This is a genomic window from Bacillus sp. AR13-1 (assembly GCF_008042285.1).
Classification (GTDB): Bacteria; Bacillota; Bacilli; order Bacillales; family Bacillaceae_G; genus Bacillus_A; species Bacillus_A mycoides.
Map to the genome: position 1 here is coordinate 170311 of NZ_QNUA01000006.1, position 115343 is coordinate 285653.

113 protein-coding genes, 8 pseudogenes and 1 other annotated feature (1 of these 122 running past the window's edge) are annotated in these 115343 nt (G+C 36.4%); of the genes and pseudogenes, 80 read left to right on the top strand and 41 right to left on the bottom strand.

Features of this window, described 5'->3' with window-relative positions:
* The first annotated feature begins 9 nt into the window (after nt 1-9).
* From hemH to DN408_RS03650, 4 genes are all read left to right on the top strand, one after another.
* Entirely contained in the window at nt 10-945 is a 936-nt protein-coding gene (gene hemH, locus DN408_RS03635) for a ferrochelatase (protein WP_016119775.1), read from the top strand.
* Nucleotides 946-964: 19 nt separating this feature from the next.
* Nucleotides 965-2386 carry a protoporphyrinogen oxidase gene (gene hemY, locus DN408_RS03640; RefSeq protein ID WP_002193290.1) on the top strand — a complete coding sequence of 474 codons (1422 nt, stop codon included), beginning with the start codon at nt 965-967 and terminating at the stop codon, nt 2384-2386.
* A gap of 217 nt (nt 2387-2603) precedes the next feature.
* The gene (locus DN408_RS03645) at nt 2604-4970 is read left to right on the top strand and encodes a DUF6359 domain-containing protein (RefSeq protein ID WP_078178126.1); all 2367 of its coding nucleotides are present in this window, start codon (nt 2604-2606) and stop codon (nt 4968-4970) included.
* Between the two features lie 112 nt (nt 4971-5082).
* A complete protein-coding gene (locus tag DN408_RS03650) occupies nt 5083-5382 on the top strand; it encodes a hypothetical protein (RefSeq protein WP_078178125.1) in 300 nt (99 codons plus the stop codon).
* 113 nt (nt 5383-5495) lie between these two features.
* On the opposite strand, the gene DN408_RS03655 is transcribed toward DN408_RS03650, so the two are convergent.
* Nucleotides 5496-6350 (bottom strand): hypothetical protein, encoded by an 855-nt coding sequence (locus tag DN408_RS03655; RefSeq protein WP_002168943.1) that lies wholly within the window; start codon nt 6348-6350, stop codon nt 5496-5498.
* Between the two features lie 327 nt (nt 6351-6677).
* Between DN408_RS03655 and DN408_RS03660 the strand changes: the two genes are divergently transcribed.
* Complete coding sequence (locus DN408_RS03660; protein ID WP_002168940.1) at nt 6678-7250, top strand: TetR/AcrR family transcriptional regulator; 573 nt, start codon at nt 6678-6680, stop codon at nt 7248-7250.
* A 207-nt stretch (nt 7251-7457) separates the two neighbouring features.
* On the top strand, nt 7458-10088 hold the full coding sequence (locus DN408_RS03665) for a YhgE/Pip domain-containing protein (RefSeq protein ID WP_147739960.1): 2631 nt from the start codon (nt 7458-7460) through the stop codon (nt 10086-10088).
* 83 nt (nt 10089-10171) lie between these two features.
* Here DN408_RS03665 and DN408_RS03670 read toward each other — a convergent pair whose 3' ends face one another.
* Complete coding sequence (locus DN408_RS03670; protein WP_078178123.1) at nt 10172-10891, bottom strand: hypothetical protein; 720 nt, start codon at nt 10889-10891, stop codon at nt 10172-10174.
* 343 nt (nt 10892-11234) lie between these two features.
* On the opposite strand from DN408_RS03670, the pseudogene DN408_RS03675 reads away from it, so the two are divergent.
* The 4 genes and pseudogenes from DN408_RS03675 to DN408_RS03690 form a co-directional block, all read left to right on the top strand.
* Nucleotides 11235-11449 (top strand): annotated as a pseudogene (locus DN408_RS03675) (hypothetical protein).
* A gap of 39 nt (nt 11450-11488) precedes the next feature.
* Nucleotides 11489-11791 (top strand): DUF2087 domain-containing protein, encoded by a 303-nt coding sequence (locus DN408_RS03680; protein WP_078176973.1) that lies wholly within the window; start codon nt 11489-11491, stop codon nt 11789-11791.
* A gap of 24 nt (nt 11792-11815) precedes the next feature.
* Complete coding sequence (gene yknW, locus DN408_RS03685) at nt 11816-12493, top strand: YknW family membrane protein (RefSeq protein ID WP_078178122.1); 678 nt, start codon at nt 11816-11818, stop codon at nt 12491-12493.
* 40 nt (nt 12494-12533) lie between these two features.
* Nucleotides 12534-12620, top strand: a pseudogene (locus tag DN408_RS03690) (DUF2087 domain-containing protein); the annotation flags it as partial.
* Between the two features lie 26 nt (nt 12621-12646).
* On the opposite strand, the gene DN408_RS03695 reads toward DN408_RS03690, so the two are convergent.
* Nucleotides 12647-13000, bottom strand: a complete 354-nt coding sequence (locus DN408_RS03695; protein ID WP_078178121.1) for a PH domain-containing protein — start codon at nt 12998-13000, stop codon at nt 12647-12649.
* 149 nt (nt 13001-13149) lie between these two features.
* Here DN408_RS03695 and DN408_RS03700 point away from each other — a divergent pair, with 149 nt between their 5' ends.
* Nucleotides 13150-13659 carry a GNAT family N-acetyltransferase gene (locus tag DN408_RS03700; protein ID WP_078178120.1) on the top strand — a complete coding sequence of 170 codons (510 nt, stop codon included), beginning with the start codon at nt 13150-13152 and terminating at the stop codon, nt 13657-13659.
* Nucleotides 13660-13883: 224 nt separating this feature from the next.
* Entirely contained in the window at nt 13884-14897 is a 1014-nt protein-coding gene (locus tag DN408_RS03705; RefSeq protein WP_002087115.1) for a LacI family DNA-binding transcriptional regulator, read from the top strand.
* Nucleotides 14898-14936: 39 nt separating this feature from the next.
* On the opposite strand, the gene yhfH is transcribed toward DN408_RS03705, so the two are convergent.
* On the bottom strand, nt 14937-15065 hold the full coding sequence (gene yhfH, locus DN408_RS03710) for a protein YhfH (RefSeq protein ID WP_000567010.1): 129 nt from the start codon (nt 15063-15065) through the stop codon (nt 14937-14939).
* 203 nt (nt 15066-15268) lie between these two features.
* Between yhfH and DN408_RS03715 the strand changes: the two genes are divergently transcribed.
* The 10 genes from DN408_RS03715 (at nt 15269) to DN408_RS03760 (ending at nt 24936) form a co-directional block, all read left to right on the top strand.
* Nucleotides 15269-16003 carry an MBL fold metallo-hydrolase gene (locus DN408_RS03715; RefSeq protein ID WP_078178119.1) on the top strand — a complete coding sequence of 245 codons (735 nt, stop codon included), beginning with the start codon at nt 15269-15271 and terminating at the stop codon, nt 16001-16003.
* Nucleotides 16004-16012: 9 nt separating this feature from the next.
* A complete protein-coding gene (locus tag DN408_RS03720) occupies nt 16013-17002 on the top strand; it encodes a lipoate--protein ligase (RefSeq protein ID WP_002030357.1) in 990 nt (329 codons plus the stop codon).
* 146 nt (nt 17003-17148) lie between these two features.
* Entirely contained in the window at nt 17149-17574 is a 426-nt protein-coding gene (locus tag DN408_RS03725) for a hypothetical protein (RefSeq protein WP_078178118.1), read from the top strand.
* Nucleotides 17575-17751: 177 nt separating this feature from the next.
* Nucleotides 17752-19284: a fatty acid--CoA ligase family protein gene (locus DN408_RS03730; protein WP_147739961.1), complete on the top strand. Its 1533-nt coding sequence runs from the start codon at nt 17752-17754 to the stop codon at nt 19282-19284.
* Between the two features lie 184 nt (nt 19285-19468).
* Complete coding sequence (locus DN408_RS03735) at nt 19469-19720, top strand: hypothetical protein (protein WP_000435463.1); 252 nt, start codon at nt 19469-19471, stop codon at nt 19718-19720.
* Nucleotides 19721-19817: 97 nt separating this feature from the next.
* On the top strand, nt 19818-20843 hold the full coding sequence (locus DN408_RS03740) for an S-layer homology domain-containing protein (protein ID WP_147739962.1): 1026 nt from the start codon (nt 19818-19820) through the stop codon (nt 20841-20843).
* 233 nt (nt 20844-21076) lie between these two features.
* The gene (locus DN408_RS03745; protein WP_078178115.1) at nt 21077-22132 is read left to right on the top strand and encodes a sulfate ABC transporter substrate-binding protein; all 1056 of its coding nucleotides are present in this window, start codon (nt 21077-21079) and stop codon (nt 22130-22132) included.
* A 21-nt stretch (nt 22133-22153) separates the two neighbouring features.
* Nucleotides 22154-22981 (top strand): sulfate ABC transporter permease subunit CysT, encoded by an 828-nt coding sequence (cysT, locus tag DN408_RS03750; RefSeq protein ID WP_002168928.1) that lies wholly within the window; start codon nt 22154-22156, stop codon nt 22979-22981.
* An 11-nt stretch (nt 22982-22992) separates the two neighbouring features.
* Nucleotides 22993-23850 carry a sulfate ABC transporter permease subunit CysW gene (gene cysW / locus DN408_RS03755; protein ID WP_078178114.1) on the top strand — a complete coding sequence of 286 codons (858 nt, stop codon included), beginning with the start codon at nt 22993-22995 and terminating at the stop codon, nt 23848-23850.
* Nucleotides 23851-23862: 12 nt separating this feature from the next.
* Nucleotides 23863-24936 carry a sulfate/molybdate ABC transporter ATP-binding protein gene (locus tag DN408_RS03760; RefSeq protein ID WP_147739963.1) on the top strand — a complete coding sequence of 358 codons (1074 nt, stop codon included), beginning with the start codon at nt 23863-23865 and terminating at the stop codon, nt 24934-24936.
* Between the two features lie 70 nt (nt 24937-25006).
* Here the strand turns inward: DN408_RS03760 and DN408_RS03765 are convergent, their stop codons facing one another.
* Complete coding sequence (locus DN408_RS03765) at nt 25007-25198, bottom strand: hypothetical protein (RefSeq protein WP_044741124.1); 192 nt, start codon at nt 25196-25198, stop codon at nt 25007-25009.
* Nucleotides 25199-25232: 34 nt separating this feature from the next.
* Between DN408_RS03765 and DN408_RS03770 the strand changes: the two genes are divergently transcribed.
* Together DN408_RS03770 and DN408_RS03775 are read left to right on the top strand one after the other, a co-directional pair.
* Entirely contained in the window at nt 25233-26339 is a 1107-nt protein-coding gene (locus tag DN408_RS03770) for a metallophosphoesterase (RefSeq protein WP_078178112.1), read from the top strand.
* Nucleotides 26340-26471: 132 nt separating this feature from the next.
* Nucleotides 26472-27449, top strand: a complete 978-nt coding sequence (locus DN408_RS03775; RefSeq protein WP_078178111.1) for an HD domain-containing protein — start codon at nt 26472-26474, stop codon at nt 27447-27449.
* Between the two features lie 42 nt (nt 27450-27491).
* On the opposite strand, the gene DN408_RS03780 is transcribed toward DN408_RS03775, so the two are convergent.
* The gene (locus DN408_RS03780) at nt 27492-28616 is read right to left on the bottom strand and encodes an anti-sigma factor (RefSeq protein ID WP_078178110.1); all 1125 of its coding nucleotides are present in this window, start codon (nt 28614-28616) and stop codon (nt 27492-27494) included.
* A 5-nt stretch (nt 28617-28621) separates the two neighbouring features.
* Nucleotides 28622-29107 carry an RNA polymerase sigma factor gene (locus tag DN408_RS03785; protein ID WP_078178109.1) on the bottom strand — a complete coding sequence of 162 codons (486 nt, stop codon included), beginning with the start codon at nt 29105-29107 and terminating at the stop codon, nt 28622-28624.
* A gap of 136 nt (nt 29108-29243) precedes the next feature.
* Between DN408_RS03785 and DN408_RS03795 the strand changes: the two genes are divergently transcribed.
* Nucleotides 29244-30146, top strand: a complete 903-nt coding sequence (locus DN408_RS03795) for an AraC family transcriptional regulator (RefSeq protein ID WP_003187871.1) — start codon at nt 29244-29246, stop codon at nt 30144-30146.
* A 153-nt stretch (nt 30147-30299) separates the two neighbouring features.
* On the opposite strand, the gene DN408_RS03800 is transcribed toward DN408_RS03795, so the two are convergent.
* Together DN408_RS03800 and DN408_RS03805 are read right to left on the bottom strand one after the other, a co-directional pair.
* Nucleotides 30300-32042 carry an ATP-binding response regulator gene (locus DN408_RS03800; RefSeq protein WP_147739964.1) on the bottom strand — a complete coding sequence of 581 codons (1743 nt, stop codon included), beginning with the start codon at nt 32040-32042 and terminating at the stop codon, nt 30300-30302.
* A 9-nt stretch (nt 32043-32051) separates the two neighbouring features.
* Nucleotides 32052-32753: a response regulator transcription factor gene (locus tag DN408_RS03805; protein ID WP_002011226.1), complete on the bottom strand. Its 702-nt coding sequence runs from the start codon at nt 32751-32753 to the stop codon at nt 32052-32054.
* A gap of 139 nt (nt 32754-32892) precedes the next feature.
* Between DN408_RS03805 and DN408_RS03810 the strand changes: the two genes are divergently transcribed.
* The 11 genes and pseudogenes from DN408_RS03810 to aceA all read left to right on the top strand — a co-directional run bounded on the left by DN408_RS03810 (nt 32893) and on the right by aceA (nt 43168).
* Nucleotides 32893-33741, top strand: coding sequence for a CPBP family intramembrane glutamic endopeptidase (locus tag DN408_RS03810; RefSeq protein ID WP_002125860.1), 849 nt, complete (start codon nt 32893-32895; stop codon nt 33739-33741).
* Between the two features lie 10 nt (nt 33742-33751).
* Nucleotides 33752-33997 carry a hypothetical protein gene (locus DN408_RS32400; RefSeq protein WP_002125861.1) on the top strand — a complete coding sequence of 82 codons (246 nt, stop codon included), beginning with the start codon at nt 33752-33754 and terminating at the stop codon, nt 33995-33997.
* A gap of 49 nt (nt 33998-34046) precedes the next feature.
* Nucleotides 34047-34346: a hypothetical protein gene (locus DN408_RS03820; protein ID WP_001006056.1), complete on the top strand. Its 300-nt coding sequence runs from the start codon at nt 34047-34049 to the stop codon at nt 34344-34346.
* Nucleotides 34347-34565: 219 nt separating this feature from the next.
* Nucleotides 34566-35831, top strand: coding sequence for a M48 family metallopeptidase (locus tag DN408_RS03825; RefSeq protein ID WP_078179101.1), 1266 nt, complete (start codon nt 34566-34568; stop codon nt 35829-35831).
* Nucleotides 35832-35927: 96 nt separating this feature from the next.
* The gene (locus tag DN408_RS03830) at nt 35928-36836 is read left to right on the top strand and encodes a DMT family transporter (protein ID WP_078179102.1); all 909 of its coding nucleotides are present in this window, start codon (nt 35928-35930) and stop codon (nt 36834-36836) included.
* A gap of 77 nt (nt 36837-36913) precedes the next feature.
* A complete protein-coding gene (locus DN408_RS03835; protein ID WP_002011235.1) occupies nt 36914-37591 on the top strand; it encodes an S-layer homology domain-containing protein in 678 nt (225 codons plus the stop codon).
* 84 nt (nt 37592-37675) lie between these two features.
* Nucleotides 37676-37780: pseudogene (locus DN408_RS31880) on the top strand (S-layer homology domain-containing protein); the annotation flags it as partial.
* A gap of 629 nt (nt 37781-38409) precedes the next feature.
* Nucleotides 38410-39060, top strand: coding sequence for an S-layer homology domain-containing protein (locus DN408_RS03850; RefSeq protein WP_002168914.1), 651 nt, complete (start codon nt 38410-38412; stop codon nt 39058-39060).
* A 363-nt stretch (nt 39061-39423) separates the two neighbouring features.
* Nucleotides 39424-40086 (top strand): S-layer homology domain-containing protein, encoded by a 663-nt coding sequence (locus DN408_RS03855; RefSeq protein ID WP_002168913.1) that lies wholly within the window; start codon nt 39424-39426, stop codon nt 40084-40086.
* 189 nt (nt 40087-40275) lie between these two features.
* On the top strand, nt 40276-41865 hold the full coding sequence (gene aceB, locus DN408_RS03860; protein ID WP_078179197.1) for a malate synthase A: 1590 nt from the start codon (nt 40276-40278) through the stop codon (nt 41863-41865).
* A 25-nt stretch (nt 41866-41890) separates the two neighbouring features.
* The gene (gene aceA / locus DN408_RS03865; RefSeq protein WP_002125874.1) at nt 41891-43168 is read left to right on the top strand and encodes an isocitrate lyase; all 1278 of its coding nucleotides are present in this window, start codon (nt 41891-41893) and stop codon (nt 43166-43168) included.
* 136 nt (nt 43169-43304) lie between these two features.
* Here aceA and DN408_RS03870 read toward each other — a convergent pair whose 3' ends face one another.
* Complete coding sequence (locus DN408_RS03870) at nt 43305-43799, bottom strand: DUF6584 family protein (RefSeq protein WP_002011284.1); 495 nt, start codon at nt 43797-43799, stop codon at nt 43305-43307.
* A 276-nt stretch (nt 43800-44075) separates the two neighbouring features.
* On the opposite strand from DN408_RS03870, the gene cspA reads away from it, so the two are divergent.
* Nucleotides 44076-44279, top strand: coding sequence for an RNA chaperone/antiterminator CspA (gene cspA, locus DN408_RS03875; RefSeq protein WP_002011282.1), 204 nt, complete (start codon nt 44076-44078; stop codon nt 44277-44279).
* 58 nt (nt 44280-44337) lie between these two features.
* Nucleotides 44338-44555, top strand: a pseudogene (locus DN408_RS31885) (hypothetical protein).
* A 49-nt stretch (nt 44556-44604) separates the two neighbouring features.
* Here the strand turns inward: DN408_RS31885 and DN408_RS03885 are convergent.
* Nucleotides 44605-44790 carry a hypothetical protein gene (locus DN408_RS03885; RefSeq protein WP_002011281.1) on the bottom strand — a complete coding sequence of 62 codons (186 nt, stop codon included), beginning with the start codon at nt 44788-44790 and terminating at the stop codon, nt 44605-44607.
* 298 nt (nt 44791-45088) lie between these two features.
* Here DN408_RS03885 and DN408_RS03890 point away from each other — a divergent pair.
* The 8 genes and pseudogenes from DN408_RS03890 to DN408_RS03925 all read left to right on the top strand — a co-directional run.
* Nucleotides 45089-45169, top strand: a pseudogene (locus tag DN408_RS03890) (RNA-guided endonuclease TnpB family protein); the annotation flags it as partial.
* Nucleotides 45170-45218: 49 nt separating this feature from the next.
* Entirely contained in the window at nt 45219-45800 is a 582-nt protein-coding gene (locus DN408_RS03895; RefSeq protein WP_002011279.1) for a competence protein ComK, read from the top strand.
* Between the two features lie 334 nt (nt 45801-46134).
* The gene (locus tag DN408_RS03900) at nt 46135-46728 is read left to right on the top strand and encodes a TVP38/TMEM64 family protein (protein ID WP_002011278.1); all 594 of its coding nucleotides are present in this window, start codon (nt 46135-46137) and stop codon (nt 46726-46728) included.
* 210 nt (nt 46729-46938) lie between these two features.
* Nucleotides 46939-47502: a signal peptidase I gene (gene lepB / locus DN408_RS03905; RefSeq protein WP_002011277.1), complete on the top strand. Its 564-nt coding sequence runs from the start codon at nt 46939-46941 to the stop codon at nt 47500-47502.
* Nucleotides 47503-47619: 117 nt separating this feature from the next.
* Nucleotides 47620-51135 (top strand): helicase-exonuclease AddAB subunit AddB, encoded by a 3516-nt coding sequence (addB, locus tag DN408_RS03910; protein WP_002186441.1) that lies wholly within the window; start codon nt 47620-47622, stop codon nt 51133-51135.
* A complete protein-coding gene (gene addA / locus DN408_RS03915) occupies nt 51132-54857 on the top strand; it encodes a helicase-exonuclease AddAB subunit AddA (protein WP_002186439.1) in 3726 nt (1241 codons plus the stop codon). The genes addB and addA overlap by 4 nt, the downstream gene beginning before the upstream one ends.
* A gap of 23 nt (nt 54858-54880) precedes the next feature.
* A complete protein-coding gene (locus DN408_RS03920) occupies nt 54881-55159 on the top strand; it encodes an RNA polymerase alpha subunit C-terminal domain-containing protein (protein WP_002011271.1) in 279 nt (92 codons plus the stop codon).
* Nucleotides 55160-55351: 192 nt separating this feature from the next.
* A pseudogene (locus tag DN408_RS03925) lies at nt 55352-56059 on the top strand (DNA alkylation repair protein).
* Between the two features lie 55 nt (nt 56060-56114).
* Here the strand turns inward: DN408_RS03925 and gerPF are convergent.
* The 7 genes from gerPF to DN408_RS03960 all read right to left on the bottom strand — a co-directional run bounded on the left by gerPF (nt 56115) and on the right by DN408_RS03960 (nt 58375).
* A complete protein-coding gene (gene gerPF, locus DN408_RS03930; RefSeq protein WP_001141570.1) occupies nt 56115-56330 on the bottom strand; it encodes a spore germination protein GerPF in 216 nt (71 codons plus the stop codon).
* Nucleotides 56331-56372: 42 nt separating this feature from the next.
* Nucleotides 56373-56759, bottom strand: a complete 387-nt coding sequence (locus DN408_RS03935) for a spore germination protein GerPE (RefSeq protein WP_002125894.1) — start codon at nt 56757-56759, stop codon at nt 56373-56375.
* A gap of 14 nt (nt 56760-56773) precedes the next feature.
* A complete protein-coding gene (gene gerPD / locus DN408_RS03940; protein WP_001052805.1) occupies nt 56774-56968 on the bottom strand; it encodes a spore germination protein GerPD in 195 nt (64 codons plus the stop codon).
* 6 nt (nt 56969-56974) lie between these two features.
* The gene (gene gerPC, locus DN408_RS03945) at nt 56975-57589 is read right to left on the bottom strand and encodes a spore germination protein GerPC (RefSeq protein ID WP_001070757.1); all 615 of its coding nucleotides are present in this window, start codon (nt 57587-57589) and stop codon (nt 56975-56977) included.
* Nucleotides 57590-57656: 67 nt separating this feature from the next.
* On the bottom strand, nt 57657-57863 hold the full coding sequence (gene gerPB, locus DN408_RS03950) for a spore germination protein GerPB (protein ID WP_001012505.1): 207 nt from the start codon (nt 57861-57863) through the stop codon (nt 57657-57659).
* A gap of 14 nt (nt 57864-57877) precedes the next feature.
* Complete coding sequence (gerPA, locus tag DN408_RS03955) at nt 57878-58099, bottom strand: spore germination protein GerPA (protein ID WP_001111190.1); 222 nt, start codon at nt 58097-58099, stop codon at nt 57878-57880.
* Nucleotides 58100-58195: 96 nt separating this feature from the next.
* A complete protein-coding gene (locus tag DN408_RS03960) occupies nt 58196-58375 on the bottom strand; it encodes an aspartyl-phosphate phosphatase Spo0E family protein (protein ID WP_002087032.1) in 180 nt (59 codons plus the stop codon).
* 243 nt (nt 58376-58618) lie between these two features.
* On the opposite strand from DN408_RS03960, the gene DN408_RS03965 reads away from it, so the two are divergent.
* Complete coding sequence (locus DN408_RS03965; RefSeq protein WP_002125896.1) at nt 58619-59521, top strand: fumarylacetoacetate hydrolase family protein; 903 nt, start codon at nt 58619-58621, stop codon at nt 59519-59521.
* Between the two features lie 34 nt (nt 59522-59555).
* Here DN408_RS03965 and DN408_RS03970 read toward each other — a convergent pair whose 3' ends face one another.
* Nucleotides 59556-59840, bottom strand: coding sequence for a hypothetical protein (locus DN408_RS03970; RefSeq protein WP_000925332.1), 285 nt, complete (start codon nt 59838-59840; stop codon nt 59556-59558).
* A gap of 105 nt (nt 59841-59945) precedes the next feature.
* Nucleotides 59946-61136 carry an ornithine aminotransferase gene (gene rocD / locus DN408_RS03975; protein WP_000616665.1) on the bottom strand — a complete coding sequence of 397 codons (1191 nt, stop codon included), beginning with the start codon at nt 61134-61136 and terminating at the stop codon, nt 59946-59948.
* Between the two features lie 150 nt (nt 61137-61286).
* On the opposite strand from rocD, the gene DN408_RS03980 reads away from it, so the two are divergent.
* Nucleotides 61287-61655 (top strand): YisL family protein, encoded by a 369-nt coding sequence (locus DN408_RS03980; RefSeq protein ID WP_002011256.1) that lies wholly within the window; start codon nt 61287-61289, stop codon nt 61653-61655.
* A gap of 53 nt (nt 61656-61708) precedes the next feature.
* Here the strand turns inward: DN408_RS03980 and DN408_RS03985 are convergent, their stop codons facing one another.
* Nucleotides 61709-62263, bottom strand: coding sequence for a DUF2777 domain-containing protein (locus tag DN408_RS03985; RefSeq protein ID WP_002030292.1), 555 nt, complete (start codon nt 62261-62263; stop codon nt 61709-61711).
* Between the two features lie 242 nt (nt 62264-62505).
* Between DN408_RS03985 and asnB the strand changes: the two genes are divergently transcribed.
* The 3 genes and pseudogenes from asnB (at nt 62506) to katB (ending at nt 66523) form a co-directional block, all read left to right on the top strand.
* Complete coding sequence (gene asnB, locus DN408_RS03990; protein WP_016126693.1) at nt 62506-64353, top strand: asparagine synthase (glutamine-hydrolyzing); 1848 nt, start codon at nt 62506-62508, stop codon at nt 64351-64353.
* 189 nt (nt 64354-64542) lie between these two features.
* Nucleotides 64543-64998, top strand: a pseudogene (locus DN408_RS03995) (ferrochelatase).
* Nucleotides 64999-65056: 58 nt separating this feature from the next.
* On the top strand, nt 65057-66523 hold the full coding sequence (gene katB / locus DN408_RS04000; protein WP_002125906.1) for a catalase KatB: 1467 nt from the start codon (nt 65057-65059) through the stop codon (nt 66521-66523).
* Nucleotides 66524-66729: 206 nt separating this feature from the next.
* On the opposite strand, the gene DN408_RS04005 is transcribed toward katB, so the two are convergent.
* A complete protein-coding gene (locus DN408_RS04005; RefSeq protein WP_003187921.1) occupies nt 66730-67962 on the bottom strand; it encodes an ammonium transporter in 1233 nt (410 codons plus the stop codon).
* 157 nt (nt 67963-68119) lie between these two features.
* Between DN408_RS04005 and DN408_RS04010 the strand changes: the two genes are divergently transcribed.
* Nucleotides 68120-69481, top strand: coding sequence for an alpha-amylase family glycosyl hydrolase (locus DN408_RS04010; RefSeq protein WP_078178434.1), 1362 nt, complete (start codon nt 68120-68122; stop codon nt 69479-69481).
* An 18-nt stretch (nt 69482-69499) separates the two neighbouring features.
* Here the strand turns inward: DN408_RS04010 and DN408_RS04015 are convergent, their stop codons facing one another.
* Nucleotides 69500-69991, bottom strand: coding sequence for a YajQ family cyclic di-GMP-binding protein (locus DN408_RS04015; protein WP_002030284.1), 492 nt, complete (start codon nt 69989-69991; stop codon nt 69500-69502).
* Nucleotides 69992-70275: 284 nt separating this feature from the next.
* Between DN408_RS04015 and DN408_RS04020 the strand changes: the two genes are divergently transcribed.
* Together DN408_RS04020 and DN408_RS04025 are read left to right on the top strand one after the other, a co-directional pair.
* Complete coding sequence (locus DN408_RS04020; RefSeq protein WP_002011240.1) at nt 70276-71130, top strand: CvfB family protein; 855 nt, start codon at nt 70276-70278, stop codon at nt 71128-71130.
* Between the two features lie 200 nt (nt 71131-71330).
* Entirely contained in the window at nt 71331-72026 is a 696-nt protein-coding gene (locus tag DN408_RS04025) for a hypothetical protein (protein ID WP_078178435.1), read from the top strand.
* Between the two features lie 154 nt (nt 72027-72180).
* Here the strand turns inward: DN408_RS04025 and prsA are convergent, their stop codons facing one another.
* On the bottom strand, nt 72181-73038 hold the full coding sequence (gene prsA, locus DN408_RS04030) for a peptidylprolyl isomerase PrsA (RefSeq protein ID WP_002125911.1): 858 nt from the start codon (nt 73036-73038) through the stop codon (nt 72181-72183).
* A 130-nt stretch (nt 73039-73168) separates the two neighbouring features.
* Nucleotides 73169-73300, bottom strand: a complete 132-nt coding sequence (locus tag DN408_RS04035; RefSeq protein ID WP_001120851.1) for a DUF3941 domain-containing protein — start codon at nt 73298-73300, stop codon at nt 73169-73171.
* Nucleotides 73301-73400: 100 nt separating this feature from the next.
* Between DN408_RS04035 and DN408_RS04040 the strand changes: the two genes are divergently transcribed.
* Complete coding sequence (locus DN408_RS04040; RefSeq protein ID WP_002125914.1) at nt 73401-74258, top strand: YitT family protein; 858 nt, start codon at nt 73401-73403, stop codon at nt 74256-74258.
* 26 nt (nt 74259-74284) lie between these two features.
* Here DN408_RS04040 and DN408_RS04045 read toward each other — a convergent pair whose 3' ends face one another.
* From DN408_RS04045 to DN408_RS04055, 3 genes are all read right to left on the bottom strand, one after another.
* Nucleotides 74285-74482, bottom strand: coding sequence for a DUF3813 domain-containing protein (locus DN408_RS04045; RefSeq protein ID WP_002011309.1), 198 nt, complete (start codon nt 74480-74482; stop codon nt 74285-74287).
* Entirely contained in the window at nt 74483-74623 is a 141-nt protein-coding gene (locus DN408_RS04050) for a hypothetical protein (RefSeq protein ID WP_000516816.1), read from the bottom strand.
* 105 nt (nt 74624-74728) lie between these two features.
* Complete coding sequence (locus tag DN408_RS04055) at nt 74729-75538, bottom strand: Cof-type HAD-IIB family hydrolase (protein ID WP_002030271.1); 810 nt, start codon at nt 75536-75538, stop codon at nt 74729-74731.
* 490 nt (nt 75539-76028) lie between these two features.
* Between DN408_RS04055 and DN408_RS04060 the strand changes: the two genes are divergently transcribed.
* Together DN408_RS04060 and clpB are read left to right on the top strand one after the other, a co-directional pair.
* Nucleotides 76029-76208: a YjzC family protein gene (locus DN408_RS04060; RefSeq protein WP_000531422.1), complete on the top strand. Its 180-nt coding sequence runs from the start codon at nt 76029-76031 to the stop codon at nt 76206-76208.
* A gap of 172 nt (nt 76209-76380) precedes the next feature.
* Complete coding sequence (gene clpB / locus DN408_RS04065; RefSeq protein WP_003187936.1) at nt 76381-78981, top strand: ATP-dependent chaperone ClpB; 2601 nt, start codon at nt 76381-76383, stop codon at nt 78979-78981.
* Between the two features lie 33 nt (nt 78982-79014).
* Here clpB and DN408_RS04070 read toward each other — a convergent pair whose 3' ends face one another.
* Nucleotides 79015-79197 (bottom strand): YjzD family protein, encoded by a 183-nt coding sequence (locus tag DN408_RS04070; RefSeq protein WP_001211111.1) that lies wholly within the window; start codon nt 79195-79197, stop codon nt 79015-79017.
* A 156-nt stretch (nt 79198-79353) separates the two neighbouring features.
* Here DN408_RS04070 and DN408_RS04075 point away from each other — a divergent pair, with 156 nt between their 5' ends.
* The 8 genes from DN408_RS04075 to DN408_RS04110 all read left to right on the top strand — a co-directional run bounded on the left by DN408_RS04075 (nt 79354) and on the right by DN408_RS04110 (nt 85826).
* Nucleotides 79354-80088, top strand: coding sequence for a lipase family protein (locus tag DN408_RS04075; RefSeq protein ID WP_002030268.1), 735 nt, complete (start codon nt 79354-79356; stop codon nt 80086-80088).
* A 29-nt stretch (nt 80089-80117) separates the two neighbouring features.
* Nucleotides 80118-80990: an NAD-dependent epimerase/dehydratase family protein gene (locus tag DN408_RS04080; protein WP_002086991.1), complete on the top strand. Its 873-nt coding sequence runs from the start codon at nt 80118-80120 to the stop codon at nt 80988-80990.
* Nucleotides 80991-81054: 64 nt separating this feature from the next.
* Nucleotides 81055-81231: a ComZ family protein gene (locus DN408_RS04085; RefSeq protein WP_002011319.1), complete on the top strand. Its 177-nt coding sequence runs from the start codon at nt 81055-81057 to the stop codon at nt 81229-81231.
* Nucleotides 81232-81413: 182 nt separating this feature from the next.
* Nucleotides 81414-81746, top strand: a complete 333-nt coding sequence (locus tag DN408_RS04090; protein ID WP_078422203.1) for a hypothetical protein — start codon at nt 81414-81416, stop codon at nt 81744-81746.
* An 82-nt stretch (nt 81747-81828) separates the two neighbouring features.
* A complete protein-coding gene (fabH, locus tag DN408_RS04095) occupies nt 81829-82761 on the top strand; it encodes a beta-ketoacyl-ACP synthase III (protein ID WP_001100550.1) in 933 nt (310 codons plus the stop codon).
* A gap of 31 nt (nt 82762-82792) precedes the next feature.
* Nucleotides 82793-84031 (top strand): beta-ketoacyl-ACP synthase II, encoded by a 1239-nt coding sequence (gene fabF, locus DN408_RS04100; RefSeq protein WP_002030364.1) that lies wholly within the window; start codon nt 82793-82795, stop codon nt 84029-84031.
* A 115-nt stretch (nt 84032-84146) separates the two neighbouring features.
* Entirely contained in the window at nt 84147-84938 is a 792-nt protein-coding gene (locus DN408_RS04105; protein WP_002030365.1) for a DUF2268 domain-containing putative Zn-dependent protease, read from the top strand.
* 141 nt (nt 84939-85079) lie between these two features.
* On the top strand, nt 85080-85826 hold the full coding sequence (locus DN408_RS04110) for a YjbA family protein (RefSeq protein ID WP_002030367.1): 747 nt from the start codon (nt 85080-85082) through the stop codon (nt 85824-85826).
* 268 nt (nt 85827-86094) lie between these two features.
* On the opposite strand, the gene trpS is transcribed toward DN408_RS04110, so the two are convergent.
* Together trpS and DN408_RS04125 are read right to left on the bottom strand one after the other, a co-directional pair.
* Nucleotides 86095-87084, bottom strand: coding sequence for a tryptophan--tRNA ligase (gene trpS, locus DN408_RS04120; RefSeq protein WP_000110999.1), 990 nt, complete (start codon nt 87082-87084; stop codon nt 86095-86097).
* A gap of 74 nt (nt 87085-87158) precedes the next feature.
* Nucleotides 87159-87376, bottom strand: a binding site (T-box leader).
* A 105-nt stretch (nt 87377-87481) separates the two neighbouring features.
* On the bottom strand, nt 87482-87862 hold the full coding sequence (locus DN408_RS04125) for a DUF3899 domain-containing protein (protein ID WP_002125921.1): 381 nt from the start codon (nt 87860-87862) through the stop codon (nt 87482-87484).
* Nucleotides 87863-88181: 319 nt separating this feature from the next.
* Here DN408_RS04125 and DN408_RS04135 point away from each other — a divergent pair, with 319 nt between their 5' ends.
* The 5 genes from DN408_RS04135 to DN408_RS04155 all read left to right on the top strand — a co-directional run bounded on the left by DN408_RS04135 (nt 88182) and on the right by DN408_RS04155 (nt 93895).
* Nucleotides 88182-89837, top strand: coding sequence for a peptide ABC transporter substrate-binding protein (locus DN408_RS04135; protein WP_078178438.1), 1656 nt, complete (start codon nt 88182-88184; stop codon nt 89835-89837).
* A gap of 125 nt (nt 89838-89962) precedes the next feature.
* Nucleotides 89963-90892: an oligopeptide ABC transporter permease gene (opp3b, locus tag DN408_RS04140; RefSeq protein ID WP_000534165.1), complete on the top strand. Its 930-nt coding sequence runs from the start codon at nt 89963-89965 to the stop codon at nt 90890-90892.
* The gene (gene opp3C, locus DN408_RS04145) at nt 90889-91905 is read left to right on the top strand and encodes an oligopeptide ABC transporter permease (protein WP_002086981.1); all 1017 of its coding nucleotides are present in this window, start codon (nt 90889-90891) and stop codon (nt 91903-91905) included. Before opp3b ends, opp3C begins: the two co-directional genes overlap by 4 nt.
* Nucleotides 91906-91923: 18 nt before the next feature.
* Nucleotides 91924-92967, top strand: a complete 1044-nt coding sequence (locus tag DN408_RS04150; protein WP_002011337.1) for an ABC transporter ATP-binding protein — start codon at nt 91924-91926, stop codon at nt 92965-92967.
* Nucleotides 92960-93895, top strand: a complete 936-nt coding sequence (locus tag DN408_RS04155) for an ABC transporter ATP-binding protein (RefSeq protein WP_002086978.1) — start codon at nt 92960-92962, stop codon at nt 93893-93895. Before DN408_RS04150 ends, DN408_RS04155 begins: the two co-directional genes overlap by 8 nt.
* 191 nt (nt 93896-94086) lie before the next feature.
* Here DN408_RS04155 and DN408_RS04160 read toward each other — a convergent pair whose 3' ends face one another.
* Complete coding sequence (locus DN408_RS04160) at nt 94087-95532, bottom strand: MATE family efflux transporter (protein WP_002166144.1); 1446 nt, start codon at nt 95530-95532, stop codon at nt 94087-94089.
* Between the two features lie 353 nt (nt 95533-95885).
* Here DN408_RS04160 and DN408_RS04165 point away from each other — a divergent pair, with 353 nt between their 5' ends.
* Complete coding sequence (locus DN408_RS04165; protein ID WP_002125935.1) at nt 95886-97532, top strand: peptide ABC transporter substrate-binding protein; 1647 nt, start codon at nt 95886-95888, stop codon at nt 97530-97532.
* A gap of 29 nt (nt 97533-97561) precedes the next feature.
* Here the strand turns inward: DN408_RS04165 and DN408_RS04170 are convergent, their stop codons facing one another.
* Nucleotides 97562-97765, bottom strand: a complete 204-nt coding sequence (locus DN408_RS04170) for a hypothetical protein (protein WP_000559981.1) — start codon at nt 97763-97765, stop codon at nt 97562-97564.
* Nucleotides 97766-98345: 580 nt separating this feature from the next.
* Here DN408_RS04170 and spx point away from each other — a divergent pair.
* Complete coding sequence (spx, locus tag DN408_RS04180) at nt 98346-98741, top strand: transcriptional regulator Spx (RefSeq protein WP_002011348.1); 396 nt, start codon at nt 98346-98348, stop codon at nt 98739-98741.
* A 50-nt stretch (nt 98742-98791) separates the two neighbouring features.
* On the opposite strand, the gene DN408_RS04185 is transcribed toward spx, so the two are convergent.
* Nucleotides 98792-99466 (bottom strand): TerC family protein, encoded by a 675-nt coding sequence (locus DN408_RS04185; RefSeq protein WP_002030376.1) that lies wholly within the window; start codon nt 99464-99466, stop codon nt 98792-98794.
* A 437-nt stretch (nt 99467-99903) separates the two neighbouring features.
* Between DN408_RS04185 and mecA the strand changes: the two genes are divergently transcribed.
* The 4 genes and pseudogenes from mecA (at nt 99904) to pepF (ending at nt 105407) form a co-directional block, all read left to right on the top strand.
* Nucleotides 99904-100587, top strand: coding sequence for an adaptor protein MecA (gene mecA, locus DN408_RS04190; protein WP_002011351.1), 684 nt, complete (start codon nt 99904-99906; stop codon nt 100585-100587).
* A gap of 72 nt (nt 100588-100659) precedes the next feature.
* Entirely contained in the window at nt 100660-102204 is a 1545-nt protein-coding gene (locus DN408_RS04195; RefSeq protein ID WP_002064255.1) for a cardiolipin synthase, read from the top strand.
* 91 nt (nt 102205-102295) lie between these two features.
* Nucleotides 102296-103530: pseudogene (locus tag DN408_RS04200) on the top strand (competence protein CoiA).
* Nucleotides 103531-103580: 50 nt separating this feature from the next.
* The gene (pepF, locus tag DN408_RS04205) at nt 103581-105407 is read left to right on the top strand and encodes an oligoendopeptidase F (RefSeq protein WP_002134970.1); all 1827 of its coding nucleotides are present in this window, start codon (nt 103581-103583) and stop codon (nt 105405-105407) included.
* A 535-nt stretch (nt 105408-105942) separates the two neighbouring features.
* Here pepF and DN408_RS04210 read toward each other — a convergent pair.
* The 3 genes from DN408_RS04210 to DN408_RS04220 form a co-directional block, all read right to left on the bottom strand.
* Entirely contained in the window at nt 105943-106836 is an 894-nt protein-coding gene (locus DN408_RS04210; protein WP_002125944.1) for a ClpXP adapter SpxH family protein, read from the bottom strand.
* Nucleotides 106836-107234 carry a globin domain-containing protein gene (locus DN408_RS04215; protein WP_000043388.1) on the bottom strand — a complete coding sequence of 133 codons (399 nt, stop codon included), beginning with the start codon at nt 107232-107234 and terminating at the stop codon, nt 106836-106838. Before DN408_RS04215 ends, DN408_RS04210 begins: the two co-directional genes overlap by 1 nt.
* Nucleotides 107235-107419: 185 nt before the next feature.
* Nucleotides 107420-107998, bottom strand: coding sequence for a CYTH domain-containing protein (locus tag DN408_RS04220; RefSeq protein WP_002011360.1), 579 nt, complete (start codon nt 107996-107998; stop codon nt 107420-107422).
* Nucleotides 107999-108142: 144 nt separating this feature from the next.
* Here DN408_RS04220 and DN408_RS04225 point away from each other — a divergent pair, with 144 nt between their 5' ends.
* Genes DN408_RS04225 through DN408_RS04240 form a run of 4 tightly spaced genes read left to right on the top strand, consistent with a single transcriptional unit; the run spans nt 108143 to nt 110908 of the window.
* A complete protein-coding gene (locus DN408_RS04225) occupies nt 108143-108514 on the top strand; it encodes a UPF0738 family protein (protein WP_002011362.1) in 372 nt (123 codons plus the stop codon).
* 30 nt (nt 108515-108544) lie between these two features.
* Nucleotides 108545-109183: a GTP diphosphokinase gene (yjbM, locus tag DN408_RS04230; RefSeq protein WP_002125951.1), complete on the top strand. Its 639-nt coding sequence runs from the start codon at nt 108545-108547 to the stop codon at nt 109181-109183.
* A gap of 18 nt (nt 109184-109201) precedes the next feature.
* A complete protein-coding gene (locus tag DN408_RS04235; RefSeq protein WP_002011365.1) occupies nt 109202-109999 on the top strand; it encodes an NAD kinase in 798 nt (265 codons plus the stop codon).
* A gap of 15 nt (nt 110000-110014) precedes the next feature.
* Complete coding sequence (locus DN408_RS04240; RefSeq protein WP_078178315.1) at nt 110015-110908, top strand: RluA family pseudouridine synthase; 894 nt, start codon at nt 110015-110017, stop codon at nt 110906-110908.
* A gap of 45 nt (nt 110909-110953) precedes the next feature.
* Here the strand turns inward: DN408_RS04240 and DN408_RS04245 are convergent, their stop codons facing one another.
* The 4 genes from DN408_RS04245 to DN408_RS04260 all read right to left on the bottom strand — a co-directional run.
* Nucleotides 110954-112348 (bottom strand): peptidase G2 autoproteolytic cleavage domain-containing protein, encoded by a 1395-nt coding sequence (locus tag DN408_RS04245; protein WP_078178314.1) that lies wholly within the window; start codon nt 112346-112348, stop codon nt 110954-110956.
* A 223-nt stretch (nt 112349-112571) separates the two neighbouring features.
* Nucleotides 112572-113312 carry a bis(5'-nucleosyl)-tetraphosphatase PrpE gene (gene prpE, locus DN408_RS04250; RefSeq protein ID WP_078178313.1) on the bottom strand — a complete coding sequence of 247 codons (741 nt, stop codon included), beginning with the start codon at nt 113310-113312 and terminating at the stop codon, nt 112572-112574.
* A gap of 79 nt (nt 113313-113391) precedes the next feature.
* Nucleotides 113392-114552, bottom strand: coding sequence for an FtsW/RodA/SpoVE family cell cycle protein (locus DN408_RS04255; protein WP_002030401.1), 1161 nt, complete (start codon nt 114550-114552; stop codon nt 113392-113394).
* 130 nt (nt 114553-114682) lie between these two features.
* Nucleotides 114683-115343, bottom strand: the 3' portion of a protein-coding gene (locus DN408_RS04260; protein ID WP_078178312.1) for a glycosyltransferase family 2 protein. Its footprint extends 266 nt past the window's final position; 661 of the gene's 927 nt are visible here — the last part of the coding sequence; its start codon lies off the right edge, out of view; the stop codon is at nt 114683-114685.

A 115343-nucleotide genomic window follows, 5' to 3' on the forward strand; every position in this document is an offset into this window, starting at 1 on the left:
ATTGTCTGTATGAAAAAGAAAATTGGTTTGCTTGTAATGGCATACGGAACGCCATATAAAGAAGAAGATATTGAACGTTACTATACACATATTCGCAGAGGAAGAAAGCCAAGTCCTGAAATGCTAGAAGATTTAACAGAGCGTTACCGTGCAATTGGTGGTATTTCTCCTTTAGCTACTATTACATTAGAGCAAGCTAAAAAGTTAGAAACGCGTTTAAATGAAATACAAGATGAAGTAGAGTACCACATGTATCTTGGTTTAAAACATATTGAACCGTTCATTGAAGATGCAGTACAAGCTATGCATGAAGATGGAATAGAAGATGCAATTGCACTCGTTCTTGCCCCTCACTATTCTACTTTTAGCGTGAAGTCTTATGTAGGACGAGCGCAAGAAGAAGCAGAAAAACTTGGAAACTTAACAATTCACGGCGTCGATAGCTGGTATAAAGAACCGAAATTTATTCAGTATTGGGTCGATGCAGTGAAAGGTATATATAACGGTATGTCAGAAGCAGAACGTGAAAAAGCAGTGTTAATCGTATCTGCACATAGCTTACCAGAAAAAATTATCGCACTCGGCGATCCATACCCGGATCAATTAAACGAAACAGCTGACTATATTGCACGTGGTGCTGAAGTAGCAAATTATGCAGTTGGCTGGCAAAGTGCCGGAAATACACCAGATCCTTGGATTGGTCCAGATGTACAAGATTTAACGAGAGAATTAAATGAAAAGTACGGCTACAATTCATTCGTATATGCACCAGTTGGATTTGTTGCGGAACATTTAGAAGTTTTATATGACAATGACTTTGAGTGTAAAGTTGTAACGGATGAAATTGGCGCGAAATATTATCGTCCAGAAATGCCTAATGCGTCGGACGCATTTATCGACTGTTTAGCAGATGTAGTATTAAAGAAAAAAGAATCTGTAATGTAAGTAGAAAGGGGGAGCTTACTTGAGGAAAAAAGTTGTGATCATCGGCGGTGGCATCACAGGATTAACAACAATGTATAACTTACAAAAAGAAATTCGTGAAAAAAACTTGCCGATAGATGCATTGCTTATAGAAGCGTCTGGTAAACTTGGCGGGAAAATTCAAACCGTTCAAAAAGATGGATTTACAATTGAACGCGGTCCTGATTCTTTCTTAGCAAGAAAAGAGAGCGCAGCTAAATTAGTGAAAGAATTAGGACTTGATGCTGAACTTGTAAATAATAAGGCTGGTCAATCGTTCGTTCTCGTAAACAATCGGTTACATAAAATGCCGAGCGGTTCAATGATGGGAATTCCAACGCAAATTACGCCGTTTCTATTTTCCGGATTGTTCTCCCCAATTGGTAAACTAAGAGCTGGTTTTGACTTATTAATGCCTAGATCAAAACCAGTTTCTGATCAATCACTCGGGCAGTTTTTCAGGCATCGCCTTGGAAATGAAGTCGTTGAAAATTTAATTGAGCCATTATTATCTGGTATTTATGCAGGGGATATTGATGAAATGAGTTTAATGTCAACATTCCCTCAAATTTATCAAATTGAACAGGAGCACCGTAGTATTTCACTCGGTATGCGTACGCTCGCTCCAAAGCAAGAGAAGGCTGAATTGAAAAAAGGAATATTTAAAACTGTGAAAACCGGTTTAGAATCTATAGTAGAATCTCTTGAAACGAAGATTCCTAATGATATGATAATGAAGGGAACTCGTATCGAAAAGGTTGCAAAACTTGGTGATAGTTATACGATTACGCTTAGTAACGGAAAAGAAATGGAAGCAGACGCGATTGTAGTTGCGACGCCGCATAAAGTATTGCCATCTATGTTTGCGCAGTATAAGCAGTTTCGTTTCTTCCGTAACATTCCGTCTACATCAGTTGCAAACGTGGCACTTGCTTTCCCAAAGTCTGCAATTCAACGTGATATTGATGGTACCGGATTTGTCGTATCAAGAAATAGTGATTATACAATTACAGCGTGTACGTGGACACACAAAAAATGGCCACATACAACGCCAGAAGGAAAAACGCTTCTTCGCTGTTACGTCGGACGCCCAGGTGATGAAGCGATTGTCGAACAAACTGACGAAGAAATTGTGCAGCTCGTACTCGAAGACTTACAAAAGACAATGGATATTACAGAGGATCCAGAGTTTACAATTGTAAGCCGCTGGAAAGAAGCGATGCCTCAATATACAGTAGGCCATAAAGAGCGAATGAAGAAGCTCACAACATTTATGGAGGAAGAATTGCCAGGTGTGTATTTGGCAGGTAGTTCTTACGCTGGTTCTGGTCTTCCGGCTTGTATTGAGCAAGGTGAGTTAGCGGCGAAACGTGTGTTATTTCATTTAGAGAAAGTAATGGAGACTAAATTAGTCGCACATTAAAATATTTCAAACAAAACGCCTTCAATTATATTGAAGGCGTTTTGTTTATTGGATAAAATACCTTTAGTCAATAAACCTATATAAGTTATTTTGTATTATAGTTTGAAAACTTGTAAATTAAATAAATTTTGTGTAAAACTTGTCGAAATATAGTTCTATATAACGAATCATTTGATATGATAGAAATGTTGAGAAAATATGAAATAGGGAGAGGGAAATGGCTGTGAAGAAATTATTAAGTGTCTTTTTATCATTGATGTTATTGCTTTCATTTACTGGAACTTTAGCGCAGGCGGAAGAAACTACTTCTATGTCAGTAGAAAAAGCAATTCAAGTATTTAAGCAGCAAGGGAAAACGAAGGGGATAGTGGAAGGATATATCGTTGGGTATACGCAAAGTCCTTCTAAATACACGAAAGATCCGGCTAAGTTTGACGACACAAACGTGGCAATTGCCGATTCGCCAAACGAAACGAATCCAGACAAAATCATGCCTGTTCAATTGCCAAAAGGCGATGTGAGATTGGCAGTAAATGTGAAAGACCATCCTGAAAATATCGGGAAGAAAGTTAGGTTGACAGGGACGCTTGAGTTATATTTCGGTAGCCCAGGTTTAAAATCAGTAACAGCTCATAAGTTTCAAGGAGAAGAACAAAACCGCGTTAGCGATGTAGTGGCATCACCAAATGGTGGGGAAGTTGCAAAAGGAACAGCAGTAACATTAACAACGAATACAGAAGGAGCAACAATCTACTATACGTTAGATGGCTCTAACCCTACAAACAAGAGTGTTCGTTATAACGGACAAATTGTAGTGAATGAAAATAGTGTAGTGAAAGCAATCGCTGAAAAAGAAGGGCTTACTTCTTCAGCAGTTTCGACATTTTCATTTATAATCGTAACAAATGAACCAGTTCGTATTCATGATATTCAAGGGAAATCACATATTTCTCCTTACAATGGGAAGAAAGTAAACAATGTGGAGGGCGTTGTCACAGCGCTTGATAAAAATGGTTTTTATATAGAAGATAATCAGCCGGATAATGATCCAGCTACTTCTGAAGGTATTTACGTATACAAAAAAGATGCGAATGTAGCAGTAGGAGATCTTGTCCAAGTTGATGGAGAAGTAGAAGAATATGTTGGACCTGGATATGCAGAAAGGTTTGACACAGATTTAACGACGACGGAAATTAAAGCGAGCCGCGTTGCTGTCATCGCAAAAGATCAACCTTTACTAGCGCCGATTGTACTTGGAGAAAACGGTGTGAAAATTCCTGATCAAATTATCGATAATGATGCATTCGGTTTATTTGATCCAAATGAAGATGCAATCGACTTTTATGAAAGTGTAGAAGGTATGCGCGTTACGATGCCAACGCCAAAAATTATTGCCCCTCAGAAAAACGGGAATTTATATGTAACAGTAGAAAATGGCGGGAATAAAGTCGTAACGAAATATGGCACACCTGTATTAGATGAAAATCAATTAAACCCAGAACGTCTTTCTGTAAAAGTACCTCGTGATTATGTAGCAAAAGTAGGAGATACTTTTACTGGAGATATAACAGGGGTAGTCGGATATGATTACGGTTCGTTCCGCATTGCGCCAATAACGGAATTACCATCTGTAGTGGACGGCGGATTTAAGCAAGTAGGGGCAAATATTCAGCCTCGTCTTGATAAGTTAACAGTTGCTACATATAACATTGAAAATTTCTCGGCGAATAAAAAAGAAACAACAGATGAAAAAGTAAAAGCGTTAGCGTATTCTATTAAATACAATTTAAAAATGCCAGATATTATTGGTGTAGAGGAAATGCAAGATAACAATGGATCAATTAATGACGGTACAACAGATGCTTCATTAAGTGCAAAACGTATCATTGATGCAGTTCTAGAAATTCGTGGACCAAAGTATGAGTATGTAGAAATTGCTCCGAACAATAATCTAGACGGAGGAGCACCAGGAGCTAATATTCGCGTCGGTTTCTTCTACAACCCATCACGCGTGAAATTAGCAGCAGTACCGAAGTTACTTGATAAAAATGTTGTTCGCATTGGAGACGAAAGTTCATTATTTGAAAGTACACGTAAACCGCTTGCAGCAGAATTTACGTTCCAAGGACAAAACGTTGTTGTCGTTGCAAATCACTTAAACTCAAAAATAGGAGATGCAACGCCATTTGGAAAAGTGCAGCCGCTCGTATTAAAGAGTGAAGAAAAACGAATTCAGTTAGCGCAAGAAGTAAATCACTTCGTACAAGGAATTCAGAAAAAGAACACGAATGCACCAGTTGTTGTGTTAGGGGATATGAACGATTTTGAGTTCGCTAAACCACTAAAAGCACTAGAAGGAACAATCTTGAAAAATATGTTAAACACAGTGCCGAAAGAGAACCGCTACACGTACATTCATGAAGGAAATGCACAAGTGTTAGATCATATTTTAGTAACAAACAACATCGCACCATACACAATTGTAGATCCAGTGCACTTAAACTCAAACATTATGAAAGAGCATGGACGTGTAAGTGACCACGATCCAGTACTTGTTCAAATTGATTTGAAGAAGGCTTCTTAAATAGTCGAGAAAGAACGCTTAGAAATATACTAAGCGTTCTTTTACATTATTAGGGATTTTTATGATAAAATAGATTGAATATTCATTCTTTAATGCAGGGAGGTGTAGACATATGGTAGCCCGAATAAACGGGAAATTAATGAATCAGCTTGCAATTTTTTTTAGTACGATCGTCATGCTTCAGTTTGTAGCTGATATAACAGGGCTTACACAGACTCTAGATAGTATGTATTATTTAATAAATACCGCAACTTCCTATATAACGTTTAGTTTGGCGGTTATTTTTACTTTAATCGGTGCAAGAAGAGAATTAAGTAAATATGCAATTATTGCATTATGTTTAGTGGTAGCTATTAAAGCGATTTATTTTGCGGCGATCGTTATTTTATGGGGATTGGCACGTACGCCGTAAAGGGGAGAGGATTATATGAGTATTGAAAATATAAGATTGATAAATGTAAATGATAATAAGAGCGTAATTCTCTAAGCTAACTTAGGGAATTACGCTCTTATTCGTTCAATTATTTAGTCCGAAATTGCTTGAAACGCTTTTCTACACCGATCTCTTTTTTGCAGTCTTCTTCTATATTTTTTTCTATCCCGCTTTACTCCTTGTATATACATAAATAAGCTAACGAGAAGGAAGAAAGCACATTGCATCGTTAAAATGTACGGTGACATGCCTTGCAATGGTTGTTTCGGATCATATAAATGAATAGGTGCTCCGCCTATTGAAGGAAATATTGTATTTAGCAGGACGTAAGGAATGGAGGCAACTGCAAATGGAAAGAGAATTGCCATATAGTCCTTTTGTGACCATACAGATGCAGCAAGTCCTAAAAGAGCCATTAAACCTGCAAATAAAAAATTAATTCCGATATATACAGTAATGTAAGTGAGAGGCGCATCGAAATATAGGTTTGCGAACATTCCATCAGCATTTATGATGCCTGAACCAATCGTAGGTGTTCCGTCTGGAATGGTTAATTTGCAAAATAATAACGATAAGATGAATGGAAATGTATAAAGTAATCCTCCGCAAAAAAACGTAACGATATATTTCATTAATGAATAAGGAAATAAAGAAATCCCCTTACTCACAAACGGTTTAAAACCATCTGACTTATCCGAATTGTAACTTGTACTAAAGGGGAAACTCGCAATAACTGGCATTAATAATAAATAAACATCCATTTCATTGTCGCGAAATCCGATCCATTTTATATCTGTTGAAATAGGTCCACTCGCTGCGTCTCCTAAATAACGAATTACATAGTAATAGTGATAAATACAAATAAGAACGAATCCACTAAACATAATAATTAAAGAAATACGACTACAAAAAGCTTGCTTTATATTTAAACGAAGCGCACGCATCATGACTGAAAAAGCCTCCACTATTTTGATAAACTTGTCTATTTTCTATATTACTATTAAATGTAAAGATTTTCTTGTTTTTTTATTTGATTATTTGAAAAAAGGGAAATTTGTTGTCGTTAAGTAAGGTTTAATCATATATCTTAAGAACACCTTTTCTTTTTCTCTTTCCTTCTGATACACTATGACAGTATTATATGAATGGACTGGAATTTTTTTAAACTGGGAATAACTAAAAAAGAGAACTTGTATAGAATGTAAGCGTGTGGTAATATCAAATATGTACTGATTGACTATATTATCCAATTGGTCATTTTTGGAGGTGACGATGTGGCGATAGATCGAAAACGTTCTATTATTGAAGCTGCAACAAAGTCTTTTTCAGCATTCGGTTATAAGGCGACGACGATGGATCAAGTTGCGAAGTTAGCGAATGTAGGAAAAGGAACAATTTATACTTTTTTCAAAAATAAAGAAGAACTATTTGGTGAAATTATTTCTAATTTAATTACAGAAATGAAGCAAGTCGCAAAAGACGCAATTCGTTCAGATATTTCATTTTTTGAAAATGTACATAGAGCATTATATAGCATATTAGAATTTAGAAAAGAACATCAGCTCATGATTAAATTAATTCAAGAAGAGCGCGATATGGGAACGAAAGAAGTACAAGAAGTGATGCAACAAGTAGATGTGGAAATCGTTTCTGTTATTCAATCTTATTTAGAGATTGCAATTGAAAAAGGTGAAATTAGCAAATGTGATCCAGAAATTACAGCGTTTATTATGCTTCGCCTATACGTATCGCTTATTTTTGATTGGGAAAAAAATCATGAACCGTTAGAAAAAGAAAAAATCTCAGAATTATTCGAACTTTATTTACTAAAAGGATTGTCAAATTAAGATAATCCTTTTAGTATTATAAAAAAATGACTAATTGAACAAATTGGTCAATCGTATAAGGAGGATGGTTAAATATAATCATGTAGATGAAAATGTGCATAGTATAAATTCGGGGATAAGGCATATGTATGAACAGATATAGCCTTTTTATTTGGGTAAAAATGACCATAAATGAATTTTGGTCATTTTTAAAAAGGGGGATAAATTATGAAATGGCATAAGTTGCTTAGTAAAGAATTTGCAGAGATTATAAAAAGTAAAAAAATATTAATCCCAATCATTGCGGTTTTATTTGTACCGATTTTATATGCGGGTATGTTTTTATGGGCCTTTTGGGATCCGTATGAACAGCTAGATGACTTGCCAGTTGCGGTAGTCAATTTAGATAAAGGTGCAGAACTTGATGGGAAACCAATTGAGGTCGGGAAAGGGCTCGTTGATAACTTAAAAGATAATAAAAGTTTTAAATGGGAATTTGTAAGTGAAAGAGAAGCGAAAGAGGGAATGGAAGGCAGAAAGTATTACATGTTAGTACGTATTCCAGATGACTTCTCAAGTAACGCTACAACGTTATTAAAAGACGATCCGAAACCATTAAACTTAGAATACATTCCAAATGAAAGTTTAAACTTCTTATCTTCACAAATTGGCGGAACAGCAATTGAAAAAATTAAAGGTGAAGTATCAAGCACGTTAACGAAAACATATGCAGAGAAAATGTTTGATTCCATTAAGGACGTCTCAAAAGGATTAGCAGATGGGGCGGAAGGAGCAAATAAACTACACGACGGATCAAGTGAACTGCATGATGGTTCAAGTAAAGTGACGGATGGCCTTCATACACTTCAAGGGAAGTCTGGAGAGATACAGACAGGTGTAGGGAAACTATTTGATGGATCTGGGAAAGTAACAGCAGGTTTAAATACGTTAAATAGTAAAACAGGTGAGATGCAAATAGGTATCGGAAAATTAGTAGATGGATCCGGAAAAGTAACAGATGGTTTACATGTACTAAATAGCAATGCGGGTATTGGGAAATTAGTAGACGGCTCCGGAAAAGTAACGAACGGTTTAAATACGTTAAATAGCAAAACGGGTGAATTGCGTGATGGATCTGAGAAAGTGACCGGTGGCTTGAACAAACTAGTAAGTAAATCCGGTGAATTACAAACAGGAACAACTGACCTATCAAATGGTATGGGAAAACTTGCTGAAGGGCAAAGTCAATTAGAGGAAGGTTCTCAAGAAATTCAAAAGGGATTGCAAGAGTTAAATAGTAACGTACAAAAGTCTGCTGCAGGCTTAGAGGAAATGCAGTCGAAAGTTCCTTCTATATTGAATACAGTAAATGAGAAAATAGATGGAGCTGGGGCGAATGTAAATCAGTTAAATGAACTTACACAATCAACAGCAGGAGATGCAAAAAATGCAGCGCAAGAGGTAGCGAATTTACAAAAGCAAATTGAAAGTTTACCGAAAGAATATCAAGAGCAATTACAACCATTCATAACAAGTGCTGTAAAAAGTACAGCGACAGTTCAGCAAAAAGCTGTCGGAGTAGCAGGTGGAACGAATAAATTAAATGAAGAAGTAAAACAATTAAAAGGCGAAATACATCAAACAACAAATGGACCGCAAAACAAATTACCAAATTCAGAAGGAGTGAAAACGCTAGCAGGTGGTATTGAGAAACTAACGAATGCACAAAATGAATTTGTTAGTAAATTTCATGGATTTGGTGAGGGATTAGATAATGCAAAAATAGGTGCCGATAAATTAAAAGATGGATCAGTTCAATTAATTGATGGAGTAACGCAATTACAAAGCGGATCTGGAAAAGTGACAGCAGGATTAGGTCAATTATCTGTAGGAGTAAATCAATTAGCAGATGGCTCAAACCAAGTAACAGGCGGCTTAGGTACATTATCTGCAGGAGCGGGCCAAATGTCAGGCGGAATAACGCAATTAGCAAATGGCTCTGGCCAAGTAACAACAGGATTAAGTACATTGTCAACTGGCTCAACCCAGCTAATCGACGGAGTAAATAAGCTAACAGACGGCTCTGGAAAAGTGACTGACGGACTCGTAAAAGTAAACGACGGTTCAGGTGAACTTGCTGAGAAACTTGGTGAAGGGGCAGAAAAAACAGGAGAAGTAAAAGGAACGGATAAAACATATGATATGTTTGCAAGCCCAGTAAAAGTGAAGACGGAGAAAATGGCGGAAGTTCCAAACTACGGAACAGGATTCACACCGTATTTCTTATCACTCGGTTTATTCGTTGGGGCATTACTATTATCTATCGTATACCCATTACGCGATACAGTCGGCGTTCCGAAATCAGGATTCAGCTGGTTTATTAGTAAGTTTGGTGTTTTACTATCAGTCGGTATTATTCAAGCAATAGTAGCAGATGTCATATTACTATTCTGGTTAGGTGTAGAAGTACAAAGTATTCCATACTTTATACTCTTTAGTATTGTTACGAGCTTAGCGTTTATTTCATTAATTCAATGTTTAGTAACAGCATTCGGTGATGCAGGGCGTTTCATCGCAATCATCACATTAATTATTCAGCTTACAACAAGTGCTGGAACATTCCCGCTAGAGTTAATTCCGAAGTATTTACAACCATTTAATGCTTGGCTACCGATGACATACTCTGTATCAGGATTTAAAGCAGTCGTATCAAGCGGTGATTTTAATTTCATGTGGCAAAATATAGGGATATTAATGATCTTTATCGTTGTATTATCACTTGGAACAATTGCTTCATTAACTTGGATGCACAAACGACAGTTTAAAAATATTGCTGAAAATCAATCGATTGAAGCGTAGAAAAAAAGCACCTTTTCGGTGCTTTTTTATTTTAACTTATCGTTTGTATAGGTCAGTCTACTATGGTAGTGTTTCTTTTTATTTTAGTTCTTTAATTCCATTTTTATTCTTTTTAATGCTAATTCAGCTGCAATTTTCCCGTTATGTTGTCCGTGTTCTTTAACCCAATTTAGTTTTTCGCTAGCTGGTACGTATCTATGGAAACCTAGAATTTCAGCCGCTCTCTCTTGCACCCACATATCCGTGTCTTCCAAGAAGGGAAGCATTTCATGCAATTGTGCGTAAGGAGTTAAAGCCATAATTGAAAATAAATAGTGAGCTCTTTTTTCTTCAGTTAATTCAGGTTGTTTAAGAAGGTTTTTCAATTCTTTAATGGTGTGTACATCTTGCTGTATTTGCAATTCATCCGTATTTTCTTTGGAACAAGGATAATGTTTTGGAAGTTCATACCAATCGATTTCAGGACTTTCTAATAGAGTGTTTATTAACGTTTGTACATTAGGAGATACTGGGGACAAATCTATTTCCTCATGGTCTATAAAACAAACTCTGCCTGTTAGCGGCCCTAACATGTAAACACCTACATAATTGGAATTATCATCTGTCCATAATGGGAAAACTTCTGAAATAGTAACATCTTCATTTAGGTATAAATACACTTCCATGGCTTCTTCAAAGGATAATAAGCGTATTAAAAAGTCATTCTTGTGCTGCAAATAGATTGGATTTTTGAAAGTATTTATCATTTCTTGAGGTAATGATATGTTAAAAAAAGTTGCAATTTGATTAAATAAATTGTCCATTATGTATTCTCCATTCATTATATTTAAAACTAACTCGAAATTTGAACCTCTTCATAAATGGAAACGAATGTTTCTTGGGATTTTTTTGTCATCAACAATTTCGTATTCTATTTACTTATACTTCTATAAATTTTTTTCTATATATTTATAATACAAAAGTCCTTTGCAATAACACCAATGTTTTAGAAAATAGATTTTTTATTTTCTGTATTAATTCGGCTATTCCAGAGGCTCAATCAATTTTTCCCTGAAGCTCTTGCTTTTAATTTCTAATTGCATTCTAAACAAAAGAAAAGGAATTACAACAATTTACAGAGAAAACTAGAATAGAGGAGCTGATATGATGAAAGGAAATCTTACTTATTATTTTTTATCTTAAATCCGCTAATCATCTTTCTTGTTTACGCCCTTTCACCTATCTTGTTTCATAAAGAAAAATATATAAATATGAAAGATGCACTAGGAATACTTTTAGTTTACTATGTGCTAATTAGCGGGTATTACCTTATGGATGTTGTAAGTGAAAGAATGAAGAAGAAGAATAGTAAGGACAAATAATAAAGTTTCATTGCATAAAAATCGATGGAGGACAACGAAATGACTGAAAGTGAAATGAAATTCAGGGATACGACGATTCGTAACTTTTTCGATAAAGAGGACCGCTTAAAATCGATTCCAGGTCAAAAGAAGAAAAAACTAGTATTGTTAGAGCATTTGATTAGCAAGTTAAACGCTGAAAATCAATATACAGAAAAAGAAATTAATGCATTCATAAAACAATATCATGATGATTTTTGTACGATTAGAAGAGAGTTTATCGTGTATGGATTTATGGATCGGGAGGATAATGTGTACCGTGTAAATGGGAGAGAAGTATGGAGGAAGTGGGAAGAGTTATAAATGTAATGAGGAAGGGGGATTTTCTTGCAAGCTAGTAGTCTTATGCATGAAGAGATTTCTGGAAAACCATCGATTTTTGGGATATTCACTTCGCCAACACTACAATTCAAAAGGATGAAGAATCAAAGAAATATATTCTTTCCACTAGTCTTTTTAATTGTGCTTATTATAATTTCAAGTGCCTTAATGTCTTGGAATTCTTTAAATAATCCTGCACTCAGTATGTTTCATGATAAAACGGGACTTACTGTTCCGAAATACATAACTTTCTTTACTACATTTGGATTTTCAGCAGTCAGTGGAATCGTAGCTATACTTTTTGCACCTATATTCTATAAGAACATTATGATTTTCTTTGGAGTTGATATTAACTATAAAGAAACATTCCCGGTAATTATTTATGCTTCGTTTGTATTAAGGATAGGGATGATTTTAAACGGATTAATTGCATTTTCTCTAAGTGGATATGAGATATCTTATACAGGTTTAGGTGCAATAGCGACAGATAATATGATCTTGCATACAATTGCTCAAAGAATAGATATATTTAATATTTGGTATTACGTTTTATTAGGAATAGGTTTAAAAACGATAACGAATTTAAATAAAGACAAACTTATCCCTCTTATTATTGTACTTTTCGTTTTCACTAGTTTATTAGCGAGCATGGCTGGGTTTATGCAGGAAATAGCTAAACCGTAAGGATAGGTGGGAGTAGGGCTGCCCGTAAAAGCCCTCACCAATCGGGCATGGGTTTATGGATCGAAAGAATAATATGTACCAAATAAACGGGAGAGAAGTATGGACGAAGTGGGAAGAGTTAAAATAACGAATCAGCGGGGAGATCCCCACTGATTATGAATCCGCGCTAGTTTTGCATTTTCTCTGTAGTAAGTCTATGAATTCTTCAATATTTGAACTTGTAATGTATCCCACCGTTATATATTCATCTTCATAATAAAATATTATTTTTTTATCAAAGATTCTTCTCTTCATTTCTATAGATACAATTTTTTCATACTCAAATTCGGAAATTAATGTATTTTTATATTGGCTAAAAAAAAGAAGTCTTCTATTAGTAGCAAGTAGCATGCCCGGATACGGAACTTTATGCGTAATAATATAGCCAGTAAGTGAACAATTTAAAGTAGATATAATAACTTCGTCTTTATGTAATAGTTGTTTTGCAGCTGTTAAAATTGGATTCATTTTATACATTCCTTTTATATAGATGTAAGGATATTGTATCAAAAGTGAAAAGACGCTCAATATGCAATGTTGCATATTGAGCGTTTTAGAGATTCTTAGTTTGATAGTTCCAATATTATTTTTAAAAGAAAAAGGTACGAGGTGATTCGGTGATACGATTAGCAAAAGAGGTTGATGCGAAATCAATTATGGATATTAGAAAAGAAATTATATTATCAGAAACTACTACAAAGTTTTTTATATCATCTCCAAATAAATTACCAAATGATATTGATTCAGAAAGAGAAAAGATACAGACAAGTAGTGAAAAAGGCAACCTTTATATAGTTTACGAGGTAGATAGTAAGGTGGTTGGCTTTCTGGTTTTCAAACGATATGAACTAGAACGCTTACGACATGCAGGTACAATGGGAATGGGGATTAGGGAGGCGTATTGTAATCAAGGCATTGGTACGAAACTAATTGAATTTCTTATTAGTTGGGCTAAAGGGCAGAAAGGTTTAGAGAAAATTTGCTTAGGTGTAGTTTCTATTAATGATAGGGCAATTAAAGTGTATAAACGAACTGGCTTTGTAGAAGAAGGAAGGCAAAGAAAGCAAATTAAATATGAAGATGGATCATATGGAGACGACGTATTGATGGGTTTTTATATTGAATAGAATTCTTATTAATTAAGAAGGTGTATATGCGTTATGGTATGTACATCTTTTTTCATATGCATATTGTGAAATTCTAAAAGTAGTGTGTAATTCCCTGCCATTAACAGACTTTTCCCTATGTATAATATTAATATAGTAAAATCATAAGAACCTATATTGCAGTTTCCAATAATATACTATATAATCAGGATAAGAAAACGTTTTCATGCAAAGGGGGAAATTTCGTGTCGACTATCGAGGACGTGGCGAAATTAGCGGGGTTATCAAGGACAACGGTTTCTAGGGTGATCAATAATCATCCATATGTTTCAGATGAGAAGAAGAAAAGGGTTCAATTAGCAATGAAGCATTTAGGCTTCGTTCCTAATTCTGCGGCGAGAAGGCTTCGTAAACAAAAAACAGAAACAATTGCGGTGCTTGTTCCAAGGATTACAAATCCTTTTTTTAGTAGATTTATTGAAGCAATCGAGATTGCTGCTTCTGAACATAAATATAAACTGATTATTTGTCAAACAAGATATTTACCGGAAAAAGAGATGGAGTATTTACAATTATTATCTACGAAACAAGTAGATGGGATTATTCTATGTTCACTAGAAAATCCGTGGGAGAATGTGGAGCCATACTTGCAACACGGTCCAATCGTGTTATGTAATGAATATATTGAGGAAGCAAATGTTCCAACAGTGAAGTTCGATCATGCACAGGGTGCATACATAGCTGCCAATCATGTATTAGAACAAGGATATCGTAATCTGATTTTTTGCCGTGGCAACGAAACGAAAGTAGTGAGCCAACAGCGAAAAATGGGCTTTTTACGCGCTATTACTGAAAAGAGTAGAGAAGTGGAAGCGATCGATTTTCTTGAAAACGCTTTCTCTTGGGATGATGGAAAACGAATATTCAATGAAGTATTAAAGGACAAAAAAAATCCTACCGCGATTTTGGCAGGAGGCGACGAGGTTGCAGCTGGAATTATCTCAGAGGCGAAACGCCATGGTTGGAGTATTCCAGAAGATCTCGCTGTGATCGGTTTTGATAATCAAATTTTGGCGCAGATTACAGAGCCAGGTATTACGACAATTGAACAACCAATCGACGAGATGGCCCGAAAAGTTGTCGACTTAATGATGGATAAAATCCATACGAAAAATTATCGACAAAAAGAATTGTATGAGTTTGAACTGGAGCTCTTGGTGAAAGGTTCAACGATGAAGGATACGATGTTATTAGCCTAGTAGACTATGTCTGCTAGGTTTTTTTATGTTTACAAACTACTATTCTTCGTGAACGCAATCGTCACATTTGTTATGGTATGCTTCGTGCTGCTCATCAATTTCCTTCCCGCAATGAGCACAAGTTTTCGTTGGTAAATTTCGGAAAAACTCCATTGGTTGATCGATCATGTCAATCCCTCCATTTCCATTTCTTACTATCATTGTATTAGTACAAATAACGAAAGTCAACAACTGTTTTATAACAAAGTTGAAAATTAATGAAAAAGTTTAGGAAATGGATTATAGTTAACAATGTAGGATGTAAGTAAAAAACTTTCTCAAGTACGGAGAAAACCAGCATTCCTACTCGGTTTTAGAAAGGATGGATACATATGAAAATGACTGTTGTCGGCTTTTGGGGCGGCTTTCCAGAAGCGGGAGAAGCAACGTCGGGGTATTTGTTTGAACACGATGGTTTTCGTTTACTTGTAGACTGTGGCAGTGGTGTACTAGCACAGCTTCAAAAATATATAACACCATCTCATATAGATGCAGTTGTACTGTCGCACTATCATCACGATCATGTTGCAGACATTGGGGTATTGCAATATGCGAGATTAATTACAAGTGCGACAAAGGGACAACTACCGGAATTACCAATATACGGTCATACGTTTGACGAGAATGGCTTCCGTTCTTTAACGCATGAACCGCATACGAAAGGAATCGCCTACAATCCAGAAGAAACACTTCAAATTGGACCATTTTCGATTTCATTCTTAAAAACTGTTCATCCTGTTACATGTTTTGCGATGCGCATTACAGCTGGTAGTGACGCTGTAGTATATAGCGCTGATTCCAGTTATATTCCTGAATTTATTCCATTCACAAAAGATGCTGATCTTTTCATTTGTGAGTGTAATATGTATGCACATCAAGAGGCTGCAAAAGCAGGGCATATGAATAGTACAGAAGTAGCAAGTATTGCGAAAGATGCAAATGTAAAAGAACTTTTATTAACGCACTTACCGCATACAGGCAACCCATCTGATTTAGTAACAGAAGCAAAACAAATTTTCAGTGGCCATATTACGCTAGCGCATAGTGGTTACATTTGGAACTCATGAGGTGATACGATGTTATTTATTGATAATAAAGGGATTACAGATCCTAGAATAAACTTAGCAATTGAAGAATATTGTGTGAAGAATTTAGATATTAACGAAACATATTTACTGTTCTACATTAACAAACCTTCGATTATCATTGGTAAAAACCAAAACACAGTAGAAGAAATTAATGCAGATTACGTAAAAGAACAAGGTATTCATGTTGTTCGTCGTCTATCAGGCGGAGGCGCAGTATATCATGATTTAGGAAACTTAAACTTCAGCTTTATTACGAAAGATGATGGAGATAGTTTCAGCAACTTCAAAAAGTTCACAGAGCCTGTAACGAAAGCGCTTGGTAAATTAGGCGTAAATGCAGAACTAAGTGGTCGTAACGATATTTTAGCTGAAGGTAGAAAAATTTCAGGTAACGCGCAGTTCTCAACGAAAGGTCGTATGTTTAGTCACGGTACGTTACTATTTGACTCTGAAATCGATCACGTTGTATCGGCACTTAAAGTGAAAATGGATAAAATTCAATCAAAAGGAATTAAATCAATCCGTAGCCGCGTTGCGAATATTACAGAGTTCTTAAACGAAAAAATGACGACAGAAGAGTTTAGACAACTTCTTCTAGAAACAATTTTCGAAGGAGAAACAGAAATTCCAACGTACGAATTAACAGAAAATGATTGGAAAGAAATCCATAAACTTTCTGAAGAGCGCTACCAAAATTGGGATTGGAACTACGGAAAATCTCCGAAGTTCAACTTACAACATTCACACCGCTTCCCAGTTGGACAAGTTGACGTTCGTCTTGAAGTGAAAAAAGGGACAGTAACAGAATGTAAAATTTACGGTGACTTCTTCGGCTCACTAGATGTGCATGACATTGAAGAGCGTCTAACAGGTGTACAATTTGATAAAGATGCATTCACTGTAGCTTTAGAAGGCGTAGATATCGTACGCTATTTCGGTAATATTACAACAGAAGATTTCTTACATTTATTCTTCTAAAAGAAGAAGCCATCCCGAAATATCTTTTGGGATGGCTTTTTTTATTATGAATTCATTTACCGTTAAAAGCGTCGCTAAAAACATCTACTAGCAGGACATTCTTTTATTATAAAGGAAGTATATATAATTAAAGGAGGATGATCGAAATGAAAAGGATAATACACTTTATATTATTGATCAGCTTCGTTATAGGGATGACAGCTTGTAACGATGAAACTTCCTCTAGTCGTACACTTTTATTTATTGGAAAGCCAGCGAAGGATAATGCCATATATTATACGCATACAGATAAAAAACGAAAGATAGATGATATACAAACTATGTTTCAAAATAAGAAATGGAAAAGAAATGAAACGTTTAGTAGCGTTAATAAAACGCCAGATGTTGTCTTGTCGATAGATGAAGACAATAAAGGATTACCGACACTATATGTTACAGTCTACTTGCATGAAAATGGAGCGGACGCTCTCAATTTGTATGGAGAGTATACGGCTTTAAATAAAGAGGAAGGTGAAAAACTTAGGGGAAAGATGAGTGCATATTATCCTACAATGATTTTAGCTACAGTTTAACTATATGTTTGTACCTGTTTCTTTCACATATAATTCTCGTATCGTACTAAAGTATTCTGGAAGAAAGTGGTTTATGTATATTCGATTAATGGAATATCACTTGCTACTTTAATTTTCTTTTAATATAATTAATTTAGAATTTTTAAATATTCTAAATTTTATAAAGGTGGGGTTTGTGTGAATCTCGTTCAATCTTTGGCTGAAACGGCAAAAAAGAAGGGGGATAAACCGGCGTACATATTTATGGATCAGTCGGTCTCTTATGACCAATTAAACAAAGTGGTCACTAGGTTTTCTAGTAATTTAGCAAAAATGGGCATTGGAAAAGGGGACAATGTCGCATTAGCTGTAGGCAATTCACCACATTTTTTAGTCGGCTTATACGGAACAATGAAAGCAGGGGCAACTGTCATTCCGATTAATCCAATTTATACAGCAGACGAAATACATTACATATTACAAAATGGAGATGTAAAAACAATTATCGTACTCGACGTCCTTCTACCTGTTATACAATCTCTTACAACAAGACTTCCTTCACTTGAAAATATCATCATATGCGAAACCTCATCAGATTTTAACCATACAGAAACTGAAAAAATGAAAACGTTTACTAGTTGTATAGGAACTGGAGATGTAACTTACGAAGGTTCTGAACTAGATGAAGAAGATGTAGCTGTTATTTTATACACTTCAGGTACAACTGGAAAGCCAAAAGGCGCTATGTTAACACATAAAAATTTATATAGTAATGCAAGCGATGTGGCGTCGTATTTACAATATACTGCGGACGATCGCGTCGTTGCGGCACTGCCGATGTTCCATGTATTTTGCTTAACAGTGGCGGTCAATGCGCCGATTGTGAACGGGGCGACTATTTTAATGTTACCGAAATTTAGTCCGAAAGAAGTATTCCGTATTTGTCGCACGTACGAACCAACGATTTTTGCTGGTGTACCGACAATGTACAATTATTTATATTTATTCGAAGAAGCAAGCGCAGAAGATGTGAAGACGCTTCGCCTTTGTATTTCAGGTGGTGCGTCAATGCCTGTTGCCCTTCTGCAAAACTTTGAAAAACGTTTTGACGTTATCGTTTCAGAAGGATACGGTTTATCAGAAGCATCACCAGTTACTTGTTTTAATCCATTAGATCGTCCTCGTAAACCAGGTTCGATTGGTACAAATATTTGGCACGTAGAAAATAAAATTGTGAACGAACTTGGGGAAGAAGTACCTGTTGGTGCAGTTGGGGAGTTAATTGTTCGCGGACCTAACGTTATGAAGGGTTACTATAATGCGCCAGAAGATACTGCGGCGACAATTAAAGATGGCTGGCTATATACAGGAGACTTAGCGAAAATGGATGAAGAAGGTTACTTCTATATCGTCGATCGCAAAAAAGATATTGTTTTAGTTGGTGGTTATAACGTATATCCTCGTGAAGTGGAGGAAGTATTATACACTCACGATTCGGTAGCTGAAGTTGTCGTAATCGGTGTTCCTGATGAAAACTTAGGAGAAGCAGTGCGAGCTTACGTCGTTCTGAAACAAACGAGCGTAACAGAAGAAGAGCTTATGCATTACTGCACGTTACATTTAGCGAAATATAAAGTGCCAATGAGCATTGAGTTTTTAACAGAATTGCCGAAGAATACAACTGGTAAGTTGTTACGAAGAGCTCTGAGAGAGAAGGCATTGCAAGTGTAAAAATAAAGATATCCATCTCTATGACTACATGTTTAGAGATGGATATCTTTTTGTCCCAAAAAGCTGGATTAGTTTGGATGGACAAAATTCTTACTCATTAAAGTTTCACGTTATTTTTTAGAATTGGTTAAGCTATAAGCCCATATATTTAAAACGTAATATTGCTAATAAGGAGGAGATATACGTGGAGCAGAAGGAATTACGCTTACGGAAAGTACAATATCTTATTTGTGACATTATGGATGAAATGAATATGGAGAGTGAAAAGAAGAACTTAGAAACATTGCAAAAGGTAATTGATCACCTTTCAGGGGCGATTGGGGATTTAGTTGATCCATCGGGTACGTATTCATTAGATTATTTAGAGAGAAAAGTGCATACTGCTCATTATTTATTGTTTAAAAATGATCGGAAAGCATATTTGTGTAATAAATAGGTATTATTCGTTTAATTTTTTATTTGACATTGATAATCATTATCAATATGATAGTTATGTTGGGTATATTCATATAAAGGGAGATGTCATATTGATAATGATTAAGAAAAAATATATTAATGCATTCGTTATAGCAGCAACTTTAGCAGTTCCATTTAGCGGTATCATGGTACCTATTGCGAAAGCAGATGCAGCGGTTGAAATGAAAGCAAATAGCAAACTTGCAGATGGTACATATGACGTTATTTTAAAAACTTATAAAGATCAAACGAATGAAACATCTGTTGCTTCTACGTATTTAAAAAATGCAAAAGTAACAATTCAAGGTGACAAAAAAATCGTTACGTTAACAATTCAAGATAGTAGCTATTTCCAGTACCTTAGAGTAGAAGATACTAATAAAGTAGGGACATTCCATGATGTGAAAGTGATCTCTGAAGATAAAACAAATAATGGTACGAAGGTTGTTCAATTTGAAATCGATGAGTTCTCGAAAAAATATAATATGCAAATGCATATATTAATTCCAGCAATTAAATATGATCATAAATATCAAGTGCAGTTTGAAATCGATGCGAGTGCAATTGAACAGAAATCTAAGTTCTCAGATGTACCAACTTGGGCACAGGGGTCAGTTCAATATTTAGTAGACAAAGAGGCAGTACACGGTAAGCCAGATGGTACATTTGCACCAGCTGAAAATATCGATCGTGGTTCAGCAGCAAAAATATTAGCTACTGTTTTAGGATTAGAAATTAATAAAGATGCGAAGCCATCATTCTCTGACGCGCAAAATCATTGGGCTACACCATACATCGCAGCAGTTGAAAAAGCTGGCATTGTAAAAGGTGATGATAAGGGTAACTTTAATCCGAGCAGGCTAATTAACCGTGCATCAATGGCTTCTATGCTTGTGAATGCATATAAATTAGAAAGAAATGAAAATATTAAACTACCAAAAGAATTTGCTGATTTAAAAGATCATTGGGGTACGAAGTATGCGAACATTTTAATCCAAGAAAATATTTCAGTTGGAACAGATAATGGATGGGCTCCAGATAAATCGGTAAGCCGCGCAGAAGCAGCTCAATTTATTGCAAAGACAGATAAGTTAAAGAAATAAATCGAAACTAAAATCAGTGGGATTCTATTCCCGCTGATTTTTAGCTTGTATGAAGTTTCTTATATAATAATTCCGAATTCCAAGTTGACACATGTGAATTACGGAATTAAAATGGAAAGAAATCAAACAGAATACAATAGAAGCTCATCAGAGAAACTGAAGGCGCACAACGTTCACTTTTGTGAATAGATTGTGTGCCTTTTTCTATTGTACAAACTAAGGGGGCTTTATATATGAAACAGTGGAGTAAGACAGCATTAATGAAAAGTACAGGTGTTTTATTATCAGCATTTGTCCTTTTGTCAGGGTGTGGTTCGGCAACATCCACTAACAATTCTGAAGGAAGTGCAGATAAGAAGACAGTCGAACTTTTAAATGTTTCATATGATCCAACGCGTGAGTTATATCAAGATTTCAATAAAGACTTTGCGAAGTATTGGAAAGAGAAGCATGGTCAAACAGTAAATGTAAAGCAATCACACGGGGGATCTGGAAGTCAGGCACGCTCCGTTATTGACGGCTTAGAAGCAGATGTTGTAACATTAGCGCTCGCTTATGATATTGACGCGATTAGTAAGAAGAAACAACTAGCAGAAGATTGGCAGAAGCGACTTGCGGATAATTCTACTCCGTATACATCAACGATTGTATTTCTTGTGAGAAAAGGAAACCCGAAAGGAATTAAAGATTGGGATGATTTGACGAAAAAAAGTGTGTCTGTCATTACACCGAATCCAAAAACATCTGGAGGAGCACGGTGGAACTATTTAGGGGCGTGGGAATACGCACTGAAGAAATATAACAATAGTGAAGAGAAAGCGAAAGAGTTTGTCGGTCAAATTTATAAAAACGTAGAAGTACTAGATTCAGGAGCACGCGGGGCAACGACGACTTTCGTTGAAAAAGGAATTGGTGATGTGTTAATCGCTTGGGAAAATGAAGCGTTATTATCACAAAAAGAACTTGGAAAAGATAAATTCGAAATTGTAACACCTTCGATTAGTATACTTGCCGAGCCGCCAGTAGCAGTTGTAGACAAAGTCGTTGATAAAAAAGGAACGAAAAAAGTAGCAGAAGGATATCTTGAATATTTGTATTCAGAAAAAGGGCAAGAAATTGCGGCGAAAAACTTTTATCGCCCTCGTAATGAAAAAGTAGCAGAAAAGTACGCATCACAATTTCCGAAAGTTCAATTATTTACAGTTGATGAACTATTTGGAGGATGGAAAAAAGCACAAGAAAAGCATTTTAATGATGGCGGCGTATTCGATCAAATGTATAAAAAATAAGGGGGGATGAGGTGACGTTATATGAGGAAGAAGCGTGTCTTACCAGGGTTTGGATTATCTCTTGGATTTACAATGCTGTATATGAGCTTATTCGTACTTATACCACTTTCTATCGTATTTATTCAAACTTCGCAGCTAGGCTGGAAGAAGTTCGCACAAGTTATAACGAGTGAGCGTGTGTTGCATTCCTATCAAGTAAGTTTCACAACTTCACTTGCAGCGGCAATCGTAAATGCCATTTTTGGTTTATTAATTGCTTGGGTACTCGTTCGCTACACATTTCCAGGGAAGCGGTTATTAGACGGACTAATCGATTTACCATTCGCTCTTCCGACTGCTGTAGCTGGTATTACACTTACGACGCTTTATGCGGAAAATGGCTTTATTGGAAAAATATTTAGTGTGTTTCATATAAAAGTAGCTTTTACTCAGCTCGGCATTATTGTGGCGCTTACGTTTATTGGCTTACCATTTGTCGTTCGAATGGTGCAACCAGTGCTGCAAAGTATTGATAAAGAAGTAGAAGAAGCAGCTTCTAGTTTAGGGGCATCACGCTTTCAAATATTTGTGAAAATTATTTTGCCAGAAATATTCCCGGCTCTACTTGCTGGTTTTTCACTCGCCTTTGCTCGGGCGTTAGGGGAATATGGATCTGTCGTGTTCATTGCAGGTAATATGCCGATGAAAACAGAAATCGCACCGCTTATGATTATGACGAAACTAGAACAATATGATTATGCAGGCGCAACAGCTGTAGCGGCTGTGATGCTTATTATTTCTCTCCTTTTCCTACTATTTATTAATATGATTCAAACTTGGAGCAGAAGGCATGAACTGAAAAGTGAATAGGAGGGGAGAAAATGGAACCAACATTATTAGAAAAGAAAATAGTAAAAAGCGTATCAGTTAAAAAAGAATCTAAATTTGTACCAATTCTATTCATTACGATAACAATTTTATTTTTATCTCTCTTTCTATTACTGCCGCTCGTGACAATTTTTATGAAAGCGTTCGAACGAGGAATTGATGTATATATTGCCGCTGTAACAGATCAAGAAGCATTTTTGGCAATCAGGTTAACACTTCTCGTTGCATTAATTGTTGTACCGCTGAATACGATATTCGGAATAGCAGCAGCTTGGCTTATTACGAAGTTTCAGTTTAAAGGAAAGCAAGTATTATTATCTCTTATTGAACTGCCGTTTGCTGTATCACCAGTTATCGCAGGATTAGTATTCGTTTTACTTTTCACACCTCGTGCGGCTCTTGGCGGATGGTTATTGGAACACGGGATAAAGCTCATCTTCTCTGTCCCTGGCATTATCATTGCGACAATCTTTGTTACGTTTCCGTTCGTTGCACGTGAATTAATCCCGGTAATGCAGGCGCAAGGGAAGAGTGAAGAAGAAGCGGCTCTATCACTTGGCGCAAGCGGCTGGAAAATGTTTTGGCACGTTACGCTTCCGAATATAAAATGGGGCCTTTTATACGGCATGATTTTATGTAATGCCCGGGCCATTGGTGAATTCGGCGCCGTTTCCGTTGTATCTGGTCACGTGCGCGGCGTTACAAATACGATGCCGCTTCATATTGAAATTTTGTACAATGAATATCAATTTTCAGCAGCGTTCGCTGTGGCGACTTTAATGTCACTCATCGCAGTTTTTACGCTCGTTATAAAAAACTGGATTGAATGGAGAATGGAAAAACGACAATAAGGAGTGAGTGCGGTGAGTATTCAAATTCAAAATGTATCAAAACAATATGGTACATTTCAAGCGCTGACAGACATTCATTTAGATATTCCAAAAGGAGAACTTGTTGCCTTATTAGGCCCATCAGGTTCTGGGAAAACGACGTTATTACGAATTATTGCAGGACTAGAAGAAGCGGATGGAGGTTCGATTTCTTTTGATGGGGAAGATTTAACTGATATTCACGTGAAAAACCGGCAAATCGGTTTCGTCTTCCAGCACTATGCACTTTTTAAACATATGAATGTATTTGAAAATATCGCTTTCGGTTTAAAAGTAAGAAAGAAAAACTTACGACCTTCAGCTGAAGTAATAAAAGAAAAAGTAACAGAACTATTGAAACTAGTAAAAATGGATGGTTTCGCAAAACGTTATCCAGCGCAATTATCTGGCGGACAACGCCAACGTATCGCACTAGCCCGGGCACTTGCAGTCGAACCGAAAATTTTATTGCTAGATGAACCGTTCGGTGCACTTGATGCGAAAGTACGGAAAGAATTGCGAAGATGGCTCCGGAAACTACATGACGAATTTCAAATTACGAGCGTATTCGTAACGCATGACCAAGAAGAAGCGTTAGACGTTGCGGACCGCATCGTTGTAATGAATGAAGGACGCATTGAACAAATGGGAACGCCGGAAGAAGTATATGAAAAACCAGCAAGTCCGTTCGTATATGACTTTTTAGGAAACGTGAATTTATTTCACGGCCGCGTTCATAAAGGTAAACTAAATGTAGGATCGGTGGAACTAGAAGCACCAGAGCATAAGCACGTTTCAAACGTAGACGGAGTGGGATACGTAAGACCACATCACTTATCAATCGATCGTACGAAACAAAGTATAGATGCCATCCCGGCGAAAGTAACATACTCACATGCAGTTGGCCCTGTCGTATATGTAGAATTGAAGCGCGACGGAACAGATGAGTATCTAGAAGCAGAAATTAGTAAAGAGCAGTTTAGACAGCTGAACATTCAAGCTGGTGACTTTGTATACGTACAGCCGAGAGAAGTGAAGGTGTTTATTCCGGAGGATTTTGTGATTTAATAGTGAAAAGCCACACCTATATGAGTATTTATAGGTGCGGCTTTTCTTTGTTTACGTGAATGTCTGATTTTTATATATTCCGCCTCATCAATTCCCCAACCTGCGTCGCAATAAACGCAACATCAATGTCAATTTCATCCAACACGTAAGATTCTAAAATGCCCATTACAGCCGTTCCTAAAAACTTTAAAACGATGTGTTTATCAATATTTTTATTGTGAAGATTGATGTGCTTAATATTTACGTTAAACGTGCATAACAAGTTATAATAGAAGAAATCAATAAGGAGGCTGGCTGTGAAAAGTTTTCGTTATCTCAATATATTCACTATTTTAATTGTATACACACTACTCATGTTTTACATCGGCTGGAACGGATGGGTTTGGCTTCATGCGGTATTCGGCTGGGAATCTTGGGGATATTACGCTTTCATAGTCGGATTTATTTCATATGCGTATATTCTCGTACAAGTGTTTAAATTTCTTCCTTTCCTGCGAACGGTCGGTTCAATTTGGTTTGCGGTCATACAATACGCGCTTATGTTATTGCCGTTAGCCGATATTACAGTTTTCCTTCTACAGTTTTCAATGGAGAAAGAGACGGCAATTGTTTGGACAGGATCGGCCGTGTTACTTGCGTTCATCTTTATTTTTGCGTATGGAGTATTCAACGCATATAGTCCAGTAGTAAGAAAGTACGAAGTGCACATACCGAAAAAAGTAGAAGGGCGTAAAAGTTTACGCATTGCGATGGCCTCTGATATGCATTTCGGTAAACTGTCTGGTGTTTCGCATTTAAAGAGACTCGTTCGTCATGTAAATGAAATGGAGCCCGACATTATTTTACTGCCTGGTGATATTATCGACGATCATCCAGGTGTGTTCATTCAGAAAAATATGGGACCAATCATGAAACAGATGAAAGCTCCATTAGGCGTATATGGTGTGTTAGGAAACCACGAGTATTATGGAAGAGCGGTTCCTGAATTTTTACAAGAGATGGATAAGATTGATATTCGTATTCTGTTAGATGAAGTGATTACAATTGAAGATCATTTTTATCTCGTTGGAAGAAGAGATAAAACAGAGCGAGATCGCCAAAGTTTTGAAAATCTAATGAGTACGGTAGATAAATCTATGCCAGTTATCGCAATGGATCATCAACCATTCGAGTTAAAACAAGCAGCGGAGGCTGGCGTTGATTTATTATTATCCGGTCACACGCATCGCGGACAAATGGCTCCGAACCATATTGTGACGAGAAGAATGTACGAACTAGACTGGGGATACGCACAAAAAGGTGCATTCCACGCAATTGTTTCTTCTGGATTTGGATTCTGGGGACCACCGCTTAGACTGGGAAGTAGATCTGAGATTGTGCAGGTTGAAGTTACATTTGAATAGGGTTGTGAAATAGAGAGCTGAGTGCTCTCTATTTTTTATTTAAAGGTACAAAATATTCGATTGAGGTTCTTTATTTACTCTCTGGAAAAAGAGATACTATAAGAAGACTCTGCTTGAAAAGGGGGATTTTAAGTGATCATATTAGATGTCATATACGGTGAGTTTAAAGTAGATAAAGTGTTAGAAGAATTAATTTTAAGTAAACCTGTGCAAAGGCTGAAAGGGGTTCATCAGGCCGGAGCAAGTTACTTAATGAATGAGAAATGGAATGTAACACGTTTTGATCATTCAGTTGGTGCTATGTTGTTAATTAAAAAACTTGGTGGTTCAGTAGAAGAACAGATTGCTGGTTTACTACATGATGTATCGCATACTGCTTTTTCCCATGTGATCGATTACGTTTTTGATAACGAAAATGAAAGTTATCATGAAGAAATATTTAGTGCTGTCGTGAAAAACTCGGAAATCCCGGCGATTCTTTCAAAACATGGTTATAACTATGAAGATATTTTGTTAGATGATTCGAAGTGGACATTACTTGAAAGATCTGCGCCAGAATTATGTGCAGACCGAGTGGATTACACATTACGGGATATGTTTACATATGGATATATTTCTTTAGAAGAAGTTCATAGTTTTTTAGAGGATGTAATCGAAGTAGATGGGAAAATGGTCATTCAAAATATCGAAATAGCAGAATGGTTTACAGAAACGTATTACAAAGAAGTAATTGATTTCTTTATGAAACCAATGAATATTTATGGAAACGATATGTTAGCTAAAACGTTAAAGTTAGCTTTTCATAAAAAGATAATCCATACAGATGATTTTCTTCTTGAAGATCATGAGCTTATATCGAAATTGCAGCTATGTAAAGATAAAGAAGTAGATGATTTATTAAGAAAAGTTCATCCAAGTATAGAAGTAAAAGAAGATAGAAATGAGTATGATCTACATCAGAAAAATAAAGTGCGTCTTATTGATCCTCCGTTACTTTATGAAGGGGAAGTTGTTCAATCGTCTATTGTGTCAGAAAACATAAGACAGATGAGCGATATCGCTTATGAAAAAGCAGTAAGAGGGATGTATGTGAAAGTGATTTCTGAGTAAAAAAGGTAGAGCATCCAATAGGGATGCTCTATCTTTTTCTCATTAATGATCAAACCAATTCCAAACCTCAATATCTCCAAGAGTCGCATAACGTACGTGCGGGGAGTTTTGTAATTTTAATAATTCTTTCGACGGCCCAGTAATGACAATGCCGTATACTTTTACACCGTTATCTTTTACATATTTATAACGTTTATCTAAGTTCAGCTGCCCCGCAGGTAGCATAGCAACTTTATTTACAGTTTTTTCATGCGTAGAAAGAATACGCATCATTTCAATAACTTTAGCCTCTTGTGTTTTCAGATTTTCTGTTTCATCATCAAGGAATCCTATATGTTCTGGAAATCCTATAAATTCGTCCACAGATAGGATGAAATCTTCTTCGTTTATTCTTTCTTGTCCCGTATCTAAGGCGTACCATACAGGAGTTGGAGGGAGTTCTTGTGCTTCAAATACGCCATATAAAAGTGGTTCTAATTCCTGTAAAGTGTAAGGTTTGTCAAAAGATATTGCTACTTCTGCAACGGTTCCCTCATGTACCTTTGCAAGTGTATCCCAAACCTTTTTAGATGCTTCTTTCAAATAATCACCTTGTTTTATTTTTGGATGAACAAAGTGGATGTTCGGTTGATAGTGCATATTCACCCAAGATTGATTTGTGATATTTAAAGAAGATAAGAAGCTGCTCGTTTCTATTGTACCGAGTGGCATTTCTTTTTTACCAATCGTTTTCACTAAATCAAATTGGCTGTTTGTTCGAAAGAAAGCTTCTACACTTGTTCCACCGCCCATAACGCGGCTGTTTGGGATAGTTGCTTCAAGTGCAAGAGAGGGAACATCTCGTATTTCTTTTAGTCGTTTATCATTATTAGCTTGAAAATAAAAGGCAGATAATACCCCTCCGATCATATATATAAAGATACAAATTGCTAGTATAAAACCAAGTGTTTGTAAACGATGTTTCCATTTAATCCTCCAAAAAGGAACTTTAAGATCTTTTGGTGGTAACCTTTTCTTTATCGGCTCGCTCTTCGCAAGCAATTCATCCAAATGTACTTCACACTCTTCGCAAGTCTCAATATGACTTTCTAACTGCTCTTGTTCATCCTGTGTGAGCGTTCCTTTTTCGTACTTCTCCCACAGTTTTTTAAACTCTGCACAACTCATCTGTATCACTCCTTTAGGCTTTTCGTTTCTTTTCGTCCTCGGTGTAATTCAATTTTTACTTTTGCTAACGAGAGGTTAGTCATTTCTGCTATTTCCTTATAGGAGAATCCGTAGTAATCTCGTAGTAGCAACACATTTCTTCTTTCGAGCGGAAGTGAGGATATACTTTGTAACCAACTAGCAATCTCATGTTTTACGAAATAAGAGTGTTCTGTACTTGGCACGTTTGGTAAGTGGAATTCTTTAATTTGCGTTGTTTTATACTTCTTTTCTTTTCGGTACCAATCGATAAAGGCGTTGTAGGCGATTGTAAATAACCACGGCCTAATTTCTTCTCCTTTATAATAGTCAATATGGACGAGCATTCGGTAAAATGTTTCTTGCATGAGATCTTCAGCACTATGAGAATCTCCGGTTAGGGAGAGAAGATAGCGAAATAAATCTTGCATATGCTCTGAGTAAATTTCTTCTAATGATTGTTTGCGTTTCACTACATTTCCCTCCCTTCATACATAACAACGAAATACATATAAAAAAGTTACAATTTTTATGGAATTATAGTAAAAAACGTCAAGAATTGGATAGGATTCTCTTTTATCATAATACATATAAGGCGGGTGAACAGAGATGGAAAGCTATGAAACACAAATTCAAAGGTCAATTGATTATATTGAGGAAGATGTAATGGAAAAACAAACGCTGCGTAATTTAGCATGTGTTGCAGGTTTTTCTGAGTCGCATTTTCATCGTGTATTCCAGGCGTTAGTAGGCGATACAGTAATGGAGTATGTTCGAAAGAGGAGGTTAGCCCGGGCAGCTTATCAACTTTCTCATACGGATGAAAAAGTTATTGATATCGCATTTGAGCATGGCTTTCAATCTCACGAAACGTTCACGAGAGCCTTTAAAAAATTATTTCAAATGACACCAAGTGAATATCGAAAACAAGAAATCGAAACACCAATGTATTATAGAGTGAATGTAAAACAAAGAAAATTAAATCCATATTTAGGGGGCATACAAATGGAATATCGTATTGTAAATAAACCAGAATTTTTAATGGCGGGTTATGAGCTGAAGACGACAAGTAAAGAAGGAAAAAACCACCAAGACATTCCAGCATTTTGGCAAGAATATTTACAAAAAGATCTTGGAACGACGATTCCGAATCGTAAAGATACGAGCCAATGGGTAGAACTTGGATTATGTACTGATTTTAATTTAGAAACAGGGGACTTCACTTATATTATCGGAATGGAAGTTACAGACTTTGAAAATGTACCAAATGCAGTTGCAAAGCGTACATTCCCAGCGGCGACATATGCAGTATTTACAACGCCGAAAGTTCCTCATGAAGAAATGGTATCGTCTATTCACCAAACGTGGAATGCAGTATTCTCAGAATGGTTCCCGCATTCAGGATACGAACATTGCGGCGTTAATGAGTTTGAGCTATACGATGAACGTTCCCATGCAGATAAAAGTGAGTTCGCTCAAATTGAACTTTGGATACCGGTGAAGAAGAAATAATAGAAAGAAAGACCGTTCAAAAGGTATTTTTGGACGGTCTTCTTTTATTAATAGGTTGCTACTATTGTTGTATTTTATAGTTAAGTCGATATAATTTCATTTACTAGCGCGCTGCTCTGAAAAGAGAAAGGTGCTTTATAAAAGCACCTTTTTCTACGAACTAAACGGAAACATAAGTATAATCGTCGTTCCTTTTCCAAGTTCACTATCAATGAAAATCGTTCCGTTATGGGCATGAACGAGCTGTTTTGTAATGGCGAGACCAAGTCCAGTTCCGATGTTGCTTTCTTCTGTATTCGTTCCTCTGTAATATCGCTCGAATAGAAGTTCTTTCGTTTTATCATCCATACCTTTTCCATTATCTGAAATAGATAGTGTAAATGAATTTGCATTTTGCGAAAGTTTTACGATTACGTTTGTCGTTTCATTATTATGTTTTACAGCGTTTGCGAGTAAGTTTTCGATAATACGTTGGAACCATTTTTCTTCAATAAAATATTGGATTTTGCTTGAACTTGGCACGAATTCAATGTTTTGATTTTGTAGTGTCGGGTTATTAATAAATTGTAATAGTACTTTTCGGACGAACTGATTAATTTCAACATTTACGTGTTGCGCAGGCAGAGTATCATTTTTTAATTGATATGTTAAGCTTAAGTCGTCAATTAATGTAGTCATATATTGAGATTTTTCTTTCATTACATGGCCAAATTGTTGAATGTCTTGATCCGTCCAATTATATTGCTTCGATTCTAGTAATAATGCATAGCCGTATATAGAGCTAAGCGGTGTTTTTAGATCATGCGTCAGGCCGGTAATCCACTCTTCACGTGTTTGTTGCAGTACTTTTCTCATTGCATCGTTCTTTTTCAAAGTAATAGAAAGGTGCTCTAGTGAGTTTGTAACATCTTTAAATATGCGGAACGACCATTTTTCTTTACCGGAGCGCCGAAACCGAACAGGTTTGCCTTTTTTACTAACAGGTTCTTCATATTTTCCTCCGGCTATGTTTTTAAGCCAGCGCATCGTGTGTAATAAAGGCTTTCCAAACTTATTTCCATACCAAATTGAAAGAATGACTAAATAAGCAAACACAATAAGGAGGATTAAGCTGCATCCGATTAGAAGTTTCTTGGTAAATATATCATCTAATTCATCATCTGGATAATAATGAGCGTTTGGGGCGGATACAACGACGAGATGACCGCTATTTGAATCGTAAAAACTAGATGTATTTTCTTTATAATTCCACGGTTCTTTTTCATTAAGAGCCGTTTTTATAGCCGAAAATGTTTTTTTCTTCCCAGTTGGATAGGAAAAAACTTCTTCGCCATTGTTATTAAATATTTGCAGTGTTGCTTTTTCTTTAGAAAGTAATTGTTTTTCTTGTTCAGTTAATGCAAATTCATTTAATGATAAAGAAGGGTGTCCTTGTTGTATCGTTTTTAGTAATGCATTACTTTTTAGTTTGGCACCGTAAATAACGATCACTGGTTTCTTTTCTAATTTAATTTCCCAATAGTTAAATTTATAAATATTGTTGTTACTATTCTGTAAATACGTAAGTAAGGATGTCTTTGTGTAAGAGGTCGGAACATCGTTAGGCGTATTAAAGTTGTAAAGGACCTTTCCATCTTCATCTACAATTTGAAGCCAATCACTCTTTTCTGTTATTAAATCTTTTACCTTAGATTTTAAAGTAATGTTATTGTCTTCAGAAGAAATATATTCGGAGATTGTAAAGGTATCATAATCAGAAATATTAGGTTCATATAAAGTACTATTAAGAAGAAAAATTAAATAAGAAAAAGAAGCAATTACTGCGATAAGTAATGTAACTAAGACAAAAACGTGTTGTAAAATAAACTGGATTATAAGTCGTTTATTAAAATTCATATCTTTAACCTACTTTGTAATGAACTTATAGCCAAGTCCACGAACTGTTTTTATGTATTCTGGTTTACTTGGATCTTGTTCAATTTTTTCACGTAGTTTTCGAATGTGAACCATAACAGTATTATCATCTCCATTATAGGCAGGTGCTCCCCAAACTTTTTCATATAATTCTTCCTTCGAAAATACGTAGTTCGGATTCTCACAAAAGAATAGTAGTAGTTGAAAGAGTTGAGCGGAACATTCGACAACGTTTCCATCTACTGTTAGTTCCGCAGAATGTTGATCAATTTCAAATCTCCCAAAAGAAAAGGAGTATATTCTTTGTTCTTGTATGTTTTGTTTCATATGTCTTCGGAGTTGAGCTTTCATACGAGCGACTACTTCTAGTGGATTAAATGGTTTCGTAATGTAATCATCCGCACCGTATGAAAATCCGGAAATTTTATCTACATCAGATGTTTTTGCTGTTAGGAAGAAGATAGGGCAATCCGTTTTTTGGCGAAGGATTGGACAAATGTCAAAACCGGATTGTCCAGGAAGCATTACATCTAAAATAATTAAATCGTAATTGTTTTGCTCGGTGAGAGATAAGGCTATTTCCGCAGATGTTGCAGTTGTAATATGAGAAAAACCTTCTTTTTCAAGAATGGTAGTTAGTAATTGTAAAATTGCTGTTTCATCATCAATGAGTAGAATATTTGCGTGATACATATGAATCCCTCCTAATTTCCTCGAATATCATATCATCTTTTTGTAACTTATGGAATTTTTAAGGAAATTTTAAGGTTTTCTTTCACAAAAAATTAAGATTCAAATGATATGATAAAAGTAACATGGGGAGGAGATGAATGTGAATCCGTTTCAAACGATGCGAGCTAGATATTTTTTAATTGTATTTGCATTACTAATTTTAATAGCACAAAGTAGTAATGAAGTGCTAGAAAATACATTTCATATACAGAATTCATCTTTTATAAATATGCTTATATTTTATATCCTTCCAATAATCTGGCTTTTTTACGGATATAGAAAGCATCGTGTTTCATTTTCATTATTTATTAATAGAAACGAAACATTTAACCTAGTGCAAGTTTTGTACATCGCGATTATGCTTTGTATGTTTAGTTACGGCTATCTTATTTTATATATGTACAGCTTTGCATGGATTACACCAGATTTTATTATGAATGCCTTGCATGAACCGATTATAGATAGTACTGGGGGATATGTATTTCAATTTATTAGGGTTGTATTTATCGCGCCTATTGTCGGAGAGTTTGTTTTTCGAGGGTTTTTACTGCAGCGTTTTGCAGCAAAATGGGGTACTAGTATAGCAATGGTCGTTGTAGCACTTTTATTTGCTTGCTTACATGTTGATTTCCTTGGTGCAGTTGTGTTTAGCATCGTACTATCAATCGTATATATTCGTACGAAAAGCTTGCTCATGCCAATTGCTATTCATATGTTAAACAATGCGCTTGTGCTTAGTTCTTCTTTTTTAGTAAGTAGAGAAAAGATAATGAGTTTTGCCGATTTTTCGAACTATACGACATTCTTTCCAGGATTAATTATTTTTATGACAGGATTAAACTTAGTGCTCATCTTTTTATTTGTGAATCGCAAATATTGGAGTAAAGAAGTGCCTGTTATATATGCGGAGAAGGAAAAGAGCTTTTCGAGTATAGCAGGAGATAAGTAAGGTAGAGAAGATGTTTGAGAAAATATTGAAGGAAATGATAGATTATTGTACTTCTATTAGATATAAGTACTTTTCCATCAATAATGATACAGGAAATATTATTTTTCTTTTTATCGTGTTAGGGACATTAATAATAGTCAGCTTTATTATAGAAGAAATGATGAAGCGCATCTTCAGACAGTATGTAAAAAATGAAGTGAATTATGTTAGGGCTCATAAAATGTTTGAGAAAGTGATGGGGACTTTTATTTTATGAAAACTAAATCATTATTAATTCGAAATTTGAAAGGGATGTATAAAATTATATGAATGAAACAATATCGTCAAATAAGTTTTTTTATTTGATTGTACTGAGTTTAGTATTGATTACGACAGTAAATGTTGTTCTTCGCTGGGAGGAAGCTTACTTTTTTATGTATTTAGCGCTCCATTTATTAGGGATTTTATGCATAACGGGCGGAGTAGTTGCTGAGAAAAAGCATGAAGAAAGTATTAATTATATGTGTGTGATGGGTCTTATTTTACTTCTAACTGTACAAGGTATTATGAAATATAGTTCTTTTTCTTTGCAAGATTTTAGTTTGTTAATAGATGTACTTCCTTAAGGAGAGGCTCTTTATTTTATCTAAAAGGCGGTTTGCCAGTGCATTTCTTATCCCATGAACCGAATAAAGTGTCTAAAGGTAGGTGAAACTCTTCTTATGTAGAAGAGTTTTTTTATGTAAGTAGAAGGCTCTCGAGCAATTCTCATAATAAGCTTGTTCTAATTTAGCATGTACGAACTTACAATAATAATAGACAGGCAGCATAGAGGAGGGAATAGCGTGAGGAAAGTTATTGGGTGGTCGTTTTTTTTGTACGTTGGGTTTGCGTTACTTATATATTGGTATTTATTTGGATGGAATCATGAACTCATTCCGGACATGTATAAAGGAACGAGTGCAGATCCAGAAACTTTTATGAATGCGAGGGAGCTTACGCTAAGCCAAGATTATTCGCGCGTGAAAAACTTACTGTTCTTTTTAGCGACGCCTCTTGAATGGATTATTTTATTATTTGTACTCGTGCTCGGTATTTCAAAAAAGTTTGAGAAATGGTCGAAGGAAACGACCAAAATAAATGTCTTACAAGTTGCGATTTATTTCTTTTATTTATCACTACTAACAACAGTTCTTGCATTACCGATGCAATGGATCGGGCGTAAAGTGTCCGTTGATTACGGAATATCTACGCAAAGCACACAAAGCTGGATAAAAGATCATGTCATCGATTTTTGGGTGAACTATGCGACTATGTTACTCATTGTTACGGTTTTGTTATGGCTCATCCGTAAATTCCCGAAGAGATGGTGGCTAGCAGGATGGGCGCTCTCTGTCCCGTTTACGATTTTCTTAACGTTTGTGCAACCTGTTGTAATTGATCCACTTTATAATGATTTTTCAACGCTGAAAAATAAGGAATTAGAAACGAAAATTTTAGCGATCGCAGATAAAGCTGATATTCCATCTGAACATGTATATGAAGTAAATATGTCGGAAAAAACGAATGCGTTAAATGCATATGTAACAGGAATTGGAAAAAACCTTCGTATTGTAATGTGGGATACAACACTTCAGCAATTAAAAGATAAAGAGATTTTATTTATTATGGCCCATGAAATGGGACATTACGTAATGAAACATATATATTGGGGCGTTGCGAGTTATATTTTCATATCGTTTATAGGTATGTATTTAATTAGTCGTATTTTAAATATGTGTATTCGAAAATGGGGAGATACGCTGCAAATTTCCAAAATGGCATGTTTCTCGATTTTACCTTTATTTTTCTTAATTTCTTCTGTACTATCCTTTGCGTCACAACCAGCAACAAACTACGTCTCTCGTATAGAAGAACGAGCGGCAGATCAATACGCTTTAGATATGACGAAAGATGGAAATTCAGGTGTGAAAACTTTTCAATACTTATCAAAAACAAGTTTAAGCCAAGTAAATCCACCTGCGTTAGTGAAATTTTTCTTATACACACATCCGCCAATTTTCGAAAGAATTCATACGTTTGAACAATATGAAAAACAGAAGAAGCAGTAGTGTACTGCTTCTTTTTATTGTGGATGATTCGAGTTTTGGAAAATTATAGTGTATAATACGTAGAATATTCAGTTAAATATTTAGGAGGTTAATATTTTGTTTCATTCAAAATCAATGCCGGCTATAAAAATGATCCTTTCGATGTCTATTTTCGGATCGATTGGATTTTTTTCTGTCCAAACGGGTTTACCATCTTTTGAATTAGTATTTATTCGTTGTATTTGTGCGACTTTATTTTTAACGCTATGTTGGTTTGCAACAGGACAATATAAAAATGAGAAATGGAATAAAAAAGAAATTGTACAAATATTAGCGTGTGGCGTATTTCTCGTTTTTAACTGGGTGTTTTTATTTAAAGCGTTTGAAGTCATGTCGATTACAATTGCGATTTCTGTATATCATCTTGCACCGATCATCGTATTAATGATTGGTAGTATTGTATTTAAAGAGAGGTTAACAGCATTTGCGGTTCTGTCCATTACCATATGTTTCATCGGTACAGTTTTAGTAGCTGGGGTAGATGGAAGTATGTCGCTTGAGAAACTTATGTCGTCTGGAATGGTGTGGGCGCTTCTTGCAGCTTTATTTTATGCATTTACAACGTTGCTCGGAAAAGGAATTAAGCATACGAGTGCATATGCGATGACATTTTTACAAACTTTTTTGGGTATATTTTTATTGCTACCATTCGTAGACTTCGGGAAGTTTCAAGGATTAACAGAGATGAACTGGATGATGATCACAGTGACAGGACTTATACATACGGGATTTGTATATTACTTGTTTTTTGACAGTTTAAGAGGTTTATCGACGAGATTAATTTCGGTATTAGTGTTTTTAGATCCTGCGGTTGCAATTTTGTTAGATACGGTCTTTACCGGTTTTAGACCGACTAGTATGCAAATTGTAGGGATTATTCTTATATTTGTAGGAATGGCGTTTACTTTTCGAAAAACGAAGGATGAAAAAGTGGTGGTAAAAGAAAATACGTATTATGAAGTGTGAAAAATTACCTCCTAACGTATTGAGAATTTTCTTATTTTTTGTACAATATAAAAGTAGGAAAATAAAGGAAGAGGCGGATGAGAGAGATGAAAAAGTTATTAAAGATAGCGACATCATTAACTTTAATAGGGGGGATATTTGTTAGCGGTAATATTGTTTCAGCAAATACAGATGGAATTCAACAATCTCCACCTCCACCTGATATTATGCTAGAATTTGATGATTTAGCAAATGATCATTGGGCTTATAATGAAATTATGAATTTAGTATATCACCGTATTATGTATGGATATGGAAACGGTAAGTTTGGGGTAGAAGATAATATAACACGTGAACAAGCAGCAGCAGTACTACATCGCGCACTCAATTTAAAAAGAAGTCCATTTGAAGAGAATCCATATGGAGATATTAGTGGGAAATCAACAATGTTCCCTTACGAAATTTTACATTTAACAAGCCTTGGTATTTTTAAAGGAGACGAAAATGGGAATTTCCGTCCGAAAGCAACATTGACTCGTGCAGAATTAGCACAAATTTTAACGAAAGCATATACGTTAAAAGCAAAGCATCCGCATACATTTACAGATATACTAGAAAACTATTGGGCAAGAGATGCAATTAGTGCATTGCAGTCTAATAAAGTCGTAGTAGGAACCGGAGATGGTAAGTTCGAGCCTGAAATGCTCGTTACACGTGGGCAATTCGCTAAGTTTCTACAACAAGCAATTTATAATTCACCAGGGAAATGGGAATAAATAAGAGTATAAAAAAGTACAAGTAGATTATACTTGTACTTTTTTGTCTGAAAGGTGAAGTTTTTAGAACTAAAGGTTTTCTAAGTGAAAGAAAAACATACATTTACTGACATACCAGAAGACCATTGGGCTAAAGATGCGATAAGCACCTTACAATCTAATAAAGCTATAGTTGGAACTGGTAATGGTTTATCCCGCTATTTGTGGGCAATAAAACTCCCACCTCAAAATTTAGATGGAGCAAAGAAGTTAGGTGGAAGCCCTGCTGCCCGTAAACGCCCGATTGGTGAGAGCTAATAATCAGTGGGGGATGAACAAAACCCCAACTGATTAAAGTTTCACTTTATTCGAACCAGAAAAACTTGTAACCCGTGAACAGTATGCGAAGTTCTTAAATAATGCACTTCATAGATTCTACGTAAACGATTAATCTATGAAGCTCGAAAAAAGCGCAAATATGATATTTGCGCTTTTTTTGTCTATAAAGTGAAATTTTTATAAGTGAAGGACTTGATTAGTAGATAGTAGAATATTGTATATATAACATCTTTGCAAAAGCTTTTGTTTATCCTTTTTGAAAATTAAATAGAGAAACTAGAGCGCAAAGATAAGAATATTTCTTCAAATGATTTGCATGCAATTCAGAATACCAATTGGAATTGAGAGCGAATTGGCTCACCTAGTAATCTTCAAAATAATAGATGTTAAAAATGCAATATATTACATACGGTTTGCAAATGCAGCATATGTAATATGGGAAAAGAATTTAGTCTATTATTTTCCACTTTTAATAAAGTGGAAATGAAGGAGAGAGGACAATGAAGAAAAAAATGTTCCGTATAATGGCGGCAGCGACTATTATGAGTGGAGTATTGGTAAGCGCAAATGTTCCTAATATAAAAGCAGAAGAATATCCAGAAATGATTGTATTTGATGATGTTCCAGTAGACCATTGGGCATATGAATATATTATAGAAGTGGCGTATCATAAAGTTATGCTAGGTTATGGAAATGGAAAGTTTGGTGTAGGTGATAATGTAACCCGTGAACAAGTGGCGGCAATACTGTATCGCGCACTTAATATAAAACATGAAGGCCCATTAAAAAATCCTTATAAGGATATTTCTGAAAGATCAACAATGTTTCCAAATGAAATTTTAGCATTAACAGAGCGCGGTATTTTTAAAGGTGATGAGAAGGGGAACTTTAGACCTAGAGAAACAATAACACGTGCAGAAGTAGCGCAAGTTCTTACACAGACATATTCCTTTGAAGCGAAGCAACAGCATACATTTAAAGATGTACCAAATAATTACTGGGCAAAAAATGCAATTAGTGCTCTGCAAGCTAATAATGTCATAGTAGGAACAGGGAATGGAAAGTTTGAACCAAATAAAGTTGTAACACGTGAGCAATATGCAACATTTTTAAATAAAGCTATTATTAATTTTAATTTGAAAGATGAATAACATGAAACGGAAGTTTTTAAAGATATAGTACAAGAAAAATAAAATTATATTAATATATCATATTTCTTTTAAAAAAAGCGCGGGAATTACGCGCTTTTTTCTTATTTTAAATTGTTTATCTGTATATTTATTCTGCTGTTCATAGTTCTGCGGTTAGTGTTTATGGAAAAAACAGGTTAATTATAGTTACTTTTTATGGGGGAAAAGTACGGTTTAGTAACTTTATTGTTAATTAAGTATAAAGATAAGTATGTGAAATACAGTTCACAAATTAGACAAACATTATATAGATAAGTGTATTGTTACTTTTCCATAAATTCTTTATATTAGAAAAAAATATGTTTTTTTTAGGGAGAGAATACAGTGAAGAAAAAGATTTTAAAAGTAGCAACAGCTTTAACAATTATGGGTGGAATTGGATTAAGTGGACAAGGTACTACAGCAAATGCTGAAGTAGCTGTGAAACAACAACAAGCTGCTCCTGTTACATTTAAAGATGTACCAGCAGGACATTGGTCTTATGAAGCAATTCAAACTTTAGCAGAACATGAAATTATGCTTGGTTACGGAAATGGTGTGTTCGGTTTTGGACATAACGTAAATCGTGAACAAGTAGCCGCTTTAATTTATCGCGCACTAGATCTTGATGAACAATTTGGTGAAGATGAGGTATTAGAAAGCCCGTATAATGATATTGTTGATGACAACTCAACGATGTTTCCTTTTGAAGTTTTAGCAGTAACAGAATTAGGTATCTTTACAGGTGACGAGAATGGAAACTTCAGACCAAAAGCTACGTTAACACGTGCAGAAATGGCGCAAGTTCTTACGAGAGCATTTGGGTTACAGGTACAAGGACCAGCAGGATTTAAAGATGTACCAAAGGGACATTGGGCAGAAAATGCTATTAATGCAGTAGGTTCAAATGGTATTTCAGTAGGAGATGGAAAGGGTAACTTCGCTCCGAACATGAAAGTAACACGTGAACAATATGCACAGTTCTTATTTAACTCAATGTTTGAATAAATAATAAAAAAGGAGCCGGTGTTGTATAACACTGGCTTCTTTTTTATGTGTAATGCCGGTGGAAGAATACAGTTTTGTAAAAAAAGTGATTAAATTTTCAAAAAAAACTTCCTTTTCCAAAGATTTGTTATATAATATAAAACATAAAATCAAATCTGTTATAAGACAGTTTAAGAAGGGGATGCTAATATGTCGACGCAAACTTCACGGGTTACACTGGCCGGAGAAATGTTACCAGCGTACAACGAAATATTGACACCTGAGGCGCTTAGTTTTTTAAAGGAACTGCATGAAAATTTCAATGAACGCCGCACGGAACTTTTACAAAAGCGTGTGGAGAAACAAAAAAGAATTGATGCAGGGGAGTTTCCTACGTTTTTAGAAGAAACAAAGCATATACGTGAAGGGGATTGGACAATCGCCCAGCTTCCGAAAAATTTAGAGGATCGCCGCGTGGAGATTACTGGTCCGGTGGATAGAAAGATGGTCATTAACGCTTTAAATTCAGGAGCACATCTTTTTATGGCAGACTTTGAAGATTCGAATGCACCAACTTGGAGAAATGCTGTCGAAGGTCAAATTAACTTACGAGATGCGAATGAGGGAACGATTTCACATAAAAATGAAAACGGAAAAGAATATCGTTTAAATAGTAAAACAGCTGTATTAATTGTGCGTCCGAGAGGGTGGCATTTAGAAGAAAAACATACGCAAGTTGATGGCAAGAACATGTCTGGCAGTTTAGTAGATTTTGGTTTGTACTTTTTCCATAATGCGAAGACGCTTTTAGCAAAAGGAAGTGGCCCATACTTTTACTTACCGAAAATGGAAAGTTACTTAGAGGCAAGATTATGGAATGACGTTTTCGTATTCGCTCAAAAGTATATCGGTATTCCGAACGGAACGATTAAAGCGACTGTGTTAATAGAAACGATTCACGCTTCATTTGAAATGGATGAAATTTTGTATGAACTAAGAGATCATTCTGCTGGTTTAAACTGCGGACGATGGGATTATATATTTAGTTTCTTAAAGAGCTTCCGTAATCATAATGAATTTTTACTTCCGGATAGAGCGCAAGTCACGATGACAGCGCCGTTTATGCGCGCGTATTCTTTGAAAGTTATTCAAACGTGTCATCGTCGTAACGCGCCAGCAATCGGAGGGATGGCGGCGCAAATCCCAATTAAAAATGACCCAGAAGCAAATGAGGCAGCTTTCGAGAAAGTGCGTGCTGATAAGGAGCGCGAAGCTTTAGACGGTCATGATGGGACTTGGGTTGCCCACCCGGGACTTGTACCGGTTGCAATGGAAGTATTTAATCACATAATGAAAACGCCAAATCAAATTTTTAGAAAGCGTGAAGAAATACGTGTAACAGAAAAGGATTTATTAGAAGTACCGATGGGAACGATTACAGAAGGTGGTCTTCGCACGAATATTAACGTCGGTATTCAATATATTGCATCTTGGTTAAGCGGGCGGGGAGCAGCTCCAATTTATAACTTAATGGAAGATGCAGCAACAGCAGAAATATCAAGAGCACAAGTATGGCAGTGGATTCGTCATGAGGGTGGAAAGCTAAGTGATGGCCGTAATATCACTTTTAAATTAATGGAAGAATTGAAAGAAGAAGAACTAGCAAAAATAGAAAGAGAGATTGGTAAGGAAGCATTTAATAAGGGGAGATTTGAAGAAGCTACAAAACTGTTTACAAACCTTGTTCGTAATAACGAGTTCATGCCGTTTTTAACATTACCGGGTTATGAAATTTTATAAGAAACAAGAAAAGGGGATGGAACATATGAAAAACGAAAGAATTGATAAATTGCAGGAAAGCTGGGAATTAGATACGCGCTGGAAAGGGATAACACGTCCATATACAGCTGAAGATGTAATTCGTCTGCGCGGATCGATTGATATTGAACATACGTTAGCGCGCTGCGGTGCAGAGAAGCTTTGGAAATCACTTCATACAGAAGATTATATTAATGCACTTGGGGCATTAACAGGAAACCAAGCGATGCAACAAGTGAAGGCTGGATTAAAAGCAATTTATTTAAGCGGTTGGCAAGTAGCGGCAGATGCGAACCTTTCTGGACATATGTATCCTGACCAAAGCTTATACCCAGCGAACAGTGTGCCAGCTGTTGTAAAACGAATTAACCAAACACTTCAACGTGCTGATCAAATTCAGCATATGGAAGGTAGCGGTGATACGGATTATTTCGTTCCAATTGTGGCGGATGCTGAAGCTGGGTTTGGTGGACAGTTAAACGTATTTGAATTAATGAAAGGGATGATTGAAGCGGGTGCATCTGGCGTGCACTTTGAAGACCAATTATCTTCAGAGAAAAAATGCGGGCATTTAGGCGGAAAAGTATTATTACCGACGCAAACAGCGGTGCGTAATTTAATTTCAGCACGTCTTGCTGCGGATGTAATGGGTGTACCAACAATTATCGTCGCAAGAACAGATGCAGATGCGGCAGATTTAATTACGAGCGATATCGATCCAGTTGATCAAGAGTTTATTACAGGTGAAAGAACGCCAGAAGGGTTTTATCATACGAAAGCAGGTCTTGATCAAGCAATTGCACGTGGTTTAGCGTATGCGCCGTATGCAGATCTCGTTTGGTGTGAAACGTCGGAGCCAAATTTAGAAGATGCAAAACGCTTTGCGGACGCAATTCATAAGAAATATCCAGGGAAGCTACTTGCTTACAACTGTTCCCCTTCTTTTAACTGGAAACAAAAATTAGATGAAAAAACGATTGCAAGCTTCCAAAAAGAAATTGCATCGTACGGTTATAAATTCCAGTTCGTAACGCTTGCTGGATTCCATTCATTAAATTACGGCATGTTTGAATTAGCGCGTGGTTATAAAGAGCGCGGCATGGCAGCGTACTCTGAATTACAACAAGCAGAGTTCGCAGCAGAGAAATACGGTTACTCTGCAACGCGCCATCAACGCGAAGTAGGAACAGGATACTTTGATGAAGTAGCACAAGTGATTACAGGCGGTACTTCATCAACGACTGCTCTAAAGGGATCCACAGAAGAAGAACAGTTTACGAAATAAAGGTATAAGTAGGTGCCCCAAAAAATATTTTTGGGGCACTTTTCTTATTTATTATTACGTCGCTGACATTGTTAAACTTTGTCGGAAAGTTGATGTAATTTTATTTGTCGTCGTATTGTGGGACGTTCACTTCTATTTAAAATATCCAATCCAATATAGTGAATATACCAACGATAGCAGTAAAAAGAAGGAATGCGAATAATGATAGACAGCCCCATGTAAATAGTTTGTCTTTCCATGTTTCTTCATAATCATCAATTAGTTCCTCTATCACTTTTTTCTGCAATGGCTGTAAGGGACGTTCGGTGTGTAGTCCTGTAATAATGTTACGATCTCCTTTGAATTTTAAAGCACGTACAATATGATAAGAGTCGTTTCCCATCGATTTTTCAAATTGTAGACATGCCGCGTGCATAACATCTGTTTTCTCTTTTTCAAGATACCAATACCGTCCAGCCATTTCTGGGTATTGTAATGTAAAGTAAATGTCACCGAGTTTTTTCCTAAGTGCTAATTCATTCGGATAAGTAGTGATTAATCCGTGTAATCTATCTCTTGCTTTTCCAAGGTTGTTATTTTCAATATCTTTTTCAATTCTCTTTAATGTTTTTTTAGGGATTATTTCTGTCATACACGCCTCCTTATTAGAATAGGTGTGGTTATATTTTATAAGAAATAATAAAATTTAGAAATTTTATTTTTAAAAAGGATTGTACATTCTATTTTAAGTATGTTATGATAATACCAGTTGAATAATTAAATTAAGCAATCCATATATTATCAAATGCCGAAAACAAACGGGAAAAAGTATGTGAGAACTAGTTTATTTTTCGAATTTGATAATGTGTGGATTCTTTTTTTATACATGAAGACTAAATAAAATGTATTTTCGTAGGAGGAAATAATTATGACAGTTACAGGACAAGTAAAATGGTTTAACAACGAAAAAGGCTTCGGTTTCATCGAAGTTCCAGGCGAAAACGATGTATTCGTACATTTCTCTGCAATCGAAACTGATGGTTTCAAATCTTTAGAAGAAGGCCAAAAAGTTAGCTTCGAAATCGAAGATGGCAACCGTGGACCTCAAGCTAAAAACGTAATCAAACTATAATTTTATAGTTTATTATAGAAAAAAGGATGGCTTATGCCATCCTTTTTTTGTTGTTGAGATATACGATATTTATATTAGTAATAAAGACAGCCTAAAAAGTATGATTGAAGAAATAAAGGCGTACTCGAAAACTTATGAAAATGATAAAGTGACGGTAATTGATTTGAGGAAGTCTCATTCTCGGTATTTAGATCAAGAACCATATTACAGGTTGAAAGAGATACAGAGAATCTTGGAAGAAAAAATAGTAGGTTTTTTGAGGATGAAGAAGAATGAAGGAAATGGCAATCAGTATGTAAAAGGGCTTTCCGTAAAGGAAGGCCTTTTAGTGTTCTTTCACAGCTTTTTTCTTTTCACGTTTCTTGCATTCTGGACATTTAGATTTACGAAAAGGCTTCGCGAAGAACAGTAAAATAAAAAATAAACCGAATATAATACTCGCTGAATTTTTTACGATAACAATGCTACTATTTTTCATTTGAATTGTTGGATGATCTTGCTTTTCTTCCATGAGAGACCTCCGTATATTTGATTTATATTTTAATTATAGCAAAATTAATTGCTGTAATTATATGAAAAGGGGAATGTGTTAAACATATTACAAATGATATAAATTCTTTTTTCGTATATAGAATCCTTTTTTTATACAGATTATTCCTTTAATATTCATATATCATTATTAACAAATTTATATTATATTTGATTTATTATAAGTATTTGTAAAGAATCGTGGAATGTAAACCATTTCCTTTTCGTAGGTGCTACTATAAAAGGGAAATGAAGAAGGGAAATTAAATAGCAATCGAAAATTAAAAAAGAGAGGTGAAAAATCTGTTACTAACAAAAGAGCGAGTATAGATAAAAGTATTCTTAGCGTGCAAAAACTACATACTCTAAGGATATACATTTTCCTATATTTGTAGTAGCAGACAGTAGACTATGGAAAGTAAAGTAGAACGTTATGTCGAAAACTATGTTGTAAGCAAAAATACAATGGCCTTACTTCCTGTTGTTCTAGGAGAAAAGAAAGTTGTTACGCGAATTGTAGAAATGGAAGATTCTTTTTTCGTATTTCAAAAGCCTCTTGATATTATAGAGAGAAGTTGCCGGAAGCATGGTTCTAGTTTCTTTGGAAGAAAAGAAGGAACGAAGGAGTTAACGCGTATTACACATAAAGCTCCTATCGCAATTAGCCCGACAGATCAACTTTATTTTTTCCCTACGTATTCTTATTCTCGAAAAGAGTGTGCGTGGTTATCTCATTTTCATATTGAAGATAATAAAGAATTAAAAGATGGAAATCTTATTATTAGATTTATAAATGGTTTCGCTGTGAAACTAGAAATGTCAAAAAGTAGCTTTGAAAATCAGCAAAATCGTACAGCGAAATTACGGACAGAGTATGAAGATCGTAAGAAAAAACAAGGAAATCCTTGCTTTAAAGAGATTGATAAAAATGAAGAATCTAAATTAACACCAGCATATGAGAAAGTGTATTTTGTGAAGGAAGGCGAAGTGTGAGAGGGAAAGGATGGGGAGACTCATCCTTTTTATTTGTCTGTTTTTGTCGGAAAGTCGATAAAAATCAAATTGTGGTCGATGTATTCAGAAAATCACCGGTGTAATTTCATTTACCGAAAAAATCATCAAAAAATATTGTTCCTCAAACAACCAAACGTACAACAAACCTTGTCGAATATTGAAAGATTATCATAGCATAATAATGAAGGAATTCTAGCGAATGATATGGAAACTTTAATAAATACATCTCCATATGTCGTATCTACCATTTCCTCTTTCATTTAAGCAATGATACAGTAGAGGTAGTAATTAGAGTAAAGGGGTAAAGTGTAGAATGGATTTTCAAACGATCAAAGAGTATTTTTCACCAGAAAATATGGATCATATTGTTGAAAGTTATCGTGCGTTCGGACCGCTTCTCGGTATTGGCTTACCGATGATAGAGGCGCTTATTCCGGCATTGCCACTCATTGTGTTTGTGTTGGCGAATGCTGTTGCATTTGGTTTTTGGTTCGGTTTTCTTTATTCATGGATTGGGTCAGTAATTGGTGCAATGCTTGTATTTTTCATTATTCGTAGCTTTGGAAGAAGTCGTTTCTTTTCTTTTGTAAATAAGCATGAGAGAGTGCGAAAAGCGATGGGATGGATTGAAAGAAAAGGGTTCGCGCCAATCTTTGTTATATTTTGTTTTCCGTTCACACCATCTGCGCTTATAAACGTTGTAGCTGGTTTATCTCGCATTAGCGTAAAACAGTTTGGACTAGCATTAGCATTTGGAAAGCTTGTTATGATCTTTATTTTAACGTATATCGGTCATGATTTAGTGTCATTTATTCATAAGCCGGTGAAATCGGTTATTGTGGGCGTTGTTATTTTTATTTTATGGTATGTCGGTAAAAAAATTGAAGTAAAGTTAGAACTACATTAGGAAAAGTCTTCTTTGTCCCGCTATTTGAGGGCAGTAAAACTCCCACCAAAAAATTCGACTGAAGCAAAGAAGTTAGGTGGGAGATCAAACTGCCCGTAAATGCCCGATTGGTGCGGGCTAATAATCGGTGGGGGATGAACAAAACCCCCACCGATTAAGTTTCACTTTATAAATGCAAGCTTCATCATTAAAGGGCGAGGGGAGAAGCGAATGAAGAAAACTTTGAAAAAAGAAGGGCTAGAGTGGGTAAGAACAATTTTAATTGGTGTACTATTAGCTGTATTTTTTCGAACGTTTTTCTTTTCAACGTACGTTGTAGAGGGGAAGTCAATGATGCCGACATTGCAAGATGGAAATATGCTCGTTGTGAATAAGGTGAGTTATCAAGTAGGGGACTTGAATCGATTTGATGTCGTCGTTTTTCATGCGAATAAAAAAGAGGACTATGTAAAGCGAATTATCGGTTTACCTGGGGATCATATCGAATATAAGCATGATAAATTATATATAAACGGACAATTCGTGGATGAACCTTATTTAGAGACGTATAAGAAAGAGACAAATGGACGGCAATTAACAGGCGATTTTAAACTAGAAGAGTTAACGAAAGAAAAGTTTGTACCACCCGGTTCTATTTTTGTAGTTGGTGACAACCGCCTTGGTAGCTGGGATAGTAGGCACTTCGGCTTTGTGAAAGCTGATACAGTTGTCGGTAAAGTTGATTTACGATATTGGCCGATTCAAGAGGTACAAACGAATTTCTCAAAAGGCTGATATAATAAAATGAAGTATAAGGAAAAGACAAACGAGTATGTTTGTCTTTTTTATCGTCCTATAATACAATTGTGGTAGCAAACTAACGTTCGTTATGTAAGTGAAAGGTGGGGTTTCATGTCACTTCGATTTGTGATTGGTAGAGCTGGAAGTGGAAAAAGTACACTTTGTTTACACGAAGTGCAAGAAGAGTTAAAACAGCGCCCAAGAGGGAAAACAATATTATATCTTGTGCCAGAACAGATGACATTCCAAACGCAGCAGGCGTTAATTGGGAGCGAAGATGTAAGAGGTTCTATTCGGGCACAAGTTTTTAGTTTTTCGCGATTAGCGTGGAAGGTGCTGCAAGAAGTTGGTGGAGCGAGTCGTCTTCATATTGATGAAGCTGGTGTACATATGTTGCTTCGTAAAATTGTAGAATCTCGTAAAGATGGACTATCTGTGTTTCAAAAAGCAGCGGAGCAAAACGGTTTCTTTGAACATCTTGGTAGTATGATTGCTGAGTTTAAACGTTACAATGTGACGCCGTCTAACGTATATGAAATGTGGCAACAATTAGACACGCATAGCAGTAGTGCAGAGCAAAAGCTACTAGCGAATAAAGTGTATGATTTACAGTTATTATATGATGATTTTGAACGTGCTTTAATCGGAAAGTATTTAGATTCAGAAGACTACTTACAATTATTAATTGAGAAGCTTTCAGACTCTGAGTATGTAAAAGGCGCGGAAATTTATATAGATGGATTCCATTCATTTTCTCCTCAAGAGCTAGAAATCGTTAGAGGGCTAATGAGATTAGGAACAAGAGTAACAATAACATTAACGATAGATGAAAAAACGTTAGCGCAGCCAGTGAATGAACTAGATTTATTTTATGAAACGACGTTAACGTATGAAAAAATAAAACAAGTAGCGCGTGAAGAGAAAATAGAAATTGAAAAAACAATTCCACTTATGGAACAACCGCGTTTTCATTCTCCAGCATTAGCTCATTTAGAAACGTATTATGAAGCGCGTCCGAATGAAAAGTATCATGGTGAAGCGAGTGTAACAATTAGTACAGCAGCTAATTTACGAGCTGAAGTAGAAGGTGTAGCTCGTGAAATTAGAAGACTTGTGGCGGATGAAGACTATCGTTACCGAGATATCGCAGTCCTTCTTCGTAACGGAGAAAGTTATTACGACGTAATGCGAACGTTATTTACGGATTATAATATCCCGCATTTCATCGATGAAAAACGCCCAATGTCACATCATCCGCTAGTAGAATGTATTCGTTCTGCACTCGAGATTATTAGCGGGAATTGGCGTTATGATGCAGTATTCCGCTGCGTGAAAACAGAGCTTTTATATCCATTAGATGTAAGAAAAGAAGCGATGCGCGAAGAGATGGATGAGTTTGAAAACTACTGTTTAGCGTACGGTGTACAAGGGAAGAGATGGACTTCTGAAGATCCGTGGATGTATCGTCGTTATCGTTCTCTTGATGATGCGAGCGAAATGATAACAGACAGTGAGCGTGAAATGGAAGAGAAAATAAATCGACTTCGCGACGTTGTAAGAACGCCAGTTATTCGTATGCAAAAAAGACTGAAGCGTGCTGGAACAGTTATGCAAATGTGCGAAGCGGTATATTTATTTTTAGAGGAGCTTGACGTTCCGAAAAAACTAGAAGAATTACGTGTTCGTGCAGAAGAAAATGGAGATTTCTTATTTGCGACAGACCATGAGCAAGTATGGGAAGAAGTGATGAATCTTCTTGATACGTTCGTTGAGATGCTTGGCGAAGAGAAGATGTCCCTTTCAATGTTTACGGAGGTTATGTCGACAGGTCTTGAGGCACTTCAATTTGCGAACATTCCGCCGTCACTAGATCAAGTGTTAGTTGCTAATATTGATCATTCTAGATTATCAGATATTAAAGCGACGTTCATTATTGGAGTAAACGAAGGTGTGATTCCAGCAGCGCCTATGGATGAAGGTATGCTTTCTGATGAGGAAAGAAATGTTCTCACCGCTGCAGGTATCGAATTAGCACCAACGACGAGACAAACTTTATTAGAAGAACAGTTCGTTATGTATCAAATGGTGACGAGAGCATCTGAGAAGTTATACATTTCTTGTCCGCTTGCGGATGAAGAAGGAAAGACGTTACTTGCGTCTAGCTTTATTAAGAAAATAAAAAGAATGTTCCCTGATGTGAAAGAATCGTTTATTACGAATGATGTAAATGACTTATCGCGTTCGGAACAAATTTCATACGTAGCAACGCCAGAAGTAACTTTGTCTTATGTCATGCAGCAACTGCAAACGTGGAAGCGATACGGATTTGAAGGGAATTTAGACTTTTGGTGGGACGTATATAACTTCTACGTTACTTCAGATGAATGGAAGCAAAAAAGTAGCCGTGTGTTATCAAGTTTATTCTACCGAAATCGTGCACAGAAACTAAGTACAGATGTAAGTAGGGATTTATATGGAGATACAATTAAGGGAAGCGTTTCTCGTATGGAACTATTTAATCGCTGTGCGTACGCTCATTTTGCTCAGCACGGTTTATCACTAAGAGAGCGTGATATTTTCAAACTTGATGCGCCAGATATCGGTGAACTATTCCATGCAGCGCTGAAGAGAATTGCAGACAAGCTATTACGTGAAAATCGGACTTGGGCGGATTTATCAATAAAAGAGTGTGAACACCTTTCTGCTTTAGTAATAGAAGAAATTGCACCGTTATTACAAAGACAAATTTTATTAAGTTCGAACCGTCATTTCTATTTAAAGCAAAAACTACAACAAATCATTTTCCGTACGTCACTTATTCTTCGTGAACATGCGAAGTCGAGTGGATTTGTACCAGTTGATTTAGAAGTACCGTTCGGTATGGGCGGGACTGGATCTCTTCCGCCAATGGAATTTGCGTTGCCAAATGGTGTGAAGATGGAAGTAGTTGGCCGTATTGACCGTGTTGATAAGGCGGAAGATGAGAGTGGTACGTTCCTTCGTATTATTGATTATAAATCAAGTTCGAAAGCGTTAGATTTAACAGAAGTGTATTACGGACTCGCACTTCAAATGTTAACGTATTTAGATGTTGTTACTTCAAATGCACATACGTGGATGAAAAAGGGCAGTACTGCATCACCGGCGGGTGTATTGTATTTCCATATTCATAACCCGATTGTTGAGATGAAAGGCGATGCATCTGAAGAAGAAATTGAGAAAGAAATTTTAAAGAAATTTAAAATGAAAGGTCTCGTACTAGGAGATGCTGACGTTGTGCGTTTAATGGATAATAAACTTTCAACAGGAAGCTCTGATATTATTTCTGCTGGTCTGAAAAAAGATGGTAGTTTTAGTGCGCGTTCTAGCATTGCAAGTGAACAAGAGTTTAACGTACTTCAAAAATATGTACACCACTCGTTTGAAAATATCGGAAAAGACATTACAGAAGGTGTTATCGATATTGCTCCTTACAAAAAGGGGAATAAAGCGGCATGTACGTTCTGTAACTTCAAATCTGTTTGTCAATTTGATGAATCACTTGAAGATAACCAATTCCGTACGTTAAAAGATATGAAAGATAGCGAAGCGATGGAGAAAATTAGAGAGGAGGTTGGCGGAGAATGATAGAAAATTGGCCTCAGAAACCAGAAGGTAGTCAATGGACAGATGACCAGTGGAAAGCGGTTGTAGCGAACGGACGTGATATTTTAGTCGCAGCGGCAGCTGGATCAGGGAAAACAGCGGTATTAGTTGAACGTATTATTAAAAAGATTATAAGTGAGGAAAATCCAGTCGATGTCGACCGCCTGCTCGTTGTAACATTTACGAATGCAGCAGCGCAAGAAATGAAAAATCGAATTGGGGAAGCGTTAGAAAAAGTATTAATTGATGGGCCAGGTTCACAGCATATAAGAAAGCAGCTTAGCTTATTAAATAAAGCTTCCATTTCTACAATTCATTCATTTTGTTTACAAGTTATTAGAGGATATTATTACATGCTTGATGTCGATCCTCGTTTTCGTATTGCGAACCAAACAGAAAATGAGTTATTAAAAGAAGAAGTGCTAGATGACATATTAGAAGAAGAATATGGAATCGAAGATAATAGTATTTTCTTTGAACTAGTTGATCGTTATACGAGTGACCGTAGTGACGATGACTTACAACGAATGATTTTAGCGCTTCATACAGAATCAAGAGCGCATCCAAACCCGGAGAAGTGGCTTGATAAATTAGTAGAAGCATACGACGTTGAAGGAAAGACGATTGAAGATTTAGTGTACGCTTCTTACTTATTAGAAGATGTGAAGTTTCAGCTTGAAACAGCGGAAAAGCATATTCGTAAGGCGACTGAACTCGCAATGCTTCCTGATGGTCCAGCGCCTCGCGTTGAAACTTTACAAGCGGATTTAGCTTTACTTGGAACGTTATCCTCAGCAGCTCGTGGATCGTGGACAAGCGTTTATGAAGCGATGCAAAATGTATCGTGGCAAACGTTAAAGCGTATTAAAAAAAGTGATTACAACGAAGATGTTGTAAAACAAGTAGATTCTCTTCGTAATAAAGCGAAAGATGAAGTGAAGAAATTACAAGAAGAGCTATTTAGCCGCAGACCCGAAAGTTTCTTACGAGATTTTCAAGATATGCATCCTGTATTAGAAAAACTCGTGAAGCTTGTAAAAGTATTTACAGAGCGTTTCCAAGCGATTAAGCGAGATAAAGGAATGGTCGATTTCACAGATTTAGAGCATTTCTGTTTGCAAATTTTAAGCGAGCAAAGTGAAGGCGGTGAAATGAAGCCGTCAGCAGTAGCACTTCAATATCGTAATAAATTTGCTGAAGTACTAGTTGATGAATATCAAGATACGAACTTCGTACAGGAATCAATTATTAAATTCGTAACGAAAGATTCTGAGAGTGAAGGAAACTTGTTCATGGTTGGTGACGTAAAACAGTCAATCTATCGTTTCCGACTAGCAGAGCCTGGTTTATTCTTAGGAAAATATAAACGTTTCACACAAGAAGGATCGGGCGGCGGAATGAAGATTGACTTAGCGAAAAACTTCCGTAGCCGTCATGAAGTGCTAGCAGGTACGAACTTTATTTTCAAACAAATTATGGGCGAAGAAGTCGGCGAAATCGATTATGATGCTGACGCTGAATTAAAGCTAGGTGCTAGCTATCCAGAAGGTGAAGATGTAGCGGCAGAGCTATTATGTATTCAGCAAACTGAGGAAGAAGTGCAAGACGGTGAAGAAGGTGCCGAAGTAGAAAAAGCGCAGCTTGAAGCTCGTCTTATGGCGCAGCGTATTAAAGCAATGGTCGATTCAGGCTATGAAGTGTATGATCGTAAAACTGATAGTATGCGCCCAGTGCAATATCGTGATTTCGTTATTTTACTTCGCTCGATGCCATGGGCGCCGCAAATTATGGAAGAATTAAAACTACAAGGAATTCCGGTATATGCTGACCTTGCGACTGGTTACTTTGAAGCGACAGAAGTAAATATTATGATGAACGTATTCCGCGTCATTGATAACCCGATGCAAGATATTCCGCTTGCAGCTGTACTTCGTTCACCGATCGTTGGACTAAATGACGAAGAACTTGCGACGCTTCGTGCTCATGGAAAGAAAGGCTCGTTTTATGAAGTGATGAGCTCATTCTTAAAGGGAGCGCCGCTTGAAGAAGAACAAGAACTGCATGATAAATTAGAGTGGTTTTATAACTTACTGCAAGGGTGGCGTGAATTTGCGCGTCAACAATCTCTTTCTGATTTAATTTGGAAAGTGTACGGTGAGACAGGCTATTACGACTTTGTCGGCGGTTTACCAGCCGGAAAGCAAAGGCAGGCAAACTTACGCGTACTATATGACCGTGCAAGACAATATGAAGCAACATCGTTTAGAGGATTATTCCGCTTCTTGCGCTTTATTGAGCGTATTTTAGAACGCGGAGATGATATGGGAACGGCGAGAGCCCTCGGAGAACAAGAAGATGTTGTTCGCATTATGACGATTCATAAAAGTAAAGGGCTAGAGTTCCCAGTCGTATTTGTAGCTGGACTTGGTCGCCGTTTTAATACACAAGATTTAATGAAGCGTTTCTTACTTCATAAAGATTTCGGTTTCGGTTCACAATTTATCGATCCTCGTAAACGAATTAAATATACGACATTATCGCAACTAGCGATTAAGCGTAAAATGAAGATGGAATTAATTGCGGAAGAAATGCGCGTACTATACGTAGCGTTAACACGTGCAAAAGAGAAGTTAATTTTAATTGGAACAGTTAAAGATGCCAATAAAGAAATGGAAAAATGGCTCGATGCAAGAGAGCATAGTGAATGGTTATTACCAGACCATATTCGTGCCGGAGCGTCTTGCTACTTAGACTGGATTGCACCTGCCTTATATAGACACCGTGATAGTGAAATGCTTCTTGAATTAGGACAAGGAAATATTCCAGGCGAAATTTATGAATATAGTGCTAGCTGGAAAGTAGAAGTTGTTGAAGGGAAAGATTTACTTGCACCAGAACCAGTTCAAGAAGAGAAACAAGAGTTATTAGAAGCGCTTCGCGATAAAAAAGCTGTTCCGTTAGAAAGTGAACGGAAAGAAGAAGTGTACGACAGATTGATGTGGGAATACGGGTATGCGGAAGCGACATCTCACCGTGCGAAACAGTCTGTTACAGAAATAAAGAGAAATTATCAATCTGAAGAAGGTAGCGATAACGCCTTTATTAAAAAACTTCGTGCACCAATTAAAACACGTCCGCGCTTTATGGAGAAAAAAGGGCTAACATACGCAGAGCGAGGGACAGCAGTCCATGCCGTTATGCAGCATGTAGATTTGAAGAAACCAATTACGATTGAAGTTCTTCAAGAACAAATTGCAAGAATGGTAAATAAAGAACTATTAACATTTGAACAAGCTGAAGAAATAGCGATTGAAAAGGTAATTTCATTCTTTGACAGTGACTTAGGTAAAAGGGTATTAGCAGCAAAAAGTGTTGAGCGCGAAGTACCATTTACGATGATGCTTTCAGCAGAAGAAGCGTATCAAGATTGGCAAGGGAAGAAAGGCGAATCAATACTTGTCCAAGGGGTTATCGACTGCATGATCGAAGAGGAAGACGGAATTACTTTAATCGACTTTAAAACAGATACGATTGAAGGAAAGTTCCTAGGCGGATTTGATCAAGCGAAACCAATTTTAGAAGACCGATACAAAGTACAGCTTTCACTATATGCAAAAGCACTCGAGAAAAGCTTAAAACATCCTGTGAAAGAGAAATCTTTATATTTCTTTGATGGAAATCATGTTGTAAATATTGACGAATAGAGCTTAGAAAGGGGTTATGGATTATGGCGACGTTAAGAACTTGTGATCAAGGACACGAGTACTACAAAAGTAGCGATTGTCCAACTTGCCCAACCTGTGAGAAAGAGAGAAAGCCAAAAGAAGGCTTTCTTTCTCTTCTTTCAGCACCAGCAAGGCGAGCGTTAGAGCACCATGGAATAACGACTGAAGCAGAACTTTCAAAGTATAGTGAAAAAGAAATTTTGAAACTGCACGGTATAGGACCAGCATCTTTACCTAAATTGAGAGCGGCTTTAGAAGATAAGGGATTATCATTTAAATAAAAAAACTAATCATTAGCGGGGAGTAGCATCTTCATTAATGATTAGTTTTTATAATCGGTATTAATTAGCTAGATAAACGCGTATAACGAAATCCCATTTTGAAAATCGTAAATCGATGGACAAAACGATTTAAAAGATGGATCAAGAATATAAGCGGATTGATTATAATATTAAGGAAGGAAGTGCAACACGATGGATTTTGAAACAGTAATGCAAGAGCTTGAAACTCTCGGCAAGGAACGAACTAAAAAAATATACATATCCAATGGTGCAAAGGAGCCACTTTTTGGCGTAGCTACAGGTGCTATGAAACCAATCGCGAAGAAAATAAAAATCAATCAAAGTTTAGCTGAAGAGCTTTATGCTACAGGTAACTATGATGCGATGTACTTTGCAGGCATTATTGCAGATCCAAAAACTATGAACGAATCGGATTTTGATCGTTGGATGGATGGGGCGTACTTTTATATGCTGTCCGATTATGTGGTAGCAGTAACTTTATCAGAGTCAGATTTTGCACAAGACGTTGCTGATAAATGAATTGCAAGTGGTGACGAACTAAGAATGTCAGCGGGATGGAGTTGCTACTGCTGGCTTTTAGGGAATCGAAAAGACCATGAATTTTCCGAAAGTAAGATTGCCAATATGCTAGAAGTTGTAAAAAATACAATTTATGATGCGCCAGAACGTACGAAATCCGCTATGAATAATTTTCTAAACACTGTGGGGATTTCATATGTGCCGCTACATGAAAAGGCAGTTGAAACCGCAAAGGAAGTAGGCATAGTAGAACTAAAACGGGATAACAAGAAAAGTAGTTTTCTAAATGCTTACGAAAGTATTCATAAAGAACTTGATAGAGGAAGACTCGGATTCAAACGTAAATATGTAAGATGTTAAAATTAAAAGAAACAGCCCTAGCTCTACACAAAATAGAGCTAAAGCTGTTTCTTTTTTACGCTGTTCCAATTTGATCTTGGTCTGCAACGTCCGAATCAAATGTATTTGTTGCGCTAACGCCGCTAAAAGTGTTGACGACAAATCCGACATTGGAAGCCCCAGAGCCGTTATAAGCTTTCGTATTTTCTTTCGGAGACACGTTATAAAAATCTCCTAAGTTGAAAGAGCCGTTACTGTTTTGAACGACAAGATTTCCTACAACCGAAGGCATACCATCCACCTACTTTACTAAGCTTTTTAATTACTATATGAATTATTTAGAGGAAGGTTCATCAGTAATAAATTGGCGGATTTGTAGCGTGCGAGAATTATTAAAAACATAGTCAACATTGCCGATTTGGAAGCACGCGGAATTTAAAAGGGTTCGCAAGTGAACATCATTTACTTCAATAAAAGGGCACTCATTTACAATATTTAGTTTTACATCTGTCGTTCGCTTTGGAATTGTAATGTACTCATCTGTAAAGATTTCAAACGCATCAAAACGACCTTCACCTTTTATATAACAAGGGATTTCTCGATGAACGATAAGTGCTCTATTTTTTAATTCTATTTGATTAGAATCCCCGGCCTGGAAGACAGCTGCAACCCCCATAGAAACGATAGAAACATTTTGTACAATTGAAGTATGACGGAGCATAATTTTTCCTCTCCTCAACCTGGAGTCGGAGGGACATCTGTTACTAATGGTACAAATGGTCCCTCTGTAACAGATTCGAATGGCGTATCAAGAATAGAAGAAAGGATGAGAAGGTTTGCATCTCCAATTAAAAATAATGCGGAAGAAGAAACCCCGTTCATTTTAATCTGGCCTACTTTTAACTCGCGGTTTACAACATTTAAATTCATGCATACTCACTCCTTTCGGAAATTGCCCGGTATGTGTTGAATAAAGGAAAGGAACGCCTTGTCAATATCTTGTTTCATCGCTTGAATAATGATGTCTCGTAAATAATCGGGATCTGTGGAAATACCCTCATACGATTGAACTTGTGATAAATAATATGGAAGTCTATGTTCCATCTGTTTTTTTATGTCATCCACCATCATTTGTCGATACATCTCATCAAGCGGCGTTCTCTCTTCTTGTTCAAAATGGAGAATTCGACTATATGCTTCTTCATCTAAATAGCGATGCATTTCTTGGAGGATACCTTGATAAAAGTCTGGATTTGTTTCTGTTTCAGGATTTACTTTTAATGTTTCTGTATCCACTTGAAAATCTTCAATTTGTTGCCCTTTTGTTGAAAATGGATTCAAGCCAATATTTAAAGTGCCGTTTAAATTTTCTACTTTTAATTGATCGAATTTATATTCCACTTTTCCTATAGAAGAGGAGGGACGACTTTTTAACTCATTAAGCTCTTCTTGTAGTAGGCGAACTTGCTCTTCAAGGTTTAGAATAGTTTGCTGCTGTATTTGGAGAGCTTGTTGAAGTTGGTGTAGGTAAGTATATATATCTTGATTCATTTGTGAAACCTCCTTTTCAATAGGGAGGGGAAATATATTCCTGCTATATATTTATGACAAGGATACCTTAAGAAGAACTAGTTGATGGTTTGATGGAAATAATTTGTCCTTTCGCATGTAAAGGGCGAAGCGGTTCTGTAAATCCGCCAGAATTTGAGAATTTAGAAAGAGCCTTAATACTACCTGCAGTTCCAATTTGAAAAACGGAAGAGGTCGTAATGCTATCGATTTTAATGCTGTTAATGATGATACTTTGGTTCACATAAAAATTCAATGCAATCGCCCCCTTTAGTTCGAACCAATTATTGCTTGATCAATTACATCTGAATCATTGACGGTCGTTGAGCTTTGATAATTGTAAACAGAGACGTTATCCCCAACATTAAATGAACCGGCTCCGGCAAAAGCGCGTGAATAACTAATAGGCCTAATCGCAAATACATCTCCAATATGAAAAATACCACTTGATCCAATGTTAACGATACGAATATGTCCGACCATAGCTGGCATACAAAACACCTTTCGTTTTTAAAATTTTCTTTTCTACTATTGTATGGGCGTTTTCAATAAAATGTGTATTTTTTCGAAATAAAAGAAACACATACGTTATTGCGTATGTGTTTCGAACATTTGAGTATGTGTGCAATCTGTATGTATAGGCCAAACAACATTTAAGAGCCTGTCCAATTCCTGGCTACAATCTACTGTTTTTTGAGAAGTCATTCCGTAGCGTTCAGCAAAATAGATCATTTTTTCGCGTTTTTTTTCGATAGCTTGCTCAAACATTGAAATCGGCTCCATCTCTCAATAAATTTTATGTATATATGTAGTACATATTATACAAAAATCCCATAAAAAAGAAACATCTTCGCTAAAAAAAGTATAATTTCTACATTTTATGTCAAATAACGGATGAGGAACAAATGTAAGAATGGTTGAATATTGTAAAAATTAGCGTGTGTAAGAAGGTTTTTTTCTTAAGGATGCGAATACAATTATAGGGTATGAGTTTTAGGATGGAGAGTGGAAATGTTGCGTTTTGTAACGGCGAAGAAAGAAGAAAAAGTATTTGTAGGTATTGTGGATGAAGAGGAAGAAAAGGTATTACATTTAAGAGAAGCGCAAAGACAAAAAGGGGAAAAGGTTACTATCCCAATTACCATGTTAGAGTGTATTGAAAGAGGAAGCGAATGTCTTGAGAAAGTGTACGATATTGTAAATTGGGCGAAGGAAAATGCGGGATCGGCGTATTATCCGTTAGCAGAGGTGAAAATATTAGCACCGATTCCAAGGCCGAGAAAAAATATTCTTTGTGTTGGAAAGAACTATCGTGAGCATGCGGTAGAAATGGGCGGAGTAGAGTCTATCCCTGAAAATATAATGATTTTTACAAAGGCGCCAACAACAGTGATTGGAATTGATGAGCAAATTAATGGTCACCCTCACGCGACGAATGAACTTGATTATGAAGGTGAACTAGCAATCGTTATCGGTAAGCGAGGGAAACAAATAAAAATAGAAAAAGCTCTTGATCATGTTTTTGGATATACAGTTATAAATGATGTAACTGCTCGGGATATTCAAAGAAAACATAAACAATTTTTCCTAGGGAAAAGTTTCGATACATTTTGTCCGATGGGACCGTATTTAATTCATAAATCGATGGTTAGAACGCCGAATGCATTACACATTGAAACAGTGGTAAATGGAGAAGTAAGGCAAACTTCAAATACGAGAGAAATGATTTTTTCAGTAGAAGAAATTATTTCAACTATAAGTAAAGGCATGACATTAGAGCCAGGAGATATCATTGCAACAGGGACACCAGCTGGTGTTGGTAAAGGTTTTACACCACCGAAGTTTTTACATGCTGGTGATGAAGTTGTTATTACAGTAGAGGGAATTGGTACGTTAAGAAATATAGTGAAATGAAAAAAGAGCTATCTTGTGAAAAGATAGCTCTTTTCTATGGGCGTGGATTAACGGAGTAATCTATGATGGCGAAAATATACAATCCGATTAATGCTAAAGTACAAATTCCAATTAGCATAACTGCAAGTGCGCTTCTCTCACGGCCAAAACCGATAATTGTAAGGAAAACAGCAGCCCAAAATGATGTTTTGAGTAGTGTGAATGTATTAGGAGTTGAATAATGACTGAGTAAAGTTGTAGATAATATGAAGCCGATGAATGTCATAGAAATAAAAATTGTAGCTAAATTGTTAATGTGTTTACCGTATTTCAATAGCATACAGTTACCCCCTTTTTAACAAAAACAGAATATTCAATTTTATTTTACGATAAACTACTAAAAAAAGAAAGAGGTTGTCCTATATTTAGGACAACCTCACTATGATTAAGATAGTACAGCTTTAATTTTTTGGAACGCCCACTCTAAATCTTCTTCAGAGATTACTAGAGGTGGTGCAATACGAATTACGTTTTCGTGTGTTTCTTTACATAATAGCCCAGCTGCTTTTAGTTGTTCACAGTAAGGACGAGCTGGCTCGTTTAATTCGATACCGATGAATAAACCTTTACCGCGAATGTCAGTAATCATTGGGTTATCAATTTCTTTTAATTGCCCAACTAGTTTTTCTCCTAATTGAAGAGAACGCTCTGTTAATTTTTCTTCTTCTAATACTTCAAGAGCTGCAATAGAAACAGCACATGCAAGTGGGTTACCACCGAATGTAGAACCGTGAGAACCTGGCTCGAATACACCTAAAATGTCGCTGTTTGCTGCAACACAAGAGATTGGGAATACGCCGCCGCCAAGTGCTTTACCAAGTATGTACATGTCAGGAGTTACATTGTCCCAGTCGCAAGCAAATACTTTACCCGTACGGCCTAAGCCTGTTTGGATTTCATCTGCTACGAATAAAACGTTTTCTTTTTTACATACTTCAAAAGCTTCTTGTAAGAAACCAGCTGGTGGAATGTTAATTCCTGCTTCACCTTGGATTGGCTCTAAAATGAATGCAGCTGTATTTGGTGTAATCGCAGCTTTTAACGCTTCTAAATCACCATAAGGAATTACAATAATGCCAGGAAGCATTGGACCGAAGCCGCGCTTGTACTCTTCGTTTGATGACATAGAAACAGCACCCATTGTACGTCCGTGGAAGTTATCTTCACAAACGATGATTTCTGCACGGTTTGCTTCTACCTTTTTCACATCATAAGCCCAGCGACGAGCTGTTTTAATTGCAGTTTCAACAGCCTCTGCGCCTGTATTCATAGGAAGTACCATATTTTTATTTGTTAGTTTCGCAACTTTTTCGTACCAAGGACCTAATTGATCGCTATGGAAAGCACGAGAAGTTAACGTCACTCGATTAGCTTGGTCAATTAAAGCGTTAATGATTTTTGGATGACGATGACCTTGGTTTACTGCAGAATATGCACTTAATAAGTCCATATAGCGGTTTCCTTCAGGATCTTCTACCCAAACGCCTTCTGCTTTAGAAATAACGATTGGAAGTGGATGGTAGTTATTTGCCCCGTATGTGTCTGTAAGTTCGATAATATCCTTAGTTTGAATCATGATTGTTCCCCCTTTTGTTATTACAAGAAGTTTGTAAATACTCTAAATATTATAGCATTTAAATATAAAAAAGCGAAACATTTCCTGAAAATATATGAACATGTTATCATATAGAGTGAAAAAGTGTGAAAAAGAGGAGGCAGGGATACGATGGTACATATGCATATTACAGCATGGGCGTTAGGATTAATTTTATTCTTCGTTGCGTATTCACTTTATTCAGCAGGAAGAAAAGGTAAAGGTGTACATATGGGGCTTCGCCTTATGTATATCATCATTATTGTGACAGGTTTCATGTTGTACATGAGTATTGTGAAGACGGCAACAGGTAGCATGCACATGTGGTACGGCATGAAAATGCTAGCTGGTATATTAGTAATCGCTGGAATGGAAATGGTTCTTGTGAAAATGAGCAAAAACAAACCAACAGGGGCGGTTTGGGGCTTATTTATTGTCGCGCTAGTAGCGGTATTATACTTAGGACTAAAATTACCGCTTGGCTGGTACGTATTCAAATAAAAATAAAACCACCTTATGATCTCAAATACTTGGGAGATAAGGTGGTTTTTATTTTATGTCGCATCAATATGCAACTCTTCTCCGTTTACTTTCGTAAATCGCAAAATATTTTTATTAGAGGAAGAGTGGCGTACAAAATGATGCTGCAATGTACAAATCATCTCTTCATTATCAAATAAAAGAATATTTACTCCTTCGCATGCTTCCTCTTTTGGCAAGAAGGATAAATAATTATGACAATACATGCAATCATATAAAGAGTAATGAAGCGATTGTAATGCCTCAGTTAATAATGTAAAGACAGAGTCAGGTAATTCCTCAAGCCATTCATTATAGCTAAGAAGTAATTTTTTACGAATTCGTATCATTTCTCCGTTTTGGAGAGAATGTTGTTCATTTGCAATTTGTAATATGTCTTGTTCATAAAAACGAGCTGGTAGCCAATTGTTGTTATATAAAATTTCAAAACCATCTTCAGCAATATCTTCTAATAGAAAAGCCTCATCATTTTCATCATCAAAGAATACCCATTCTTTGTTTATATATTCTACATTACCGACTGTATGAGCGCGCGGTTGGTTATACAAAATATGTTTGCGTTGTATCATAGTTCATTTCTCCTTTTATAGAAATAGTTATTCTTGTTATGGACAGTTCGTACGTTCTTTATAACTAGACACACCTAAAGATAGATGGGCATACAATAAAACACGCTTTACACTGTGAAACTGCTATTCCATATATGGATAGTTAGTTATCGTCAAGTTTGTTGTTTTTATGTATCCGCACTCATAGGGTGGGGATTACTGCACGTTCAGAAACAGATATTAGATTAGGAAGGATGATTCTTATGTGCGGGATTACAGGATGGGTGGATTATAAACGCTCATTAGAAGGGGAAAGGGACATCGTGACGAAGATGGCGGAAACGCTAGCGAAACGCGGTCCAGATGATAATAAAGTTTGGATTAAAGGGAACGTCGCATTTGGGCATAAACGGTTAATCGTTGTAGATCCTGAAGGTGGTAAACAACCCATGACTTGTTTAAAAAACGAAACGAGTTATGCGATTTGCTATAACGGAGAGCTCTACAATACAGAAGATATTCGCAAAGAGTTATTAAGAAGAGGTTATACATTTAAAGGGCATTCCGATACAGAAGTACTATTGGCATCTTATATTGAATGGAAAGAAGAATGTGTCGATCATTTAAACGGTATATATGCGTTTGCAGTATGGGATGAGAAAAATGAACGAGTCTTTATTGCCAGAGATCGATTAGGTGTAAAACCGCTTTTTTATAAATATGATAGCGGACGATTATTATTTGGTTCAGAGTTAAAAGCGATACTAGCGCATCCAGATGTGAAGGCGGAAGTAACGTTAGAAGGGTTGTCAGAAATATTTGGCCTCGGACCATCTAGAACGCCTGGTCACGGTGTATATGCTGGTATTCAAGAACTGCGTCCGGGTCATGCAATGACGTTCTCAAAAGACGGTTTATGCATATGGAGATATTGGAATGTAGAAAGTAAAAAACATGAAGATTCATTTGAAGAAACAGTAGAGAAAACTCGTTTTTTATTACAAGATGCGATTACGAGACAATTAGTTTCTGACGTACCACTATGCACTTTTTTATCAGGAGGTGTAGATTCAAGTGCTATCACAGCAATTGCCGCGAAAGAGTATGAAAGATCAGGGAAAGGTCAATTGCACACGTATTCTGTTGACTATGAAGATAACGACAAATATTTTAAAGCGAATGCGTTTCAGCCGAATTCAGATGCACCATTTATTAATTTAATGACAGAGACATTTCAAACAATTCATCATCGCTGCGTCATTTCTAATGAACAACTAGCACAGTATTTAACAGAAGCAGTACTCGTTCGCGATTTGCCTGGTATGGCAGATATTGATTCTTCATTATTATGGTTTTGCCGTGAAATAAAACAAGATTTTGTCGTCGGTTTATCTGGAGAATGTGCAGATGAAATATTCGGCGGTTATCCGTGGTTTTATAGAGAAGATGATTTACAATCAAGTGCATTTCCGTGGATGCGTTCTACAGAAGCGCGTGAACAACTTCTGAAGAAAGAATGGAGAAATAAATTAAATTTACAACAATATGTACAACAACGCTATGAAGAATCCATTCAAGAAGTTCCTATTTTAGAGGGAGAAAGCCCATTAGAAGCGAAGAGACGACAATTATTTTATTTAAACATGGTATGGTTTATGACAACATTATTAGACAGAAAAGACCGTATGAGTATGGGGGCAAGCTTAGAAGTACGCGTTCCATTTGCGGACCACCGACTTGTCGAATATGCGTGGAATATTCCTTGGGAAATGAAAATGTATAAAAACCGCGAAAAAGGTCTATTGCGTAAGGCTTTAGAAGGATTACTTCCAAATGATATATTGTATAGAAAGAAAAGTCCGTATCCGAAAACGCATAACCCGCACTATACGAAAGCAGTCACAGTATGGCTCCAAGATTTATTAACGGATAAAGGCTCAATTTTGCATGAATTGTTCGATAAGGAGCAATTGAGCGGATTGATCCAGTCTGGCGGCAGTGCATTTCAAAAACCGTGGTTTGGTCAATTAATGACTGGGCCGCAGCTTTTAGCTCATTTAGCGCAAATTCATGTTTGGTTTAAAGAGTATGGGGTGAATATTAAGGAATAGGGAAAGAGCGGCTTATATTTATGTGAGCCGCTCTTTTTCTTAAATAAATTGTCATATAAAATTCGAAATCATATTAGAAATAATACTTATTTAGAATTATTATTTTGACGTACTTATTATTGCTTGTTATAATTGGAAACAAATGTTCTTGAAAAAGATTCTCATTTCCAAAATTGAGGTGCTATATAGATGACGAAGAAGAAAATAGGTTTGCTTGTAATGGCATATGGAACACCGGAGTCATTAGATGATGTAGAAGCTTATTATACTCACATTCGTCATGGGCGTAAGCAATCTCTGAAGAAGCGCTCCAAAATTTAATCGGACGGTATAAAGCAATTAGTGGAATTTCACCGCTTGGGAAAATAATGAAAGAGCAGGCGCATAAATTAACAGATTCAATGAATAAAATGTTTACAGAGTATGAATTTGTTTGTTACTTAGGTTTAAAACAAATTGATCGATTTAGAAGTTTTATATGACACCGATTATGAATGTAAAGTTGTAACTGATGAATTAAATGCCGCATATTTTAGACTAAATATGCCCAATTCACAATCTGTATTTATTGATTGTTTAGCTGAAATTGCTTCCAAAAAAATGAAGGAAACAGTTGACAATGATTTAATTTTGAATAATAATTAGTTTATAATGATTTTAAATAAATAATAATTACTATGAGAGAAAGAGGAGGATCCCCTTGATGAATCCAAATAATCGCTTAACAACAAACCAAGGTGCTCCAGTTGGAGATAACCAAAATTCTCGTACAGCTGGTCGCCGTGGACCGGTATTGTTAGAAGACTATCATTTAGTAGAAAAACTTGCGCACTTTGATCGTGAACGTATTCCAGAGCGCGTTGTGCATGCACGTGGTGCAGGTGCTCACGGTGTATTCGTAACGAAAAACAGCATGAAACAATATACGAAAGCAGCGTTTTTACAAAATGAAGGAACTGAAACACCTGTATTCGTTCGTTTCTCAACGGTTATTCATGGTCAAGGCTCCCCAGAGACAGCTCGTGATCCGCGTGGGTTCGCTGTTAAATTTTATACAGAAGAAGGAAACTACGATATCGTAGGTAACCATTTACCAGTTTTCTTCATTCGTGATGCAATTAAATTCCCTGACATGGTGCATTCATTAAAGCCAGCACCTGATACAAATGTTCAAACACCAGATCGTTACTGGGATTTCATGACGTTAACTCCAGAATCTACACATATGATGACGTGGGTATTTTCTGATTATGGTACACCGGCAAACTACCGTGAAATGGAAGGATTCGGCGTACATTCATTTAAATGGATTAATGCAGAAGGTAAAATTGTTTACATTAAATATCATTGGAAGCCACAGCAAGGTGTGCGTAACTTAAGTGCAAAAGAAGTCGAGCAAGTGCAAGGAAAAGACTTCAATCATGCAACTCGTGATTTATTCGATGCAATCGAAAAAGGAAATTATCCGAAGTGGGATTTACACGTACAAGTGATGCAACTAGAAGAAACGGATTCTTTAGATTTCGATCCATTAGATCCGACGAAAGTATGGCCAGAAGATCGTTTCCCATTAATTGAAGTAGGGACGATGACGTTAAATCGTAACCCGAAAAACTTCTTTGCGGAAGTAGAACAAGTGGCGTTCTCTCCAAGTGCAACTGTAAATGGTATTGAACCATCTGAAGATAAATTATTGCAAGGTCGTTTATTCTCTTACCCAGATACACAGCGTTACCGCCTTGGTGCAAACTATTTACAAATTCCTGTAAACTGCCCATACGCAGCTGTTCGTAATCAACAACGTGATGGTGCGATGCAAGTGGATCAAAACCCATCTACAATAAACTACGAACCGAGCCGTCATACTGAAAATCCAGTTGAAGACCCAACTTACCGCGATTCAACTATGAAAGTAGAAGGCTACGTATCTCGTGAAAAAATTGACAAACCAAATGATTTCAAGCAAGCGGGTGAGCGTTACCGTTCATTCTCTAAAGAAGAGCAAGATAACTTAATTGCAAACTTAACAAATGACTTAAAAGACGTAAATGAGCGCACGAAATTATTAGCTGTTTGTAATTTCTTCCGTGCAGATCAAGAGTATGGAATACGCTTAGCGCAAGCTTTAAATGTTGATATTACGCAATATGTAGGGAATACTCCGAAATAAATAGGAAAAGACGACTGTTAAACGGTCGTCTTTTTTGTGTAAAATCATGCAGGGTATTTTTCGTTTTAGTTATGTCGGAATTTGTTGGTAAATCGATATATTTGAAAAAACGTTGATATATTTACGAAAATACAAGGCGGGGTATGCTGCCGCCCTGTACAATAAAAAGAGAGGCAATCTACTACCAATAGATTGCCTCTCTTTTTTTAGTTCACTCGCTCAGTATACTCATAAGCTTTCTCCCCATGCATCGAAATATCAAGCCCCATATGTTCCTCATGCTCATCGACTCGAACAGGGAGGAAGAAGTTGATCGCTTTAATAATGGCATACGTCATTATGATTGTGAATGCATATGTTGCTCCTATTGCTACAAGTTGTTTGAAAAGGAGAGCTGCGTTTCCGTAAAATAATCCGTTAGCGCCATCACCGTTTACAGTAGTGGTTGCAAATAGTCCAGTTGCAATACCACCCCAAGTTCCTCCGATGCCGTGGCATCCAAATGCATCGAGTGTATCGTCGTATCCGAACTTCGTTTTTAAGAAGAAGACAGCGCCAAAGCATAATATACCGCCAATTGCTCCGATAAGAAGAGCGGAGAAAGGTGTAACGAATCCGCAAGCCGGCGTAATTGCGACTAAACCAGAAACAACCCCACAAGCAGCTCCCATCGCAGTCGGTTTTGATTGGAAGAACCATTCAGAAAGCATCCAAGTTAGAGCTGAGGCAGCGGCGGCTATATTTGTATTAATAAATGCAGTTAAAGCTACGTCATTTAAAGATAATGCACTACCGACGTTAAAACCGAACCAGCCGAACCAGAGTAAGCCTGCGCCTAACATTGTAAATGGTAAATGATGAGGAGAGGTGCCGCTTATGTTTTTTCGTTTTCCAAGGAAAATAGCTAATACAAGACCGGCAACACCAGATGTGATATGAACGACATTACCGCCAGCGAAGTCTAACGCGCCGAGTTCTCTCAGCCATCCGCCAACGCCCCATACCCAATGAGCGACAGGATTGTAAACGATTGTTGTCCAAAGAAGGATGAAAATAAGAAAGGCAGAAAATCGCATTCTTTCGGCGAATGCACCTGAAATTAAAGCGGGAGTTAAAATAGCGAACATGAGTTGGAACATCATAAATAAATTGTGAGGAATAGTAGATGAGTAGTCTGGATTTGGTGCGTAGGTAACTCCGTTTAGAGCGAACCAATCGAGATTGCCGATAAGTCCGTGCCAATCTGGTCCGAATGATAAAGAATAGCCGATAACAATCCATTGAATCGAAACGATAGCCATTGCGCTATAACTATGCATTGTCGTGCTGAGTACGTTTTTACTGCGAACCATGCCCCCGTAAAAAAGTGCCAATCCTGGTGTCATCAACATGACCATTACTGTCGTTACAAACATAAAAACTGTATCTCCCGTATTCATTCTCTCTCCTCCTATGATGTTAGAAAAAATAACATCTTCTTGTTATGTTTCATATCATATTCGAAATAAAAAGAAAAATCAACTAAAAATTCAGAAAACTTTTTAAGTGATGTTAGAAAATCTAACATTAGGTATTTTGGATGGATAAAATCAACGTATGCGATTTGTTCTAATAATTGGTATAATATTCTTACAATTAGAAGTTTGGGGGATGCGTGTGAAAAAAATATGGACTAAGGAACTATTCATTTGTTTTTGTTTAGCTGTTATTTTGTTTGTACCAGTACATACTTTTGCGGAAGAAAAAAGGGAATGGCGAGATGAAGTTATATATTCCATTATGATTGATCGCTTTAATAACGGAGAACCGAAAAATGACAAACAGTTAGACGTTGGTAATTTAGAAGGGTATCAGGGCGGAGATATAAGAGGGATTATAAAAAGATTGGACTACATAAAAGAAATGGGATTTACTACTATTATGCTTTCGCCGCTTTTTGAAAGTGAAAAGTATGATGGATTAGGCGTTCGAAACTTTCAAAAAGTAAATGAACATTTCGGAACAGAAAATGATGTGAAAGAACTTGTAAAAGTGGCTCATCAAAAAGGAATGAAAGTTGTCTTTCAATTTCCGTATGCAGAAAATGAGCAACAATTAATAGACTCGATGAAATGGTGGATAAAAGAAGTTGATTTAGACGGAAGTTATGTGATACATAGTGAAAAAAAGCCGCGTGCTTTTTGGGATGAAGTGCAAAAGGATTTGCAGAAGGTAAAGAAAGATTTTCGCATTATGACAAAGGAAGATAATGAGTACTATAAAAAAATAGTAGAGTCATTTTCAAAAGCAGATATGTCTGTGAAACCTTTATATGATGTGAGCGGAAAAGAAGAGGAATTCGCTACGTTTTTAGATAATCAAGAAACAAAGAGATTTGCACGTATTGCAAAAGAAAATATGTATTACCCACCGTCTCGTTTAAAACTAGCGATCACTTACTTATTAACATCCCCGGGGATACCGAATATTTATTACGGAACTGAAATCGCATTAGACGGGGGAGATGCTCCAGATAATAGACGATTAATGGATTTCAAATCTGATGAAAAGTTTATGCAGCACATAACGAAGCTAGGTGAACTTAGACAAGCGAGACCATCTTTACGACGTGGTACGTTTGAACTTCTATATGATAAAGATGGAATGAGTGTATTAAAACGAAAGTATAAAGATGAAGTAACACTAGTAGCGATTAATAATACGAAAGAGACGAAAAAGGTTTCCTTACCTGTAAGTGCAATTGGTGAAAAACAAGAGTTAAGAGGATTGTTAGAAGACGAAATTATAAGAGAAGAAAACGGAAAGTTTTATCTTGTTTTAAAGCGCGAAGAGTCGAATGTGTATAAAGTTAGCGAAGAAACAGGTGTGAATTGGTTGTTTATCTCCTTAATAGTCGGTGTGAACGTATTATTTATTGCTTTTTTAATTGCGGTTAAAAAGAAAAGATCCTCTGTATAGATAGAGGATCTTTTTTTCTTAGCGGTAGTTAATGAACTGTACGTCGATTGGTAAGTCGACGCTGCGAACGGCTGCGATTACTGCTTGTAAGTCATCACGGCTTTTCGCTGTTACGCGTACTTGGTCATCTTGTACTTGCGTTTTTACTTTTAATTTCATTTCTTTAATGATGTTGTTAATTTTTTTCGCGTTATCTTTATCGATACCTTGTTGCAGAGTTGCACGTTGGCGAACAGTATTACCAGATGCAGTTTCAACTTTTCCGTAGTCCAAGTTTTTAATTGGAACGTTACGTTTTACAAGCTTAGAAATTAGAACGTCTTTTACTTGGTCTAATTTGAACTCGTCATCAGAAGTTAAAACAAGTACTTCTTTTTCTAATTTAATATCACTTTTACTACCTTTAAAGTCATATCGGTTTTGGATTTCCTTTAATGCGATGTTAATTGCGTTTGTTACTTCAGGTAATTCTACTTTCGAAACGATGTCAAAAGAACTCTCTTTTGCCATAGTTAGCACCTCCAAATAAATTTCTATCTTTTCATGCACCTAAATAGGCTATGTAATATACATATTAAAGTATAGCGGAAAATACATCGATTAGATAGAGTGTTGCAACTTAAGTGTTTTGACGGATCATCCGTAGGGGAATATAGTCCTATAGATACAGTCTTTATTTAATTATAGTGAATTTTGGGCAGTTGGACAAATAAAGGAAAAATCGTGTTATAATTAACTTTTGTTTGGAATGATAAAAAAGATAACTTTATATATAGAGAAGGGAATTAAAAAATATGTATTTGCAATTAGGATCGATTGAACAGGTAACTGTTTTACGCGAAACGGAAATCGGATATATGGTTGGAAACGAAGAGGAAGAAATCTTCCTACATAAAAACGAATTAGCTGGAGAAATTGCAGAAGGCGATACGATTGATGTATTCTTATACCTTGATCACCAAAATCGTATTTCAGCAACAATGAAGGAACCAATTATTACAACACATGATTGGAATTGGGTAAAGGTTGTAGAAGTTATTCCTAGTTTAGGTGTGTTTGTTGATATTGGTGTATCAAAAGATATACTAATTCCACTTGATGAGTTTCCAATTTATATGCCAGTATGGCCTCAAGAAGGCGACGAATTATATTGTACGTTAAAATTAACGAATCGTGATCGTTTAATTGCTCTTCCGGCAAGAGACAGTGATATGCAAGAAATTATCGTAGATGCAACGCCATCTATGCGTAATAAAAACGTAAATGGACGTGTGTATCGCTCACTTCAAGTTGGTTCATTCATACTAACTGACGAGCATTTCCGTGCTTTCTTACACCATACAGAAAGAAAAGAACAAGTCCGCATCGGTGAGCGCGTAACAGGTCGTATTATTGACGTAAAAGATGACGGTACAATTAACATTTCACTTCTTCCTCGTAAAGAAGAAGGAATGGAAGATGATGCAGCAGTACTTTATGCATATATGGAAGAACGAGGCGGAGCGATGCCGTTTTGGGATAAGAGCAACCCAGAAGACATTAAAGAACGTTTCAATATGAGTAAAGCTGCCTTTAAGCGCGCACTTGGTAAACTGATGAAAGAAGAAAAGATTTACCAAGAAGAAGGCTGGACTTACTTTAAGAAATAAGATAAATGAAAAAGAACTATTTTTTCTCTAAGTTTATTAGGGAGGAGGTAGTTCTTTTTACGTTCGGCACAAAAGGAGAAAGGGAGTAAGAGAATCATTGGAAGAGGAATATTTTTAAAAATATAGAAGGGATAGATAGTTATATCTATATGAGAGAGAGTTTGAATTTAATTTTGATTGAAAAGAAATGAGGTATGTAAATGAAATATTATAGTTCCGGATACCTCATAATTTCCTACGATAGGGAACTTATCTATAAAGAATGCAATATTGAGGGGCTATCACAAAAGATTTTAACAATATGTAATGGGATTCGGCCTACATTTCCGGATTATTGGTTTTTCCCTTGGTGTAATTCAAATAAAAATGATCCTATTGCTCAGATGATAAATGGAAGGTTGAAGATTAGTAAAGAGGAACGTGAAAGTGGACAATCTTTTTTAGATACACTAATGGAAGAAGAAAAGTTCTCGTGGCCGAATGCTTTTAAAAATTTAGAAGATGCGAGATTCTTTAAGCGAAATTATTTAAAAGGGATAGAAAATTTAGAGATTATTAGTTTGCATTTTTCAGAAGAGTATCGGACGGATTTCTTAATGAATGAGCGAGAAGAAAATGATTTTGAAGTTTCTATATATGATTTTATCGAAAGTGCATTACCTGCTGATGTTGAGAACGATGAAATATTAGGATTTGATATATGTGGTTTTAGTAACAATAATTTTTATTCTTTTATTCATAATAATTTACAAGAGGATTTTGGTAAGAAATTAAATGAATTATCACTTGTTGATAAGTATGAAGATGCAAAGCAGATTATCCATTTAATTGATGATGGGGAAATTGAGGCAGAAGAGGTATTGTGGTATCCGTGGTTAATTTTGAAATGCATATAACTTGTTAGAGAAAGAGGTATAAGCATCGAATTAAAATGGAGGTAGAATTAGATCATATCACTTGGCATTATAAAATCTTGAAGAAAAAGTTAAAAATGTTGATAGAAGATTAAAAAAGCACGATCTTATTTTTTCAATAAGATCGTGCTTTATTTTAGTTCTCTTTCCCAAAAAGATGAGAAAATGTATCTTTCAAGTCACTATCGTTTATTTTAATATCCGCCTTTTTTAATTCACCTTGTAATAATTTTTGACCGAAGGAAGGGTCGGCAAGACGTTCTTCTTCTAAGTCTTTACGTATAGAGTCTTTCACTTTATCGTAAGGTTGTAAATCTTTTTTATCAGTTAGTTTAATAATGTGATAGCCGTTTGGTGATTTTACGGGATTGCTAATTTGGCCGGGCTTTAATTTGTAGGCAGCTTTTTCAAATTCAGGTGTCATTTTTCCTGCCCCGAAGTATCCGAGGTCTCCGCCATTATCTTTTGATGCTAAATCTTGAGATTCTTGTTTTGCTAATTCTTCAAATGAAGTGCCGGTATCTAATTTCTTCTTTATCTCTTTCGCTTCATTTTCGTTACTTACTAAAATGTGACTAGCTTTAATTTCTGGTTTATAGTGGTCTTTCACATCTTTTTCTGTAACGCTTTGTTTAATCGCTTCATTCAATGCAAGTTTGAATTTAATTTGATTTTTGAAATCTTCTTCATCTTTTAAACGATTATTTTCTAGTGTTGCTTTGAATTGTTCTCCATATTGATCTTTTGCTTTTTCTACTTCTTTATCTACTGCATCATCAGATACTTTATATTTTTTAGTAATAACATCTTGTGCTACCATTTCGTATAGCGTGTCTTTTCCGTATCGATCTTTCAATTGTTTTTCGAAATCGCTCTTCGTAATGGTTGAGTTTGTTGTTGTAGCGATTGTGGCCGAGTCATTTTTTTGTCCGCAAGCAGATAGCATTAATATACTTATTAGTGCAGTGATAATGAATGTACTTTTTCCTTTCATGCTAACACCTCATCCGAATATGTTATCGCTATTGTAGAATATAGAAGTGAACATGAAGTGAATTTTTAATGTTTTTTTCCTGCAAAATGTAAAAAAAGTACATCAACATTAACGTTGATGTACGATGTAATCAAAGGTGATCGGTTTTCTTAGAATATGCACGTTTTCCTTGCTGAATATTTTTTTGCTCTTGTTCATTTTTTTGAGTGCGCTTTGCATTATTGTCGCGTGCTTTTTTGTCGTTATCGCTAGTATGTGGCATATGTATCAACTCCATTTCTAAACGTTGTATGTTTATCATTTCCTTTTTCGTAAAGACTATGTATAGCGGTGCATTTATGAATACTAAAGGTGGATTAGAAATGGATTTGAAGCTGAATTATACTGAACTTATTAAGAAGTTAGTCGTTGTAATTATTGCGGGTTTATTAAATGCGATTGGGATGAATTTATTTTTAACACCAGCGAAAGTGTATGCGAGTGGTTTTGCTGGATTGTCTCAATTATTGTCACAAATATTAGGTGACTTTTTATCTATTCATATATCTACGGGGGTATTGTTTAGTTTGTTTAATATTCCTGTCGTTATTTTAGCGTGGAAAAAGGTTGGGAAGGCCTTTACATTTTTTAGTTTTCTTTGTGTTGTATTTATGACTTTGTTTTTAGAAATTATCCCAGTTAGAGCGGTTTCGCACGATATTATATTGAATGCGATTTTTGGTGGGATTATTTCAGCGATTGGGGTAGGGGTTGCTTTAAAGTGGGGGGCTTCTACAGGTGGTCTAGATATTATTGCTATGATTTTATCAAAAATAAAAGATAAGCCTGTCGGCACGTATTTTTTCTTCTTTAATGCACTTATCATTATCGCTGCTGGCTACGTGTATGGATGGGAAAAGGCATTATATACTTTAGTCACTTTGTATGTATCAACGAGAATTATTGATGCGATTCATACCCGTCATGTGAAGATTACGGCATTAATTGTTACAAAGAACGGGGCAGATGTGCGAAAAGCGATTCACTCTCGCTTAGTGAGGGGGATTACAACTATACCAGCAACAGGTGCTTATACAAATGAAAATAAAGAAATGTTAATGATTGTTATTACTCGTTACGAGTTGTACGAATTAGAGAGGGTTATTAAACAAGTGGACCCAGGTGCATTTACAAATATACTGCAAACGGTCGGTGTGTTTGGATTGTTTAGAAAAGATTAAGGAGGACCAAAGCTGGTCCTCCTTTTTTAATGCGAATTCGTAATGTTTTGCAATTGCTCCTGCATTTCACGTAGCTGAACTTTTTCAGCAGTTGAAGAGTTTGCATAAGCAGAGTGCAAAGAGTTTTTTGCTCTATAAACGAGTTCCTGTTGTTCAGCGCCACTTGAACAAGAAACGGCACTTGAAACAGCGTCTCTAGCTTGTTGGAATAGTAAGTTCCCCATTTAAACCCCTCCAAATGAAGAGTTACTTCTCGCTTTTTCTGCCTCAGCTAATGTACCTCTGTACGGGAATCTTGCATCATGCTTCATAACAGCATCGGCTCCTTGCTGGATAAAACGCTTTGATTTGTTCTTTTTACCCATTCGAAAAACCCCCTTTATTTAGCTGAAAACAATTGACGCGCTTTCTCTTGCGTCTAATAATAGTATGAGCGTTTGGCGAGAAACTATAAGCAGGGAATTTTTAGATTACAATCCAAGAACCTCTTCTAAATATAGAGCGATACCATCTTCTTCATTCGTTAATGTCGTATGATTTGCGAGTGATTTTAATTCAGGAATCGCATTACCCATTGCGATTCCATGACCAGCAAATTCGATCATTTCAAAGTCGTTATCCTCATCACCAAAAGCGATAATTCGCTCTTTAGGAATATTATAATGGCCTGAAATTTTTTGTAATCCGACAGCTTTATTTAATCCGCTTTTTACAATTTCAATAATTGGCCAAGGCGCACCCCATTTTCTATGGTCGATGACTTCAGCATGCATATCTGTTAAATGTTGGCGAATTGCAGCAGAATGCTCGTCATGTGCATCGATTAATAAGCAAGTTGGATGGTCGTTTAAAATATTTAATAAATCTCCTGTGAAAATCTTTGGAGAACCGAATTCAAAAATATGTTTTTTATCTTCATCAATTTCACGGACATACACATCATCGATGACTTCAGCATAGACATTTTTCACGCCGAAATCAAAGCAAGCTCGGACGATTTCTTGCGCTGTTGAAAGTTCAAGAGGAGAGTGATGTGTTCCCCAACTTGAATCAAGAGGGTGATGCACGTAAGCTCCATTAAAGTTTACGATTGGTGTGTTAAGGCTAAGTTCTTTATAATAATCGTAACTAGCGCGGAATGGACGCCCTGTTGAAATAACGACAATATGTCCTTGTTCTTTTGCTTTTGCAATTGTGTTTTTCGTTCTTGGAGAAATTATTTTGTTGTCTGTTAATAAAGTTCCGTCTAAGTCTAATGCGATTAAATGTTGTTTGTTCATAATTTCACCTCTTATAATAAATTTTTTGATTCTATCTGTATTTCCGTTTTTTATATGCAGAAATAAGAGGTTAGACTGGGTGAAACTACTGTAGATGAAAGTTTCACTATATATCCATCTTACGTCGCGAAGCGCTGTGGTGTCTACTATTTCTCGTTGGAAATTAGGAAAAGTCAATATCTTTTTAGGAAGTTCAAACAATGTTTCTTTCATTATGTACAATTTGTGAAAAGGGTTACATTGTTTGAATGATGCGACTTATAATGAACATGTAATCTTCTCGTATATGTTTGACTCTCCTTTGAAACTGGCCTAAAGTAGGTTGGTTTCTTTTTTTTCAACAAATATGCCAATAATTCCTGCTTAAGCTTGTGTAATTATATATATGTACATGGGTAAACCGTAGTACTTGTTTCCTAAACATGACAGAAAAGCTTTCTTTTAAAATGGATATACTAATGAGGCAAGACGTCATGGAAGGAGAATGGAAATGGGACAAAATCGCAGGTTTCGTTCAGGGCAAAAGGCGCCAAATGATGGCATTTACGTAGAAATTGGTGAAACGGGAAGTATGGTGAAAAATCCGCAAATGGTACAATTAACTGCCGGTGAAAAGTTTCCAGATAACACGAATCATAACCGTCAGTGGACATATAAAAGAAAACCGTAACAGAAGCCGCAATCGTTATTGCGGCTTTTTTGATTAGGAAAATGAATGTTACTTTTTTCTTTTTCCAATAATAAGTTTGAACTACATAAGCAAAATTATTGTATAAAAAAGTCAGTTGGCGTATAATCAAATCAAAGGTCAAAGAAAGTCAAACATTTGGAGGGCTGTAAAGATGGACTTAAATCAAATGACAACGAAAACACAGGAAGCGATTATGAGTGCTCAATCTTTAGCGGTATCTCATCATCATCAAGAAGTAGATACTGTTCATCTATTGCTTACGTTATTAGAGCAGCAAGACGGATTAACAGTACGTATTTTTCAAAAAATGAATGTCGATATAGAAGCGTTAAAGCAAGGTGTAGAAAGTTTAATTAAGAAGAAGCCTTCTGTAACTGGAAGCGGGGCAGAGGCAGGGAAATTATATGTAACAGGTGCTTTGCAACAACTGCTTGTAAGAGCAGGAAAAGAAGCGGAGAAATTGCGAGATGACTACATTTCAATCGAACATGTATTACTTGCTTTTTCTGAAGAAAAAGGCGATATAAATCAATTATTCGCAAAATTTTATATTACGAAAGATAACTTATTACAGTCTTTAATGACAGTTCGGGGGAATCAAAGAGTGACTAGTCAAAATCCAGAAGCAACTTATGAAGCGTTAGAAAAATATGGCCGTGATTTAGTGGCTGAAGTAAGAGCGGGGAAAATTGATCCTGTAATTGGCAGAGATAGTGAAATTCGCCGCGTGATCCGCATTCTTTCACGCAAAACGAAAAATAACCCCGTTTTAATCGGAGAGCCAGGTGTTGGTAAAACAGCAATCGTTGAAGGATTAGCGCAGCGTATTGTGAAAAAAGATGTCCCAGAAGGATTAAAAGATAGAACAATTTTCGCTTTAGATATGAGTGCACTTGTGGCCGGAGCAAAATTCCGCGGTGAGTTTGAAGAACGTCTGCAAGCTGTATTAAATGAAATTAAAAAGAGTGAAGGTCGCATTTTATTATTCATTGATGAACTTCATACAATCGTCGGCGCTGGTAAAACAGAAGGAGCGATGGATGCGGGAAATATGTTAAAACCAATGCTAGCGCGTGGTGAACTGCATTGTATCGGGGCAACGACATTAGATGAATACCGTAAATATATTGAGAAAGATCCAGCGTTAGAAAGACGTTTCCAACAAGTGTTAGCAGAAGAGCCAACTGTTGAGGATACAATTTCCATTTTACGTGGTTTAAAAGAGCGTTTTGAAATTTATCACGGTGTAAATATTCATGATCGCGCGATTGTAGCGGCATCTGTTTTATCAGATCGATATATTTCGGATCGTTTCTTGCCCGATAAAGCAATTGATCTTGTTGATGAAGCTTGTGCAACAATTCGAACAGAAATTGATTCTATGCCAACAGAACTAGATGAAGTAACGCGCCGCATTATGCAGCTGGAAATTGAAGAAGCTGCTCTTGGGAAAGAAAAGGACTTAGGTAGTCAAGAGCGCCTAAAAACATTGCAACGTGAATTATCGGATTTAAAAGAAGTTGCAAGTAGTATGAGAGCGAAATGGGAGAAAGAAAAAGAAGACATTCATAAAGTGCGTGACTTACGTGAACATTTAGAGCGCTTGCGCCGTGAGTTAGAAGAAGCAGAAGGAAATTACGATTTAAATAAAGCAGCTGAGCTTCGCCACGGGAAAATTCCAGCTATCGAAAAAGAGTTAAAAGAAGCGGAAGAGATGGGTGCACATAATAAACAAGAGAATCGTTTATTACGCGAGGAAGTAAGTGAAGAAGAAATTGCAGACATTGTTTCAAGGTGGACTGGTATTCCTGTCGCAAAACTCGTTGAAGGTGAACGTGAGAAATTATTACGTCTTGAACAAATTTTATCAGAGCGTGTTATCGGTCAAGAGGAAGCGGTAAGCCTTGTATCAGACGCAGTACTTCGTGCTCGCGCTGGTATTAAAGATCCGAATCGTCCAATTGGTTCATTTATTTTCTTAGGCCCTACAGGTGTTGGTAAAACTGAGCTTGCAAAAACGTTAGCGCAAACATTATTTGACAGTGAAGAGCAAATGATTCGTATCGATATGTCTGAGTATATGGAGAAACACGCAGTGTCACGCTTAATTGGAGCGCCTCCTGGATATGTTGGATATGAAGAAGGTGGTCAATTAACAGAAGCAGTAAGACGTAAACCATATTCTGTTATTTTGTTAGATGAAATCGAAAAAGCACATCCAGAAGTATTCAACATTTTATTACAAATGTTAGACGATGGACGCATTACAGATTCACAAGGACGTACAGTAGACTTTAAAAATACGGTTATTATTATGACTTCAAATATTGGATCTGCTCACTTATTAGAAGGGCTAGAAGAAGATGGTTCTATTAAAGAAGAGTCAAGAGAACTTGTAATGGGACAATTAAGAGGACATTTCCGACCAGAATTCTTAAACCGTGTCGATGAAATTATTTTATTCAAACCTCTTACAAGGAATGAAATTAAAGGTATTGTTGATAAGATTGTACAAGAATTACAAGGGCGTTTAGCAGATCGCCACATATCATTAGAATTGACGGAATCTGCAAAAGAATTTGTTGTAGAAGCTGGATTCGATCCGCTGTACGGAGCTCGTCCGTTAAAACGATACGTACAGCGTCAAGTTGAGACGAAATTAGCGAGAGAATTAATTGCAGGAGTGATTACTGACAATAGTCACGTAGTGGTTGATGTAGAAAATAACGAATTAGTCGTGCGCGTGAAGTAAAAAAAGAGTTCGGATAAAATCCGGACTCTTTTTTTAGTGTTGTTCTACTGGCTCGTTTGGAATCGCAGCTGCAATCGCTAATACTAATACCGCAAGAACAACTGAGAAAATAGACGCTTGGTTAAAATCGTATGTACCGCCAGTCATAGAGCCGATTACATAGCTCATCATATGTACAAGTGCGAACGACCAAATTAATGCCCAAATGAAACGCATATTTTACACCTCTATTCGTTCAATCTGTCCTTATTGTAACACAATTGAAAAAAGAATATAGAAAAATATTTGTAGATTTTTCAACGCAAATTTGCATTCTGTTCATACATTATAAAAGAGTACTTTTATACGTTTAGAAAATAAGGCGGGGGAAAAATGAGTATTACGGAACGTTTTTTTTACTTAGAAAAAGAACCATGTGTAATTTATTTACCGGAAAAGCCAAATGGATTTTCTGTTATGCTCCTAGGAGATTATAACTATTTTATTGAGAATGGTACAAGTTTATGGACACAGCATGCAGGGAGAGCTTATTTTTTACAGGGCCTTATTGAAAAAGGCTATACGGTCTTTTCATCTAACTTATACGGAAGGCATTGGGGAAACGATCGAGCTGTTCGTCTTGCAAAACGTTTGTATGATGTCGTTCTAAGAAAAGAGACGTTGAATGCGAAAATGCACATTATGGCAGATGGTATGGGAGCGCTTGTAGCACTGGAGATGATGAACAAATACCCTGAATGTATACGTTCTGTCGTTATGTTAAATCCGTGTTTAGATTTACCAGAATATGTGGATTTTGAGAAAGAGCATAAGTTTTTTTACAAAAGATTAGTGAAGGAATTAAGTTTGGCGTATGATTCCAAAGAAGAAGAATTAGAATCAAAAATAAATAAGAAATCATTTGCGCTTCTGCCGTCTTGTGTACCTGTTAAAGTTTTTGTCTCAACACAGGAAAAAAGAGGAAGAAAACAATTGTTACGTAAATACGAGAAAATGAGGCAATTCAATCAATGCGATACTTCTGTTTTATTCCATCTGCAAGATGTGAAATATAAAATGGTTAGACAAACGACTGATTTCTTTAAAAAATATGAAGAAGAATTGTGAAGCTCCCATATACATAAATGAGGAGCTATTTGTTTCAAGGGGAAAGGGTTGGTGGTATGAAACGCGTGCTGATTATAGGTGCACTTACGTTTGTAGGTTATCACCTTGTGAATAAAATGATTGCAGAAGAAGTAGAAGTATATGGTCTTGATTTTGATGAATTTGATAGTATGACAAAAATTAATGAAGAGAAATTATTGTTGATTGGGCGGAATGCGTTATTTACGTACTATTCTATAAGGGATGAAGATGGATGGCGATCGGTAGAGGAAGAGAGTTTCGATACAGTTTATTTTTGCTTGTATGAGCCGAATCAGCAAAGTGGATTTCGGAATGAAAGGGTCATATTACAATATTTAAAACGAATCGTAAGGATGTGTGAAAAAAATAAAGTAAAGTTAAATCTAATTTCTTCTATTGAAATAGGAAGCACTGAAGAATCCGAAAACAAACATCTATTTTCGAAAGTGGAAGAAGGGTTGAAAAAAGGCGAATTACAATATAGTGCATATCGAGTTCCTACATTATATGGGCCATGGCAACCGTCGTTTATGATGTATCATCAGCTTATTTTATCAGAACTTGATGAAAAAGAGTGCCGTTGTATAAATGGAGAAAAAGGAAGTGATTTACTTTACGTTGAAGATGTATGTGAATATTTATGGGAAAATGGAATGAATGTAAAACACCTCGGTATATATAATTTACTTAGTGGAAAAGAAGAGTTATGGGAAAAAGGTATGAGTCTTTTACATGCAGATGATAAAGTAAATAACAAAAATGTGGAAGTAAGGGATGAAGCTGTAGAGGTTATTTCTATTCAAAAAAATACACCAGTAGAATTCGGTTTAAATAAACAATTGGCACATATGAAAAAATATAAAGAGTTATACGAAGGGTAGCATGCGTGTTACACTATTGTATGGATAATTGATTGAAAAGCTTTAATGGAGAGGAAGAGATTACATGAACGAAAAAAGTATGCAATTTTTACAAATCGCAATGAAGCATTTACCAGAAGCAAAGGCAATTTTAGATTCTAATGGAATTGCACTTGATATGGAGAAAGCACAGCCGGTGTTAGAGCTATTGATGAAAGTAATGGGCGAAGCATATGAGCTTGGGAAAGCAGATAAAGAATAAAACCAAACCCTTCTTTTTTGATGGAAGAGAGGCTCGAACCGTGGATAGAAGCGGTAAGGGCCTTTTTTTATTTCGAGCGAGGTAAGACCAGAGAGATGATGAGGTTAAAGGGAAAGGTTATGAGGAGAACGTCTTAGTTTTGAAGGAAAGCAGATAAAGAATAAAAAAACCCTTCTTTTTTGATGGAAGAGAGGCTCGAGCCGTGGATAGAAGCGGTTGGGGTCTTTTTTTGTTGCGAGTGGAGTGAAAACCAGAGGGATGATGAGGCTAAAGTGGAAGGTTATGAGGAGAAGGTCTTAGTTTTGAAGGGAAAGCAGATAAAGAATAAAACCAAATCCTTCTTTTTGATGGGAGAGAGGCTCGAGCTGTGGATAGAAGCGGTAAGGGCTTTTTTTGTTGCGAGCGGAGTAAGGTCAAAAGTATTGGGAAGTTTATCTTTTGAAAGGATAGGGATTTTTCTGTTTCTTTTAATGAAAAATAAAGTTAGTAATACGCTGTCTTATTTTTTTAGCTGAAATATATTCTAGACAAAAGTACATTTATGTTTTAAAATTAGTACCAAGTCATAATAATTGATATAAAACGGAGGGCTGCGATGTGAACGTGGGCATTTTAGGGATCGGAAGATATGTGCCAGAAAAAGTAGTCACAAATCACGATTTAGAGAAAATCGTAGATACATCTGATGAATGGATTCGTACGAGAACGGGAATTGCAGAAAGACGCATTGCCGATGATACAATAGATACTTCATATATGGCGGTAGAGGCTTCTAAAAAAGCACTTGAAGATGCCGGGATTAGCGGAGAGGATATCGATCTTATTTTAGTGGCAACAGTAACGCCAGATCGCGCATTCCCAGCAGTAGCTTGTGTAATCCAAGAAGCAATTGGCGCAAAACACGCAGCAGCAATGGATTTAAGTGCAGCATGTGCTGGCTTTATGTACGGAATGATTACAGCGCAGCAATTTATTCAAACGGGAACTTATAAAAATGTATTAGTCGTTGGTAGTGACAAACTATCTAAAATTGTAGACTGGAACGATCGAAATACAGCAGTACTATTTGGGGACGGAGCAGGTGCTATCGTAATGGGAGCTGTTTCGGAAGGAAAAGGTGTACTTTCTTTTGAATTAGGAGCGGACGGAAGTGGCGGTAAGCATCTTTATCAAGACGAGTATGTTATGATGAACGGCAGAGAAGTCTTTAAATTTGCTGTTCGCCAACTTGGTGATTCCTGTCTTCGCGTGTTAGAAAAAGCGGGACTTACGAAAGAGGATGTGGACTTCTTAGTACCACATCAAGCGAATATTCGTATTATGGAATCTGCAAGAGAAAGATTAAATTTACCGAAAGAAAAAATGAGTATGACAATTGAAAAGTTCGGTAATACATCGGCTTCTTCAATTCCAATTGCAATGGTAGAGGAATTGCAAAATGGACGTATTCAAGATGGTGATTTAATTATACTAGTCGGTTTTGGCGGCGGGTTAACATGGGGAGCAGTAGCTCTTCGTTGGGGTAAATAAGGACTGAGAGAAAAAAAGGAGTGTATTTTGTATGGAAAAAAAGAGGGTCGTAATTACAGGGCTAGGAGCTGTTACACCGATCGGAACAGATGTTGAAACAGCTTGGGAAAACATTAAAAACGGTGTATCCGGAATCGGACGACTTACAAGAATAGATTCAGAACAAATTCCTGCAAAAGTAGCAGCAGAAATTAACGACTTTGAAGTCGAAAAATATATAGATAAAAAAGAAGCGCGCCGTATGGACCGCTTTACGCAATATGCAGTAGCAGCAGCGAAAATGGCAGTTGCGGATGCGAAGCTTGAAATTACAGAAGAAAATGCACCACGCATTGGTGTATGGGTTGGTTCTGGTATTGGTGGTATGGAAACATACGAAGAACAATTTAAGATTTTTACTGAAAAAGGTCCGCGCCGCGTGAGCCCATTCTTCGTACCAATGATGATTCCAGATATGGCAGCAGGTCAAGTGTCAATCGCTACAGGAGCGAAAGGAATTAATACTTGCTCTGTAACAGCTTGTGCATCTGGAGCAAACTCAATTGGTGATGCGTTTAAAGTAATCCAGCGCGGTGATGCTGATGCGATGATAACAGGCGGAGCAGAAGCGCCATTAACAAGTATGGCATTCGCTGGGTTTAGCTCAGCGAAAGCATTAACATTCAATGAAGATCCAGCAACGGCTTGCCGCCCATTCGATAAAAATCGTAGCGGTTTCGTAATGGGTGAAGGATCAGGAATTCTTATTCTTGAAGAATTAGAGCACGCATTAGCACGTGGTGCTCACATTTATGCGGAAATTGCTGGTTACGGTGCAACTGGTGATGCGTTCCATATTACAATGCCTGCTCCTGGCGGTGAAGGCGGAGTTCGTGCGATGCGTCAAGCTTTAGCTGATGCAGGTCTAGAGCCAAAAGATATTGATTACATTAATGCACATGGTACAAGTACAGATGCAAATGAAAAGTATGAAACGATGGCAATTAAAGAAACTTTCGGTGAGCATGCATATAAAGTAGCGATTAGCTCAACGAAATCAATGACAGGTCATTTATTAGGAGCAGCTGGTGCTGTTGAAGCGATCTTCTCTATTAAATCAATTACAGACGGAGTAATTCCTCCGACGATTAACTATGAAACACCAGATCCAGAATGTGATTTAGATTACGTACCAAATACAGCGAGGCATCAAGAAGTGCGAGCTGTATTAAGTAATTCATTAGGATTCGGTGGTCATAACGCAGTATTAGTATTTAAAGCATATAAATAATATGTACAATAAGGTGTCTTTTCGTAAAGTATTACGAAAAGACACCTTATTTATTTTTAATCACCTTTACGTTCCTTTCTTTTTTGCATATACATAAGAAAAGGAGGGATGAAGGTTGGGGGTTGTTGAAACGGCAGAATGGTTACATCTGTATTATGGACGTCCAGAGAAGCTTTGTGAGAAATTTACAAAGTATATTCCATTGCCAAAAGAGAGGCTGTATCGCTTTTTAATCTCTAAAGGTATGTATCGCCCAGTAATGCGGGGGGAACAGGAAATTAAAGAGTTAGAGAAGAAAGAAATTTGGAAAGAACTTAGCATGGAGTATGAAAAATTGAAAGGTTGGCTAAAAGGTCCAGATGTCCCTATCTTTATTTTATTATCAGATTCATACAATCGAACTGTACAAGAGGAATATAACGGGAAGGCTGGCTTATCTATGCGTCACGTTATTTTCTTATTCGTATGTGGACGTAATTCAGTAGAGGAACTAAAAGCTTTATTAACGCATGAATACCATCATATATGTAGGTTACATCAAATTGAGACGAAAGAAACAGAGTATACATTACTTGATACGATGATTATGGAAGGGTTAGCTGAGCAAGCTGTGTATGAAAGGTATACAGAAAAAAGATGCGCACCGTGGACTACTTACATTTCAAAAGAAGATGCTATTTATTATTGGAGGAATTCAATACAAGAACGAATAGGCGTAAAGAGAGGTACGAGGGAGCATGATGTTTTATTAAATGGACTGCACTCGTATCCGAAAATGCTTGGCTATGCACTTGGATTTCATATTGTGAAAGATTGTGTAGCATTTGAAGGAGAAAATACACTTTCTTTATTATCTATAGATGCGAAAGAAATATTGAATAAAGCAAATACATTTCATGTTTCATGAAAAACAGGGGAGCTATCTCCTGTTTTTTTAATATTATAGAAGAAAAAATAATAATTAGAATATATTTCCTCAAGTGGAATAAAGTTAAGCAAAACTGAACATAATGATTGGTACAAACAGTAGTGAAGTGAGGGGTAGTGAATGTTATATCTACATGATGTATGGGTAAATTGGTTTGAAGGTGAAGAGAATGGGTATAACGTTTGTCATTTTTACGAATGGCGGAAAGATGATACGATTGAGCTATTAGATCAAGTGCCATTATTAAAAGTAGATGCCACATTATATCATTACATCGAGAACGAATTATTAGAGCTTCCGCAAAAATTATTGGAAGACGTATATCATAAGGCTTATATTCGTAAAAATCACGAACGTTTGCAACAAGAATATTGTTTTGTAGTTACAGATGGAAAAGGAATTATTGCGATTGATTCAATCGGCTATAATGTGCCAATTAGAAAAAGTAGGCTTATACCGCGTCAAGAACAGATGGTATATGAGATGGTAGAGAATGTGCAAGCAGAAAAGTATGAGTTCCAAGTGGAAGAGATTGAAAAAGAACATCATATTTTATCGCCGTCGCCTTTCATTATGAACGGCCTAACTCGTAAAGAAAGACAGTTAAAACAATTATTATTTATGGCATTAGATCAATTACATACAACGAAAAATCCAGCTGAAATTCGCTATTGGTTCACAGAGTGGGATCCATCAGCGTACGGAATGGTCCAACATATGGAGTTTGAAGATGTTTGGGCTAAACTTTATGATGAAGCGAAAACTGGATGGTCTGAGAAGCACGAGCAATTATGTGAGCGCCTTGTAAAAGGACAGCCGTTTTTTGAAAAGTTATGGGAAATGGAAAATGAGCAGAAGGTAAATTAAAAAAACCGCCAATTGGCGGTTTTTTTTATGGAGGTGACCAAGAATGTTCGGTGGCTTCGCGCCTTCCTGCGAGGCAAAAAACGCCTCTGCGTCAGGAACTCCATCCTCCTCACATTCTGAACGAGCCGCTTCCGCTTTATGTAGTAATCCAGCTCTGGCAGCAAGCTCTTCGTGTCTAAGAACCTTCCGCATAAGAAGACAAAAAGCGTCTTCTATGCGAAAGAACCTTAGCCAGTCAGAGCTGAACGAGCTGCCTCCGCTTTATAAGTTACCTACGTTTTCTACTTAATCCCATTGCGTTTTCTACTTTGCGTAGTTGTTTGAATGCAACGCGGTTTGCTTTTTCTGCACCTTTGTCTAGAATTTCGTCTAGTTCTGGTGAGTTGATTAGTTCGTTATATTTGTCTTGGATTGGACGAATTGCTTCTACGACTACTTGTGCTAGGTCGCCTTTGAAGTCTCCGTATCCTTTTCCCTCGTACATTGCTTCTATTTCTTCAACTGTTTTTCCAGAGAATGAAGAGTAGATTGTTAATAAGTTAGAGATTCCAGGTTTGTTTTCTTTATCAAATTTCACGATACCTTCAGAATCAGTTACAGCACTTTTAATTTTCTTTTCAATTGTTTTTGGTTCATCAAGCATACTGATCATTGCTTTTGGATTCGGATCAGATTTACTCATTTTTTTCGTAGGTTCTGTTAATGACATAACGCGAGCTCCTACTTTTGGAATACGAATTTCAGGAACAGTGAACACTTCACGGAAGCGTTTGTTGAAACGCTCTGCTAGGTCGCGTGTTAATTCCATATGTTGTTTTTGATCATCACCAACAGGTACGATTTCAGTGTTGTAAAGTAAAATATCAGCAGCCATTAATGGTGGATACGTTAGTAATCCAGCTGGAACTGAATCTCTACCAGAAGATTTATCTTTATATTGCGTCATACGCTCTAATTCTCCAACGTAAGCAACTGATTGCATAATCCATCCTAGTTGAGCGTGTGCTGGTACTTCTGATTGTACAAATAAAGTAGCTTTTTCAGGATCGATGCCACATGCTACATAAAGTGCAGCAAGACTGCGAATGTTTTTACGAAGTTGTACGGGATCTTGAGGTACTGTAATCGCATGTTGGTTTACAATACAGAAATAACAGTCGTGTTCATTTTGAAGCTCTGTAAATTGCTTCATAGCTCCTAAATAGTTTCCAAGTGTAATTGTTCCGCTTGGCTGAATACCAGAAAAGATAACTGACATAAGTAATTCCTCCTAAAATTGAATGTGCGATGGGGAAGAGAAGGCATACAAAAAAGCCCATTCATCCCAAATTACATAGGGACGAATGGACCGCGGTACCACCCTAATTATTTCATAGCTGTGAAATCTCTCAAGATCCATAATAACGTCTGGATATAACGCCAAAGCCTACTACTTTCGGTTCGGTTTGGTGCTCAAAAGCCCATTCCATACTGTACAATTACTTGTTCACACCAGCCACAAGCTCTCTGAAATTGCCCCAATATGTACTCTTCTTTATCATCGCATACATATAAATTTATTTATTGTTACCTAAGCTCTTTTAATATGAAAGAACTAAAGTTTTATAACAAAATGTTTTGCTGATTATTATATCATATGGAATAGTGTTTGCAAACTACATCAAAATAGTAAAGCTAATGAGGATCGAGAACAACCCAAGTACGATACCGGTAATACAAATCGGATACGTCCATTTGAATGAATATGTTTTATAAATACGTTCTTTCTTATCGATAGGTTCCTCTGCTTCTTCAATTAAAGAGTCAATTTTTTTATTCGTACCAAATACTCTTTGGAATGCGTAAATTGTTACGTTAAAAAATCCGTTTTGAAATATGAATAAAAAACCACCTATAAGAATAAAAAACAATGCAATATAGAATGAGATGTTGACAAAATTCAACAAAAAATGAGATGAAACGAGGAATGCGCCCACACTAGAAGCGATTATCGCAACCAAAAATAGTATACAAGTATGAAAAAAAACTTTATTCAAAATATTCCCCTCCGTCAAAATATTACTAGAATTATTATACTATAAAAGTTATAATAAGTAATATAAATAATTTTTTGAAAATTATACGCAATTGAGGTTCTAATTTCAAGATGATGGTAGCAATGTTACCGTATCCCTTTACAAAAAATTTAAAATATAAACATTTTATTAAAAATTTTAACAAAAAAACAAAAAACTATATTCACAATCGTCATATTATATGTATAATGAAAATTGTAGAAACTTGGAGATTATTCTTTCAATTCTACTTTTCTACAAGTGAGGGTACAGTAAGTGCAATTAGGGGAGGCAACACAACATGAAGAAAAAGATACCGTTATTACTTGCATCAACTTTAACGGCAAGTATGTTGCTTGGCGCGTGTAGCTACCAGAAAGAGGACGCTAAAGCAAAAGGAAAAGAAAACACTACTAGTAGTAGTAACGGAAAACAGATTCTTAATTTAACAGAGTTATCTGAAATTCCATCAATGGATGCATCGTTAGCATCAGATTCTGCATCTTCAACAGCATTAAATAATACGATGGAAGGTTTATATCGTACTGGCAAAGATCAAAAGAGAATGCCTGGGATTGCTGAAGATGTCCAAAAGCTAGATGATGGGAAGAAATACATATTTAAGTTAAGAAAAGATGCGAAATGGTCGAATGGGGAACCTGTAACAGCGAAAGACTTTGTGTATTCATGGAAAAGAGCAGTAAATCCAGATACAAAAGCGACGTATTCATACATTATGTTCGATATTAAAAATGCAGAAAAAATTCATAAAAAAGAATTACCTGCTGACCAATTAGGTGTAAAGGCGATTGATGATTATACATTAGAAGTGGAATTAGACAATCCCGTTCCTTACTTTATTGATTTAACGGTTTATCCGGTGTTCTACCCACTAAATGAGAACTTTGTGAAATCACAAGGTGATAAGTTTGGTTTAGAGGCAAATACAACATTATATAACGGGCCATTCGTTATGAGTGATTGGAAACATGAACAAAGCTTCCAATTTAAGAAGAACCCATCATATTGGGATAACAAGACGGTTAAAATCGAAGAGATAAATTTCAATATTGTGAAAAATACATCGACTGATGTAAATTTATATGAGACAAATTCGATTGATCGTGCGGCTCTAACATCGGAATTTGTTGATAAATTTAGACAAACTCCAGAGTTCCAAACACGAAAAGAAGCTGGAGTTGCCTACTTAAGATTTAATCAAAATAATAAGTATTTGAGTAATAAAAACTTAAGAAAAGCAATTTCAATGTCCTTTGACCGTGATAACATTGCAAAAGTTATTTTAAACAACGGCGCAATCGGTGCTTACGGATTTGTTGGAAAAGATTTCGCTGAAGGTCCGAATAAAAAAGACTTCCGTGCTGAAAATGGAAATCTAGTTGAAACGGATTCAAAAGAAGCGAAAAAACTTTGGGAAACAGCAAAGAAAGAGCTTGGCACTGATAAAATTGAACTAGAATTCTTAAGCTTCGATAATGAAGATGCGAAAAAAATTGGCGAATTCTTAAAAGGTGAGATGGAAAAGAACTTACCTGGTTTAACGATCAAAATTAAACAGCAGCCATTCGCACAAAAAAATAAGTTAGAAGACTCTCAAGAATATGATATGGCGTTTGGTATTTGGGGTCCAGACTTCCCAGATCCAGTCTCATATTTAGATATGTTTGTTACGAATGGTTCACAAAATAAAACAGGATATTCTAATCCGAAATATGATGAGCTAATTCTAAAAGCAAAAACAGATACAAAAGATTTACAAGCTCGCTGGAACAACCTTTTAGAAGTAGAGAAAATATTAATTAAAGAGGATGTAGTTATTACTCCGATCTTCCAAAAAGGTTCAGCATATGTGGTAAAAGGTGCCGTAAAAGATATTATCCCAATTAACTATGGTGGTAGATTAACTTACAAATGGGCATCTGTTGAACAAAAATAATCTTTTTTCCATCGTTTACAAGGGTATATGCCTATGATGGGCATATGCTCTTATTTTAAAAAATAAAAGTAAGAATATTTTAAACTATCTTATTGCTTTTGAGAAAAACGGGGAGGTGCTTGACTATGGGACGTTATGTATTAAAACGTTTCGTGTACATGGCTTTGACATTATTTTTAATTACTACACTGACTTTCTTTTTGATGAAATTACTACCGGGTTCTCCGCTTAAAAACCAGGAGAAGCTATCACCGGCACAAAAAGAAATCATTCTTGAAAAATATGGATTAAATGATCCAGTACCAGTTCAATATGCACGTTACTTAGGTAACTTAGCAAAAGGTGATTTAGGGGTATCATTCCAATATGATAACCGCCCAGTAACAGATATGATTGTGGATCGTATTGGACCATCAGCACAACTTGGTTTACAAGCGATTATATTAGGAACATTTATCGGTTTAATTTTAGGAATCGTTGCGGCGCTTCGTAACAATACGTGGGTCGATTATGGGGCGACAATTATTTCCGTACTCGGGATGTCGGTACCCTCATTCGTATTCGCCGCATTACTACAATATTTCGTAGGGGTAAAACTTGGTTGGTTCCCAGTAGCATTCTGGAAAGGACCGGAGTTTACAGTAATGCCTACAATTGCCTTATCGATGGCAGTTATCGCAACAATCGCACGTTTCGCTCGTGCAGAGTTAATTGAGGTTATGCAAGCAGACTACATTTTAACAGCGAAAGCGAAAGGAATTAGCCAAGGCGTTATCATTATCAAGCACGCACTGCGTAACGCATTAATTCCAGTTGTAACAATTTTAGGACCAATGGTTGCAGGATTAATTACAGGGACACTAGTTATTGAGCAAATTTACGCTGTACCTGGACTTGGGGAACAATTCGTTAAATCGATTACAGTGAATGACTATACAGTTATTATGGGAACTACAATTTTCTATAGTGCGATCTTCATCTTAGTTATTTTCATTGTCGATATTTTATACGGAATTATTGATCCTCGTATTCGTTTAGCGGGAGGGAAAAAATGATGAAAGATGTACAAAAATTATCTCCAGATTTATTTCAACCAGCCAATCAGAGTAATGTTGATAATGAAGTCATTGCCCGTCCAAGCTTAACGTTTTGGCAAGATGTAAGAAGACGTTTGTTCCAACATAAAGGTGCAATGTTTGGTTTCGTATTATTAATGCTTATTGTACTACTAGCAATTTTAGGACCGATGGTAAGTAAGCATTCTTATAAAGAGCAGGATTTAGGTCGTGCGAAAATGCCACCGAAAATTCCAGTGATTGAAAATGTTCATTGGCTACCATTTGACGGTACAGATCAATATGGTGTTGACCAATATGAAAAACGTGATATTAAAGAGTACTTCTGGTTTGGTACAGATGATCTTGGCCGTGATTTATGGACAAGAACATGGGAAGGTACACGAGTATCATTATATATCGCTCTTTTAGCAGCAGCGATTGACTTAGTAATTGGGGTTGCATATGGAGGTATTTCAGCCTTCTATGGCGGCAGAGTAGATAATATTATGCAACGTATTATGGAGATCATTAACGGTATTCCATACTTAATCATCGTTATTTTAATGGTAATCATTATGGGATCAGGTATTTGGTCAATTACACTTGCGATGGCAATTACAGGTTGGATAGGGATGTCGCGTATCGTTCGTGGACAGATCCTAAAATTAAAAAACCAAGAATATGTATTAGCATCTCGTACATTAGGGGCAACGAATACACAGTTAATTGTGAAGCACTTAATTCCGAACGTAATGGGACCAATTATCGTAATGACAATGTTTACAATTCCAACAGCGGTATTTGGTGAAGCATTCTTAAGCTTCATCGGACTAGGTATTCAGCCACCATTCGCATCACTTGGTTCTCTTGTAAATGATGGTTATAAATCAATTCAAACGTATCCACATATGATGTTCATCCCAGCGGTTGTCATCAGTATGTTAATCTTAGCATTCAACTTAATTGCAGACGGATTACGCGACGCGTTAGATCCAAAAATGCGTAAGTAAAAGAGGGGAGAAGTAAAAATGAAAACATTGCTAGAGGTAAAAGATTTGCAAGTCTCCTTTGATACACATGCAGGTGAAGTACAAGCTGTACGCGGTGTTACTTTTGATTTGAAAAAAGGAGAAACATTAGCGATTGTAGGAGAATCTGGTTCTGGTAAATCAGTTACTTCTAAAGCGTTAATGGGATTAATTCCGAATCCTCCAGGGCGTATTAAAAACGGTGAAATCGTATTTGAAGGTCGTGACTTAACGAAACTAACAGAAAAAGAAATGCAACAAGTACGCGGTAAAGATATTGCGATGATTTTCCAAGATCCAATGACATCATTAAACCCAACGATGACAATTGGAAATCAAATTATGGAAGGCCTTATTAAACACCAAGGGATGAGTAAAGCAGATGCACGTAAAGTTGCGTTAGAATTAATCGACCTTGTAGGTATTCCGAATCCAGAAGCGCGCTTAAAACAATATCCTCACCAATTCTCAGGTGGTATGAGACAGCGTGTAGTTATTGCGATGGCGTTAGCTTGTAACCCGAAATTATTAATTGCCGATGAGCCGACAACAGCGCTAGACGTTACAATTCAGGCGCAAATTTTAGAACTTATGAAGGACATTCAGCAAAAAACAGAAGCAGCAATCATTTTCATTACGCATGACTTAGGTGTAGTGGCAAACGTTGCAGACCGAGTTGCGGTTATGTACGCTGGTAAAGTTGTTGAAATTGGAACTGTTGATGAAATTTTCTACAATCCAAAACATCCATACACATGGGGCTTAATCGCATCTATGCCAAGCTTAGATGGTGCAGAGGACGAGCTATATGCGATTCCAGGAACGCCTCCAGACTTATTAAAACCGCCAAAGGGTGATGCTTTTGCACCACGTAACCCGCAGGCATTGAAAATTGATTTTGAAATGGACCCACCTTTATTTAAAGTAAGTGATACACACTATGCGGCAACTTGGTTACTTCACGAGCAAGCTCCAGAAGTAAAACCACCGGCAGTCGTTGAAAAACGCATTCTTCAAATGAAAGCAGGTGAACAACATGACTAAACAACGTGAGAAATTAATTGAAGTAAAAAATGTAAAGCAGCACTTCGACGTGAGTGGTGGTGTTGTCAAAGCGGTTAATGATATTTCATTTGATATTTACCGCGGAGAAACATTTGGTCTTGTAGGAGAATCAGGTTGTGGTAAATCGACAACTGGAAGAACGATTATTCGTTTATATGATGCAACTGCTGGTGAAGTGTTGTTCGATGGTGAAAATGTACATGGTAAAAAATCACGTGCCGAGCTGAAGAAGTTCAACCGTAAAATGCAAATGATTTTCCAAGATCCATATGCATCATTAAATCCTCGTATGACAGTAGGGGATATTATTGCAGAAGGTATTGATATTCACGGACTAGCAAAAGGCAAAAAAGAGCGTATGGACCGTGTTCATGAATTATTAAATACAGTTGGTTTAAATAAAGAGCACGCAAACCGTTTCCCGCATGAATTCTCAGGCGGACAACGTCAACGTATCGGTATCGCTCGTGCGCTAGCTGTAGAACCTGAATTTATCATTGCTGATGAACCAATCTCAGCACTTGACGTATCGATTCAGGCGCAAGTTGTAAACTTACTGAAACAGTTACAAAGAGAAAAAGGTTTAACATACTTATTCATCGCCCATGATTTATCAATGGTAAAATACATTAGTGATCGCATTGGTGTAATGTACCGTGGTCAAATCGTTGAGTTGACAACAAGTGAAGAGTTATATGCGAATCCAATGCATCCATATACAAAATCACTACTATCTGCAATTCCGCTTCCAGATCCAGATTATGAGCGCAATCGTAAACGTATCGTATACGATCCATCTCAACATCAATATGGTGAGGAAGCACCAACAATGCGTGAAATTCGCCCAGGACATTTTGTATTATGTTCTGAAGCAGAGTATAAGAAATATAAAGAAATCTATCAATAATAAAGTAGAGCCATTCTTCTATTAAAGAAGGATGGCTCTATTTTTTTATACTAATTAAACTTAATTTAGTATAAAGAGATTTTATCCAAGTTCTTTTTCGGTTTAAAGACAGCAAATTAAGAGTTTCCAAGAATGAAGAAAAGGCGACTGAAATCCAGCCGCCTTTTTCTTCATTTAGAAACACTTTTATTTTACTGCGCTTGAACAGAAACGCTCTCATCTTGCTCATTTGGTTTAACAAGTGCATAATTTTCCCACGATCTACTTCTCCAGCGGAAGAACATAATAATTGCTCGCGTCCATTCGTCGATAGCAATCGCTAGCCAAATACCAACGAGCCCCATGTCTAAATGGAAGGCGAAAAAGTAACCGAGTGGTAAGCTCATTAACACCATGGAGAATGCGCCGATTAAAACAGGGTATTTTGCATCGCCAGCTGCACGAAGTGAATTAATGATGACGATGTTCATCGTCCGTCCTGTTTCAAGTAGTACACTTAGTAAAAGAACGCTTGCCCCTAGAGCGATAATATGAGGATTATCCGTAAATAGTCCCATTAATTGTGTGCGGAATGTAACAACGAGCATGACCATAAATAAAGTTACACCAATCGCCCATTGTACACTTTTCCATACGCGTGTGTAAGCTTCATCCTTTTCATTTCCGCCAACTAGGCGTCCAACGATAATAGCTGTTCCCATACCGATAGCAATGGCGAATAAATAAGTGAACATGGAAATGTTAGTAGCGTATTGTCTTGCAGCTAACGATTCCGTACCTAAGTATGTTGCGTAATATAAGAAGACAATTTGACAAGCTTGATACATGACTTGTTCGAATGCAGATGGAATGCCGATCTTTAAAATTTTGCCAACGTATTCTTTTGATAAAGTGAAGTAATATTGTAATTTCACACGGTATTCCATAACGCGGTACAGTAACCAGAAGAAAACGATAAGTGCGATTAACCGGCTGACAGCGGAAGAAATCGCGGCTCCTTGCACACCAAGTTCAGGGAAACCGAATTTCCCGAAAATAAGTACGTAGTTTCCGGCGATATGAATAATATTCATTCCAAGCGAAACAAACATCGCTTGCTTTGTAAAGCCGTGAACGCGGATAATTGCGGCTAATGAGTTAATAATAGCTTGAAGGAAAATAGCTCCTCCGACGATGGATAGATAGCTTTGTGCATACGTTAGTACATCGCCTTGTAAATTCATTGCCATCATCATATGTTTTGAAAATAAAAGAAAACCAGCGCTTATAATGAGTCCGACCACTAAATTTAATGTGACGGCTAATGCTGATATTTTTGATGCTTCCATAAAGCGTTTAGAACCGAGGTATTGGGATACAACGATAGCTGCACCATTTCCTATGACTTCTAGTACTAAAATCGCGATATGAAGGTATTGATTCGCTGCACCAACCCCAGATACAGCATCGTCTGATAATGCACTTAACATGAAAGTATCAGCGATCCCCATCAGCATAAAAAGAAAAACTTCTAGAAAAATAGGCCATGTTAATAAGAATAAACTTAATTTCTCTGTTGGCCCGTTTTTTGAGCGAATTGCTGTCATGTCCGTCCCCTCTTTACCGATATCTATTTTTAGCAAAGTGTATCGTAACACACTTTCATATCCTTTGCACTTATTTTAGCCTACATATTTTCAATATGAATAAACCTTCATTTTATGACAAAAAAGAGGAATAATTATGCACAAGATATTATAGAATATAAAATTTATTTTTCTCTGATAATTTAGAAAAGTATAAAAATGGCCATTTTTAACACTTTAGTTCAATAAAAACGCAGTGTGAAACGTTTACAAATGCACGTGGTGTTAACAGAAAATTTTAATAAAATAGAAATATAAATATACAAAGAATATATTTGTGTGTATAATACGAATTATTAGAACATATATATATTTCTTTCTGTTTGAAAATGAAAGGGCTAACATTTTTTTTGGAGGGTGGAAGTATGAAAAAAAAGATACCAGTTTTTGTAGCATCAACAGTAGCAATGAGCATGATTTTAGGGGCATGTGGCTACCAAAAAGATGAACCGCAAGCGAACGCAAAAGGGGATAGCGGGAAAAGCGGTGCGAAGCAAGTTATTAACTTAATTGAAACACAAGAAATTCCAACGATGGACCCAGCGTTATCAGCTGATGCAGTTTCTTCAAAAGTAATGAACAATACGATGGAAGGCCTATACCGCCTTGGGAAAGACGATAAATTAGTTCCAGGTGTAGCGAAGGAATTCCAAAAGTCAGAAGACGGTAAAAAGTATACATTTAAATTACGTGAAGATGCAAAATGGTCAAATGGTGAACCTGTAACGGCGAAAGATTTCGTGTATGCATGGCAAAGAGCGATTAATCCAGATACAGCTGCGAAATCGGCGTACATTATGTACGATATAAAAAATGCTGAGAAAATTAATAAAAAAGAGATGAGTCCAGACCAATTAGGTGTAAAAGCGATTGATGATCATACACTAGAAGTAGAATTAGATAATTCTATTCCATATCTTGTTGATTTAATGGTCTATCCGATCTTCTATCCTGTTAATGAAAAGTATGTGAAAGAGCAAGGGGCGAAGTTTGGTTTAGAAGCAAATACAACACTTTATAACGGACCATTTACATTAAGTGATTGGCAACATGAACGTAGCTTCAAAATGACAAAGAGCTCATCATATTGGGACAATAAAGAAGTGAAGCTTGAGGAAGTAAACTTTAATATTGTAAAAGATACGTCTACGCCAATTAATTTATATGAAACAAACGCAGTCGATCGAGCGACGTTATTAGCAGAGTTCATCGATAAATATAAAGGAAAACCAGATTTCAAAACGGTAGAAGATACATCTGTATTCTTCCTTCGCTTAAATCAAAAAGACCCAGCTTTAGCAAATAAAAATATTCGTAAAGCAATTTCTCTTGGTTTTGACCGTAAACCATTCGTTGATACATTATTAAATAACGGTTCTAAGCCAGCGACGGGATTAATTCCTGACAATTTCATTAAAGGACCGGATAAAAAAGATTTCCGTGTTGAAAATGGAGATATTGTAAAACCAAATGTAAAAGAAGCGAAAAAGTATTGGGAAGCTGGTAAAAAAGAGCTTGGTAAAAACGAAATTGAATTAGAGCTATTAAATGAAGACGTTGAATTATCGAAGAAAACTGGTGAATATTTAAAAGGTGAGTTAGAAAAGAATTTACCAGGTTTAACAGTGAAAATTAAACAACAACCATTCGCGCAAAAACTAAAATTAGAAGATGCGGGCGACTTTGTAATGTCATTCTCTGGATGGAGTGCAGACTTCCCAGATCCAGTTACATATCTTGATATGTTCGTAACTGATGGGGCACAAAATAAAATGAAGTATTCTAATCCGAAGTACGATGAGATTATTATGAAAGCGAAGAAAGATGGAAGCGACGTAAATGCTCGTTGGAAAAACTTACTTGAAGCAGAAAAAATGTTACTTGATGACGCTGCGATTGTTCCAGTATATCAACGTGGTAGAGCATATTTACAAAGAGAAACAATTAAAGATATGTACAACCATAAGTATGGTGGCGAAGTAAGCTTCAAATGGGCATCAGTAGGAAAATAACAAAAAAAGCAGGTAATTACCTGCTTTTTTTAGTACGTACGTTTTTTATAAATGCCTTTTCCGCCAACTTGGTTCCAGCCAGATTGTACATCTAAACTTTTGTTAACAAACTTCATTTTTTCTTTCCCACCAAAGAGTTTTTCACCGATGCTATTTGTAATGACACCAATCAATGCTGTTATTCCGATGATGAGGGTAGCAACAATGATAAAATCAGTAAAAAAAGCGATCATATGCAAATTCCCCCTTTGTCTGTCTGTATTTTTATTGTATGAGATAAATGGTAAAAAAGAAAGAAATGTCAGAAAAATATTCAATTTACTTTAGAAAGCATATAGACATGAGCGGGGAGATTTGTTAAAATAAGAACAAATGTTCCTTTTCGTTTCTAACCTTTAGAGTCTTACATTTCTCAATTGTTTTGTTGGGAAAAGGTAAGAAAACGCTCTCTTTTTAATGGGGAAGATTATGAAACTGTAATTGTATATCAAGTGAAGATTATTGTAGAAAGCAAGTATCAAAAGGGTTAAAGACCGTTGTTAAAGGACAGTTTTACTGAGTATAATCATGTTGCATAGCAGTGGAGTACACGGAGAAATTTTCTCAACTAGCAGTAAATTCACTGTATATTTCTTGCAAAAACTATTGTATAATGATTATAGAAGTTACTTATTAAAAGTAATTATTGTTGCTTACATGAATTGCGATTTTTTACTTTGCTATAAGACAAGTTATCGCGAAAAATTGCGGAAGTTAGAAATTTAAACTGTAATTAGTACAGAATTTGTACTCTTTAAGGAGAGTGAGCTTTGTATGGTAACATTATATAGTTCTCCAAGCTGTACGTCTTGTAGAAAGGCGAAATTATGGCTAGAGGAAAATCATATTCCTTATACAGAACGTAATATTTTCTCAGATCCATTAACGATTGATGAGATTAAAGAGATTTTACGTATGACAGAAAGCGGAACGGATGAGATTATTTCTACTCGTTCAAAAGTTTTCCAAGAATTGAATGTGAACTTAGAGTCTTTACCACTTCAAGATTTATATAAGATGATTCGTGACTATCCAGGTATTTTACGTCGTCCAATTATGATTGACGAAAAACGCCTTCAAGTAGGTTACAACGAAGATGAAATCCGTCGTTTCTTACCACGTACAGTAAGAACGTTCCAATTACGTGAAGCACAGCGTCTTGTAAATTAATTATAATAATATGAAAACCTTCTACCTATTATAGAGTAGAAGGTTTTTTTTTACTGTTTAACATTACGTAATCGCACTTGTTGAACGATAAAGCCTATGCATAAAATGGTGAAAATGAACAAATAAGGGATACTTGTGGCAAAACTAGGATTATGATGAAAAAACGTTGCAAGTCTGTCTTCATGTGTAATCATTTTTCCTGCTGTATAGGCGAGAACTGCTGCTCCGCAATAAATGAGAAATGGAAAGCGTTCCATGAGTATTAAAATAAGTTTGCTTCCCCAAATGATAATCGGGATAGAAATGAATAAACCGATAATTACGAGTGAAAGTCTTCCGTGAGCTGCTCCTGCAATGGCAATAACATTGTCAAACCCCATAACGAGATCCGCGAATACAATTGTACGCACAGCTTGGAATAAAGTCGTTTTTCCTTTGATAGAAGAAAGATCGTTGTTATTATCAGTGAGTAAATTGACCGCAATTAATGTAAGTAAAATTCCGCCGGTGAGTTGTAAAAATGGGATATCAAGTAAATAGACAGCTAGTATCGTGAGGAGAATTCGTAGCACAATTGCTAACATAGTACCAATCAAAATGGCTTTATTTCGTTTTGCTTCAGGTAAATTTCGGCTAGCTAGTGCGATGACAATTGCGTTATCGCCACCTAGTACAACATCGATACCGACAATCAGTAGTACAGATGTTAAAAACTCTAAGTCCATTCGTCTGCCTCCATTTATGATGTTTTAATAAGCGAAATATATGTATGTGGTGAAGAAAGTTTGTCTAGTTTTGATCCCGCGCTCCCAGGGACAAAATAATCACCTCTAATAGAAGTTTCACTTTATTACAGTGTACGAGGGAATATGGGAATGTATGTCCAAATTTTTTGCGAGCAGTGAATTAGTATAATGGTATATTTATTCCGATTGGTGCGAGCTAATAATCAGTGGAGGATGAAAAAAAATACTGATTATTGTTTCACTTTATGTAAAAAGTCGAATACAGATAGGTATATAACTATTTTTGTAAAATAAATCGATTTTATTTCCCTTCTGGAGAATCTTATCATAAAATGAGAGTACAAGAATCTATTGTTTTGTCATATGAGTGGGGAATCCCTTCATAACAATTCTAAGCAGGAAGGGAGCGTTGTATTTTGGATATTGAAAGAATTAATGACCATACGATGAAATTTTTTATTACGTACATTGATATAGAGGATAGAGGGTTTAATCGTGAAGAAATTTGGTATGATCGCGAACGAAGTGAAGAGCTCTTTTGGGAGATGATGGACGAAGCTCGTGATCATGATGATTTCTTTATCGATGGGCCGTTATGGATCCAAGTGCAAGCAGTCGATAAAGGGATTGAAGTACTTGTAACGAAAGCGGAGCTTTCAAAGGATGGACAAAAGCTGGAACTACCAATAGGTGTAGACAAAATTATAGACATTCCTCTAGATGAAGGCATCGAATCATTATTCCAGCAAGAATTAGTGGAAGAGGTAGAAGAACAAGTAGGAACAAACTTTAATGAAGATGGTACGTTTGGCTTTTTAATTAAGTTTAATGATTTTGAAGATGTTATTTCATTAAGTCATCGTCTTATCTTTGAAGATATAAAAGATGAATTACATTCATTTGAGGACCGATATTATGTATATGTGGAATTCGATGAAGTGCTACATGATGAAGAAGAAATTGATCGTATTTTAAGTATTGTTTTAGAATATGGAGAAGAATCTACTTTAACGATTCACCGTGTAAGTGAGTATGGGAAACAGGTTGTGAAAGAGCGTGCGCTTGAGACAATTCGCAACAATTTCCCTCCTAAAATGTAGGCCGATTTCTATAGTATGAAATCGGCTTTTTTTATGAAGAATAGGAAGGCTTTCTTAGTAAGGAGGTAAGAGATGAAAAACACGTTAAAACTACTTTTCTTTTTTCTACTATTGTTCGCATTATTTGTTTCATTACGCATGTTTATTGATGTAGCATTTTATTCGGATGTCATTGGGATAAAGGATGTTTCTATTTTAGGTATTATTAGTATTTTATTTACGGTTTCCGCATTTTTAATTGGATGTGTTATTTTCTTAGAAAACCGCCATCCGTCTAAAACACTTACGTGGTTAATCGTACTAGGTATTTTTCCGGTGTTCGGTTTCTTTGCTTATCTTTTATTTGGACAAAATTTTCGTAGAAAAAGAATGTTCCAAAAGAAGGCATTACTCGATGAACAGGCGTTTTTACAATATAAGGGACACGAAGATTACGAAGAACGGATTTTACGAAATCATAAGCATCAAGAATTGTTATTTCGTTTAGCAGATCGACTAGGTGCTTTAAATATTTCATTTCAAACTGAAACGAGGACATTAACAAATGGAGACGAAACGTTTCAGGCAATTTTAGATGGGTTAAATCGAGCGAAACACCACATTCATATGGAGTATTACATTGTGCGTGATGACAAGCTCGGTACAGAAATTAAAGATATTTTAATAAAAAAATCAAAAGAAGGCGTTGTCGTTCGTTTTTTATACGACGCGGTTGGAAGCTTTAAATTATCAAATTCGTATATTGAAGAATTGAATGATGCAGGAGTAGAAATGATTCCATTTTTCCCTGTGCGCTTTCCAATTTTAAACGATAAAATTAATTATCGAAACCACCGAAAAATCGTTATTATAGATGGAAATGAAGGGTTTGTAGGTGGATTAAATATTGGTGATGAGTATTTAGGGAAGGATAAATATTTCGGTTTTTGGCGAGACACGCATTTATATTTACGCGGTGAAGCAGTTCAAAGTTTACAGCTAATTTTCCTTCAAGACTGGTTTTATATGACTGGTGAGGCGGTATTAGCACCTGAATATTTACAAGCGGAAGCAGTTGAGGGTGATCATTGGGGCGGAGTCCAACTTGTTGGAGGTGGACCGGATAATAAATGGGAAACAATTAAACATTTATATTTTGCAATGATTGCTTCAGCTAGGAAATCGATTTGGATTGCAACACCATACTTTATCCCAGATGATGATATTTTATCTGCATTAAAAGTAGCTGCACTTGCTGGTATTGATGTTCGTTTGTTAATGCCAAGTAAGCCAGATAAGCGGACTGTCTTTTATGCATCAAGATCGTACTTTCCGGAGTTATTAGATGCAGGAGTAAAAATATATGAATATGAAAAAGGTTTTCTTCATAGTAAAGTTGTCATCGTGGATTCTGATCTCGCATCAATTGGGACAGCTAATATGGATATGAGAAGTTTTCATTTAAACTTTGAAGTAAATGCCTTTTTATATGATACAGGTAGCATTCGAAAGCTCGTTCAAGATTTTAAAGACGATTTAGAAGAATCCAGTGAAATTCATGTTGACCGATTTCATAAGAGACGTCTTCATAGGCGGATTGTTGAATCGACGTATCGGTTATTATCACCTTTATTATAGAAAGAGATGTCCTAATTTAGGACATCTCTTTTTTTGAGAGGAATTTGTAGTAAATTGTAGAATACAAGAAGTTGAAAGGGTGTGATGGTGGATGTTTATTGCAAGGAGAGAAAACGGAGAGAAAATTCATCTATTATATAACCGGGATGAAGAACGTTTACGCGAAATGCGTAAACGAGAAAAATTCTTTTGTACAGCTTGCGGAAAAGAAGTGCAAATGAAATTAGGAACACAAAAGAGCTGGCATTTTGCTCATAAGAAAGTGGATTCATGTCTTACCTTTTATGAAGCAGAATCTATGTATCATATGCACGGTAAAGAATTGTTATATAGATGGTTAAAACATCAAGATTTTCATGTCGATATAGAGCATTATCTGCCAGTAATCAAGCAACGGCCAGATATTTACGTAGAGAGAGCGGATCGAAAAATTGCGATTGAATATCAATGTGCAAATCTCTCCGTAGAGCAGCTTTCTAAACGAACATACTCGTATTGGCAAGCTGGTATACAGGTCATCTGGATCATTGGTGGAAATCAATTAAAAAAGCAATCTGCATATTGGATGAAATTTTCCTCACTTCTGGCTTTCTCCTTACAATCTTATCCTCAGCCATTTCTTATTTTCTTCTGTCCGAAACAAAAATCGTTTATGAAATGCGCATTTATCACTCCGTTTTCTACAAATGTCTCTTTCTCACATACTATTTATTTACCAACTGATAAGACTACTGTTGACATGCTCTTTTCCTCTGTGCCTTTCCAAAAAGAGGTATTAGGACAAGAATGGAAGAGAAAAAAGAACCATTTTCGGCAAAACGCTCTATCTATCTGGAATTATAATCATAAGTCACTACTCCGCCTCTTATATCAATATAAATGTACCCCAGCGAGCTTTCCTTCTGAAATCGGTGTTCCGCTCCCATCCGCGTTTGCTTTTCAAACAAATCCATTTACATGGCAAGCTTCTCTATACATGAAGTGTATAGGTGAGCTTGCGGTAGGGAATTGTATTTCCCTTCAATATGTGTGTAGTTATGTAAAAAAAATACGGAAATGCGCTTACTTCCGTACTTTTCACAACATATATGGAAAGTAGCGGTTACTGAATATATGACTTTTTTATGTTTTGTAGGCGTGTTGCATAAAGTAGGGACTTATACGTACCGAAAAATGAGGAATATAGTTATGTTACAGGCGGAGGAGGAAGTTAGGAAATATGATGAGATTTGCCTAACTTATGCGCTATCTCTATTTGAGACAAAGTTCAACATGAGAGAAGAAAAAGGGGATATAATAAAGAATGAACGTGAAGGAATTACATAAGAAAAACAGAATTGTACTTAAGTAGAGATATTTAAAGGAGGGCTTACAGAATGTCTGAACAAAATAAAGCAAAAACATTACCAGATCGCAATGAGATTGAAGAAGCAAGCACATGGCGATTAGAAGATATTTTCCAAACAGATGCAGAATGGGAAAAAGAATTCCAAGCTATTAAAGAGCTATTGCCAAAGTTAACTGAATTTAAAGGGAAGCTTGGCGACTCTGCAGACAATTTGCTTGAGGCATTGCAATATGAAGATGAAATTTCAATGCGATTAGGTAAGCTATATACATATGCACATATGCGTTACGATCAAGATACAACAAACTCTGTGTATCAAGCACTGAATGATCGCGCAACAAATTTATACTCACAAGTATCTAGTAGCACAGCGTATATCGTACCTGAAATTTTATCTATTTCAGAAGATACATTGCAAACATTTTTACAAGAAAATCGAGAACTAAGTGTATATGAGCATGCATTAGAAGAAATTACACGTCAACGCCCGCACGTATTATCTGAGGCAGAGGAAGCGTTATTAGCAGAAGCATCTGAAGTGATGAGTGCATCAAGTAATACATTCGGTATGTTGAATAATGCGGATTTGAAATTCCCATCTATTAAAGGTGAGGATGGAGAAGAGGTAGAAATAACACATGGCCGTTACATTCAGTTTTTAGAAAGTGATGATCGTCGTGTTCGCGAAGATGCATTCAAAGCTGTATTTGAAACGTATGGGAAATTTAAGAACACATTTGCAAGTACGTTAAGCGGGGCAGTGAAACGTAATAATTTCAATGCACGTATTCGTAAATATGACTCTGCTCGCCAAGCAGCATTAAGCAATAATAATATTCCTGAAGCAGTATACGATCAACTCGTTGAAACGGTAAATGACAACTTACATTTATTACACCGTTACATTGATATTCGTAAGCGTGCACTAGGACTTGATGAGCTTCATATGTACGATTTATATACACCACTTGTACAAGAAGTGAAAATGAATGTGAAGTATGAAGAAGCGCAAGACCTGTTATTAAAATCTTTAAACGTACTTGGTGATGAATATGTTGAAATTTTAAAAGAAGCATATGAAAATCGCTGGGTAGATGTGTACGAGAATAAAGGCAAACGAAGCGGAGCATATTCATCTGGTGCATACGGAACAAATCCGTATATTTTAATGAACTGGCATGATAATGTAAATAATTTATATACACTTGCTCATGAGTTTGGTCATTCGGTGCATAGTTATTACACAAGAAAGACACAGCCACACGTATACGGTGATTATTCAATCTTCGTTGCAGAGGTAGCATCAACTTGTAATGAAGCGCTTCTAAATGATTATTTATTAAAAACGACAGAAGATAAAAAAGAGCGTCTATATTTATTAAATCATTATTTAGAAGGATTCCGTGGTACTGTATTCCGTCAAACAATGTTTGCAGAGTTCGAGCATATCATTCATAAAAAAGTACAAGAAGGACATGCGGTTACGCCAGATATGTTAACGGAGATCTACTACGATTTAAATAAGAAATATTTCGGGGATGCTTTAGTAATCGATAAAGAAATCGGTTTAGAATGGTCTCGTATTCCGCACTTCTATTACAACTATTACGTATATCAATACGCAACAGGATTTAGTGCAGCGACTGCGTTATCTAAACAAATTTTAGAAGAAGGGCAACCAGCAGTAGAACGTTACATTAACGAATTCTTAAAAGCGGGAAGCTCCGATTATCCAATTGAAGTGTTGAAAAAAGCAGGAGTTGATATGGCATCTCCTGAACCAGTGAAAGAGGCACTTCAAGTATTTGAAGAGAAATTAAATGAATTAGAAGCGTTATTATTTGAAGAAAAGTAATGAGAAAAGACGAGGGATTTTATCCTCGTCTTTTTTGTTTGAAAATGTTTTTGTCGATATTTGTCGATAAAATAAGGAGGATTTCCTTACTTTTTCTAAATTAGAAGGCAGTTTTACAGTTGATTTTTGTAATTAAAATCCTTAAAATCGTTTTCTATAGTTGAAATAAGAGACAGCGATGACGATAACTCCGAATAAAAGAGGAAAGGCAATAATTTTAGGGAAAGCTTGTAATAGAGAGAGGATATACAAGAAAAAAGAAACAATAACACATAGAAAGATAAGAAAAATATGAGATTTTTTCATAAGGAAACCTCCTAAATTGCTTTTTTTATAGCTTATTCAAGAATGAAAACGTTTAGAATGTGACAAAAATGTGAAATTCGACAAAAGGGGTTGTCATCTGACGTCGAATCTTGTAATATAATAAGCGTGAACGAATTCACATACAAACATATACCCCTTTGTTTGAACGTGAAAATTTCTCCCATCCCCTTTAATATTTTTATAAGCCGTAAAGAAAAAGACCTGGTGTTTACACCAGGTCTTTTTCTGTTGCTATCCATTTCCAATAACGCTCGCACTTCACTTCAATCATTTGTACTTTTCGTTTTAGTTGTAATTTTTTTAGTTCACGCTCTATTTCTTGCTGAGGGCAGTCATATATAAAAGAGATTTCCTTTGAAGAAATAAATTGTGTTGCTTCTAGTAATGCTTCTAAAGGAGGTAATGGTTCTGGCTCAATTTCGCATTTTACCAGTTCTTTTAATAGCTGTACGTATACATCATAGGAATAAATCCCTGTGATTTTAATACCTTCCTCATCTGAATTTGCATGAAAAAATAGGAGGGAAGGTATTTCTGTAATATGCATCTCATTTGTGAATTTTAGGTCGCATTGGAAAGCTTTTTTTGCGCTAACTGAGTGTAGGTCTTTTTTAAATTCCTCTACATCAATGCCACTATCTTTAGCACATGTAAGCAATAATTCACAGTCAGGGTTTGATACATTTTCAAGAAAAATGTATTCTTGGAGTTTTCGCAAAAACTTCGAACCTGCTTTTCGGCCTTGCAACTCCGCCGCCTTAATTGCCATCGAAACTAAATACGGTGTTGACGACGCCTCTTGCATATGTACTTTTCCATCACATGAAAAACCTTGTAAACTTGTTGTCTTTTCCCACACAAATCGAATATTAGCAGGTTTATTCCATTTGTGTGAGGAAGCGTTTGCCCCGTCCACTTTTCCTGTTACTATATGACGAATAGAGAAGTATTTCCCATACTCAAGCCATAGTTTAATAATAAATGGCTCGATATCCCAGCAATCTTTACAAAGTGGATCAATAAATAAATATGCTTCTACAGATTTATGCTCGCATGTGGAAGGAGAAGGCATATTTATATGCTTTGCTTCCTGCTTATCCATTACACTTCACCTGTTTCATTTGGAGTATTGACCATATGTTGAGCAGTTAATGCTAAACGTTCAAAAACAAACTCTCTTATATGACCGTGCACTCCTGTATCATCCATTGCTTGCTCCATACATGACAGCCAAGCTTCTGCGCGTTTTGGAGTAATCTCAAACGGAAGATGGCGTGCTCTTAGCATAGGATGCCCATGTTCTTCAGTGTATAAATTAGGACCACCTAAATATTGTGTTAAAAATTGTTTCTGCTTCCTAGCAGTTTCTGTTAAATCATCCGGGAAGATCGGAGATAAGTCAGGGTGTTCACTGACATAGGAATAAAATGTATCCACTAATGTTGCAATGCATTGTTCACCGCCGATTGCTTCAAATGGTGTCATCGGTTGCTTGCTCATCCTTTATAAACCCCTTTTTCCATGAAATGTATATCTATTGTAGCAATGGAATGTTATGAAGAGCAACTAAACAGCCTTCATAACATTCTTTACTTATTCTATATGTTGCTAATAAATCTTTTGCTTTTCAAAAAGGTGAAATGTAGCCGTAAGTACAGCTCTTCTTCACTGATGGAAATTTTACTTTAGCGCTCTTCGTTTTGTTTGGCAAGGAAAAAGCGTTTTACTTTGTTGTTTGTATGACGAACTGGTACGTTATGTTGCTTTAATAACCTTATAAATGCTGCTTTACCGGTCTTTTCATCTTGCACTTCGTATTCAATTTCATAATCATCGTGATTGTAATAGAAACTATGATCAAAGACAAGCGTTCCGCCTTCAAATAATATTTCAGCTCTTTCTGTTGTTAAACTACCCATATAAGTTAAAGAGGAAACGGGAATTTGTAATTGGTGTAGCTGACCCATTACAGTTCCTTGAATGATTGTGTTTGTTTCCATCATAAGTTGTGCTTCTTTTTCTGTTATAGACTGATGAGTTTCTAATAAACCAATTTCAGCAGGTTGTTTTAATGTTAATGTATAAGTTCCATCTTTATGACGAATACGAAGTGCAGAGCCTGCATCTTTTAAAGAGAAGTGAGGCGTTTCAAAGTAGTGATTTACTTGTTTTGTAAATGCTTCAATAGAAAAAGATTTGCATAATGTTTGGAATTCTTCCTCTGTAACCATATTTTTAAATTCAATTTCAATTTCTTGTGTCATTGTATGCGCTCCTTTTGAAAAATAATTCTTTCCACATTATCGCTTTTTCGCAAATTTGGTTCAATGTTTTATTTGTTTGCGTCCATGTTATGATACAATAATACTGTTAAGTAAGACAGGAAGTTGAGATGGAGGAGTTCGAGTATGCAAAATAAAATTCAAGTTAAGAGCGTAGAAACGAGAGAGAATGCGCTTATTTTTTGTGCGGAAAATACTGAAATAGAGGTAAAGGAGTTAAGTGCGCGTAATCACGTACTTGTAGACTCAGACAATTTATCATTTTTATATATCTTAGAAAATGAATCATCTTTCATTTATGTAAGTATTCCGCATACATGCTGGGAAGCAATGCATGAAGCGATGAATAAAGATACAGCGATGTTTATTCGCGTGAATGATGTTGAAATAGAATTAGAAGGATTAAAAGAAGAAGTAGAATATTTAGTTGAAAATATTGAAGGTAATGCAAATTACGGAGAAGAACTAGTAACTGCTGTAGAAAAAGTGTTTCTATAAGCAAATGGATTGATTTTGGTGGTGGTTGAAATGAATCGTAATTGGGAAGAATTTTTAGCACCGTATCACCAAGCGGTGGCGGAGCTGAAAGTGAAACTAAAAGGAATGCGTACTCAATTTGCAATGTTAACGGAGCATTCTCCAATTGAGTTTGTAACAGGAAGGGTAAAGTCGGTTGCAAGTATTATTGATAAAGCGGAGAAGAGAAATGTACCGCTAGACCGAATTAGAGAAGATATGCAGGACATCGCGGGCCTTCGAATGATGTGTCAATTCGTAGATGAGATTAAGCCTGTTGTAGAATATCTTCGAAAACGAAATGATTTTGACATTGTAGAAGAACGTGATTATGTAACGCAAAAGAAAGATAGCGGCTATCGCTCTTACCACGTTGTCATTAGTTATCCTGTTCAAACGATACAGGGGGAGAAAAAAGTGTTAGTTGAAATTCAAATTCGCACGTTAGCAATGAATTTTTGGGCAACGATTGAGCATTCTTTAAATTACAAATATAGTGGACGTTTTCCTGAAGATATTAAAATACGCTTACAACGTGCAGCGGAAGCGGCATTTTTATTAGATGAAGAAATGTCTTCCATTCGTCTTGAAATTCAAGAAGCGCAAAAGGTCTTTTCACGAAAGCAGGAAACGAAAGATTCTGAATCATAAACTAAAGGGTGTTGGGCGATGAAATTTACAATTATGTCAAAGGGAGATCAATCATCAGATACACTAGCAAGTACGATGAAAGAATACTTGTTAGATTTTGGGTTTACAATGGATGAAAAGGAACCTGATATTGTAATTTCTGTTGGGGGAGATGGAACGCTTTTATATGCATTCCATCGTTACTATAATCGATTAGATGAAACCGCATTTGTTGGTGTACATACAGGGCATTTAGGTTTCTATGCAGATTGGTTACCGACGGAAGTAGAGAAGTTGGTGATTGCAATCGCTAAAACACCGTTCCAAGTGGTGGAATATCCACTTTTAGAAGTGATTATTCGCTATGTGAATGGTAGTAAAGAGTCGCAGTATTTGGCGATGAATGAAGCGACTGTAAAAAGTGCAGAAGGTACATTAGTAACAGAAGTGGAAATACGCGGAGAGTATTTCGAAACGTTTCGCGGAGATGGTCTTTGTATTTCTACTCCTTCAGGAAGTACCGCGTATAATAAGGCGCTTGGCGGAGCAATTATTCACCCTTCTATTGAAGCGATTCAAATTGCAGAAATGGCATCTATCAACAATCGTGTATTTCGTACGGTAGGTTCGCCGCTCGTACTGCCGAAGCATCATACATGCGTTTTAAAGCCGGCTGCAGGAATGAACATGCAAATTACCGTGGATCATTTGACGATGGTTCATCAAGATGTGAAATCAATTCAGTATCGCGTTGCAAACGAGAAAGTACGATTTGTTCGTTTCCGTCCGTTCCCATTCTGGAAACGTGTTCGTGACTCGTTTGTTGCAGATAAATAGAGAGGGTTTATATATTTGAACAGATTTACATTGAAATGGGATATAGGGCTGGCTGAAGAGGGAACTTTAGTTAGAGAATTTTTGAAAACAAAAGGGATTTCGAAAGCTGCTTTAACGGATATAAAGTTCCGCGGGGGAGCAATTGAAGTAAACGGTCAACACACAAGTGTTCGTCACAAGTTACAAGCTGGTGAAGAGTTACAAATCTTTTTTCCAGTGGAGGAAAGAAGTGAAGGGATGGAAGTGGAAGATATCCCTTTATGTATCGTATATGAAGATGATGCGGTTCTTGTTATAAATAAAGAAGCAAATATGTCGACGATTCCGTCTAGGGAGCACCCGTCAGGAAGTATTGCAAACGCTCTTTTATATCATTATGATAAACAAAATCTTGCAAGTACGGTGCACATTGTGACGAGGTTAGACCGTGATACTTCAGGGCTTATGTTAATTGCGAAAAATAGATTCGTTCACCACCTTTTATCGAAGCAGCATCAACAAAAAGGGGTGAAACGAACGTATGAGGCAATCGTTCATGGGACTATTTTAGAAGAAGTAGGAACGATTGACGCGCCAATCGGACGAAAAGCGGATAGTATTATCGAGCGAACTGTCTGTGAAGATGGTCAAAGAGCTGTTACTCATTTTAGAGTGATGGAGAGTTCTTCCGATAAGACGCATGTAGCGCTTGAGCTCGAGACAGGAAGAACACATCAAATTCGTGTACATATGGCATATATAGGAAATCCGCTACTTGGGGATGATCTATACGGTGGCCAAAGAGATGTGATAAAACGTCAAGCGCTGCATAGTACATCTTTGACGTTTTATCATCCTATTTTAGAAAAGGGAATGACTTTTACCGTAAGTATCCCAGAGGATATGCAATACGCTTTACATAACAATTAAAAGGGAACAAAATTCTTATCATAAAAAGAATTTTGTTCCCTTTTTTTAGCGAAATAATATTAAAATTTGATTTTCACCAGTACGTTTTATAACGAAAAAGCCACTTTCAGCTTTCGTGGCAATGCCGTCATCATTCGGACGACAATATTCGTGTGTTTCGCAAGTGCCGTCATCACGTACTAACATTTGTCCAATTAATCCGACAGGAAGCCACTCAGTACGGTCTCTTCTTGATATATACTTACAAGCTGGATCCCATTCTGTATTTAAAAGAGGTCGTATTTCTTGCGTATCCGTACGCGTATATTGACGTTTTCCGAAGCTATCTGTTTTATAGCGTTTTTGCCAACTTAAAGCACCGCTATTTCCTATGAGAGCAGGAGTAGCGCTGGATATGCCTAATATGAATGTATCATTTGAAGTAGCTTTTCGAATTTTTTCTTCGCTACTAAATGTAATGAAATAGCCGATATCAATAGGGCTATGATCTGCTGCCTCAAACATTTGTGCAAAATCAGTACCACCTGCATTGTAAGAAGCACCATCGATATACATTTCTCCGTTATGGGCAAGCCATTTGGCACCTATATTATAATCAGTGTCATTTGTCCCATTTGCGATAAACCAGGAATAAGCTTCTTCTGCTGTACCAAATTTCCCCATAATATGGCTGCCTGCAAAATTAGCTGTTGATGTATGATTTCCTTCCGCATGAGATGAGAATCCGTTAGCGATAGTTGCGGTTCCTTCTGCATGTGCTGCTTCGCCCAAAGCAATTGCATGTTTTCCTTCTGCATGAGAATAAGAGCCGCCTGCTGTCGTTTCACTTCCTTCGCTATGCGAACTATGTCCAGTTGCCTTTGTTTTTGTGCCTTCTGCATGAGAAAAGGGACCCGTTGCATGTGTAAGAAGCCCTTCTGCATGTGAAGCGATTCCATCAGCTTTAGATTGAAGTCCTTCTTTATATGCGTGACGAGCTCCTTTGTTATTTTCTTTTTTTATAGGTGTAGGTACAGGAGCCTGAATAGGGGCGGATCTTTCTATTTGTACATCGTTGCCCGAGATTAATGCTTCTTTTATTTTTTTTACTTGATTTATAATAGTAGCTGGAATTTCTGGTTGTACTTTTTCCTTTATTGCTGCAGGAATGTTTTCTTCTATATTTTCTTGTATCTTTTCCGAATTAAGCACAGGTTCATCATTATTAGAAGCGAGCTTCTTTTTTTGTTTTGCTTTTATTTTCCTGCTATCTATAATTCGCCTCATAACAGCATTTTCTAAAGAGATATATTTTTCTCTCGGTTTGCTTTTTTTTGATGACTCTTGTTCTTCTATTTCTTCTATAGCTGCCGCTCGAATACTGCACCAGTTGTTAATTCCATACATGGGATGGTATAAAGGGTGGAATTTTCTTTTTTGTTTAGAAGATTTTTTCTTCATTCCGTCACCTCCTGCGACAGTATATGCCGTGCAATTAAAAAAAGATGCACTTTATTGCATCTTTTTTTAATTGCTTTATCTAGTTTTAGTGTGGAATATGTCTAGAAAACACCATGATCCTCTGCAAATCGTGAATTGTATTAAGTAGAGGTATTTATCCCGATTGGTGCGGGCTAATAATCAGTGGGGGATGAACAAAACCCCCACTGATTAAAGTTTCACTTTATGAAATTGGGCGGAACTTTTCAGGGACAAAAGGTAGGGAAGAAGGGACAGAAACGGTCTCCAACTCAGGGTAACGTAGTCCAGTTAGTTTACCACCAAATACAGCACCAGTATCAATATTGACTGTATGATTCACAAAGCGAGGTTCATTGACAGGTGTATGTCCATAAACAATCCATGTTTCACCCTTATACTCTTTCGCCCAATCTTGGCGGACAGGTGAGCCGTCAGGGTGTTTTTCGCCTGTAATATCACCATATAATACAAAGGTTTGTACTTTTTTATCTTGTCTTCCTATGTAATCTTGCCGAATACCAGCGTGACAGACGGTTAATTTTTTTTCATCCAGTATGTGATATAGCGGTGATTGTTCGTAAAGAGTAATGAATTTTTCTTTTATTATTTGTTGCTTATTAGAAGGCAATGCTTCATATTCTGCAACAGTTGTTTCGAGCCCATGAGCGATTGTAACATTACGTCCAAGGAAGAAACGATACAGTTTATTGCAGTGATTCCCTGGAGCATAATAAGCATCTTTTCTATTTATTACGAGCTCCCATACAATTTCAATCATCCGTAACGAATGAGGACCTCGGTCTGTAATATCACCAACGAATGCAAGCCTTCGTTTTGCGGTATGAATTGGGATACCACTATCCCAGCTATACCCTAGTTTCGTTGTTAAATCTTGAAACTCTTGGAAGCATCCGTGAATATCACCTATAATGTCATATTTCATATTTAAACCTCCAGCTCATTTTTTCATTAGTATATCTAAAATGGACATAGAAAAAAACCATACCGTTTTTCGATATGGTTCATTTAAACATAAAGATTTTAGTTCTTGAGCGTACGTTTAAAATAAATCCAATAGCAACCATATATGTGAGCAGTGAACTCCCGCCGTAGCTCATAAGCGGTAACGTTATTCCTGTAATAGGGAGTAAACCAATTGTCATCCCAATATTTTGGAATACTTGGAACGTAAACATTCCAATTGTACCAGCGCAAATATAACTACCGAAAGGTTCATTGCTTTCTAAAGCGATATGGATCATTCGGTAAATGAGTAAGAAAAAAAATGAAATAATAACACTTGCTCCTAAAAAACCGAATTGTTCAGCGATATTTGTAAAAATAAAATCTGTATGTGGCTCTGGAAAATATACTTGTCTATTTTCCCATCCTTTTCCTTGCATCTCTCCTGATCCAGTAGCTAAAAATGCTTGTCTTAATTGATATCCTTGTGCGTCATATTCATAAGGTGCAAGCCAACCATAGAAGCGATTTAATTGATATTCTTTTAGAATGTGCTCTTTAAAGAACTCTGTATGCGTGAAATAAATATATGTTAAGGTAGAGCCTATGGCGAAAATACCGGAGGTTAATCCGAGGATAAAGCGCCAACGTATACCAGAAACTAAAACCATTGTTGCAAGCATCGCTGAAATGACCATTGTGTTTCCTAAATCAGGTTCTTTTGCGATTAGAAGTAGTGGAGGTAAACTAGCTGCAAATATTTTTAAAAGTAAAATGAAATCTTCACGAGTTGTCCGAAAAAGGTATTTTTCATTATGATTCGCTATAATTCGTCCAACGACGATAATCAAAAATAATTTCATGATTTCAGAAGGCTGAAAGTTTCCGATGCCTGGAAGTCTGTACCATGCGGTAGCCCCTTTAATTGTAACGGCGCCAGGAACTTGAAGTTCTAGGCCAATTAGAAGTATGAGTGCAAAGCTATATAAATACCAAGCAATTTGTTTATATCGATCGAAATCAATAACCATAATAACACCAATGGCGATAAATCCAATGGCATACCATTGGATTTGTTTTAATACAAAATTTACGTTTTGTAAAAATGGTGGTAAAGAAGCTTGTGCACTTGCGATAGCAAAGCAGCTAACAATCCCAATGGCAAATAAAATGAATATTAATATGTAGTCTATTTGATATTGAGTGTTCGGATCTTTCACTGTATGAATTCCTTTCTACTGCTCTCTATATTAGTGGGTTTTAGTTGGTGCATCACATAGTTTAAAAAGAATGTATGAACTATACGCATTATTCACGTAAAGCTCACACATTTTATTTTCGCAGAATAGACTAATGATGTAGCTCTTTTATAATTATGTCCAAACAATGGGAAAGACGTACATGTGCATCTGGAATGAGGTTTGGTAGCTGGCTATAATATTCTAAGGAATTTTTACACCATTTATAAGCGCTAATTAGACCTAGTCTATAATCTGTATTATCTTGTAAAAATCCGTATTCTTTTGAAGTTATAACGAGGTGCGTAAAATCCTCAGATCCTTCAAGGAGCTTGCTGTGTATTTGTTGCCCAGTATGGTAGCGAAATTGGCTTAAAGGTTCGGATATGTATACTGCGTCTCCTTTAGAAAGTAAGGAAATCCATGATGCCATATCGACACTACAAGAATAGTGCCTTCCTTTTAGCGTGCCGAAAGGTTCAGTGAGTAACTGTTTTCTAAACAGAATAGTTGTAGGCTCACCGATAATGTTATGTCCACCTTTTAACATCCAGTCGCCTAAAAATATTCCGTTTAATTGAATGTCTTCGCTATATAATCTTTGTGTTGGATGAGCATCTCCAATTAAATTCCCGTGATCATCAATACGTACTCGATAAGAAGTTATAAGAGCGAGATTTTTATTTGTGTCTTGCTCAAAATAAGCCATCATTTTTTGTATTTTATGATTATAAAACACATCATCGTCCATTAAAAAATTTATATACTCCCCA

Coding starts and splice junctions, on each gene's coding strand:
- DN408_RS04005 (WP_003187921.1), bottom strand. CDS start 67,962: ATGAATACGGGAGATACAGTTTTTATGTTTGTAACGACAGTAATGGTC.
- DN408_RS04060 (WP_000531422.1), top strand. CDS start 76,029: ATGGGACAAAATCGCAGGTTTCGTTCAGGGCAAAAGGCGCCAAATGAT.
- DN408_RS04040 (WP_002125914.1), top strand. CDS start 73,401: ATGGATTTGAAGCTGAATTATACTGAACTTATTAAGAAGTTAGTCGTT.
- DN408_RS03780 (WP_078178110.1), bottom strand. CDS start 28,616: ATGAGTTGTGCAGAGTTTAAAAAACTGTGGGAGAAGTACGAAAAAGGA.
- DN408_RS03695 (WP_078178121.1), bottom strand. CDS start 13,000: ATGAATCCAATTTTAACAGCTGCAAAACAACTATTACATAAAGACGAA.
- DN408_RS03985 (WP_002030292.1), bottom strand. CDS start 62,263: ATGATACAACGCAAACATATTTTGTATAACCAACCGCGCGCTCATACA.
- opp3C (WP_002086981.1), top strand. CDS start 90,889: ATGATGAAAGATGTACAAAAATTATCTCCAGATTTATTTCAACCAGCC.
- trpS (WP_000110999.1), bottom strand. CDS start 87,084: ATGTCAGTTATCTTTTCTGGTATTCAGCCAAGCGGAACAATTACACTT.
- gerPF (WP_001141570.1), bottom strand. CDS start 56,330: ATGCCTTCGGTTGTAGGAAATCTTGTCGTTCAAAACAGTAACGGCTCT.
- DN408_RS04155 (WP_002086978.1), top strand. CDS start 92,960: ATGACTAAACAACGTGAGAAATTAATTGAAGTAAAAAATGTAAAGCAG.
- DN408_RS04220 (WP_002011360.1), bottom strand. CDS start 107,998: ATGACACAAGAAATTGAAATTGAATTTAAAAATATGGTTACAGAGGAA.
- DN408_RS04090 (WP_078422203.1), top strand. CDS start 81,414: ATGGAAGAGAGGCTCGAGCCGTGGATAGAAGCGGTTGGGGTCTTTTTT.
- DN408_RS04165 (WP_002125935.1), top strand. CDS start 95,886: ATGAAAAAAAAGATACCAGTTTTTGTAGCATCAACAGTAGCAATGAGC.
- DN408_RS03970 (WP_000925332.1), bottom strand. CDS start 59,840: ATGCTATTGAAATACGGTAAACACATTAACAATTTAGCTACAATTTTT.
- DN408_RS03885 (WP_002011281.1), bottom strand. CDS start 44,790: ATGGAAGAAAAGCAAGATCATCCAACAATTCAAATGAAAAATAGTAGC.
- prsA (WP_002125911.1), bottom strand. CDS start 73,038: ATGAAAGGAAAAAGTACATTCATTATCACTGCACTAATAAGTATATTA.
- DN408_RS03805 (WP_002011226.1), bottom strand. CDS start 32,753: ATGTATCACGCAAATATTCTACTCATTGATGATGAAACAGCAATTTTA.
- DN408_RS04010 (WP_078178434.1), top strand. CDS start 68,120: ATGCGATTTGTTCTAATAATTGGTATAATATTCTTACAATTAGAAGTT.
- prpE (WP_078178313.1), bottom strand. CDS start 113,312: ATGAAATATGACATTATAGGTGATATTCACGGATGCTTCCAAGAGTTT.
- cysT (WP_002168928.1), top strand. CDS start 22,154: ATGAGGAAGAAGCGTGTCTTACCAGGGTTTGGATTATCTCTTGGATTT.
- DN408_RS03795 (WP_003187871.1), top strand. CDS start 29,244: ATGGAAAGCTATGAAACACAAATTCAAAGGTCAATTGATTATATTGAG.
- rocD (WP_000616665.1), bottom strand. CDS start 61,136: ATGATTCAAACTAAGGATATTATCGAACTTACAGACACATACGGGGCA.
- DN408_RS03800 (WP_147739964.1), bottom strand. CDS start 32,042: ATGAATTTTAATAAACGACTTATAATCCAGTTTATTTTACAACACGTT.
- DN408_RS03650 (WP_078178125.1), top strand. CDS start 5,083: ATGGTAGCCCGAATAAACGGGAAATTAATGAATCAGCTTGCAATTTTT.
- DN408_RS04170 (WP_000559981.1), bottom strand. CDS start 97,765: ATGATCGCTTTTTTTACTGATTTTATCATTGTTGCTACCCTCATCATC.
- DN408_RS03740 (WP_147739962.1), top strand. CDS start 19,818: ATGATTAAGAAAAAATATATTAATGCATTCGTTATAGCAGCAACTTTA.
- DN408_RS03920 (WP_002011271.1), top strand. CDS start 54,881: ATGGCGACGTTAAGAACTTGTGATCAAGGACACGAGTACTACAAAAGT.
- DN408_RS04035 (WP_001120851.1), bottom strand. CDS start 73,300: ATGCCACATACTAGCGATAACGACAAAAAAGCACGCGACAATAATGCA.
- DN408_RS04055 (WP_002030271.1), bottom strand. CDS start 75,538: ATGAACAAACAACATTTAATCGCATTAGACTTAGACGGAACTTTATTA.
- DN408_RS03665 (WP_147739960.1), top strand. CDS start 7,458: ATGAAATGGCATAAGTTGCTTAGTAAAGAATTTGCAGAGATTATAAAA.
- katB (WP_002125906.1), top strand. CDS start 65,057: ATGAATCCAAATAATCGCTTAACAACAAACCAAGGTGCTCCAGTTGGA.
- DN408_RS03725 (WP_078178118.1), top strand. CDS start 17,149: ATGAAAAGGATAATACACTTTATATTATTGATCAGCTTCGTTATAGGG.
- clpB (WP_003187936.1), top strand. CDS start 76,381: ATGGACTTAAATCAAATGACAACGAAAACACAGGAAGCGATTATGAGT.
- DN408_RS04245 (WP_078178314.1), bottom strand. CDS start 112,348: ATGAAGAAAAAATCTTCTAAACAAAAAAGAAAATTCCACCCTTTATAC.
- lepB (WP_002011277.1), top strand. CDS start 46,939: ATGAAGAAAACTTTGAAAAAAGAAGGGCTAGAGTGGGTAAGAACAATT.
- cysW (WP_078178114.1), top strand. CDS start 22,993: ATGGAACCAACATTATTAGAAAAGAAAATAGTAAAAAGCGTATCAGTT.
- DN408_RS04150 (WP_002011337.1), top strand. CDS start 91,924: ATGAAAACATTGCTAGAGGTAAAAGATTTGCAAGTCTCCTTTGATACA.
- DN408_RS32400 (WP_002125861.1), top strand. CDS start 33,752: ATGTTTGAGAAAATATTGAAGGAAATGATAGATTATTGTACTTCTATT.
- DN408_RS03895 (WP_002011279.1), top strand. CDS start 45,219: ATGGAAAGTAAAGTAGAACGTTATGTCGAAAACTATGTTGTAAGCAAA.
- DN408_RS03960 (WP_002087032.1), bottom strand. CDS start 58,375: ATGTTTGAGCAAGCTATCGAAAAAAAACGCGAAAAAATGATCTATTTT.
- DN408_RS04235 (WP_002011365.1), top strand. CDS start 109,202: ATGAAATTTACAATTATGTCAAAGGGAGATCAATCATCAGATACACTA.
- DN408_RS04050 (WP_000516816.1), bottom strand. CDS start 74,623: ATGGGTAAAAAGAACAAATCAAAGCGTTTTATCCAGCAAGGAGCCGAT.
- DN408_RS04085 (WP_002011319.1), top strand. CDS start 81,055: ATGAACGAAAAAAGTATGCAATTTTTACAAATCGCAATGAAGCATTTA.
- DN408_RS04225 (WP_002011362.1), top strand. CDS start 108,143: ATGCAAAATAAAATTCAAGTTAAGAGCGTAGAAACGAGAGAGAATGCG.
- DN408_RS03670 (WP_078178123.1), bottom strand. CDS start 10,891: ATGGACAATTTATTTAATCAAATTGCAACTTTTTTTAACATATCATTA.
- aceA (WP_002125874.1), top strand. CDS start 41,891: ATGAAAAACGAAAGAATTGATAAATTGCAGGAAAGCTGGGAATTAGAT.
- DN408_RS03835 (WP_002011235.1), top strand. CDS start 36,914: ATGAGAGAGATGAAAAAGTTATTAAAGATAGCGACATCATTAACTTTA.
- DN408_RS03900 (WP_002011278.1), top strand. CDS start 46,135: ATGGATTTTCAAACGATCAAAGAGTATTTTTCACCAGAAAATATGGAT.
- asnB (WP_016126693.1), top strand. CDS start 62,506: ATGTGCGGGATTACAGGATGGGTGGATTATAAACGCTCATTAGAAGGG.
- DN408_RS03680 (WP_078176973.1), top strand. CDS start 11,489: ATGACTGAAAGTGAAATGAAATTCAGGGATACGACGATTCGTAACTTT.
- yjbM (WP_002125951.1), top strand. CDS start 108,545: ATGAATCGTAATTGGGAAGAATTTTTAGCACCGTATCACCAAGCGGTG.
- DN408_RS03720 (WP_002030357.1), top strand. CDS start 16,013: ATGTTATTTATTGATAATAAAGGGATTACAGATCCTAGAATAAACTTA.
- cspA (WP_002011282.1), top strand. CDS start 44,076: ATGACAGTTACAGGACAAGTAAAATGGTTTAACAACGAAAAAGGCTTC.
- addB (WP_002186441.1), top strand. CDS start 47,620: ATGTCACTTCGATTTGTGATTGGTAGAGCTGGAAGTGGAAAAAGTACA.
- DN408_RS03935 (WP_002125894.1), bottom strand. CDS start 56,759: ATGCTCCGTCATACTTCAATTGTACAAAATGTTTCTATCGTTTCTATG.
- DN408_RS04185 (WP_002030376.1), bottom strand. CDS start 99,466: ATGGACTTAGAGTTTTTAACATCTGTACTACTGATTGTCGGTATCGAT.
- DN408_RS04195 (WP_002064255.1), top strand. CDS start 100,660: ATGAAAAACACGTTAAAACTACTTTTCTTTTTTCTACTATTGTTCGCA.
- DN408_RS04135 (WP_078178438.1), top strand. CDS start 88,182: ATGAAGAAAAAGATACCGTTATTACTTGCATCAACTTTAACGGCAAGT.
- gerPD (WP_001052805.1), bottom strand. CDS start 56,968: ATGAATTTAAATGTTGTAAACCGCGAGTTAAAAGTAGGCCAGATTAAA.
- spx (WP_002011348.1), top strand. CDS start 98,346: ATGGTAACATTATATAGTTCTCCAAGCTGTACGTCTTGTAGAAAGGCG.
- DN408_RS03655 (WP_002168943.1), bottom strand. CDS start 6,350: ATGATGCGTGCGCTTCGTTTAAATATAAAGCAAGCTTTTTGTAGTCGT.
- DN408_RS03745 (WP_078178115.1), top strand. CDS start 21,077: ATGAAACAGTGGAGTAAGACAGCATTAATGAAAAGTACAGGTGTTTTA.
- DN408_RS03645 (WP_078178126.1), top strand. CDS start 2,604: ATGGCTGTGAAGAAATTATTAAGTGTCTTTTTATCATTGATGTTATTG.
- DN408_RS04075 (WP_002030268.1), top strand. CDS start 79,354: ATGAGTATTACGGAACGTTTTTTTTACTTAGAAAAAGAACCATGTGTA.
- DN408_RS03980 (WP_002011256.1), top strand. CDS start 61,287: ATGGTACATATGCATATTACAGCATGGGCGTTAGGATTAATTTTATTC.
- opp3b (WP_000534165.1), top strand. CDS start 89,963: ATGGGACGTTATGTATTAAAACGTTTCGTGTACATGGCTTTGACATTA.
- DN408_RS04210 (WP_002125944.1), bottom strand. CDS start 106,836: ATGGATAAGCAGGAAGCAAAGCATATAAATATGCCTTCTCCTTCCACA.
- DN408_RS03715 (WP_078178119.1), top strand. CDS start 15,269: ATGAAAATGACTGTTGTCGGCTTTTGGGGCGGCTTTCCAGAAGCGGGA.
- DN408_RS03850 (WP_002168914.1), top strand. CDS start 38,410: ATGAAGAAAAAAATGTTCCGTATAATGGCGGCAGCGACTATTATGAGT.
- DN408_RS03820 (WP_001006056.1), top strand. CDS start 34,047: ATGAATGAAACAATATCGTCAAATAAGTTTTTTTATTTGATTGTACTG.
- DN408_RS03965 (WP_002125896.1), top strand. CDS start 58,619: ATGTTGCGTTTTGTAACGGCGAAGAAAGAAGAAAAAGTATTTGTAGGT.
- DN408_RS04045 (WP_002011309.1), bottom strand. CDS start 74,482: ATGGGGAACTTACTATTCCAACAAGCTAGAGACGCTGTTTCAAGTGCC.
- aceB (WP_078179197.1), top strand. CDS start 40,276: ATGTCGACGCAAACTTCACGGGTTACACTGGCCGGAGAAATGTTACCA.
- fabF (WP_002030364.1), top strand. CDS start 82,793: ATGGAAAAAAAGAGGGTCGTAATTACAGGGCTAGGAGCTGTTACACCG.
- gerPC (WP_001070757.1), bottom strand. CDS start 57,589: ATGAATCAAGATATATATACTTACCTACACCAACTTCAACAAGCTCTC.
- DN408_RS04110 (WP_002030367.1), top strand. CDS start 85,080: ATGTTATATCTACATGATGTATGGGTAAATTGGTTTGAAGGTGAAGAG.
- addA (WP_002186439.1), top strand. CDS start 51,132: ATGATAGAAAATTGGCCTCAGAAACCAGAAGGTAGTCAATGGACAGAT.
- gerPA (WP_001111190.1), bottom strand. CDS start 58,099: ATGCCAGCTATGGTCGGACATATTCGTATCGTTAACATTGGATCAAGT.
- DN408_RS04015 (WP_002030284.1), bottom strand. CDS start 69,991: ATGGCAAAAGAGAGTTCTTTTGACATCGTTTCGAAAGTAGAATTACCT.
- DN408_RS03870 (WP_002011284.1), bottom strand. CDS start 43,799: ATGACAGAAATAATCCCTAAAAAAACATTAAAGAGAATTGAAAAAGAT.
- DN408_RS04020 (WP_002011240.1), top strand. CDS start 70,276: ATGTATTTGCAATTAGGATCGATTGAACAGGTAACTGTTTTACGCGAA.
- hemH (WP_016119775.1), top strand. CDS start 10: ATGAAAAAGAAAATTGGTTTGCTTGTAATGGCATACGGAACGCCATAT.
- pepF (WP_002134970.1), top strand. CDS start 103,581: ATGTCTGAACAAAATAAAGCAAAAACATTACCAGATCGCAATGAGATT.
- DN408_RS04215 (WP_000043388.1), bottom strand. CDS start 107,234: ATGAGCAAGCAACCGATGACACCATTTGAAGCAATCGGCGGTGAACAA.
- DN408_RS04025 (WP_078178435.1), top strand. CDS start 71,331: ATGAAATATTATAGTTCCGGATACCTCATAATTTCCTACGATAGGGAA.
- yhfH (WP_000567010.1), bottom strand. CDS start 15,065: ATGATCGATCAACCAATGGAGTTTTTCCGAAATTTACCAACGAAAACT.
- DN408_RS04070 (WP_001211111.1), bottom strand. CDS start 79,197: ATGCGTTTCATTTGGGCATTAATTTGGTCGTTCGCACTTGTACATATG.